Below are 83,675 nucleotides of genomic sequence, written 5' to 3'. Positions count from 1 at the left end.
CCCCCCATGATCCGATGACCAAACAGGCGGCATAACAAAAACCAGGTGAGCTTAACTTAGCCGCAAACCTGTCCAGGAAGGCGGGACCACCTCAATTCCTGCGGCACATCGACCCATGGCGACCAGTGCGCACTGCGCGCGTCTAGCGGATTGAGCAAAGTATCGATGCCGGGCCGGTAGAACTTTTCGACGAAAGTGCCTGCCGTATCATAGACGATGGCGCGCTTGCCCTCGTCCCTGATCCCGGCGAGCATCTTGACGATGATGTTGGTCTTGCCCGTTCCCGGCGCGCCGCAGATCAGCAGATGCTCGGTCTCGAAATCGGAAGGAACCGGCACACCACCGATCCGGAGAGGCCCCTTCTTTTCCCGGCGCAACGCGCGCCTGATCTGCCGGATGGTCCCGAAATGGGCACCGCGCAGGTATTCGTTGGAGCCAAGTCCCTTACCCGTCCGGGTAAAATAGAACCAGGCATAGGCCAGCGCACACAGAGTAAAGAGACCGGCGATTAGAGCGCCATGCAGCAGGTAGATCTCGAAATTATGCAGCGTGTATTTGGCGAGCTGTGAGGCGATCAGCCAGTCGGCCGAGGTGGGGTAGGTGGTACCATCAGGCGTATGGAACAGGACCGGATCGTTAGTCCCAGCCGCCGCATCGACCTTGATCGCGGCCTCGGCCAGTTTGACCAGCACGTAGCGTTCATAGTCGGTGGATTTCTCCAGCGCATACCAGATTGTGCCCATCACCCAGAGCGCGAAGCCCGCCAGCAAAGTCTGATAAAACACCTGCGTGGTCATCCGCAAATTGTGGACGATGGCCTGCCCGCCCCGGGTCCATGAGCCGACCGTATCGTTGCGAAAGATGCTCATGACCCGCTCCTTTCCGGAAGCAGCCCCCGTTCTGCCAAAAGCGCCCTCGCCTCGGCCATGCCGGCTTCCAGCGCTTTGGGTGATTGCTGGCCCACGAAGGTGGCAAGAATCGTCAGCATCTGGATCGAGGCCGAGAGGATCTCGTCATTGGAGGAATAGACATAGCGGTTCTGGGGATCCGCCGCCTGCGCCAAAACATTACGACAAAAGGTAGCCAGCGGCAGCGCTGCCCCATGGGCGCGACGTCCAAGACGAGCGTAAAGATCTTCGTCGAGACGAACAGTCAGTTTTGTCATCCAGAAACTCCGTTGAACAGAGCTTCTGCCTGAGGTCGTAAGCAACGCGATTATAAGTGAAACCTGTACGGACTTCAATGCTGCAATGGGGCACTTAAGTCCATTTGGCTCGATGCATCACACCACGCCTTGTGCCGCATGATGGGAGTCATGGCACCCAGAACAAGCCGGATATTTATCAATAATTTATCATGGATAGAGTTGGGCTTGGGTGCCATGACTCCCGGATTGTCAGAATTTCGGGAGCCGTGACAGTCCGGCATAAAAATATGATATATAATGGAAAAATCCTCGCAGCACCCGTGCGTACGGTGCATTACACTTACGCCCCCTTCGGGCGTGCGTCCGGCCTTCCGCATGAGCCTGCGAATGCGCCCGCATTTTCATCTCGGGCGGTGGCCAAATCGCAGGTTTTATGGGATGATTCGTGGATGGCGCAATCGATCACTGCGGGCGGCGGTAGCGGCAGCAAAGCCGGTAACAAAGCGTCGCGAGGAAAAACCCGTGTGCGCCCAAAATTTGACGGGCTACGGCAATCTGGCAGGCTTCTCCCGCCATTGGTCAATTCAGTTGCGCGAGCCATGCAAGATGCTGTTAGGATGAGGTGATGAAGACCGATCTCGATCATCTGCCGGCCCACAAGCAGCGCGAACTCGAGCGCGTGGTGCAACTGCTGTTCGAGGAATTCGGGGCCGCGCATAGTGAAGCCGAGAGCAGCAAACGGCGCGGCAAGATCGTCAAGGTGATCCTTTACGGCAGCCATGCGCGTGGCGGCTGGGTCGATGAACCCCATACCGCCAAGGGCTATGTTTCCGATTTCGACCTGCTGGTGATTGTCAGCGGCAAGGAACTGGCCGACCGCGCTGCCCATTGGGTCCGGGCCGATGAAAGGCTGATCGAGGAGAAGCTGGCCGGGAGGCTGCGCACGCCGGTCAATTTCATTGTCCATTCGCTGCAGGAAGTGAATGACGGGCTGGCTCATGGCCGGTTCTTCTTCATGGACATCGCGCGGGACGGGATTGCCCTCTATCAGTGCGATGATCGCGACCTGCGTGAGCCCCTGCCCAAGACTCCGCAGGCCAATCTCGATATGGCGCAGGAGTATTTTGAGGACTGGTTTCCGAGCGCATACAGTTTCATGCGCGGATTCCGGCATGCTGTGAATGATGGTGATTTTAAAAAGGCTGCATTCGATCTGCACCAGACGACTGAGCGACTTTACAACTGCGTCTTGTTGGTCGGTACCTTCTATACCCCGCACAACCACAACATCGCCTTCCTGCGTACGCAAGCCGAACGGATTGACCTGCGACTGGTCGATGCATGGCCTCGGGAAACGCGTAAGGACCGCGCCCTGTTCGAGAAGCTGAAAGACGCTTACGTCAAAGCGCGCTACTCCAAACATTACAAGATCGACGCCGAGGAACTGGTGTGGCTGGGCGAACGGGTCGAGGAACTCGGACGCATTGTCCATACCATCTGCACCGAGCGTCTGGCCGCGCTGGAAGCCGCTGTGAAGGGGTGATGGTCTTTTGCTATCACCCCTGCAACCGGACAAATTTCGCGCCCTGCGCCGCTCTACGGGGCGTTACAAAGACCTCCAAATGCCACCCCGCGCTTGTCGCCGTGCCTATGCCGGCCTCCTTGCAGTCAGGGCTCGCCCAACCCCTCGGTAGGCTTGTTCAGAACCCCCGCCGGAGCGATTCCACCTCCCGAACACTCAGCCCAAGCCGGAAGGCAATGGCTTCGAGGCTGAAGCCATCGGTGGCGCAGAGCACATTGGCCACGCTGCGCCATCGTCAGGCAATCCAGCGCGGCAATCAGACGCATGTTGGAGATGCCCTTATTGTTGGGCCTGTCATCCATGACCCTGCCTCCGGGAAAGGAGGGCGGCCTTGCGAGCCGCCCGTTTAGGGTCAGATGAACTCAATCTCGTCAGCGACGATCTCGGTGTTGTAATAGGTGCGTCCGTCCTTCTCATTGCGGGAGTAGCGGATCTCGCCCGTGACGATGAGCTTGTCGCCCTTCTTCTTGTGGTTGGCGATCGATTTGCCGAGACCGTTGAAAGCCTTGATGGTGTGAAACTGGTCATAGGTTTCGGTGTAGCCATCCTCGCCTTTGACGACCTGGCCGTCCTTGATGACGGGCCTGCTGGTGACGAGGGTGAAACTGACGCCGCCCTTGCTGTCCGTGCCGAAGCGGCTGATTTCCGTAGTGATGCGGCCGGAAAGAAAAACCTTGTTCATGTGCTGTCTCCAGATCTTCCCGGTGAACCATTCCCGCCGGGATGACCTGAAGCGCAGCCTGCGATTGAGGGTGCGACGCACCGGAGGCGCAGCCGCAGGGGAACCTCCATTTTTCGAGTGGTGCGGGCGCCGGTCGAAGGCCGGTAACACGGTCGGACAAATGGGGGTTGCGGCGCTCCCGCGCGGGCGTAGTGGTCATTCCTCAACCGGCGGGATGGGTTACCGGGGAGGTCTGGAGATTGCTCAGTAAGAATTTCGTTTGCCAGCCTAATGCATGAAGATGGGGACCCGATAGCGATTCAACCGAAGCGTGCGCAATTCTGTGACATACACGTTGACGATACTGGCCGCGATGGGCAAGTTTCGAAGGCGCCGCAACGCGAAGCTGATGGGTTGGACGCCCCCCGGCGGCATTGATGTGCCAAAGTGGAGGTGTTGAACACCACTTGAAGGTGGCGTCCGTATCAAAGGTTACCACAATCGGGTTGGATATCGCCAAGAGTTCGTTTCATGCGCACGGCGCCGACGAACGTGGCGGGGCAGTCTTCAGTCGCAAACTGAGCCGCAGCAAGTTGCTCGAGTTCTTCGCTAGGCAGCGTGCGTATCTTGTCGCAATGGAGGCGTGCAGTGGCGCGCATCCTTGGGCGACAGAAGTGGCCCAACTTGGGCATGAGGTGCAGCTTATCCCGCCGATTTACGTCAAGCCATTGGTGGAATTTGTGGTAGGATTTGATGCTGGCGCAGGCGCCATCCGAAAAATGCCGCCCGGCCACAGATCCTGTTGCCGCTGTGCTGCGGTTGCCGCCGCCACACCGGGCACGCAGGTCAAGCAATCAAGGCATCGAAACTGGCCTTACATTCAGGTTCGCCGCAGCGCTGCCGAAAGGCACGGCTTCGAACAATTCGGCCGGTAGGCGCCGCAACTGGCAGCGTCCGGTTGTGCCGATACCTGCCAATCGTAGATCCGCTTAAGCCCATTCTCTCAGGGCGAGCCTTGAGGGCGGTCCCGTCAGTTGGCTTCATAGCGCAGATCGACCTGAGTAGTATGGAAATTTGCGGCGCATTGAGGTTCGCGTCGCGCTCCGCTATGGGGTGGAGCAAGGTTTTGTCCCGTTTGTTGGCGACATGCACTGCGATCCATGCACGCGCCTTCCGGGTTACGGCGCGTTCGATCTTGCTGCGCTAGAAAACACTAATAATCGCGCAATTTGGGTTGACAGCCTGTTGCGTCGACTTCAGGCAGCACAGCAATGTCTTGCAGCACCCTGAAATATATTTCGGCGATATTCGCTATTTTTAGCTCCTTTGCTGCAACAATGAATTTTGCCTGTGCGGCGCAGGACAACATGCAAGGCAAGGCGCTGCCTCAATCAGCGGAACAAGCGCAGCAAATGACGGTGGGGCAGCTATTCCAGTTTGCGGACGGGTTGAGCCGGTCGGGGCGATTTGCTGATGCGGAAAAGGCCTATCGACTGTTGGCGCAGCATCCCGAGCCTGAATTGCGGCGTGAGGCCCGGTTCCGGTTGGCCATGATGATGGCCTATTACCAAAAGCGCTATGGTGAAGCGGCGCTGGAACTGCGGCTGATACTGGATGAAAAGCCCGATGCAGCAGGCGTGCGGCTGGAACTGGCGCGGATTGAGGCGATGAACGGCCAGATCAGCGCGGCCACCCGCGATCTGCGCGCCGCTCAGGCGGGCCGTTTGCCAGTGGATGTGGAACGGATGGTCCGCTTTTACGAACAGGTTCTTTCTGCACAGCGACCCTATGGCGGATCGCTGGAGATCAGTTTGGCCCCTGACAGCAATGTGAACCGCGCGACATCGGTGGGGACATTGGGCACGGTTTTGGGCGATTTCATATTGGATGATCGGGCCAAGGCGCATTCAGGTCTGGGCCTTGGCTTGCGTGGACAGGCCTACGCGCGCCAGGCGTTGACAGGCGGCTTGTTCATGGTGGAGCGCGTATCGGCCAGCGCCGACCTCTATCGCCAGATCGCCTATCAGGATGTCGTGCTAGCCCCCGCCGCAGGACCGGAGCTGGTCAAGGGACGGCACAGGGTCACGCTCTCGGCGGGGCCCTTATGGCGCTGGCATGGCGGGCAGTTGTACACGAGCGGCGGGCTGGCCAGCGTGGCTTGGAGCCTGCCCTTGACGCCGCGCACACAGGGGCGTCTGGAACTGGCGGCGACCGGATCGACCAACCATTTTAATGGACAGGAAAACGGACACGCATTCACCCTGTCCGTCAGCCTCGACCACGCTTTTTCCACCAGAAACGGTGGCACTCTGCGCGCCTACGCCAATCGCGTGGAGGCGCAAGATCCAGCTTTCGCCAATCGCAGCGCGGGAGCTTCGGTTGGCCTGTGGTCCGATGTCGGCCATACAACCTTGGTAGCTACGGCGGGCGGAGGCTTTCTACAGGCCGATGCGCGCTTTGCCCTGTTCCCCGAACGCCGCCGTGATGTCAGCGCCAGTGCCGGTCTTGCCGCCAGTTTCCGCAGCCTGCGCTGGCATGGCCTGGTGCCGCTGCTGCGCGCGCGTTACGAACGCAACTGGTCCAGTGTGGGCCTGTGGGATTACAGCCGTTTTTCAGGAGAGGTCGGGGTCGGCTCAGTGCTTTGAGTTGGGGCCTGTCCATGTGGAGACAGAAATAGCATGCGACATTCATTTGTTACCCGCGCCTTGGTGCTGTCGCCTTTGATGGCCTTGGCTGCTTGCGGCGGCGATGGAGCCGGTGTACAGAGCGCCTCGTCCAACCCTGCGCCCGCCTATACCAAGTTCAACGACCTGTCGGGCGCGCAGACTATGGCAGCTTCGGGTCTTCTATATAATACCCGCACGATCAACGGCGTTTTTACTTTGACCGTGGAAGCCGCCGATCCGGCCATTGCCACTGCCAATTATAATGCCACCACCGGTTCGGTTTCGTTGACCGGCCCGCAGGGTCGCGCCTCCAGCTTTACCTCGGCCGATATCATCAGCCAGACCAGCAGCGCCACGGCCTATCAAAAGGGCGTGGGCACCATTGCCAATGCTCCCACCATTCCGGCAGAGCGCCTGACCGTTAGCACCCCCAATGTGGGCGGGGTCGATCTGAGCTATACACGCATCGGCTCCTGGGGGATCTGGAACGCCAGCTACAATAACTATCAGACCAGCACCGGCATTTTTGGCGTCAACACGCTGGCCAGCGACATGCCGCGCACCGGCTCGGCCAATTATACCACCACCGTGGTTGGCAGCGCCTATCAGAACAGCGGGTCTTTCCCCACGTTCCGTATCGATAGCGCCACATCTACCGCCAACTTCACCGCAAATTTCGGTACCAATAGCGTCAGCACCGCCCTCAACCTTTCCGCCTTTCCGCAAACAGGCGTCAGCAATGGGGCGGCAACCTATTCCACGGTGGCCACGCCCCTGTTGAGCATGACCGGTTCCGGCACGATCAGCAGCTCGGGATCGACTTTCAGCGGGGTAATGACCTCCACCACCGCCAATTCCAATCTGGCAGGCCAATTTGCCGGTGGCTTCTTTGGCCCGCAAGCCGCCGAGATGGGCTATTTCTTTGGGGCCAGCGGCACCTTGCCCAGCGGTTATCCCGGTTTTGTGCTGGGCACGGTAACCGGCCGCAAGCCCTGACCCTGCCAAACAGGGGGCGCCAAGGTGGTGGCGCGTTCCCCTGGGTTGCAGATCACGGGGAGACCGGGTCTTGTCTTCATAAAAACGAGCCCCGGTCTCTCCACCAAAAGTCGGCCACTAAGCCCGCCAAGCAGCCTGTCGAGGCGGCAGCGAAGGACATTTGCCGTGCCAAGCGGCGACATTTCCCAGCCGAAGAAGATGAGGATCATGCTCAAAGGCAAGCTCCGTGAGAAGACCGATCTGAGAAAGCGACCGGTTTCGGGGCAATCTGACCGTCAACGCGGCGCACCGGAACGGCGTAGATTGGTCGAAAGTGCTGAAAAACTCAGCCTTGCAGTCATCGCGCAGTCCTGATTCACTGGGCCTGTCCTTGGGAGACAGGCTGATGATGGGTGCTCGAACGGTGATGCAGGAGGCGCTGTTCTACAGCTTCAGCCTGGAGGACCATGTGCCGCAAAGCCACCTTTTGCGGGCCGCTGACCGCTTTGTGGACCTGAGCGGCATCCGCGAGAAGCTGCGGCCCTTCTATAGCGAGACGGGCCGCCCTCGATCGATCCCGAGCTCATGATCGGGATGCTGCTCATTGGTTATTGCCTGGGCATCCGGTCGGAGCGGTGCCTCTGCGAGGAAGTGCATCTTAACCTGGCTTATCGATGGTTCTGTCGTCTCGGTCTTGACGGAGCGGTGCCCGATCATTCGACCTTCTCCAAGAACCGCCACGGCCGGTTCCGTGACAGCGATCTGTTGCGGGACCTGTTCGAGATGACGGTCACGCGCTGCATCGAGGAGGGATTGGTCGGTGGCGAGGGCTTTGCCGTCGACGCCGGCCCGATCAAGGCCGACGCGAACCGCCAGCAAGGTATGCCCGGCGAGGAAGGCCTGCCCCCGGACATCGTCAACCATGCTGCCCGGGAGTATCTGGAGGTGCTCGATGCGGCAGCGTTCGGCGCAGCATCGCCCGTCACGCCCAAATATCTGTCGCCTGCCGATCCTGCAGCCCGCTGGACAGGCGCCCATGGCGGGCAAGCCTTCTTCGCTTAGAGCACCAATTATCTCATCGATTTGGAAAACGCCGTGATTGTTGATGTCGAAGTCACCACGGCCATTCGCCCTGCCGAGGTGACCGCGCAGCGAACGATGATCGACCGAACACCGGAACGTTTTGGCATCTGGCCCCAGCGTCTGGCCGCCGATACCGGTTATGGCGATGCCGCCAATATCGCCTGGCTTGTCCATGAGCGCGGCATCGAACCGCACATCCCTGTTTTCGATCAGGCGAGGCGCCGGACCGGAAGTTTCCAACGCGACGAATTCCGCTACGATCACCAACATGATCTCTATGCATGTCCCGGCAGCAAAGAGCTGTTCCCGCGCCGCAGGAACTTTGCGGCGCTGCGGGGCGACGTCGATCAGGACGGGTTTATCCGCTATCGCGCCAGCAAACATGACTGCGATGCCTGCGCTCTTAAGCCGCAATGCTGCCCCGGACAGCCTAACCGCATAGTGATCCGGTCAATCCACGAGGGTACACGGGATCTGGCAAGAGATCTGGCCAAAACCGACGCCTATGTCACATCCCGACGCGAGCGAAAAAGGTCGAGATGCTGTTTGCCCACCTCAAGCGTATCCTTAAGCTCGACCGGCCGCGCCTGCGAGGTCCAAACCGCGCAAGAGACGAGTTCCTCCTCGCCGCCACCGCTCAAACCTCCGCAAAATGGCTAAGCTAATCCCGATGTCAGCCACCCCAGCGCCCGCATGACCGGGATAAGCCATTCCAGACCGTGCCTAAGCTGACACTACCCTCGATCTCAGCAGCGGGAACACTATCGGTCGGCTGCTGCCGATGCTGGATCGCGGGCGTTGGCGCCGCTTAAGGCAACATTGAGCGCCCTTGGTTCCGGCGCATGACGCTGCCGGTCGTTCACCATTGCCGGACAGCACTTGAGCGCCGGAGCCTTCGACACCCCTGCCGGTCGGCGGCGAGATTGGGACCGGCCGGTTTGGCTGATAGCCGCCCTTCGCGGAATGCAAAGGTCTTCTCTTCTATTTATGGGCTTGAGGGCACTCCGGTTCGTTAGTTTTGCAAGCCTCGAAAACGAATAGTCATCGCTCCTATGTCTTGGGGTAAAACACAACGTCTCCTGGTTTTTTGATTTCGTCAGCTACCGATTCTGGCATTGACCGTGATGCCATGCTCGCGGGAGAACACTTTTTCACGGCCTGCTCAATAACCCCTTGAAACACGAGGCAACACCTGCTCAATTTAAGTCTAAGTGGGGTAAATTCCTGAAAGGTGGGCAATGAAGGCGTATAAATTGGGCGTGGCGCCACTTCTGGCGCTGCAGCTTGCCGCGTGCGGTGGAGGCGATGGTGGTGTCAACTCGACGCCTACTCCCGCGCCGACACCTGCTCCCGCGCCGACGCCTACTCCCGCGCCGACGCCTGCTCCCGCGCCGACGCCTGCTCCCACGCCGACGCCTGCTCCCACGCCGACGCCTGCTCCCGCGCCGACACCTACTCCCGCGCCGACACCTGCTCCCGCGCCGACACCTGCTCCCGCGCCGACACCTGCTCCCGCGCCGACGCCTACTCCCGCGCCGACGCCTACTCCCGCGCCGACGCCTACTCCCGCGCCGACGCCTGCTCCCGCGCCGACGCCTGCTCCCGCGCCGACGCCTGCTCCCGCGCCGACGCCTGCTCCCGCGCCGACGCCTGCTCCCGCGCCCGTTTCGGTGCCCGCCGTCATTACGCCGAGCTCGCCTGTCACACTCTCACCGGGCCAAGCCAGTTTCACTTTGTCGGCCATGGCGAACAATGGCATTTATCCGGATGGCACCACTTTGCAGGCGGCGCTGACAGCTCCGCAACCATCAGGCACGGTGAATTACCTGCAGACGTTCGCGGCGGGCATGAGCGAAAGCGTTAGTCCTACGACTGGACTGTCGATGACTGGCGGATCGAGCCCTCAAGGGCTGACCTACGATCCGAACACAGGAACTTACGCCTACACGCCGATATTTGGTCTAGGATCATTCTTTTACCATTATTTGCCCCAGTCGAGCACGGTTCCCATCGCTGCGGGCTCACTATATGCGGACGGCAATTTCACTGCCTATGCAACGAAGGATGCGAGCACATCCGATACCAATGTCCTCCTCCTGTTTAAGCAAGGTGCGTCCAATAGTACAATCAACCTCACGTACGCGAATTTCGGCATTTTCAGCCATGTGTACAGCGGCCCGTTGTCGGCAGCTGACCGCAGCCACGCGGAATTTTTCGTATTTGGTGTCCCGACCTCACAGGCAAATGTGCCCGCCACGGGGTCGGCGACATACACTGGGATCAATTACGGCGCTTATCATGATGCCCTGGGCAATTATCTGACCAAGGGGGCGACCACATTTGCGGCGAATTTTGCCAATGCCACTGTCTCCACAACCTTGACCTTTACCGGCGTGAACACTCAATCGGGCGGGCCCTCCCTGTCCACCACCATCTATTCAGGTACCGGAAGCATTGCTATGTTCGGGGGCATCTCGTCTTATGGGTGGCAGCAGTTCCACGGCACACTCACTGGAGCGGCAAGTGGAACCTTTGTTGGCAGTTTCTATGGACCATCGGCAAATGAATTCGGCTTTTCTTATGCCATAGGTCCCAGCACTGGCAACAGTACACAGGGATTTGGGGTGGCATTAGGGAAAAAAGGACCCTGAGAGCGAATATTGCCATATGGCCTCGTACTGGAAGATTGCGACCGGCTTGACCGCGGCGGTGGGAACTTATGGCGCCGTGATCGCCCAAACGCCCAGTCATTTTACTGCATCCCAGCTTTTCGCCATGGCGGAAAGGGCGCTTGCCGCGCGTGACGCAGACACTGCATCAACCATATATGCTGCTCTTGAACATGACCCCAACCCCAGCCTTCGCAATGAGGCTAGTTTCCGCCACGCCAACCTATTGAAAAAACAAGGTCGACTCACTGAAGCCGCGCTCCTGTTGCGCACTATTCTCGATAGCGAGCCCAATGCCCAGCCCGCTCGCTTGGAACTAGCAGACGTTCTCGCTCAGATGGGCGACCTCACAGCCGCCCGCCGCGAGCTGCGTCAGGCGCAAGCCGGCGGCCTCCCGCCGCAGGTTGCGCAGGTGGTCAAGCAATATGCCGCCGCGCTGCGCTCTCGCAAACCTTGGGGCGGGTCTTTTGAACTGGCGCTGGCCCCCGACAGCAATATCAACCGAGCCACCAGCGCCACCACGCTCGATACGGTGATCGCTCCGCTCAACCTGTCGCAGGATGCGCGCCAGCAATCTGGTCTGGGGGTCAAGGAATCGAGCCAGATCTATGGCCGCCTCGATCTTGGCAAGAGCTTTACCCTCGTCCCGCGTGTGTCGAGTCAGGCGACGCTCTATCAATCCAGCCAGTTCAACGACATTTCCGCTTCGGCTCAGCTTGGATTGGAATATCGCCACAGGGCAGATCGCATCACGCCCTCGGCGGGGTACACATGGCGCTGGTATGGTGGAAACATCTATGCCCGCACGCAAAGCCTCAGTCTCGATTGGCTGCACCCCGCTGGAAAGCGCGCGCAGATTGACACGACCATCAGCCTCAACCGCGTGCGCTATGCCACCAACAGCCTCCAGGATGGCATGATCTACACCGCCGCCGTCAGTTATGAACGCGCGCTGTCCGCACGGTCGGGCGCCAGTGTGACGCTTTCCGCCAACCGTCAGACGGCGCGCGATCCCGGCTATGCCACGGCCTCGGGCGCGGTCGGGGGCGTCTACTGGCACGACTTTGGCAAGACAACACTGTTTGCCACAGCCAGCGGCAGCCGTTTGGGCGCCGATGCGCGCCTGTTCCTTTTCCCGGAACGGCGCACGGACTGGTATTTGCGCGGGGGCATCGGGGCGGTGTGGCGCAAGGTGGAAGTGGCGGGCTTCTCTCCGGTGGTACGGGTTGCTTATGAGCGCAATTGGTCCACGGTGGGAATTTACGACTTTCGCCGCGTGACCACCGATGTCGGCATCACACGGAGTTTTTGAGATGACATCACAAATGGCGGGCCCGTCAGTCGCGACGCAGAATGCCGCCATAGATTCCCACGGGTCCGAATGGCGCGATTGGGTGTTCACCAATGTCCGCGCCGGATGCGATCATGCCGATATGGCGCAGCGGATGGTTGCGGCGGGCTGGACAGCGAACGCGGCTGCTGAGGCCATCGCGTTTGCCTCGAAACCCCATGAGCATCCCGTCGCGCTATCCGTTCGTCCCGAATTGCCTTTGATCGGGGTTTCCCAGATTGAGGGGCAGAGCGTGGCCGTGACGATGCGACTTGCTGCTCCGGCCATAGCAGTCTGCGAAAATGTGTTGTCCGCCGAGGAATGTGAGCAACTCATTGCTTATGCCGAATTGCGCGGTTTACTGCCATCTACGGTTGTCGATGAGACGGACGGCAGCGCTGTTCCCCATCCCGAAAGGTCGAGCACAGGGGTGATGCTGGTGCGCGCAGAAACCGATCTCGTGACAAAGATTGAAAGACGTCTGGCCACTTTGACATCATGGCCGATTGACCATGGCGAAGGGCTGCAAATTCTCCGCTACGCGCCCGGACAGGAATATCGTCCTCATTTCGACGCCTTCCCAGAGGGCAGGGCGGGGGATGTGCACCGCGCCAACGGTGGTCAGCGGGTGAACACAATCCTTGTCTATTTGCGCTCGCCTGAATGTGGCGGCGGTACCGTTTTCCCGAATCTGGGGCTGACATTGCGCCCGCAACGTGGTGCCGCAATTATGTTTCACAATGTTGATGCCAGCGGAAACAGAGCCAACGAGACCCTGCATGGCGGGGAGATTGTGCAGGCAGGTGAGAAGATTGTTTTGACCTATTGGCAGCGAGAGGAGGCATATGGTTAGCTTTTGTGGAATGGGATAGCGAACCCGTGACCGGTGTCCGCCGTCGAAACATTTGGCGCAAAGTCGGCGGCGCGGCAGCGGAGAGCGGGCCTCGTTTGAGGCTGGCTTTTAGGCGGCGAGCTTGCGGTGCCGCAAGCGGCGATGTTCGATGGTCTGCTTCTTGATGGCGGCACGCTATGCATTGATCTGCTGATCGCGGCCGAAGTAGGCGTCGGCGGGCGTCACATTGCCGAGGCTCTCGTGATAGCGCTGGTGATCATATTGCGCGATGAATGCCTTGATCTGACATATGGTCCCGCCTTCCCGGACAGGTTTGCGGCGAAGTCAGGCTCAAACCCGATGTCGTCATGCCGCGAGTTTGCCCGTCATGTCATGGGGGACATGCCCCGCATGACATGACGGGCCGGTTTGCCGATATGCCTCTGCCGGGGTTCTAAGGGCGAAATGAGGCCGATGGCGAACCAGCGCCCGAGGCCCGACCGCAGTTCGCTGCCGGTCCCGAAGGCGTGGAGATACACACACTCGCACTTCACCGATCGCCAGAGACGCTCGATGAAGACGTTATCCATCCAGCCGCCCCGCCCATCCATGCTGATCCGCACCTCTGCTGCTCGCAGCACGCCGGTGAAGGCATGACCTGTAAATTGGCTGCCCTGAACGGTGTTGAGGATCTCGGACTTGCCGTAGCGGGCATGGCATCTGCAAGGCCTCAACGCAAAATGCGGCGTCTGTCGTGTTCGGGATGCGTCAGGCGAGCGCCTTGCGTGTCGCCCGATCCATGATCGCCACCAAAGAGAGAAGGCCACGCCGCATCGGCAGATAAGTCGCATCGGCACACCAAACCTGGTTGGGCCAAATGACCGCCAGACCGCGCAACAGGTAGCGATAGATCCTGTGCTCGGAGGGGCGGATCGCTGGTGCGCGGTCAGACTTTTTTCAGCAGGCGGCTCTTGAGCGTCAGGTCGAGCATGTATTCCTTGAAGGCCAGCGTCTCGCGGCGCAAATCCGTAGTGACGGCGCTGACGGTGTCCCCGGCCAGACGGCGCTTGCCGGTCTCGAAGAACTCCTTCGGCCAAAAGTAATACAAGCTGCGTGCGTTGCCCTCGCGGCGGGACAGCTCTGCGATGCTCTCCTCGCCACGCATGCCATCGAGCACGATCCTGATTTTGCCTTCAGCCGGGAAATGTCGGCGCGCGGCGCGGCGAATATCCTTCACCACCGCCTCGGCGGGCTACTTCGTAGGCTTGGCAGTCGATTTTGGGCTGGAGGGATTGGGTCTCACCGTCACTCCTCGCGTCGTTACGACGAGACCCAATCCCTCCGTTATCCGCAACCCCATTTCTGGGCCATAGGTGCTGAGACCGAACAATGTGATTGCATTTGGCATCCTTGCGGCATTGCCAACTGTCATATGGAAAGTTGCCCCGGCGTCCATCAGTTTGGTCGGGAAGACACCTGTCTCGGCTCCCTGCGTTTCCTGAAGCCTCTGGGCCGCCCACCCCGCTTAAGTCTTTCCGATGCGGCAATCTGAGGAATGAATGCCGGCAGTATCTCGAATGGCTCCCGAACGGGTTCGACTCCGCCGAAACCTCAAAATCACGGATAGAGCTTCGGTTCCCCTCCGGACGCGACCAAGCACACTGCTCGCACTTGCAACATAAGTATTGGCGCGTATAATTTTCCCGGATTATTAGGGGGATATATGAACACTGCTCAACCTATCAAGCCCATCCGCAAGGCCGTTTTCCCTGTTGCTGGCCTGGGAACGCGTTTCCTGCCTGCGACCAAGGCGATCCCCAAGGAAATGCTGCCTATCGTTGATCGTCCTTTGATCCAATACGCCGTCGATGAAGCGCGCGAAGCGGGCATCGAACAGCTCATCTTTGTGACCGGCCGCGGCAAGACCGCCATCGTCGAACATTTCGACACGGCGTTCGAACTCGAAGCCACGATGGAAGGGCGCGGCAAGTCGCTCGACGTGCTCGAACCCACCCGCATCAAGCCGGGTAATCTGGTCACCGTGCGTCAGCAGGTGCCGATGGGTCTGGGCCATGCGATCTGGTGCGCGCGCGCCGTGATCGGCAATGAGCCTTTCGCGATTTTCCTGCCGGACGAACTGATGATCGGCAAGAAGGGCTGCATGAAACAGATGGTCGATGCCTATAATCAGGTTGGCGGCAACCTGATCTCAGTGCTCGAAGTTCCGCGCGAGGACGTGTCGTCCTATGGCGTGATTGCGCCGGGCAACAAACCGGAAGGTTTCAACGAGGCACTGACAGAAGTGAAAGGTCTGGTAGAGAAGCCCAAAGTGGAGGACGCTCCCTCGAACCTTATTGTATCGGGTCGCTACATTCTCCAGCCGGAGGTGATCGACATCCTGTCCACACAGGAAAAGGGGGCGGGCGGCGAAATTCAGCTGACCGACGCCATGGCCAAGCTGATCGGTTCCCAGGCATTCCATGCGGTGACTTTTGAGGGCAATCGTTACGATTGCGGCTCAAAGACGGGCTTTGTGGAAGCCACTCTGGCTCTCGCTCTCGAGAGGCCGGATATGGCCGACGAGGTACGGGCCATGGCCGAACGGCTCTTGGGCTCGAGCGGTCACAAATCTGCCTGAGTTTGAAATTTCGGCTGTCGATTGCGGCGGGAGCACGCCTGCCGTGATCGCAGCTTCTCCTCGATGCTGCGGTCGATCCGCGTCGCCCGGAGGGGCATGGCCAAGCATTTCCTTCCGCCAAATGGCAATTGATCTGAATATCTGTCGGGATGAACATCTACCGAAGGCATCACGAAGTGCCAGAATGAGGTAGCTGCCCACTTAAATAGAGCATTTCTCTTCTGGCAGACCTTCAGGGCGCGAAGGCATACAAGACATTGAGTTTGTCGGCTTTGCACAATGAGCGCCGTTCCGAGGGAGAAGGCCTGATGGCAGGACGAAGGGACCGGCGAATCCGGCTAGGGTAATCTGCGAGCCCTTGTCATCCAACAAGCCGTGCGGCGTACCCCGAAGAGCCGCCCCGCACGCACCTAGCGCCCGTCTTCTCCGGGTCCCACCGACCGTTTGCGTTGGGGGGATATCCCCATAGCTCTGACCGCTCGATCGCCTGTTACAACCGGTTTGCGGGCCGGCGCAGACCCGGGATCCGCGATTGGGTGCTGAACAACAGCTGCCGGGTTCACGGCGGGAAGCAGCCCGGATAGACAAAGTCCGGACATGCATCGGGCCCAGCAGAGGTCGGCTGCATATTTTAAGGATGTCATGAACCGGCAGTACCAAAGCCAAGGCAAGTACCCATCGAATTCGTCGGGCCCAACCGAATTCGCCAAATTGCGAATTTTTTCAGGTTTTTGATGACAGGCCTTCGATTAAGTAATATAACTTAATATATATCGAACAAGTGGGGTGGCCTGTGCTTCAGGAAAAGAATTTTCACCGCTCGCGCAGAGCGGTGTTTTTGGTTGCGCAAATCAGTCTGGGCGCGTTGACGGTCGCAATTCCCAGACAGGCCCTGGCGCAATGTTCCCCCAATCCCAGCCAGGCCAATACAGCGGTCACCTGTTCGGGCACCACCACGCAGGGGTTCACAATCGGCACGACCAATTCCCCCCTGACCGTGAACAGCGGAGCCAGCGTGGCCAACAATGGCGCTGCCGCCATCCTCGTCTCGATACCCGCGGTCTCGCCATATTCCTCGCGCAGCGCTTCGATCACGGTCAACGGCACGGTGACGGCCACCGGCGCGCCAGGCATCGCGGTGACGTCCGGCGCGCTGGGCGGGGCGAGCGCTGACTATTCCGGCACCAGCACCCGAATCACGGTGGACAAAAACGGCTCGGTCAGCGGGCTGTACGGCATTTTCGTCGGGCAGACTCCGGGCAATATCTATGGGTCAGCCAGCGCCTCGCTCGACAATGCAGGCACAATCACCGGCACCAGCGGCATCGCGCTCTACAGTTCGGGCAACTATGCCTATCTTTCCTCGATCCTCAACCAGGCCGGCGGCACCATCGGGGCGATCATGGCCAATGCCACGATCAACAACGCAGGCACCATCGACGGCGGCGCTCTGAGCGCGATCGCGCCGGGGGCCGGCAGCACCTCCTATTACGCCTCCATCACCAACAGCGGCACGATCACATCGTCGGGCGCAGCAGGCACCATCGTCAATTACAACGGTCCCATCAGCAACACCGGCACAATCAGCAACACCGGCAGCGGAGCGGCCATCAGCAACAGCTATCTCGCGCTGACCAATCAGGCGGGCGGCCAGATCAGTGCGGGCGGCGCGAGCGTGCTGGTCACCGCCGGTTCGGCCACCATCACCAATGCGGGCAGCCTTACCAACACCGGCACAGGCACGGTGCTCTCGCTGCTCGGCGCATCAGTGCAGGTGACCAATCAGGCGGGCGGCGTTATCGCGACGAAGGCGGGCAACGACGTTCTTGTCACCGACCGAACGCTGAACCTGACCAACAGCGGCACGATCACCGGCAACATTGTCACGGGTACGGGCAACAGCACCATCGATTCCACCGCGGGCACCATCAACGGCAATGTCAGTTTTGGTACGGGCAACGACACGCTGGTCGCCGTATTGAAGAACGGCAGCCTTTATACCGGCGTGACGGGCAGTATCGATGGCGGCGCGGGCACCAACACGCTGCTGCTGCGCACATCGGCCGATGCCACACTCTCTTCGGCGCTGGCGCTGCCCACCAATTTCGGCGTGCTCGATCTGGCCCCGGCCGCGGGCACCACGCTGACGCTGGGCAGCAGCTATCCGGTGACCTCGACCATCAATTTCGATGGCTCGGGCACATTGGTCAACGCCGCCAACATCAACCGCTCGGGCCAGATCCTCGTCCAGGCGAACAGCTATTTCAGTGGCGGCACTTTCCGCAACGATGGTTCCATCACCGCCGACAATCCGGGCAATACACCCGCCATCGCCATGGCCTACGGTTCCATCAACAACACCGGCACCATCACCGCGAGCGGTGCGGGTGTGGGGCTTCAGGTCGGCACCAGCTTTACCAACAGCGGCACGATTACTGCCGGGGGCACCGCTGCCTCGCTTTATGTCGGAAGCGGTTTTACCAACAGCGGCACGATCCGGTCGACCGGCGGCACGGCCTTGTCGCTGATGTTCTCCTGCACCTGTTCCACAGGCGGCAACAGCGGCACCATTTCGGGCGCAAGCGTGGGGCTGGCCTTGAATGGCGGCACGCTGGTCAACACCGGCACCATCTCGTCTGCCGGCACGGCGGTCAAACTCAACAGCTACAGCACGATTGACAACCGGGCGGGCGGGGTGATTTCCGGCAGCAGCCTGGCGATCACGGCTTCGGGCAGTTCGTTGAACAATGTGTACAACGCCGGCACGATCAACGGCGGTGTGAACCTGGCCTCCAGTTCGCCCTATATGACCGGCAATACCTATGTCGCCCTGGCGGGCGGCGTGCTGAACGGCGATCTGACGCTGGGCGCTCCCGACACGCTGGTCACCTCGCTGACCGGGGCGGGCACCAGCGGCTATGCCGGGATCAACGGCACGGTCTATGCGAATGGCTCGGCGCTGCGCTACAACGTCACCGCCGATGCCAGCGATACGCTGTCCAACCATACGGGCTTTGCAACGCTGGGCTATCAGGTGGCCGGCGGCGCGACGCTGACACTGGGCACCAGCGGCACTTGGGGATCAACCGTCAATCTGGCAGGCACCGGCAGCGTGGTGCTGAACGGCAGCGTTACAACGACCAACGCGGCGGCGCTGACAAGCGCCACCGTGATCCAGTCGGGCACCAATCTACCCGCCACCGCGCTGACCATTACCAACAATGGCACGCTGGCCGCCACGCGCAGCAGCACCTCCGTCTATACCGGCACGGTGAACCTGAACGGCACCGCCGACAGCTTCACCAACAACGGCACTGTCCGTTTCACCGACACCACCGGCACGACCGGAACGACGTTCGCTGCGGTGTCCGCCACCACCGTCACCAACAATGGCACGATCAGCGCCACGGGCGGCGCGGGCGTGTCGGCCACCAGCCTGACCAACACCGGCACCATCGCGTCCAACGGCGATGGCGTCCAGCTCAACGGGTCGACGATCAGCAACAGCGGCTCGATCACCAGCACCACGGGCGCGGCGATCCGCAGCATCGCCTATTACAGCAACGCGAACAGCGTGACCAATATGGCGGGCGGCACGATCACCGGCGTGAACACGGCGGTCCAGATGAACGGCGGGCTGCTGAGCAATGCCGGCACCATCAACGGCAACGTCAATCTGGGCTACTCGCCTTACGGCGGCACCAGCTACTCTTCCGGTGCCTATGTCGCCGGCGGCGGCACGATCAGCGGCAATCTGGTGTTTGGCGCAGGCAATGATGTGCTGGTGGAAACCGGCTCCGGCTATGGTGTGAACGGCAGCATCGATGGCGGCGGCGGCACCGACTTTATCGGTCATCAGCGCAGCGGCACGGCCAGTGTAACGCTGGGCGGCGGCTTGTTCAGCGGCTTCTCGGGTGAATTCGTGGCGGCGGCCGGTGCCGGTTCGCAAGTGACGGTAAAGGCCCCGTCGAGCTATACCGGCTCCATCTATGTCAGCGGCGACGGCACGATCATCAATCAGGCGGCCACCAGCGGCAGTGTGCTGGGGCTGGACTCGGCAGGCGTCAGCTATCAGCCCTACAGCGGGGTGGAACTGGGCGGATTTGTCAATCAGGCCAATGTGGGCCGCGTTGCGCTCAACACCGCCAGCTTCAGCAACAGCGCCACCATTGGATCAACCAGTCTGGTCGGCTCGGCCGTTTCGCTGTCCACCACCAAGGGTCTGGCCTTTAACAACAGCGGCACGATCCTGAATGATCGCACAGGTCTCGCTGTTTCAATGACCACTTTCACCAATGCCAACAGTGCGGTGATAAACAGCGGCACGATCACCGGCGGTGTGGCCACCACGCTCTATGGCTCCTATTCGGCCAGCGGCATTGGCAACCTGTCGATCACCAACAGTGGCACGATCACGGGCATCAAGCCCGACTTCTATGGCCAGACCTATGCCATTTATGCCGCAGCCTACAATGGGGGCAGCGTGGCGGTGACCAACAGCGGCGTGGTGAATGGCGATGTCCAGATTTACGGCCCCACCGCCAGCATTACCAACACCGGCACGATCAACGGCAACATCATCACCAGCGCGCAGGCGACGATCCAGATGAATGGTGGCTTTTCGGGCTACATCCGGGCTTATGGCACGGGAAAGAGCACGCTCTCCATCGGCGGGGGGACGCAGGCCGCGCCGGTGGCGCTTGCCTCTGTCTATGGGATCAGCAGTCTGACGCAGAGCAGCGGCTTTGCCACGCTGTCGGGTACAGGGACGTTCGATACGTTGGCGATGAGCGGCGGGCGCTTTGTCGGGCTGGCAGGTTCGGTACTCCGCGCGGGCACTATCACGGTGGGCAGCGGGGCGACCTTTGGTTCGGCTGGCACGGTCAACGGCAATATTTCGGTCAGCGGTATCCTGAGCCCCGGCGCCTCGCCGGGTACGATGACGGTCAACGGCAATGTGACACTCAACGGCGGGTCAATCTCGCAATTTGAAATCACGCCCACGGCTCAGGACAAGCTGAACATCAACGGCAAGCTGGTCATCGCCTCGGGCAGCACGCTGCAGATCGTGGCCTCCACCCCGGTCAAGGCGGGCAGCACGCTCAACCTCATCAGCGCCTCGGGCGGGATCACGGGCACCTATGATACGGTGACGGGCCTGCCCGGCGTGGTCAAGACGCAGGCCAATGGCGATCTGGGGCTGTTGGTGCAATTCGCCAATTCCTCAACCTATAATCCGCAGGTGCAACGCGCGATCACCTATGTGAACAATGCGATGGCCGCGAGCGGCGCGCCTGCGGCGCTGTTCCCGGCGCTTTCCGCGCTGCAGGACGGCAATGGCGCGCCGATTGCTTCCGCTTTCGCGCGGATCACGCCCGAACCCTATGCCGATGCGATGGAAATCGGCGCTGAAACCGCGCTTTCACTGGCTGCCACGGCCCGTACGCTGGGAGCGGGGGAGAATCGCGGACCGCAACACTACTTCAGCTTTGGCCAGGCTTTTGGCGGCCTGCATCAGTTTTCCGGCGATGATCATCAGGGCATCAGTCGGGCAACGATCAATGGCTACGGTGTGCTGGGCGGGGTTGGCGTGGCGGGCGAAGGCTATGCCCTGACCGGCTATGCCGGCTGGATCGGCCAGAACCAGTCCGTCGAAGCGATCGGAGCATTGACCAGAACGCAGGGCGTCGTCGGCGGTGTGGCGCTCCGGCTGGGCACTGCGGCAACGCAGATCACCCTGTCGGCGGCCTATGATGCCGCGCGGGCAACGACGCATCGCTCGGTGCCCGATGCCGGCCAGATTTCGGCGAGCTATACTTTGCCCACCGTGTCGCTCGATGCCTCGATCAGCCATACCGTCGCGCTCTCGCAAAACTGGGTGCTGCGCCCGCATCTGGGCGCGACATGGGTCAAGACGCGTCATGGTGCCTTTTCCGAAAGCAGCCCCCACCCTTATGCGCTCCAACTTGCTGCGGCGGACCGCAAGCAGGCCTTCATCGATGGCGGGATCAGCTTTGAAAGCCCGGAGGAAGCCAAGGGGCGCTGGCGCCGCTTCCTGACGCTGGGCCTGCGTTATCGGCTGCAGGGCGATCCTGTGAGCGCCGCAGCGGCGCTCGCGGGCGGCGGCTACAGCCTTCTCGCCTACGGAGCCGGCCGCAACCGGTTCAGCGGCACGGCGGCAGTGGGCGCGGAATTCCGCGTCGGGCCGGGCGTTGTCCTGTTCTCCACCGCCTCGGGCGAACTGGGAGAAGCAAGCAAGCGCGAGAGCGTGACGACGGGATTGCGCTTCCTGTTCTGAGGACCGCCACGGCGGAAAGGGCTTGGTCTTTGACTTGGCAGGCGGCCTGCCGCGTGATGACAATGGATCGGCAGGGGGCACTGCGCAGCATGGCCCTTGCTGTTCCACCGTTTTCCTGAACTGCTGTTCGAAGGCATGGCTTTGGGACAAATTTTCCGCCCTGGTGTTGCGAACATGCGCCATACGCCCGATATGGGAAGCGTGGCGGGCAGACCATCTCTTCAAAAGGATGATGGACATGCCCAAATGGAATGAAAGAGATCGCCTTGCCGAACTGGAAGAACGCCGGCGCAAGGCCGCCGAAGATGTCGAGAAGGCACGCCATGCGCTCCGGGGCAAATATGCCGATCTGATCCGCGCGCTCCCGCTCGAGCGTCTTGCCGAACTTGATCTGCGTGAGATCGTGGCCCAGGCGATCCGCGCCGGCGGTGACGCGGCGATCACAGCGCTCAAGGCTTTGCCGAACGCGGGAGACGATGCTGCTGCCGGGCCTCGCCGGCCCACCAGACCGAGCCGATATAAGTCGCCAGGAAGCAAAGCCACGGAAGAACCGCAACCTTCCCTCGGCAACGCGACGGACCCGGTGACGGGTCCCTGAGCGGGGCCGACATCGGCGCAGGAATAAAAGAAGAAGAGCTGGCCCGGACAAACCGGACCAGCCCTTTGCGCTACCCTAACGGGGTGCTGTTGCCCGCTGATTGGCCAGCGTGATGAAATGCGCCGGGATACCCTTAGCCCTCACACCGCGCGCCAGATGCGATTGCAGCCCTGAGCCCTGCGCCACCACCGCCTCGACAGGACATAGCGCCAGCAATTGCTCGTTGCGACGGAACCCGGCCTGCGCTCCCAGTTTGCGGTTGAGAGTGAAGGCCACGACACGGACATTCCGGCTCGCCGCCCATGCCGCCGCCATCGCATCGCAACCCTTTTCCTGTGCCGTTGATGCCAGCACCATCGCCGGTATTCGCGCACGGATTGCATCGAGCCTGTCCCAAATCAGCGCGTGATCGTGCCAGCCTTCCGCCCCGCCGGAGAAGATCACGATCGGGGCTTGGGGATGGTGTTGATCGATCCGGCGCTGACGGCGCGCGGCAAGGAAATCCTGGGCGGCAATCACCGAGGCAGTGCGCTTACCCGACACCAGCGATCCGCGCGGTGAGGACCACGGGCGGCCTGTTTCGCTGTGGAAGGTGGCAGCGGCATGGTCGCGCATGCAGGCCACTGCCTCGCGGGCTTCATCGAGCGACTGGCAAAGGGTCTGGGCCTCTTCAAGTTCCCCCATCATCACCTCGCTGCCGTCAACATCGCGGATGAGATCCCGGACCTTGAGCGCGGCCTTGTCCGCCTCGCCGTCGAGTTGCCCGGCGACCCGGTGGAAGGCATGGACGATCCCCCATGCGAGGCGGTCGGAAAGGGTCTCCAGCCTCGTATCGCGCAGCACATCGAACATCGTGCGCACCAGCACTTCGGTGGCAAGCTGGACCTGCAGTGCGTCGGGCAGATCGCTCGTCACCACCTCGTCGGCCACGCTGCTGCGGAAGCCATCGACGGTCTGCGTAAAGCTGTGCGCGAAGTCATCGGTGGGACACACGGTTTCCTGCGCGAGGAAGTCGGCGATTTCGGAGAAGGAGCGGACAGAACGGATTGCCTTGGTCATGGAAACCTCCTTGATAAAGAGGTCTCTTCATCGGCACGGGCGCCGAGCGGCGGGGTCAGGGATCGCGGAACGCGACCGCGCAGCGGCGGTGGGGGTCACGATTTTTTCGGGCGGCAAGTGAGCCTGCAAACCAGACACTGCACCCGATCCGCCCGTAAAAATGGTGGGGCCCCGCCGTCCTTGAGGCCGTCGCGATCCCGTGCCACACTTGGAAGACTTGAGAGAAGAGAGGAGGCTTGCGGAGCGGGGGTTCGATGCCCCCGCTTCGCAACCGGTGCCTCCAGCCGCCACCTCGCCATGGGGCCTCAATTTCGCTCAAACGGGAGGCCAGCCCCTCCCCTCAGGCATAAAAAAGGCCGACCGCGCATGAGCACAGCCGGCCTGCTTTGAGGTAAAACAGAAAGAGCGATCAGACGCTATGCCGGCGCCTTGTCACCGTCAAACGGGGGACACTCGCGATGGGTGCCTGATCATTTTTGCGGAAGGCATGGATGGGCACCCCCGCCTTGCGCAAAGCCTGATAGAGATTGGCCTGAATGCCTGATCCCTCACCAAGGATGGCCTCGACGGGTTTCAACCCCACCATCCGCCGGTTCCGGGCAAAGGGAGCCCCGCGCCCTGCACCCGTCAACGTATAGGCCACCAGCGGAACCCCACTGTGACCGGCCCAGGCTGCAACAATGGCATCGAAGCCTTTTCGCTGCGCGGTTGAAACCAGCATCATATGCGGGATGCGCGTGTGGACCGCATCAAGCCTTGCCCAGACGGCCTGCCAGTCATGCCATTCGGCAGGCCCAGAAGCGATGACAATCGGTCCTTTGGGCACATGGCGCTCGCGCTTTTCGAGTTCGCGCCCGCGCAGAAAGTCCTGAACGGCGATCTGCGTGGCGCTCGAGGCTTTCGATGCGCGCGAGCCCCTGGCTGGCGACCATGGCCAGCCCGACTGCGCGCGATACATCTCGGCGGCATAGTCGCGCATGCATTCCATCGCCTCACGCTGCTCGGCGGTCGACTGGCAAAGGAGCTGTTTGTCCTCGAGCTCCCGATTATAGACTTCCGATGTGTCAGGACTGCGGGCCAGGTCGCGGATTTCATCGGTAAGGGCCTCCTCGCGGCGCTCCAGCTTGCCCGCAACGAAATGGAAGGAATTGACAAATCCCCAGGCGATTTCCGCTGCGAGCGGCTCAAGCCTGGTCCCGGTGAGCAGATCGAAGATCGTGGCGATCACGGCACCGCATTCGGCCTGCGCCGCAAGCGGTTCGGGCATATCATGTTCGCCGGGCTCCTCGCCCGGTTCAGTGATCGACAGCGGCATGGGATCGCCAAACGCCCGCTGGAATTCAGGACTGGCGGTGATCGCCGCATAGAGGCTGGGCAGATCGGCAAACCTGCTGACGCTGCGTGGAAACGGATCGGTCATGGTAAGCACTCCCAAAGCACGGGGGAGATAAAAATTGGGCCGGAAACGCGTGAACGCTCCGGCCCGTTTGAGGTGGAACACAGCGAGGATCAGAACGCCATGTCGTCATCCTCGTCAGCGCCGACGAGCGCCATCTGACGCATTACCGTGCCATCGGGCCCGGCAGTGCTGTCGCCAAAGCCGTTGTCCGCACCGCCTTCGTAGCGACCACCGGCATCCCCGCCCTGCATATCGTAATTGCTGGTGCCGAAGCCGCTGCCGCCGGCATCCGAACGCAGCGTATCGCGCCGCCATGCGATGGCGTAACCGCCGTTCTCATTGCGGAACAAAGCCACCGGCAGGGGCTCGGGCAGGCTGGGATCATCGATATTGCCGGCGAGGAACACCTCCCCGGTCTTTTTCGTTTCGGCCTCCCAGAGGGCGCCGATCTGGACCCAGCGGCGGGCGACATTGAGCGCGACGACCTCGTAGCGGGGCGCCCGCGGGTTCTGACTTTCAACGGGTCGCAGACCGATGCGGGGAAGATCGATCGTACGCGTGGCGATACGACCCATCAGACGACCATGCTGAAGCGAGACTTCTCCGATATTCATTGCCTTGACCTTTCGAATATCGCTCGGAACCCTTTTCCGGCGACACTCATCAAGACCCTTCTCTCCTCTCTGGCCCGAAGCTGCAGCGCGGCGCCCATCTGTCCCTTCCCCTTCTGCCCTCACCGCCCGCGCGGCACCCGTATCGGATCGCATGCCCCGGGCCGACCTTCGTCACCTGGTCTGCCGAATACCCGCGCCAGGTAGGTGAAGGCGATTGTCCGTCGTGATCTTCTCCCAGACGATGACACTTCCGGCATTGAGGGGTCGCAGTCCTAGGCCGTCGCAAATCGGAGGATACTGCGGCCATCTGCATCGACCATCGGGCTGTGAGCATTTATGGGCAGCATGCCGGTCCGCGAGCGCTGAAAGCCGGGGAAATGGGGCCTCAGAGCCATCCTGCAAAGTGAGAGCTATCGCCTGAAAGTCCTGTCTGAAGCAGCAGTTGCAGGTGAAAAGAAACACCGATGCGCCGTGCCTCCTTGGCGAGAAGGTGTCCTCGCAAAAAGGTCCAAGGCTCCGTTCACCTTCTGTTATGCTTGACCAATCTCCGGCGCGCCATCGCTGATATGCCGGAGCTGGCGCCCCATCAGCATCGCGCGCAGACGGTTCTCCATACCGATCAGGTCATTCCGGCAAGGCAGAACCTCAACCGTATAGAGCCCCCGCGCGAAGAGATCCGCCTCAGGAGGGGCCAGCATAGTATAAGCCTCAGGCCATTGGCAGAGCAGCACCCAGGGCCAGTCCGGCAAGGCGGGCCGATAGCGGGCAATCACCACACATTCGCTCACGACCTTCGAGGGGCGACGATCAAAGAGATCGGGAAGTGCCAACTCATCACGCTGCGCTTCCAGAAAGGTCTCAAGCTCGCTCAATTCTTCCGCACTTTCGAGGATGATCGGGTAATACCGCCCCAGCGGCAAGGACACCCCGGCAAAGCCGGCCGGAACATCGATAAGCATAATATCGGGCATGCCTGCCACAGGGCCAGAGTAGAGGCCCCGACTGGCCGCGAAATGATCGGTGATGCGCATAAAATCAGTGTGCCTCAAGGACGGAACACGTCAAGCCATCATGGCAACAACGCAGAAAAACAGCTTTTCTCTGAAGGTCTTGCCAGAGGCGCTGGACATCAAAGTCATCGAACAGGGCTTAATTGGAAACCGGCACCATACCTCCGGCCCGAGCCTGCGCTATCACAAAACGGTCGAACCGATCATTGCGGGCAATGAACATCTCCTCAGCTATAAATAGCTAAGCGCATTTAGCCTGACAAGACCAACTGCCCCTGACCCGGCCGCGTCAGATATGAAGCCGCTCCGCTGACACTGTACAACCATCTTTCCGGGAGGCCAACAACCCTCAAGCGGGACCTGCCGGCCGCCGCCGAACCGCTGCTCCATCTGAAAACGCTCTGTAGAAAATTATTCCGGAATGGCAGCACCTCGATCCGCAATCCGAACGGTGTGAGGAGGATGCAGATCTTTTAAAGCCCAAACGTAAATCACGCGTTCAATCACGGAAACCTTCGCGACCAGAACGTAATCACGTGCCAATGCGCTCAGGACAAGTTTCTGGGTCGCTGGATCGACACGGGGCACCAGCGGCCGGTCCGCCGTGACGATGGCGCCGGGGCGAGATGCAAGCAAACGCGCTTCCTCGGCCGCAGCATCCACCCCCAAAGCCGGAATTTCCGTAGGATTGGTCAAATGATCCGGGTAAATATATCGGCTCGAGGAACAGGCACGAGTCAGCTGGTAAAGGATCGTGGGGCCGTCATAGACATAAAGGCAGCGATGCGTGACATAGGGTGTGATCGCCTGCGCAAGCTGCCGGGCTGCCTGCTCATAGGCCGAAGTTTTGAAGTAATTCGAAGGGGTCAACAAGGCCGGCCACAAACACAGCATGCAACCGATGAAAAAACCTATGCGCCCCCCGCGAACGAGCGGGGCTACCGCTATGCACAGCGGCGGCAAAACAGTGATGAAATAGAAATCATAAAAATCACCCAGCATGCCAAAGCCGGCGACTGCAGACAGAGTCCACCCGGCCAGCAGCCAAAAATCCTGCGGATTGCCCAAGTCACGCCGGCGCCAACGCAAAATCAGGGCCGCAGGCGCGGGTGCGATGACACAAATTGCCTTTGCCAGGACAAATTTGATCTGCAAAAGGCGCGTTTCAACTGGAAACGGCTTGCGGTGAAAAACCGAAATGAAGTTGGCCTGGATAAAAGCGTCCAGATGTCCGCCCCAGGCATAATAGGCAAGAGCTGCAATGGTGGGCAGAACCGCCAAAGTGATCATGGCGAATGCCACGAGAATAAGTCTCTTGAGCGACATTTCGGCATTCCGCAGTCGCCAAAGAAACCAGATCCCTAGAAAGATACCTTCCACAACGGGCATGTATTTAAACTGTATGGCCACCCCCATGAGTGCCATTGCCGTTAACGCGAGGCCGACGATCCGGGACCGCCTCTGCGCATCGTTTGAACGGAAAGCGGCCCAGACGGCACAGGCTGTGAAGGCATTGTAGATGACCGGCGCCTGACCGCCCATGCCGCTCAGTACATTGAGCAGAAGAACATAGGCCAAGGCTGCCACGAATCCCTGAAGCATACCTGCGCTGCGGCGCACAATGCTCCAAATGACCGATGCGGTGACGGCCACGCATAGAGCTGCTATCAGCTGATACTGGATGATACCGCTGCCGCCCAGCAGGCGTACGCCAGCATAGAACAAAAAAAGCCCGACGGGTTTGCGGTCCCAAAGATCCACGTATGGCAATTGCCCATGCAGAATGCGATCGCCGACAACCAGATAGAGCTGTTCGTCATAGTCGAGCATCGGGTTGCCGAAAGTGGGAAGACGCAGCAAAATGCATGACAGCATGATGAGTGCGAAAGGCCACCACCCCGGAAGCATGGGCGCCGCGCCATCCAAAGCGCCTTTTCGCACGCTTCCCGGCGAGATTGGGACCGTTGTTGATGACAAAGCTCCAACCTCCGCTCTGAAAATAAGGCTTTTCATCGCCGAAAATAGCGGATTGATGGTTAATTATATGGAAAACTCCCTAACTATTTGAAGGGTAGATTTCAGGATGCGCTAACAAATTGACCGATCCGCAGACGGACTGTCCTCGATGCCAAGGACATATTTGCGGCCATTCACGGCGGTCTGCAGTTGCGTCTGCTCCATGTTTATCATGGTGAAACCGCCTCCCTGCCCATCGTTGAGCTCAATGGCGAGGGCAGCTTCATCACCGCCGTACGGCCTCATGCCGCCGCCTGCGTGATTTAAACGCCCGGTCTCAGCAGGCGCGGGCGCAGGCCTCGCGGCGCAGATCGGGCACGCGGGGGTCGTCATAAGCACTGGCCCCCGACATCTCGAGGGCGGCCTGTTCGGCGCTGTACCAGTTGGCCGCCTCGACCTTGTAGGTTTCGCTGGCGTAGCGTTCATCGCCGCTGAAAAAGGCGACCTCGACCTGAAACGCCTGCAGGGCAGGCACAATATTCTCGCGCATGGCTGATATCCTTCGCGGGCAAGAGAAAGGCGGCAGCGGCACTGAGCCGGAGCCGCCTAAAGAGCTGGATGAGGAGAGAGCGGGCTAGCCCGCGCCGCTCAGAGCGCCTTTTCGAGGAGCTTTCGGGCCTTGCCTTCGAGTTCGAGGCGGGCTTCCTGATGCGGCTTGCTGCGTGCGTGGGCCGTGATGCCCTGCACGAAATCATAGAGCGATGCGGGCGGATGACCTTCCTCGACCAGCACGGTCTCGATGATCTTTGCGGTATCGGTTTTGGAGAAGCCGCGCTTCCTCAGGAAATCCTCGCGATCCTCGTCCTTGCGGGCGACGATGCGTTCGCGCGCCGCCTTGATGCCGGTGATAAAATGCGAGGGCGAGCTTTCGGCAAAATGCTCAAGCGCGGGGGCGGCCTGATGGGCGAAGCGCGCAGCGGCGAATTTCGAGTGGCGGATATTGACCTCGTCGAAATTTTCCACGCCCCACAAGCATCTGTTGGCGCAGACCCCGCGCAGGTAAAAGGTGGCAATCCCGAGCGTTTTGGAACCCACTTCCGAGTTCCAGCAATAAAATCCCCTGAAATAGATATCCGGCTCGCCATTGGGCAGATGGCCCGCGACAATCGGGTTGCGATCATCGACCAGGAACAGGAACACGTCGCGATCGGACGCATAGAGCGTGGTCGTTTCCCTGGTGATATCGACATTGGGATTGTAGCGCATGTTGGACCAGTCAATGGTCCCCGGGACTTTCCAGCGCGTATCACCGGTGCCGTCTCCTGCAAAATTCATCACCGCCGCAACGAGTTCGTGGTCCCAGATCCGGCCATATTCGGCGCCCGTCGCGGCGCGCAGTTCGGTGCGACCATCCTCGGTCTGGAGGAGTTTGACCTGTTCGCCGCGATGGTGGATCAGGCCATGCTGGAGATTGATCCCGGCTAGGGCTGCGGGCAGGTTGCGCAGATAGGAAGCCGGCGCCCCGACCAGACTGGAGAGCTGGCCGAAGGACCAGTTGGTCGGAGCAATGGGGTGATCATCGCCCGGGGCAAGGAGCATCAGCCTTTCGGCATTGTCGCTGCGGGCCTCAACGCGAAGGCTGCGGCTTTCCACGATGCGGGTGGAAGCTTTGTCTGCTCGAGCGCGAACACTGGCATCGAGGTCGGTGAGCGAGAGGAATTTCTCATCGTCAGGACGCGAGAACCATTCGGAGGAAACCCGGCTCACGCGCTGACCGCGGCTGACATCAATGCGCCAGGGCACAGCCTGAGAGGAAGTTTCGATCACAGGGGCAAGAGAAGTCATCTGCCGTCTCCTTGGGATTACCGAGGCAAGGGCTCCATCCCCCTCACCTCATCCCAATTCCCCTTGCCTTTCCTCCGCTAATTTGACCGCCCACCTGTCAGGGCGGGCAGTGAGCTGCACTTGCCCTGTTTGAATATTGAGCATGCTGGGGTCGGTCGGCGCCTTAACCATCGTCAGTCAGGGCATACCAAGAATTGGCTCGCCGGTTGCATCCAAGCCTGCAGCTTGCCCGGCGCTTTCGTTCCCGCCGCACGAACTGCCTCGTCTGCACTCAAGCTATCCTCACCGCCGGCGACCGCCGGACAGAGCCTCCATGTCTGATGCGCCTGCCTTTTCGAGCGGCTTGCCGGGAGAGGAGACATCGAAGCGCTGCGCGCCCTTGGGCTTTTTCTCAGGCCATTCCCCGAGAGAATTAAGCCGCCTGACCGGCGTGCCCGAGCGGACTGATACGGTCGATACCCTTCCAACCGCAACAGCCCTTCGTCATGGTTAAAAATTAAATACCAAGTATCTTTGCCATGCATAAAAAGCCCCTCTTAATTTTATGTTTCTACTTTTATTCCATAAATTTAAGGGGAATGGTCGTGAACCTTTTAAAATCTGCCTGCGTCGTGCTCACGATGACGGGCACTTTGTGCCTAAATAATGTAGCCTTTGCCAAGGTGGAATCAGAAGAGCGGAGACCCACCCCGATCCATTTGAATTCACATCTCGGGTCAAACGGAAAATCTCCTGCATTTTCGAATTCCTGGCATCACCAAGAGCGGAATTACGGCGAGCTGGTACGGGAATGGGCACATGAGCATCGGGGCGGGCACTCGCATCCGAGCAGCCCTTCCTGACATTCTCCAACCAACTGCAGATTTTATAACCGCGGGGGCTGCTTTTTGCTCGCAAGAGCTGCAGCCCCTTCTCAGCTCATTCTGCTGCAGCTGGACGTTTCTCTGAAACCGTTATCGGATCAAAGGCTCTCCCCCCTACGGCAGAGCAAACGGCACCGCCTGCCGGAGCGACATAGCCCTCCTGGGCTTTCCATAAGGAAGCAGGCAAAGGCCGCGCCAGTTCGGCGGGCATCCGCCTCGACATCATCTCCCAGTCGGCCATCATCCGCTGGCGGGATGATGGCACGGAAGGGAAGCAGCCGAAGTTCAACCGCGTGCTGACGGCGATGCTGAAATATGCTGAAGCGCTGGGTATCTGCGCAAGAGGAGCAATCCCTGCCTGGGAACGCCACGCTTCAAGCGCAAGTCGATGGAGCCGTTTCTGAGCCCGCAGGAATATCGACGGCTTAGTCTGGCGCTCATCGAGGCAAAGGATACCACCCCGCGCAGGTCGCGATTGTTCGCTTGCTGCTCTAAACCGGCGCGCGGAGCCAGGAGATCGGCACGTCTCCACGCCATCGAGGTGCCCGATGTCCGCGCAATCCGCGTGGAATTGGACCTGTCGCGACAGGCCTCTGCCGGCGCTTACTGTATCCCGCTCGCGACCCTCAAGGGTAGGGAGCGAGGCGGCGGCAACCTGATGCTACCGCCAGTGCCTATCTCTCGGTGATTGCGGGGGTTGCCGGATGCGGCAAGGGCCGTGCTGCAAAGAGCCAGCTTGAGGGGGGATCGCGACTGCGATGCCATGACATCGTAACAGGATCGCGATGAAACCAGCGCACATATGCCCCGCCAAACCGCCCCGCAGAAGATCCGGATCAGGATCTTAGTACAGAAAATATGCAGAAGCGCCAGATGATGATCGCTTGACGCAGGCACGTGTATCGCGAAAAGTGATCGTGACCGCTCGGACGCTGCAAACCATCTGGATCGGTTGGATTTTGTTTGGCACCCGCTCTATTGCGGCATTATGCAAAAGGGTTTTTTTGGGGGGGAAGCCGTGGCATTGGGGATCTGGGACCGCTTCAAGACTTCGCTTGGTCTAGTCTATTCTGCATCGGGCGAAGGAACTGGCCGCGCACCGATCTCCAAGGTCGAGCAGCATTTCTCCGCCCTCTCCACGCAGGAGCGCGGCCTCCCTCAGCAAATCGCCGCCCATGTCTGCGCCGGGGGGCACGCCTCGCTGGTGCTCAAGCTAAACGGCAATGCGGTGCAGCAGGCATGGCGTACTCGCCACCGGGTCTATCCAGTGAGGGACGAAAACGCCCTGTTCACGGTGCTTGCGGATTGGCGGGTGGACCAGATGATGCGGCTGGGCGAGGTTCTCGCCGCACTTGATCCGATCACATATGATTGGAGCTATTTTGGAACGAAGAAATCACCGGACTGGCTGCGCCATGTTGTGACGCTGTGGCTGGGCCATGGGCGCAAGAACCAGCCGGTCGAAACGCTGGAGGAACTTGTCGCTCATGGAGAGCTCGGCTTCGGCGCGGTGCTCGATATCGTTTTCTGTCGCGATGCCGCGCAGTATGGCTCCAACAATTCGGTGGACCGCTTTATGGGCACCGAGGCTTTTCTGCGCGACCGGACCGAAGCCGTCAGCGCCGCCATGGCGGATCTGAGCGTCGATGTGCGAGCCGAAGTGATCGCCAGCATCGGCCGCTTTGCGCAGCAGGCGCCCTATCTCGCCGTGCTGTTGGAAGCGGCGATTGGTTCGTCCAAGAAGGTGCGCACCGCCGCGCGGCAGGCTCTTACAGGCACCGACGGCGCGGCGCTGGCCACTTGCATCAGCGAGCGTTTCGCCACGGGAGCACCGGGTGCGCGGGCCGAACTGGTTGAAGTCGCCGCGCTTACGCTGGGCGAGCTTGCCGCGCCGACACTGGAGCGCCTGCGGGAGGGCGAGACATCGGCCAAGGTGGTCGCGGCGTTCCAGCGTAGCGCCGGGGGTGCGTCCCCGCCCGGCGATGCTGGGCAGGTTTCGCCGCTCCGGCCGGATGGCGCGGAAGGCTATAACGCTGTCGACGGTACATGGGTCGCGCTACCGTCTGCCGCGCCTGCCCATGAGGCTACGCCCTTCGACCGCGGCGTGTTTGAAATTCTTGCGCCGGCGGCGGAAGAGTTCAACCGTATGCTGATTGTCGGCAAGAAAGAGGCCGAGGTGGTGCGGTGGCACTGGTCGAAAAGCTTTTCTGTCGTCAATCGCGGCGCGCTCGAACGTATCGCCGTGCTGGCAGAAAGCACCTACCTCATCAGCACAAACCAGAGCGCGGTGGGCTGGCTAAATTGCCAACAGTTCCGTCACCCTGCTGTCGACCAGTTCTTCGATGACCCTCGCGTATCAACCTACCATCTCGTGCGTTTTGCGCTTGGGGCGTCAAACCGTCACTTCTTCAACCTCTTTAACGGCTGGGCCGGCCCCGCGGGTGGCGCCATCCAGCGGAGGCTGGCGGCGGGCCTCGATATCCGCACGCTTTATGAGATGTGGATCGCGAACGGCGGCAACGAGTTCGTCCGCGATTTGCTGACCCAGCGTTGGTACGCCGCGCAACCCGACTGGGACCTCGAGCTTTGGCCACTGCTTGTTGATCGGCTGGCCATGCTCGACGAAGCGCTGGGGATGGCGCCGCAATCGGGCAGCAGCGCGATGCGGGTCACTGCGGGACTCGAAATGCTCGGGCATTTTCCCAAGCTACCCGTGCGCTACCGCTCGCGCCTGTTAATTCTCGCGAACGAGACTTCGAGCCATGTCCGCACACCCGCGCGCGCGCTGCTTGCCGGCACTCCGGGACTGGGCGATGCCATCGCGCGGCAGCTGGAGGATGGACGGCAGGACGTGCGGGCGCTGGCGGCGGATTGGCTCGCCCGGCGCGGCGAGCGCGGCGAAGTGCCGGCGATCCGCCGCGCGCTGGCCAAGGAGAAGAGCGATCTTGTCCGCGCGGCGATGATTTCCTCGCTCGAACGGCTGGGTGAGGACGTCACTGTGTTCTTCGCGCAGGATACGATGCTCAAGGAGGCGCGCGCCGGGCTCGCCAAGCTCAAGATCAAGGCGCTCGACTGGTTTCAGTTCGACCGGCTACCGCAGTTGACGTGGGAGAACGGCGATCCGGTCGATCCCATGCTGCCGCGCTGGTGGGTTATGCTGGCCGGCAAGCTCAAGCAGCCCGGCGGAAACGCGCTGATGTCGCTCTGGCTGGCTCGGCTCGTGCCTGGTGACGCGCACAAGCTTGGCTGGATGGTCCTGACCTCATGGATTGACGAGGATACGCGGACGCCGAGCGATGAGGAAGCCAACGCCTATGCCGCCGCGAACGTCGCAGCAGTGTTGCAGAGCAATATCGCCAATGCCAAGCGTTGGCCGCAAAGCGCCGACTACTTTCCTACCGACCGCGATGTGGTCTTCGCGCGACTAAAGGCTAGCAAGGCCGGGCAGTACCTGGGCAGCGCGATAGACAGCAAGGGGATCCTTGCGCTCTGCGTACGGGTGAACGGGGTCGATGCAGCGCAGCGTGCGCGCGCTTTCCTAAAAAATCATGGCGCGCGCGTCGCGCAGTCCAAGGCACTGCTCGAAGCACTGGCAGCAAATGGCAGCAGTGCTGCGTTGCAGGTCGTGCTCGCCGCCGCCAATCGCTCCAAGCAGAAGAGCGTGCAGGCCTATGCCGGGGCGCTGATCGATGCGATTGCCGATCAGAATGGCTGGTCGGCAGCGCAGCTGGCTGATCGCACGGTGCCCACCGCCGGCTTCGATGCCGATGGCGTGCTGGAGCTCGATTGCGGCGAAGGGCGGGCCTATGTCGCACGGCTCGACGAGCAGGATGCGCTGGTGCTGTTCAACGCCGATGGCCGCGAAGTGAAGGCGTTGCCCGGTCCCCGGATTGACGAGGAGCGCCCATTGGTCGAGGCGGCGAAGAAGCTGCTTTCGAACGCGCGCAAGGAAACCAAGCAGGTCTTCGCTGCGCAGACCGAGCGCCTGAAGGAGGCGATGTGTCTGCAGCGCAATTGGCCGCGCGAGGATTGGGAAAGCTTCGTGGCGGGCCATCCCCTCGTCGGGCGCATCGCTGCCCGGCTGGTGTGGCGGGGCTATGCCGACGACACGCAACCGTTGGCGCTGTTCCGCCCACTCGGTGATGGCAGCTACACCGATGCCGAGGACGGTGACGTTGATATAGCGGCCTTTGCCGAGATCCGCCTCGTCCATTCCTCGCTGCTCGACGCCGCCACCATCGAGGCTTGGCGCCGGCATCTGGGGGACTATGCGGTGCAGTCGCCGTTTGACCAGTTGGGCCGCGATCTGCCGCAGCTTGATCCCGCAGATTTTGGCAATCGATCGATCAATGACCGTGAGGGATGGATGATCGAGACGTTCAAGCTGCGCGGCGTCGCGACCAAGCTCGGCTGGCAACGCGGCCCGGCGCAGGACGGAGGCTGGTTCCTCACTTACGAGAAGACCTATCGGGAGGCGGGGCTGCAGGTAGAGATCGAGTTCACCGGCAGTCCGCTCCCCGAAGAGAACCGCCCCTCGGCACTGCAATCCCTGCATTTCCGTAAGCTGCGCGGATCTGGCTCCGGCGGCACGGCTATGGTGTTGCGTGATGTGCCGCCAGCGGTGCTCGCCGAATGCTGGCGCGACTATTATGACTTCGCGGCCAAGGGCACCGGCTTCGATATCGAGTGGAAAAAGAAGGCCTACGCATGAGCGAGCAGACCAAGGCGATCCGCAGACCGGCCGAGCACCGCTATGCAGCCGAGCTTGCCCGGCTGGAGGCGGACGATGCCGCCAGCCCGCGTCCGGCCGGTTGGCGGCTTTCGCCGCGCGCGGTGCGCAAGTTCCTGCTCGGCGATGCGAAGCTGAACATCACGCGCAAGTTCTATGGCGATGACCCGCTCGCCGATCGCGCCATCGTCAGCCTGATGAGCCAGCAGGGGCTCATGCTGGTGGGTGAACCGGGGACGGCCAAGTCGCTCCTCTCAGAACTGCTCGCCGCCGCGGTCTGCGGTACCTCGGCGCTGGTGGTGCAGGGGTCGGCGGGCACGACCGAGGACCATATCCGCTATGGCTGGAACTATGCCCTGCTGCTCGCCGAGGGACCGAGCGAACGCGCGCTGGTACCTTCCCCTGTGCTCAATGCGATGCGCAGCGGGCGGATCGTGCGCTTCGAGGAGATTACGCGTTGCCCGCCCGAAGTGCAGGACGCGCTGATCTCGATCCTTTCGGAAAAGGCACTGGCCCTGCCCGAACTTGGCCCTGATGCGGTGGCCATGGCCGCGCCCGGCTTCAACGTGATCGCCACTGCCAACTTGCGCGACCGCGGCGTCCACGAAATTTCCAGCGCGCTCAAGCGACGCTTCAATTTCGAGACGGTACACCCGATCAGCGATCCCGATTTCGAGCGCGAGCTGGTACTGAAGCAGCTTGCCGAACGGCTGGAGCCGGCCGGGGTCCTCGTGCGCGGGGAACGCGACGTGGCCGATCTCCTCGTGCGCACGTTCCAGGACCTGCGCACCGGGCGCACGGCGGAAGGGGTGAACCTGAACCGGCCCGATGCGGTGATGTCGACCGCAGAGGCAGTCAACGTGCTCCATGCCGCCGCGCTGGAGGCAGCCTATCTCGACGATGGGCGGCTGTCCGGTGTGCATGTCGCGCGTCAGATCCAAGGCGTGGTGCTCAAGGACTCGCCCGAAGACGGCAAACGCTTGCGCGCCTACATCGATCACATAGTCAAAGAGCGCGCCGGGCGGTCCGGCGTGTGGAAGGAATTCTATTCGGCGGCGCGGTCGCTCAAACTAGGGTGAGCCCTGCGGTGGACGCGCCCGTGCTTCACGATCCTGCACGCGATCTGTGGATCGTTCCGATCCGCCACCACAGCCCTGCCTGTGCGGCGCAACTGGAGTGTCTGCTGGCGGCCGTCGCGCCCACCGCGATCCTGATCGAGGGGCCGCTGGATTTCGAACCGCTGATCAAGCAGATCTGCGATCCCCGCACCCGCGCGCCAGTGGCGGTCGTTGCGCTGCGCGACATGGAGAAAGGGGGGGGCGCCCGGCGCGTCGTCAGCTACTTTCCGTTCTGCAACCACAGCCCCGAACTGATCGCGCTGCAGACGGCGGCGGCGCGCGGCATTCCGGCGCATTTCATCGATTTGCCTTCCACCGATCCGGCGATGATCTCGGGCAATGAAGACGCGGGCGATCGTTCACTGCTTGGAGACGAGAAACCGTTCAGTGTCGGCGACTACGTGACTGCGCTCGCCCGGGAACTCGGCTGCCGCGACGGCAATGAAGTGTGGGACCAGTTGTTCGAAGCCCGCATTGCCGAGGCAGATTGGGCCCGCTTCTTCGCGGATGTCGGCCAGTATTGTGCCTGCATTCGCGGTGCTGTTTCCGCCGCGACGATGGAGCACGACGGCACGTTGGCGCGCGAAGCGCAGATGCGCGCGCTTGTTGCGCGGCATCGGGCGGCGATCGAGGGACCGATTGTTGTCCTGGTAGGCGGTTTTCATGCCCCGGCGCTGATCGCTCCTGCCCATGGCGCGGTAGTCGAGCCAAAGGCAGGCGCAGGCCGGTGCTACCTTGTCCGCTATGGCATGCGCCAGCTCGATGCGCTGGCCGGCTACGGCGCCGGTCTTGCGCTGCCCGGGTTTTACGAGCGCCTGTGGCAGGCACGCGGGACTGGCGGTGGTTCGCTGGCACTAGAGCTGATTACTGGCTTTGCAGCGCATCTGCGCGGCACCAACATGGCGGCACCGAGTCTGCCAGTGATACTCAACGCAGTGGAACAGGCCGAGCGCCTCGCCTCTCTGCGTGGACGGCCGTTCCCCACGCGCGACGATGTGATCGACGCCGTGCGATCAAGCTTTATCAAGGACGAAATCCCGCTGGGCGAAGTGCCGCTGCTCGCTCAATTGCGAATCTGGCTCTGCGGCAGCACCATTGGCGATGTGCCGCCGTCCGCCGGCTCGCCGCCTCTTGTCGAAGCTGTGCGTGAGCGGGCGCGCAGCCTTGGTTTCACCATTGCCGATGGCGAGCGACGCACGCGCGAGCTCGACATCTACCGCAAACCTCGCCACCGCGAGGCAAGCCGCTTCTGCCATGCGCTGGCGCTGATCGGCTCCGGCTTTGCCCAGCGCACAGCAGGGCCTGATTTCCGCAACGATGCGGGGCTCGATCGGCTGCACGAAATCTGGTCGGTCTGCTGGTCGCCGCAGGTCGAGACGCGCCTGATCGAGTTGTCCGAAGTGGCGGACACACTGATGGAAGCTCTCGCGACAGTGCTGGTCGAGAAGCTTGCAGGGCTTGCCGAGCTTGGTCGTGGGTGCAGCGCACTCGCCGCGATCGATCTCTATGCCGCCGCGTGTCGGGCTGGGCTCGGTGAAACAGCGGATGCCGCGCTTGATGCAGTCGAACGCCATGTCCTCGATGATCCGGGGCTCGCCTCGCTGATCGCAGCGCTTACCGATCTCGTGCTGCTGCGCCGCAGTCGCGACATTCTGGACATCGCCGGTACGGCCACGCTCGACCGAATCATGGCTGCGACCTGGCGCCGCATCCTGACCCTCTTGCCTGAGCTTGCATGGATTGGAGAAGATCAGCTGCGCCCTGCCATCGCCGCGATGGCCGATTTGCGCGGCTTGATCGAACTCGCCCGGTCGTCCGCCGCGCCACTCGACCTTGGTCTGTTCGACGAAGCGCTGGCGAGGCTGGGCGAGGCGGAACTTGATCCCATGTTGGCAGGCGCGGTCACTGCCTTTGCCCTCACCGGCGGCCTGATCGCCCCAGCCGCGCTTGACCAACGGCTGCGCAGCGAACTGGCCAGCGGTTATGTCGATCCGGCTGACCGGCTTGCCTTCCTCGGCGGCGTCATCGCCATCGCGCGCGAACTGCTATGGACGACGCCAGTCATTATCACTGCGCTCAACGATGTGGTGGCTGGGGCGAGCGAGGCGGATTTCGTCGCGCTTTTGCCGCACTTGCGCCTTGCGCTCATGCCGCTTGATCCGCGCGAGACGGACCGGCTGGCGAACGAAATCGCCGATCTCATTGGTGCCGATCCTCATCGGCTTGCGGTGATGGTGGACATTCCTGAAGCCGATCTCGCCGCCAATCTTGCGCTGGAGCGTGAATTGCAGGCGATCCTTGCGATGGACGGTCTTGCATGACTGACCCGCAACTCCTGCGCCGCTGGCGCCTTGCCCTAGGCCGTTATGCCGAGCGCGCGCTGCCATCGGCCGACCTTTCCGGCGCGGATATGCGTACCGATCGTGCGCTTGACTATCTCTATGCGCGCGAGATGGAGAAGCGCGGGCTTCGGCGCGGTAAATCAGGCGGCAAAGGCGGTTCGCTCGATCCAACGAGCCTCACACCGCTCGGCTGGCTCGGCGAACTGCGCGATCTGTTCCCGCAATCGGTCTATGAGACGGTGCAGGCTCACGCGATTGACAATCTGGGCATGAGCGAGCTGCTCTCCGACCCTTCGGTGCTCGATGCGCTGGAGCCGAACCGCGATCTGCTCAAGGCGCTGATCGCGTTCAAAGGTGCCGCCAATCCGGCAGCGCGCGAGAAGATCCGAGAAGTGACGCGCAAAGTGGTTAAGGAAATCCTGCGACAGTTGCGTCCCAGGATTGAGGCCGCACTGGCGGGCAAGCCCAATCGCTTCCGCCGCAGCCAGCTGAAAGCGATGAAGAATTTCGCATGGCATGAGACGATCCGCGACAACCTTAAGAACTGGGACCGCGAACGCGGCCGTATCGTGGCAGACCGCCTGCGTTTTCATGGCCGTAGCCAGAGGCGCCTTCCGTGGACGATCATGCTATGCGTCGATCAATCAGGCTCGATGCTATCTTCCACGATCTATGCCGCGGTCATGGCCTCGATCCTCACTGCGCTGCCCTCGGTCGAAGTAAAGCTCGTCGTTTTCGATACGGCCATCGTCGATCTATCCAGCGAGGCGCACGATGCTGTCGAAGTGCTGATGTCAGTGCAATTGGGCGGTGGGACCAATATCGGCGCGGCAGTTGAATACTGCGAAAGCCTTGTCACGCAGCCAACGCGGACGATCTTTGTGCTGATCAGCGATTTCGAGGAAGGAGCACCGGTCGGCCGCCTGCTCATGGCCGTGCGACGTATGGCCTCGGCGCGGATCACGATGCTCGGTCTTGGTGCACTCAGCGACGATGCCGCACCTGTTTACGATCACCGCACGGCCGAACGGTTGGCGGGTTGCGGCATGGAAATCGCCGCGCTCACGCCGGATCGATTCGCCGAATGGATCGGAGCGCGGATCGCATGACGGACGCGGCTCTGCGCGAAAGCCTTGCGGCCTATGACGACACTGCGCTGGCAACGCTGACCAATCCGGGGCTGGTGCGCCGCGCCCACCGCGATGTGGACGAAGGCAAGGTGCGGCTGGTCGGCGGGTCACCGGGCAAGGCCGAAGTGGACGCCGATGGCCATCTGGTACTGCTCGACGCGCGCGGGCCAGCTGCGGCACAATGCGCTTGCAAGTCCGTCGCTGTCTGCCGCCATCGGATCGCGGCGGTGCTGTTCGTGCTGACGCAGGCAGCGGGTGACGCAGCGCCGGAGGAAGCGGGAGAACCGGGCGCCGCAAGTACAGACCCGCAGGAACTGCTGTCCGCGTTCGATCTCGCCGCGCTGGCGCGCTGGGCCGGGAAGGCAAGCTGGCGCGCTGCGCTCGAAACTACGGGGGATCCAACGACAGTCACCGTGCAGTCCAACGCGATCGCTGTCGAGCTTCAGGGCCTTGAGGCACCTGTTCTGATCCTGCGCGGTCAGGGCTTTGACGGAATCATCTCGAAAGCACCAAAAGCGCAGCGCAAGGCGCTCCATGCTGCTGCGGTGTTGGGTGCACGCCGCCACTTCGGTCTTGCCGTGCCAGACGCCCAGCCCGAGGCGGACGCGCCGACGGATACCGCGTGTGCCTATGTGCCCGATCCCGCCTTTCTCAACGGTATTGCCTGCCAGCTGGCCGAGGTCGCTGCGCTCGGCTTCAATCTTGCGCCAGTGCCGCTCGAAGAATCGCTGTTCGAGATGTCGGTCTCGACGCGCGCAGATGCCTTGCCGCGCCTTGCCGCCTTGCTGCGCGCGATTGCCGCACAGATCCGGCTGCGGCGCAAGCGGGCCTTGTCGTTCGATTCCGACGTCCTGCTTGAATTGACCGCGACGGCCTTTGCCCTGACGTACGCACTCGGTCGCGGCAATCAGGAACGACAGGCGGCGCTGGTCGGGCAATTACGACGCAGCTTCGAACCGGCCGCTCCGCTCAATCTGATCGGCTGCGGTGGCGAGCGCTGGCGTACGCCCACCGGCGCGCGCGGGGTGACGGCGTGGTTCGTCGAGGCGGAGACCGGCCGCTGGCTCAGCACGAGCCTCGCACGTGGCCCGGGTCAAGACCCGCAGTTCATGCCTGGCGAGGCGTGGCGACATCAGGCGATGTGGCAGGCGGAGCCACTGGCGACCCTCGCACATGCAAGACTGACGCTGGAAGGGGCAAACATCTCGGCAGACGGCCGCCTGTCCGCACCTGCCGCAGCGCGCGCCTCCATCATCGAGACGAAGGCTTTGCCGCCGACCGACCTCCTAGGTATCGTCCGCAATTGGGCCGAATTACGTGCGGTCCACAAGGCGCAGACCGGACTGGGTCTCGATGCTGCGCGCGGCCCGGTGGCATGCCTGATCGCACCTGTGCAAACCGCTGCGCCTTGGTTCGACGACTTCGCGCAGCAATTGGTCTGGCCGGTCTGCGATGAGACCGGCGCATGGCTGGCACTGACATTGGATCATGACGAAAGCGCCACAACCGCACTCGAGGCACTGGAGGCAAACCTTACGCATGGGTGGCGTGGGCTGGTGCTGGTCAGGATCAGCCGCGGGCGGCAGGGACTCGCTGTCACCCCGATCACGCTCATTGGCAATGAAGCGATGATCGATCTGACCATGTGGCAGGAACCGAGGACGTGGACGGGCAGGCTCCAGCAGCAAAGCTGGCTTACACGCCTCCGGCAGCACCGTCCGGGCAACCGCATCTTCACCCGCCTTCCTCGTGACGGCACGCAGGCTGCGCTTGATGCCGTTTGGCAGCATCTGATCGACCGTCTGGAAGCGGGGTCTGGTCTGGCGGCCATGCTGGATGGCGCGCGCGCCGCCCACGCGGACCGGCTGGATGCGTTTGGCCTGCCGGTTCTGGCGACTCTGCTGCGCAAGGCCGATGGCGCGGAGGGGACGTTGACAGCCGCCTATGCCCTCCTGATCACCCGCGAACAGCGTTCTTCCCTCCCACTTTTGGGATGACGATGTTCACCAACTGCTGCGCGGCGGCGATGATGGCCAGAATTTCGTCGCCGCTCATGATGCATCTCCCACGCCGAAGCCGCTGACGATGGAACTGGGCGGCGCAGTGTGGCAGGCTGCCATGGGAAGCTACAAGCGCTAGGGCAAAGGCAATACGGATGTTGCGCATCTTACTTGCTCCCGATGATGGCATTGGGCACCAACGGTGCCGCAGCCTTGAGGGCCTTGGCCCGCTGATAGGACGACCACACGCCGTACATGGCGGGCAGGGCGGCGGCCGGAAGGGCCAAGGCACCATCGACTCCGCCTTAATCCAGCCAGCCATTGGCAATGGCATAGATGCCGGCGGCAGTGACAGAATGGCGCGAAAGAGCCATCACGGCCGACAAGGCTGCGGAGGTAAGGCTCGGTTACAATCGGATTATGATCAGACATCGCCGGCACTCCGCAGGTTGTAAGCCTTGATGATGCTTTTGAGCGTGGCGCCGTATTTTGGATCGGCGGCGTAAACCTCGGTCAAAGCGTCCGCGAAGGCATTGGGATCGGGTAGCGCGGACCGCACTTTGGCGTAGAGCTTGCCGGTGGCCAGCAGTTTGCCGTGGGCTTCGAAATAGTCCTCAGGGCTGGAGTAATCCTTGAACCGGCGCAGGCACGATACGCGCTGCCCACTGACGACTTCGTGCGTCCAGCAGCGCGTGAGGGGCTCCAGCGGCGTTCCCGGCTTATGAGGGAATTTCGTCTCGGTCACCTTGGCTGTAATGCCGCCATAATTGTTCTTGCCGCTGACAAACTTGCCCAAACCGCTGTCAAGGGCCCATCGGGCGAGGCTGATGCCGGTCGGGATATTCCATTTGGCCTGCGATGCGCGCAGCTGCGGTAATGTCGGGGCGGAATAATGGGCATGATAACCTCTGATCAGGCGGCGGGCCTGCCGCTCAGGTATTTGTCGGCACCCCGGCCAAACAGCAGATCAAGCGTGTAGGGCCCGAGGTAGCTGGCGAGGATGGCGGCGGTGGCGGACGGCTGGATAGCCAGATGATCCCAGACGCAGACGCAAAGCGCCCCAGCCCATGCCCAGTGCGGGCGACCATGGCTTGCAGCGCCCGCGCTGGACCTCTCGGGCATGAAACATCAGGCGGCCCAGAAGGCCCCCCGCTCCAGTCCAGACATACTCGGGCGGGATAGGTGGACTATCGGCCATGGTTTCTCCGGACATAGAAAAACCGCGTCGTGGGCGATGGATGGATGACACTGGCGATCAGGCCTGATTTGTCGCAAAAGTGACGCGTGAATCAGATTGACCCAGAATTTCTGGAGAGAGTGGTTACCGCGATGCGCGAGGCGGCGCGGTGTAATGGAGCGGGTAGCCCGTACACCGAGATAGAGGCTGTGGCGCGGGCGGCGGTGGAGGTCATTGCATCCAAGCGATAGGCCCCTGTATGGCGCGCAACAGGAGGCTACCAATATGGCTATTTCACAAACTGAATTTGATGAATTGAAAAAGGACCACGACCGCCTTCGAGCGCTGCTTATGACCCTGATTCCGATCGTAGGATGCCTTCTTGAAAAGGCAGGGGCAGATCCGGAGAAGGTCGCTGTCTGGCAAGGTGCCTCACCTAAGGTAGGCTTTGAGTATAATAAATGGTCGAATTCTGGCTTGGAGATATTGAGAGACCTTTGAGCAATTCGATGCGTCCCCTCTCCATCGCGATCGGGAGGGGCTGTTTTAGGAGGTCATTCAGACGTATGGATCAGGATCAACGCGAGGATCGCCGCCTCCGGATCGAGGCTGGGTTTATATTGGCACTGATGGTGTTTGTGGCCGGAATTCGCATCATCGAGGCATTTCGTTGAGACTGTCCGGCCCGGCCCAATTGGCCATCGGAGCATGGCTGGCTGTCGCAGTGCTCACCTTAATGATGCTGACGGTTGCCCCACGGTAATGCCCTTGACATCAAATCTGTTTCTGTAACCTTTACCCCGCCAAGCCGATCCTAACTTGGTGGGGCGGTATCCATGTGCCAACCTTGCTACCGCCCCTTACATCAAGTCGATATCAGCAGGGCAAACGCCATGAGCGGATTACGAATTGCCGCGCAATACCTCATCGCGTTTTTGATCGTCACGGCAGTGCTGACGGCCATATGGACCATTTTTCTGGTCTTGGTGCATCTGCTGCCTGAAACCCCTATCTCAGGCCCCCTGCGCTTCCTGATCGGGCTCCACTTCCGCGCCGGGTAATCCCTCCGCCGCGAGTATTGAGGGAATGGCGAAGGTCAGCCATTCCCCCGGCGTCAGGAAAATGGTCGATACCGCCGCCGATACCCCCGCCGACACCCCGAGATCAAAGTTGAGTGTTAGATTAGGGTGAAGGACCTGCCGTATAGTCGGTGAGTTGGAACGCCCAGATCGTCCCAAGCCCCGATGGTTCTGGATATCTCCCTAGGTGGGGCGGCGGCTGGCCCTCGTTAATTGGGGTAATGACGTATTTATCGCACGGTGTTCTTTGATGGCTATTTTGCCCCGAAATCGGAACAACGATCAAACTTTTGTTTGGAGAGCCCCCTCCACTGAGCCCCCTCATCAGGTCGGACACACTCTGCAAGCTACTATTTTTCAGTCACTTTTCCGGATCACCCCGCTAGCTCATAGGCCCTCAAAAGTTCCTGTTGACGCAGTACACCCAACGCGCTGTGAGATATTGTGATCGAGGTCGTTGCTCAGCAATTTGCCAAGGCCATGTCAGTCGCCTTGGTCAAGGATCTCCTCGAAGGCTACAACACGCAATTAAGCATGCTGGCCACCAACGCCTGGATCATGGGCGCCTCCCACCTCCCGACCCGACGTGTCATTGCCGCGCGGACTGATCAGTCAGCGTCCGTCGGAGAACTGCGCCTGGTCACGACCACTCCGACCTTACCGTGCTTCTGCGTCGACCCTTAAGGTTTCAGTTATCGCGAAATTCCCAGAATTCCGCCCATTCACATCTGTTCCCACACCGATTGCGCCAGCCCCGGTTTCAGCGCCCGGTCCAAAGTGCATGACCTCGGGCAGCCATGCCAGCGCGCGGTCCTTGACCTCCGTTTCGACCGGCAAATCACCCGCGAACAAGCGCTCGGCCGCCGCGGCGAGATCATGTTTCTTCGCGCCAGCATAGCGCGTACCGAGATCGCTCCCGCCGATTTCCGCCAACAGATCAAGGATCGCAGGTTTGGCGATCCTGTCAAAATAGACCGCAGCCGTCGGCCGCCACCAGGCCGCAACATCGATGGCAAGTTTGCTGCCAAGGTGATCAAGAAAAGCTGCTTCGCCATGACCATACGGCACGGCTCGCAAAGTACGCGCCACTGCCCAGCCCAACCAAGCCGCACGGACCTCCTCGGGCAGGGCACAAAATGCTTCATAGGCCTCGATCGCCGAACCTCGACCCTGCCAGCTGCGATCCAGTCCGTCCTCAAGTTTCGCCCATTCCAGCGCAGCGGGCATGTCGCTGTTAAAGTCATGGATAAGCCGCGCCGGTGCCGGACCGCGTAATTCGCTGGGTACATGATGGCCATAAGTCACGGCCGAAGCTTCGGCGAGGATGAAGGTGGCCAGATTGAGCGCAAAGCCTGGATCTCTTGCAACATGAAGCGCAAGCAATTCAACCTTCATCATGGCCAGACGTTCGAGCAGGCGCTGGCTCAAAACCGGCTTGACTTCTTCCGCGCCAGAATCGAATTGCTCCGCCTCGGCGCCATCGCGGCCTTTGTCGTCGGCATCAGGTTCGGCTTCCGGCTCAGGTATCGCATAGAGTTGTTCATGGATGCGCGGGACGCCATCGTCACCGATGACGACATAGGCCAGCGCCTGCGCCTTGCGGCCATCTTCAAACACCGGCGAAGGGGCTGTCAGGCTCACCAGTTCAGCCTCCAGTGACTCGACATAGGCCTCTTCCTCCTCACTCGGCTCGAACTCACCGGAGTCGTGCGCCTCACTCCATTCGGCCAGCTCGATCTCGATTTCATCCTTACGCGCCAGCTGCTCGTCGCTGAGCTCAGGTAATTCACCATGAAGTTGCTGCAGACCCCAGGTCTGGTTGAAAGGGATATGCGTTGCAGCCACCGCCCGGATTTCTCCGAAGCCCTCGCGCTGCCTGATCGCCTCAGCAGCCTCGGTCAGCTTGCGCTCCGCCAGCTCATCGACGATCTTCGTGTCGAGCCAGCGCTCGCTACCGGCATCGGAGAAGAGGTCTTCCTCGATTCTGCCACCCGCAGCGAAATAATCCTCGCGTCCGACCAGCAGCGCTTTGGGATCGCTCGCGCGGTAACTGTAAGAGGCAAGCCGACGGCGTATCTCGCTGACGCTGTCGCGCGTATAACTGTGGCGCAGCAGTTCAAAGACGGCGGCCTGACGCACGGTATCGCTGGTCGAAGCATAGGCCCTGGCAACATCGAGCGTGATGACATTGGCCTCAAGCGCGTCGAAGACCGGTTCAGCAAGGCCTGCAAGACGCAGGCGACCCAGCACGAAACGTTCGGTTACGCCAAAGCGTTTGGCGACATCGGCGGGGGACTTACCCTCAACTTCAACGACATCACGGAAGGCGCGGCAAGCCTCAGCGGGGTTCATCTCAAGGTGGAGGAAATTCTCCTGAAGGCTGACCTCGACCTCATCTGCCCGGTTCTTGAGAACGAGCAGCGGTACGCCATAATCGGCGGGAAAGGTGCCCAACTCGATCAGACGATGGACCGCTGCGAGCCGACGGCCGCCTGCAGTGATGCGATAATGACCTTTTCTGCGGGCGATGGGGACGCCGATAAGGTTCTGCAGCACGCCGCGTTCGGCAATATTGGCAGCCAGCCGCGCATCGGCTTCAGGATCGCTGCTTTTGCGGACGTTGGCGGGCGACTTTTCAAGGTTCGCAGCCGGTACAAGAATGGGAAGCTGGGACATGGCTCAAGGACTCCGGGCGGAGCAGCCCGTCCATTCGGGCTGCCCGTCGCCGATCTTCGCCACCCCCTCCTCTCCCTTTCGAAGCGCATCATTCCAGTCTTTACAGCCCGCCGGCGGCCATAGGACCTCAATGCTCCTTCCCTGCGTCCGATAGGTCTCAAGCGCCTTTGCGGCCGCAGCCTGCCCGGCATGATCATTGTCCGGAAGCAGGACAAGGCGCGATATTCCCACGGGTAGGGCAATCCGATGAAGCCGCCCCGCCCCCAGTGTGGCCCAGACGCCAATGCCCAGCAGGGTCATCGCCGACATGGCTGTCTCGGTTCCTTCGGCCAGTCCCATTATGTCACCTGCCGGAGCAAGCTGTACCGCGCCCGCAAGCGGCCTGCCCAGCATGCGCCGGGGAATGCTCAGATCGCGCGCCCGAATGGGATGGCCGGGTGCAAGGAACGTACGCTGCACCGCAACCAGTTTGCTCCCGTGATGGACGGCCGCAATCATCGCTGGACGAAAGACGACATCCCGTCCGCACCCAAGCGGAGTCCTGGACAGATAGCGCAACGCCGGCGGCTTGATACCAAGCCCCCGCCGCTGCAGATAGGCCTCAGCGTCTGTTCCTGCCAAGGGCCGGGCACAGTCCCAAAGGCGACGTGCAAGATCAGATGACGACCCGGACCTGGCATGCCTGAATTCTGGTCCAAATCCGCCCCGGCCTCGCATCAGCGCACCGCTGTCCCTTAGCCGTATTGTGCGGATCACCTCCTGGTGATCGCAACCGGCAAAACATTTGAACAGCAGCGCGTATTTCCCCACCCGCACCGACAGACTCGGCTCACGGTCATCATGAGCAGGGCATCGACACATGCCTTGCTTCCCTCGCCAAATGCCTCCCAACCCTAGGACCAGCCTTTCACCGAGAACTTCCAGCTCAGTTCCTGTCTGGTGCGCGCATTTGGAACCGCTATTCTTCATCGATGGCCTCGCAAAGCAGCTTCAGGGCCCGGGCGAGTTCCAGCTGGACCCGATCGATCGTGATCCCCATGAGCGAGGCGATGGCCGGAAAATCCAGGTCATCCCTGCTATGCAGGAGGTAAATCACACGGGTCGGCTCAGGTAAGACATCAAGCGCATTGCAAAAGCGCAGCTGACGATCATCCTTCGCGGCAGATAGTGATTTCAGTTTTCTGGATATGTGTAAAAACCAATTCAACCCTTTGGGCAAAGGATCACCTCTTGCCGCACCAAACTGTCGAGTATCCATAGCCGAGACCCGGGAAACGCGGTCCGGGGTAATATGGCGGGCAAGCCTGGACCATAAGCCAAACAGGATTGCGGCAAATCCAGCAGGAGACATTGGCTCACTCCTTGCGCGAACGGGATATCGCCTCCCTTTCCCCACTCCGCTTCCATAAACTCGTCTCGGACAGCCCGGCCTTCCTGCCCGATATTATTTCAATCCAGAGAATATCAAATACACCATTAACCAAATCGCCTTCAAAGATGAATTCGAGCAACATCATCTTTGATGTCAGGACAACTCATTCTGCGAAAGCAGGAAATAACCATATTATCTTCGTATAAGGCCTTGCCGAATCGGCAAAAAGGCGATCCACTTACACATTACATCAATTCAATGCAGCGCGTTTTTAAACCATATTGGTACGCGGACCGTTGAACGTTCGGCGTTTCACAAAAGGAGGACATGTGTCGCCGTGACCGAGAAGCCCTCACCCCCCTTGTCGGACCGGCAACTGGAGGCCCTTGCCAGTCTGACTCCGCGCGAATGTGAATGCCTGCGCCTCTCTGTACAAGGCTATTATCAGACCAAGGAAATCGCGCGGCACCTCTCGATTTCCGAAGATCGGGTCAACAAGCTCGTCCAGAGCATCCGTAAAAAGCTCGGCACCTCCAGCCGCGGGGAAGCCATTCGCCAATTCATCCAGTGGGACGCGCTGCGATCAGACGAGCGACACCCCACCCATTTTTTGGGCTCCCCAATAATGGGTCTTCAGGAACTGCCGGTTCTGGAGTTTTCTGAGCCCGTCGATGACAGCGCGGAAGCGCCGGATACGACAGGCGATGCTCCTGTTTCCGCTCCCGAAATTATGACGGGGAACGGGATGGCCCCATCGCTCATCGATCTGGCGCCGCTTCGCAATCAGGGGAGGCAGGCCAATGACCTGAGTATCAACCACATGGTGATCGCCATTGCGGTCATTGCTGTTGGCGCCCTTGTCGCCATCGGTTCAGCCGTATCGCTGCTTACAGGCATGAACAGCCTGTTTTCACATTAGAGCGGCGAGTTCATCTATCCTGCAAGCCTGCTTCACGAGGAAACAGGAAAGGGAAACTATGCGTGCCCAACGCCAAGCCATTGCCCAACATGTAGCCAAACATCTTTTCGCCGCCGAGGAAGCCGTGGATCTCGCCGTTGCGCGGATCGCCGAACTCAATGCAGCCCTGCCGCTGGCCAGACTGGACGCCCGTCTTTCCGCCGCCGTCGGTCAGGACGCGCTGATCCAGTCCGCCAACGCCCTGATGCTGCTCACAGAAACGCGCGGCAGGATCGTGGCCACCCATGCCAGTCTCAAACAGGCCGGCGATGATATCGGACTTGCCGCGCTTAGCTATGGCGATCTCATCAAGCCGAGCCGGGCACTTCGCGAAGTGGACTTCCGCCTGCGCACGGCCACGTAGGGCCGGCGCTGGATTCCGATGGACAACTGCACCGAATTCTTCTGGCGGACCTCATGAGACAGCAGGAATTTCTGGCGCTGCTGATCTTCAGCACCCTCTTTGCCGTCAGACGCGGCGGCCGCCCTGAGAAAATCGGAGCCATTGCCCTGTTCGCAGGCGCGTTGATCAGTTTCCTGGTGGTTCGCCCCCAGGGACTCCGCTTCCGTCATATCGAGACCGGTATCTTCATGACAGACATTGCGCTGCTGGGAATTTTCTTATGGCTCACCTTTCGATCCACACGTTTCTGGCCGATCTGGATCTCCGGGCTGCTCGGAGCGGAGACCCTGGTCCATCTGGGTCTGATCGTTGCTCCGCAGATTCATTGGGAGGCCTATTTGGATGCAACGGCACTATGGAGCTGGCTGATACAGCTCATGCTGGTCATCGGCACATGGCGTCATCAGGTAAGGCTGATGCAAAACGGGCGCGACCCGCCGTGGAGAAGCGATATAAACTGATGTGTCAGGCCTTTTTTTACGGCCTGCCGACCATTACGCGGCACGAAATTTCACGGTGCCGGCTATGACCGATCCGGCTCCCAACATTCATATCGATGCGGACCGAGTGCACGGGATCAGGCGATTGAGAGCTTTGCATTGCAGAATGCTGCTTCAGCTGGAGGAGATGTTCTCAGGCAAGCTGGGACGTCGCTTTTCGGGGGGAACCTATCGGACATTTCTGCTCGAGCTTTATCTGGCCGAACACGAAGGAACCGCCACTTTTCAGTCCTGCCTTGCAACCGGCGAGCCGCCGGCCAATACGCATCGCCGCTCGGCGGAACTGGCAAAATGCGGCATCCTGCAGCGCGTGCCGGACAGCGGCGATCACCGGCGCATCAACCTCAGCCTTGCCCCCAAAGTACGGCAGACCCTTGATGAGGTAATGGACAGAATTGTCTCCGCGCCGGCCCAGCCATCAGCCGACGGCACAGGAGAGATAGGCCGGAAAGCGCAAAGCAGGTCATCATCCCGTGTTGGCATCCATGCCATCCGCCAGGAAAAGGCGGTCACGGTGCTGCGCGGCAGGGTCATTGCCGGCGGCCGCATCGCATTGCCGGCCCCTGTCCGTGATGTGCTGGGCCTGCGAAATGGCGATCATGTCAGGTTCGAACTGTCCGACGGCGAAGTTCGGATCTTGCCTGACCGTCACGCCCTGCGCCTGATACAGCAGCACCTGCGCGGCGTCGCGCCTTTAGACGGACCGGCTTCCTGCGAGCTGATTGCGCGACGCAGACTTGAGGCTTCCCATGGCGGATAGAGCCCCACCCCTTCACCATGTGCTCGATGCGTCGGCCTTGCTATGCCTGTTGTTCGACGAAGCCGGCGCCGAGAAGGTCGAGGCCCGTCTTGATCTTGCGCGGATCTGCGCGGTCAATTACCAGGAGGTGCTGGTTGCGCTTGTCGATCGGGGCATAAAGCCGGAAAACGCGCAGACCATGCTGGGCCAGCTGGATATAGAGATCGTGCCCATGGACCGAGCGCAAGCCAATATCGCCGGCGCGCTGCGACCGCTGACCCGCGCCTCCGGACTTTCGCTGGGCGACCTTTGCTGTCTTGCCCTGGCATGGACCAGCAGGGCCGTCGCCCTCACCACTGATCGGGCATGGGCCGATCTTGATATCGGCATAGCGATAGAAGTGGTGCAATAGAGATGCTTGACGGTGTCGCTCCATCCCGCAAGGGTGCCTGGTGCGCACCGATCTCGGCCATCTTCCGGCCCATAAGTAGCGCGAACTTGACCGCGCGGTGCAACTGCTGCTCGATGAATTCGGGGCTGCCCACAGCGAAGCAGCAAGCGGCAGGGCAGCATCGTCAAGGCGATCCTCTACGGCAGCCATGGTGCGCGGCTGCTGGGTCGATGAACCCCATACCGCCAAGGGCTATGTTCCCGATTTCGATCTGCTGGTGGTCGTCAGCAACAAGGATCTGGCCGACCGCGCCGCGCACCGGGTCAGGGCTGACGAAAGGCTGATCGAGGAGAAGCTAGCCGGACGCCTGCGCACCCCTGTCAATTTCATCGTCCATTCGCTGCAGGAAGTGAACGACGGCCTCGCCCATCGCCGGTTCGTCTTCATGGACATCGCCCGGGACGGGACTGCCCTTTACAGCTGCGATGATCGCGAACGGCATGGACTTCTGCCCAAGACCCCGCAGGCCAATCTCGAACTGGCGGGAGTATTTTGAGGAGTGGTCTCCCAGCGCGATGCGGGCTCACATCAATTTTAAAGACGATCTGCAGCGTGACTGGCTGAAAGATGCAGCATTCATACTGCATCAAGCTGCTGAAAGATTGTACAACTGCCTGATGCTCGTTTGTGCGGCCTACTCACCCCATAATCACAATATCGCTTTCCTGCGCACCCGGGCCGAACGGATTGACCTTCGGCTCGTCGATCCCTGGTCCCGCGAAACGCGCAAGGACCGCGCGCTGTTCGAGAAGCTGAAGGACGCTTACGTCAAGGCCCGCTATTCCAAGGATTACAGGATCGATGCCGAAGAACTGACCTGACTGGGCGAACGCGCCGAGAAACCGGGCCGCATCGTCCACACCATCTGCAGCGAGCGTCTGGCAGAACTGGAAGCAGCGGCGCAAAGACAATAGGTTTCCCCCGAACCATCACCCGGCATAATGGCCACACGCATCCAAAGTGCTTATGCAAGGCCCCGTAATTCAGCGGAGCCAGCCTGATATGCCCAGCCCCTTCCCGGAAATCACCGACGAACAGATCGATGATATGGTCCAGACGGCCGCCATGATGCGGGCCGGTCTTGACTATGCCCGGCAGGGACGGGTTACCGGTCTCGATTATGATGAGGAAATGGGCCTTATCACCGCGATCGTTCGGGGAGGCGGGGACAACTATTATTTCACATCGCTGGTCCTGTCCGAGTACGATATCGACATCGAGACCGAATGTACCTGCCCCGTCGGCTATGGCTGCAAACATGCCGCTGCAGTCGCCTTTGCCATGCGGGAAGCCGCACCGACGAAGCCGCGCCTGCGCATTGATGTAGCCCCGCCTGCAGGCATTGCTGCATCGGGCGCTGTGGGCCAATGGCTGGCGCAGATCGATACGGATGTCCTGGTTGAGCGATTGCGTTTCGAACCTGTCTGTTTTGTGCTCGAACCCAAACCGGCCTTTAAAAAGCCAAAGCGTACCAAGGGGCAGCCTCACGACACGCCTGCCCGCTGTCTGCTGCAGATCCGACCCTTTCGCCAGCAAGGCCGCGCCGGTGAATGGAGGCCCATCCATCTTTGGGAAATCCAGCAGAATCGCCTGCAGATCCCGTTGCCGGCCCTGCGTCTGCTCGCCCGCATGGCACCCGAAGCACTAGGTGGAGACTTTACCGGCGACAGGATGCCGCGCGGTCGCCATGGCTGGCAATGGCTGTGCGAGGCGGCCAGCCTTGGCCTGCTGCATTGGAAAGCACCCGGAGGCCAGACGCTGAACATTGGCCCTGACAATATGAAAGCGGAATTCGTCTGGCGCCTGCTCGCCGACGGCAGTCGCTGTCTTGACCTCGTCGGCCTGCCCGCAAGGGTTGAAGTCGTTGCCGGCGATCCGCCGCTGGCCATTGACGAGGCCACCGCGACCATAAACCTGATGGACACAGGCATATCCCCGGACCGCGCTGGCCGCCTGCTCGCCATGCCGCCGATCACGCCTGCCGACATCCCCCAGATTGCAGCGCGGTGGGGTGAACTGGCAGGCGATGCCATCCCCGCGCCCAGCTTCCACACCGCACAGGATATTGCCGTCGCGCCGCGCCCCGTTCTGCGTTTTCTCGTCGAGAAGCTCGATCTTCGCGATACGCAGCGCTACTGGCATCGCGAGAGCTGGCGCGCAGCGCCCTGCAAGATGACGCGTCTGGCTTTCGACTATGATGGCCATCGGGTACAGGCTCCTGCCGCCACGCAGGATGTGATCATTCAAGGAGCAGAGGGTCCCCTCCGCCTGATCCGTGACCTCATCGCCGAACAGGCCGCCGCCGACTGTCTTGCCGATCTGTCGCTGATCCCGCTCTCGCTGTTCGGGGATGTGCGACTCAGGCCGCATCAGGGCTGGGACCATTCGCTCAGCAAAGAGGTCGGCGATTACCCGGCGTTCATCGCCAATGCCGTCCGGACGCTGGAGGCGGAAGGCTGGCTGATAGAATATGGCGCTGACTGGCCGCATATTCCTGCGCCTTTGGGCCCTGCCGATCTTGGCCTTGCCCTGACCCCTGCACCTCCGCCGGCCTCCGATGAACCGGGCGCGGCGATCGACTGGTTCGATCTCGAACTGCCCGCTCTGGTCGGCGACACAAGGATCGACATCCTTCCGGCCTTGCGGCAGTGGCTGGCCCAAGGCGGCGAAGATCTCCTTGCCCTTGCCGACGATCACCAGATCGCGATCCCCATAGACAAGCTGCATTTCACCACGGTTGCGCTGGGCCCGCTGCGCCCGCTGCTCGCCTCGCTGCTGCGCCTCGCGCTTGCCGACAGCACCGCCACGACGTTGCGCTTCAACCGCTATGATGCCGGTCTGGTCCATGATCTGGCAGGCGATGGCGTGATCTGGACGAGCGCCGATGCTTTGCGCAGCCTCGCAGCAGCACTGCATGATCCCGCGCACGCCGATTATCGTCCACCTGAAACCTTGCAGGCGCAGTTGCGGCCCTATCAGCGAGCCGGTGCCGGATGGCTTCAGGCGCTTCATTCCGCCGGTCTTGGCGGCATCCTTGCCGACGATATGGGGCTGGGCAAAACCCTGCAGGCCATCGCTCACCTGCTTCAGACCGGCAAGAGGCCATCGCTGATTGTTGCTCCAACCTCGGTCCTCCCCAACTGGCAGGCCGAAATTGCCCGCTTTGCGCCTCATCTCAGCTGCCATCTGTGGCATGGGCAAAATCGCCGCGACGGTGCCGGCGCCATGGCCGAGGCCGATATCATTCTGACCAGCTATCCGCTGCTCAGTCGTGACAAAGATATTTTGACCGCGCAGGAATGGGCCGTAGCAGTGCTGGATGAGGCTCATGTCCTCAAAAACCCGGCCACGGCCGGGTTCAAGGCCGCCGCCGCCTTGCACACGGATCAGACGATTGCGCTTACCGGCACCCCGCTGGAAAACCGTCTCAACGACATCTGGGCGCTGGCAACGCTGACCAATCCGGGGCTGCTCGGCAGCTTCGAGGCCTTCCGCAAGACGTATCGCACACCGATCGAGAAGCATGGCGACATACCGGCAAAAGCTGCTCTCGCCCGCCGCCTGCGCCCGTTTCTGCTGCGCCGGACAAAGGATCAGGTCACTGCCGAACTCCCGGCCAAAACGCTGATCCCCGAACGTATCGAACTCACCGAGGCGCAGGCCCGGCTTTACGAAAGCCAGCGCCTGCTGATGCAGACCCGCGTGCGCGATGAGATCGCCCGCGTCGGGCTGATGCGCGCGCAGATCATCGTCCTCGATGCCATGCTTAAACTGCGCCAGATCTGCTGCGATCCGGAACTGCTTCCCGGCGATGCGGGCAAAGGGATCGCCTCGGTCAAACGTGCCCGCCTGCTCGAAATGATCCCGGAACTGATCAGCGAGGGACGACGGGTGATCATCTTCAGCCAGTTTACCGCGATGCTCGACCGAATTTCGGGTGACCTATCAGCTGCAGGCTTCGATCATGAGCAGCTGCGCGGGACCACGCGCGACCGCGCCCGTCCGGTCAGGCGCTTCCAGAACGGCGAGGTCGCGCTGATTCTTGTAAGTCTGAAGGCGGGCGGCGCGGGCATCAACCTGACCGCCGCCGACACGGTGATCCTTTATGATCCCTGGTGGAATCCCGCCGTCGAAGCGCAGGCCGTCGATCGGGCTCATCGCATCGGCCAGACGAAGCCGGTCTTCGTGCACCGTCTGATCGCGACGGGCACGATCGAAGAGAAGATCCTCGCATTGCAGGAGAGAAAGCAGAACCTGGCCGACCTGTTGTGGAGCGAAGAGGCGGGAGGTGCCGGCGGCGCGCTCAATGACGAGGACATCGCCTTTTTGCTCGGTTAGCGCCGCGGCTTGTTGCCTGGCCGTTGGAAAGCAGCGGCCGGTGATGCGCGATATCGGGCGGGATCGGCGGAACTCTCGACGCCATACAGGCAGCCTCTACGCAATATAGGTCATTGCGCGCGGCCACGCGGCGCATCATAGTCAGGTCAAGCAGGCCGGAACGCTGGCAGCCGCCTGCGGGTTACATTGTCAGGTATTACCACGCTCGACATGCGGGTCGGGCGGCCAAGATGAAGGCACACCTCTGCGATTGACTGCCCTGCTGCTTCTGGCGGGCGGTTGCTGCCGCATTGCGAGGAAGTGTCCTTATGGCGATGCCGCCCACAGCGCGCGGACCCGATTCCGTTCCGGAACCCTTGCCCACCGGAACCGAGCCGGGCGAGGATCCCGTGCCTCAGGTTATCGAGATGCTGTATCGCATCGAAGCAGGCAACCTATCCCGCTATTTCGGGCGCTATCTGCGCGGGCATGGCCATGATCGGCGGCATGATCGGGTTCATGATGAAGCCTCCGATTACGTCCATGAGGCCTTTGCACGGCTTGTGCGCAGCATGTCGGCCCAGCCCATCCTCCAGCCCCACCGTTATCTGCGGCGGATCGCCCGGCATCTCCTCTTCGAGCGGAGCCGCCGCCTGCGGCGGCAGCCATGCCTTCCCGACGTGCCCCTGTCGGCGGATCTCGAACCCTCGTGTCCCCCTGAGCAGAGCCACCGGCTGGAGTATGACGACATGCTCAGAGCCTACCGCCGGGCGCTCGACGAACTGCCTGCAAAAACAAGAGAAGTCTTTCTGCTTCACCGGATCGATGAGCTTGCCTATAGCGAGATCGGACAGCGCCTCGGGATCAGCATTCCAACGGTGCAATATCACATGGCGCGCGCGCTGGCACATATTGACGCTGTTCTGGGGCAGGAATGAACGAAGAGATCAGCCCGATGCCGGTTCCACGCAACCAGTTGCGTGAGGAGGCGGCCAACTGGTTCGCGATCATGCGCGGACCTGACGCACATACGCACCGCGATGATTTCAATCGCTGGCTGGCGCGGGGGGCGCTGCATCGCAGCGCCTACAACAGCATTGCTGAAACCTTCAATCTGGGCAAAGCGCTCAAGGGCGAAGCGATCAGCAACAGGACAGGGCGACATCCTGCCGGACTGGTCCGCACATTGCTCGCCTGCGGGGTAGGCGCGATCTTGCTGAGCACCGGCTGGTACGGCCTGAGCCGCCATTATCCGGGCCTGCCCTTTCCTAGCGAAACACGGACGAACGCGCTGGCCTTTGAAGCACGCTATGCCACCGGCATCGGAGAAATCCGCAGCTTCATCCTCAAGGATGGTTCGAAGCTCACGCTCGACACCAGCAGCGTGGTGCTGGCCTCCTACACCCAAGGCGAGCGCAGCCTGCGCCTGATGGCAGGTCGCGCGCGCTTCTCCCCGGCGCCAGAGTCCCGGCCATTTGCGGTGCGTGCCGATACCGCGCTGATCCGGGCCAATGGCTCGATCTTCGACGTCGCTCTCTCCGGCAATCGTCAGGTCTCGATCATCTCGCTGCAGGGCCCGCTCGATGTCCAGACCCAGATCGAGAGCGGATCGGGCGATGTTGCCTTACCGACGGTGACCACACTGGTCGCCGGCCGGCAATTCTCGGCCGGTCCCGACCGCCAGACCTTGTTGCAACCCGCGCCGGTCGGCAAGGCTCAATGGATCGAAGGCGTACAGGCATTCAACGATGTTTCCCTGGCCGATCTTGTCGCCGAAACCAATCGCTATGCCCGCAACCCCATCCTGCTCGATGATCCGGCCATCGGGACACTCCATATCTCAGGCACCTATCGCCTCAGGGATACAGAGCAGGTTGCCGACCAGCTTGCGGCCCTGCTTGATCTCCGCGTCGCAGAAGAATCCGATGCTTACCGCCTGCGCCGGAGATAAAATGAGGGGCGATGCGATTTTTTTGCATGCCCTCTCATAAATTGCGCCTCCTGAGCATCCATCCCTTTCAGCAGCCCGCCAATCGCGCTGCCAAAGGGGGCTTTCATGAGGTATTTGAAGCGTTCGCACATTCTCATCGCGGCATCGGTCCTGGCGATGGCCGTCAGCCGGCCCGCGCAATGCGGCAATGACACCAAAATTACGCTGCACCTGCCCAGGCAGGATATGGCCTCCTCGCTGCTCGCCATCGGCAAGGCCACCGACACCGAGATCCTGTTCCAGCCGGCGGATGTTCGCCATCTCACCGCTCCGGCACTGGATGGAACCTATTCGGGCGAGGAAGCGGTCCGCGCGATCCTTGCCCGCAGCGGCCTTGAGGTCGAGATCCGTCAGGGCAGCATCTTCATTCGCAAGGCCCGTTCGGGCCAGGCCGACGGAGGCGACGATGGAATTATCGTGACCGGCTCGCGCATTCGCGGTGCGCCGCCGACCTCGCCGGTCATCACGCTCTCGCAGAGCGAACTTCTCGCCCAGAACAAGACCTCAATGGGCGAAGCGATCCGCGACATTCCCCAGAATTTCAACGGCGGCCAGAGCGCCGGCATCGGCCGCAACGTGCCGCAAGGCAGCGGCTCCTATATCGGGGCGGGCAGCGGGCTCAATCTGCGCGGGCTGGGCGGCGATGCCACGCTCACCCTGCTCAACGGGCAGCGCCTCTCCTACAATGCTTCGCTCCAGAGCATTGACATTTCCACGCTGCCCATCGGCATGATCGACCGCATCGAGATCGTCGCCGATGGCGCCTCGGCGCTCTACGGCTCCGATGCTGTCGCAGGCGTCGCCAATGTCGTGCTCAAGCGCGACATGAAGGGCCTGATCACTTCAGCCCATGTCGGTGTTCCGACCGATGGCGGCGGGGTGCAGCAGCAATATAATCTGGTCACCGGCAGCAAATGGTCAACAGGCGGGTTCATCATGGCCTATGAATATGGCGAGAGCGACGCAATCCATGCCTCCGACCGCTCCTATGCCGCGACAAGGTCACCCGGCCTGACTCTTTATCCCAGCCTCAAGCATCACTCGCTGGTGCTGAGCGGCCACTCCTCACTGGCCTCCAATCTCGAATTCTCTGCCGACGCGCTTTACAGCAAGCGCTGGAGCTACATGGCCTATGCGCTGACAAATGCGGGCAATGTGCTGGCAAGCGGCGGCGATTTTGCCAATGACAGCGACAGTTTCACCGTGGCGCCATCGCTCAAATACCGCCTCGGCGCCTGGAAGTTCGCGCTGAGCGGCACTTACGGGCTCGACCAATCGCATTATCGGGGCAGCAGCTTTACAGGAGGGGTCAACACCTATCCGACCTATGGCTGCTACTGCAATGAGGCCAATTCGGTCGAACTTGCGGCCGATGGTGCCCTGCTGAATTTGCCGGGCGGCGAAGCGCGGGTCGCGCTGGGCGGGGGGCTGCGCACCAATTTCTTCCACGCCTATCGTACCCTCGGCAATGCGCAGGACATCGCGGTCTCGCAGCAAGATTATTATGCCTACGGCGAACTGAGCCTGCCGCTGGTTTCGCCCGACATGGGGGTGACGGGCATTGATCGCCTCAATCTCTCAGCCGCGCTGCGCTATGACAATTACCCCGGCGTGGGCAAGGTGGTCACGCCCAGGCTGGGGCTGATCTATGCTCCCTCACCGGATCTCGACATCAAGGGGAGCTGGGGGCGCTCCTTCAAGGCCCCTACACTCTTCCAGCAATATAACAGCCTGGGCGTCACGGCATGGGGGGCTGCCAATGCCGGGGGCACCGGCTATCCCTCCACGGCGGCGGTCCTGCTGCTCACCGGCGGCAATCCCGATCTCAAGCCCGAACGCGCCGAAACCTGGAGCGCCACAGCAGCGCTGCATCCGCGCGCACTCGAAGGCGCCCAGCTCGAAGTGAGTTTTTTCCGGGTTTTCTACCGCGACCGCATCGTCGCCCCGATCACCTATCTGACACAATCGCTTAGCAACCTGAACTATGCCGATCTCGTCGAACTCAATCCTTCCGATGCAGCCAAGGCAGCAGTGCTGGCCAATGCCGGGGCTTTCTCCAATGCGCTGGGCCGGACCTATAATCCGGCCGATGTGGTCGCCATCGTTCATGACAACAGCACCAATGCCTCGAGCCAGAAGATCTACGGCGTCGATGCAACAGCCCGTTACAAATGGAGTCTCGATGGCAACCGTTCGCTGACCTTCAATCTGCGCGGCAGCTATCTCCATAGCACGCAGAAGCTGAGCGATCTGCAGCCGACCACCTCTCTGGCAGGAACCCTGTTCAATCCGCCCCATGTCCGGGCCAATGGCGGGCTGATATGGGTTCAACCAGATCTGACGCTCTCGACCTCGCTCAATTACACCGGTGGTCTCAATGACATCCGCTCGGCCAGAACTGCCCGGATCGGGGCGATGATGACCTGGGATCTGGCGGCGACCTATACGCCGCAGGTCGGTCACGGTCCCTTGCGCGGAACAGCCTTCGCATTATCGGTGACCAACGCGCTCAACGCCCAGCCGACTCCGATCAGCGGTCTCACCTATGAGACGCCTTACGATTCCACCAATTACACGCCTTTTGGCCGCGTGGTCGGACTGACGGTGTCGCGGCAATGGTAAGTCTGCGCCGTCGAGCCCTTGGCGCCGGTCTGGGCTACGCCATGGCGACCGGCTGCGCGCATGCGGCGACTATGCCGGATGTGCGGGAAAGCCCCACCTGTTCCGACATGCTGAGCGCGCCGGAACAGGTTGCGGCAGGTCATCGGGATATTCGTCCCGATGACCTGCTTGGCCTGCGCGACATCGGCCCGCGCTGGCGCCCCTCGCAGGAAGTGTTCAGCTCCATCTCACCCGATGGCAGCAGGATGACCTTCTTCCTCACCCGCGGCGATCCCAAGAACAATTCGGAATGTCGGGCGCTTGTCAGCATTCCGCTCGACGGCCGGGGCAAGCCGCTGATCCTCGATTCCGGCGGGGAACCGATCTATGATCTCCTCAACATCAGGGGCATTGCCGGCGATTACGGCTACCCTTCGGTCAATCGTCCGCAATTTTCGCCCGATGGAAGGTGGATCGCCTATCTGCGGCGGGAAAAGACTTCAACCCAGCTCTGGATCGCGCGCAGCGATGGCGGCGGGGCCGAGCAACTGACCCATATGCCTGATGATGTCGAACTGGTTGCCTGGTCGGATGATGGTGCCTCGGTCCTTTTCGCAACCCGGCCTTCGCTCAATGCGGCAAGGGAGGCGATGACAAAGGAGGGTCAATCGGGCTTCCTTTATGACCGGCGCATGGTCCCTTTCAATTCCAGCACTCCGGCCCTGGCCGAAAATCCTGTCTATGCGGGCTTTGCCCTGTCCTTGTCTTCGCGCCGGCTACGTCCGGCCAGCGCGCAGGAGCGGGAAAAGATGATCCCCCTGCCCGCCGCCGACACCACGGCCTTTCGCCTGTTGAGGGCCAAAAGCCGAAGCGGTGCCGGCGCATGGACGATCAAGGATGACATGACGCGCTGGATGGCACCGATCTCGCTTTGGGCGCAGCGGAACGGCAAGGTCTGGCGCTGCCCGGACCCGCAATGTGCAGGCGATGAAATGAACAGTCTGTTCGGCCTGTGGTGGTCGCAGTCCGGCAAGGACGTGCTGTTCCTGCGCCGCTCGGGGCAAGGCGACAGCCGGACCAGCCTGATGCGCTGGCGTCCCGGTGCGCCCCGCGTCGAGACCGTCTTCAGCACCGAGAACCTGCTTGCCGGTTGCCAGATCTCTGGCAACTCTCTCCTGTGTGCCCGCGAGGCGTCGAACGAACCGCGCCGGATCGTTGCTTTCGATACGCAGACCGGCAAGGAGCAGGTGATCTTCGACCCCAACCCGCAATTTGCCGCGGTCCGGCTTGGCAAGGTCGAGCGACTGCATTGGCGCAATGCCGATGGGGTGGCGAGCTTCGGCGATCTGGTTCTGCCGCCCACCTATCGGGCAGGAGACCGTCTGCCGCTGATCGTTGTGCAATATCGCACGCGGGGCTTCCTGCGCGGCGGGGTGGGTGACGAATATCCGATCCAGCTCTTTGCCGCGCGCGGCTATGCGGTCCTTAGCGTCGAGAATCCGCCGCCCTATTATCTGCGTCTAGGTGATCGCGGCTGGGCAACATGGAAGGAAGCCGAGCGGGAAAATGTCCGCGACGGCCATGAACGGCAGAATGTTCTCTCTTCGCTTATAACCGGTGTGCAGATGGTGATCGATCGCGGCATCGCCGACCCAGCCCGCATCGGCATTACGGGTCTGAGCGATGGGGCCGCCACGGTGCAGTTCGCGCTTATCCATTCGCGGTTGTTTTCTGCTGCGGCGCTAAGTTCGATGGGCTCGGACAGCCAGATGATGGTCTATGGCGGGCCGGCGCTGATTGAGGAACGCGCGAAGATGGGCTTTCCGCTCTTTGATCCTCCCTTTGAAGCCGAAAACAAAGCCCATTGGAAGGCGACCTCGCTCGCCTTCAATCCAGATCTCCCCAAAGCCCCCCTGCTCATGCATCTCGCCGATCACGAGTATCTTCTCGGTCTCGAGAGCTTCACGGTGCTGCGCAACCATCAATGGCCCGTCGAGCTCTACAGCTTTCCCGGCGAATATCATCTCAAGACGCAAGCCGCTCATCGCGCGGCCATCTATCGGCGTAATCTGGCCTGGTTCGATTACTGGCTGAGGGGCATTCGCGCGCCCGATGTGGCGCCCGAAGTGTACGCGCGCTGGGACAGGCTGGCGCACGAGGCAGGAAGCCATCCTGCCTCAATCGCCCAACCAGCTTTGCAGCCAGATCTCCACATCGAGAAGAGTCATGATACGCCGGTAATCGACCGAGCGAAAACCGGCCTCCCGTCCGGGGATCATGCGCAATGACGCAATGTCCAGCAGCCCATGTCTCGCCAGATATCCCGACTGCAAAGTCGCAAGTATGGCCTCCCGGCTCGCCTGGTAGGTTCGGATCAGCACCGATTCCGGCGACCCTTTGGATTTCCGGTCGAGCAGGATATCCGGAAGGACACCCCGAAAAGCCCGGCGCGCGACCGCCCGATTTTGCCCGCCTGCAATCCACATCCAGCTGGGGATGCGCAGGCAAAGTTCGACCACGGGCTGGGCGAGCAAGGGCCATTCCATCGGCAGATCCCGCTCACGCCCATAGCCTTCCATATGGTTCTGGACATGCTGGAGCCATGCGACATGCATGGCCTTGCCCGGAGGAATATCGGGCGGAGCATCGCCCCAGCCATGCCGGGGCGCCTCAACCACCGCGCAGGCGGCGTCGCCGGAGAGGTAGGAGACGTCAGCCATCCAGCGATAGCTATTGGAAAGACGCAGACTTCGGCGCAAGGCAGCCTGCCACACGGCGCTCAGGGATACGTCGGCGCTTTTGGCAATATCGATAGAGGTGCGAAGCGCTCTGCGTCCCGGACCGTGATGCCTGAGACAATCGAGCAGCGGCGTAGAGGACTGGGTATAGCAGAAGATATGATCGCCGCCCCCGCCCGTCACATAGCCGCTGGCTCCAATGCGGCGGGCGAGATGCTGATGCTGGCGATCACCAGCCTGGGTGAAGGACGCGGCAACGGGTCGTGGCAGATGCGCGGCGTCACTATGGCGCCAGTCGATCAGCGCCTCGCTTTCGGGAGCAAGGTGAAGAGCGGCGCCAGCGGCCTGCGCGGCGATCGCGGCATAATCGCGATCGTCACCAGTAGGATCGGAGGTGACGAGGTTGATCGCCGAAAATCTCGCCCCACAGGCCTGGAGACCCGCTGCCACAATCGAAGAATCAAGTCCACCCGAAAGCCCCAGCAGCAGATGGCTGTGGTGCGAAGCCTGGGCGGCAATGACGCCTCCGATCACGGTTCCAAGGCGGCACACGGCTTCATCTTCGCTCGCAATCCAGGCATCCGGACGGGCGAAGCTCCACGGATTCCAGCGGCGAATTATCGCCGGCGTCCCGCCCTGCTCGAACACCAGTTCGCAGCCTCCGGCAAGCTCGTTGAAACCCTCAAGGCAGGTTGCATCAAGCCGCAGTTGGCCCCGGGCAAGATGCTGTACCACCTGTCCCAAAGCCACGGTGGGCCGCTCGCCGATGGCGGCCAGACCATCGCGAACCAGCGAACAGACGACCAGTTCACGCAATAGTGACATATGGTAATAGCAAGGGAGATGCCCCATCGCGGATCGGTGCAGGCGAAAAGAACCTGGCTGCTCCCGATCGACGCGAATGGTGACAAAATCGCCCCACAGTTTTCGGGAAATCTCGGTGCCTTCCCAGCGTTCGAGAATTGCAGCAACCTCCTCAGCCGTTACTGCCGGATAAGGCGGCTCGCCGCCATGCCAGGCCCGCCCGAGAAAGGCGCCGTTCTGATCGCTCAGCAAAATGGCGTCAAGGTTACGGCAGAACAGCGCTGCTCCGGGCCAGCGCCGCGCCAGGATCAGCCCGGTTTGCTCCCCGATATGCTGCAATCGGCTTTCGGCGAGATCAGCTCCATCGTCCTGCAGGGAGACAAGCAAAAGAAGGTATTCCTGTCTCACAGTACGGCGATCGGCTGAAAGAATGAAACCCGCTCGATGCTGTCACCGATCAGCAGATCGCCTTGCTGGACCCAGCAATGGGCGCCGAACGGGCGCGTCGCGACGCCCAGCACCAGATCTGCGCGGTGTCCCGACAGCTCAAGCAGGTCGCGCATGACCAGTGAGCGCTCCAGGCAGCGATCGGCGCGTGAGAGGATCAGACCGGCAAGATCGAAGGCAGCGACTAAGGATGCCACGCTGACCAATAGGCGCGCGCCGGCGCGGTGCGACCGGCGCTTCCCAGCCTGTTGCAGCACAAATTTGGGAAACAGGCGCAGCCGAAGTCGCATCACCAGCAGCATGGGCAGGACAAGGGGAAGCAGCGCCAGCGTGGTCATACCGGACATCCCTGCGACTTCGCGGGTGGGAAGTGCATGATGCGTAACGAGGGCAGCACCGCTCTTAGCTGCACCCGGAACTTTTATCAGCAGGCCGATCGCTTCCAATCGGTCTAAATCGGCAATCTGCTCTTCATGAAGTGACACGCCTTGAACAAGACCAAGAAAGGCCTGGCCCGCTTCACTGCCCAGCTGGAAGTAGCGGTTGGCGGTAAGATCCAGAAAGATAGGCGTGTTATCACGCAGGCAGCAATGGATGCCGGGTTTCAAAGCGAAGGCCATAGGATCTCTCGCATAAAACAATCCGGCAGGTGCAGCCCCGCCGGATTGCTCTTTCAGGTTCAGTCGGTCAGACCGCCACCGGCGATCTGCTGGCCGACCTGGTCCAGGCCGTTGCCCTGCGCGCCGCGGGTTTCACTGGTCGCTTCGCCCAGATCGATCAGGTCGCTCTGCTGTTCGTTCATCCGTTCCATCATTACCTCCATCGAGATCGGCTGCCTGGTTGCAGCCAACAGCAGGATAGGGATGGGCGGTGAAAATCGACGATCTCATAAGATCTCGCAGGCGATACAATTCGGGCAACGACTGCCTGAACGGCAGGTCAGATTGAAGCGCAAATTCATGGCATTCCTCGGCAATCACGGCATGAGCAGAGCCGCTGCAATCCTGCCCACCCGGCGCAGACGCCGCCGGTGATAGGCCCACAGCGCCTCGAAACGGTCCGGACCTGAACCATGCAGGGTCGCCATCATCACCGCATTCAATTCGCCAGCAAGATTGGTAAGCACGCGCCCTTCCCGGAGTCGAACCGGATGGAGGCGGTCATTGGCGCCACGGAGCGCACGGGCAAACTCCTGATTGCCGGCGCTGCGCGCGTATGCATGGAACAGCGCAGTCGCCGCTTCAGCAATTCCGGCATCGCTCGCAGCCGGAGGCAGAGGGCTTATCTCCAACGAACCATCTCGCGTTTGCGATCCGGATTTGACGACAAGGCGGATGAGGTGACTATGCCATGCGTAGAGGTCACGCAGCGCTTCTTCCGGCATCGACGGTACGCGATAGCCCCCGCCACCGGCGATCTCGAGCATGCCCTCGCCAACCAATCGCTGGGCACCATCGCGCAGCGGAGAAACCGACACGCCATATTCACTGGCCGCAATTCGCTCGACCACCGTGCTGCCTGGCGCAAAGCGGCCGTGCATGATGTCTTTGCGGAGCAACTGGTGAGCCCTTTCGGCGGCTACGGGTTCGGGTGCCATCTTCGCGCGCTCCCTACCGCGAGCCGTCCGGCTGACCGGATCGGCTGACCTGCCGGGCCAACACAGCAGCGTGGTACCGGACCACGATCTCAAGCATATCATGCTCCAGATCCCACAGATCGTCCTGCATCAGCAATTCGCGCGGTATCGTCATCTTGTGCTCCATCGCCAGGATCGGGATGAACAGATGGGGGGTTGTCATGCTCAGGCTATGAGCGCAGCGCACATGATCCTCGATCATCGAATGAGGTGAGCCGCCCTCGATTTCCCGGAGCCAGCGCTCGCTGCGGCCCACCGCCTGCGCCAGATGGCGCTGCGACACGCTGTCCCTCCGGCGCCGGCGCTCGATCAGCTTGCCCGACAGATTCTTGATCGCCGAGAGAATCTCATCATCGCTTCCAAACGGATTTTGAAGCACCATCTGCAGGTCTCCCCGACAGCGGCCCAAAGTCCAAAGCGCATCGCCCAAGGCAAAATGTTGAATATAAATCTATCGGTCAATCAGAAACTTATCGCAAGTACGAGAGCAATATTATTGCTCTCATGAAGCGCTTTAGCCGCTGCAATGCCACCGCGCCTTCGCCAGCGATAGTTCCGGTCGATACGGCGGAACGATTCGCCTTCCACCTGTTACCAAAGAAGTTGATGACGGTGATCTGATCTCTAAAAGCCGGTTTGCTTGGAGTAATATCTGTTCGCACTCCATTGCCCTGACAGGGGTGTGCGAGAACCAGTGAAGGCAGCGAGAGTTCGAATGCGAAGAAGGCGTCCACGTCCATTGTGGACCACGGCGCAGCTGGAGCGGCAATGGTGTCTGGGATAGGCAGGGATCATTCAGGCGGCATAATTCAACGGACAATAAAGCAGGGAGGCATGCTCCCGGTGTTGCCGTTGGACTAGGAATGCTGCAGAACCGCCGCCCATGGCAATGAGGATCATGGCGAGTGAAACGCCGATCCGCTTCTCGTAATCTCGCATGAGCCTGCGCCACCGTGTCATCCAGCCAAAGGATCTCGCAACGACCCAGCGCCGGGGTAAGACCTTGAAGCCCTGCCGGTTGTCGCTGCGGCGAATGACCGCGATGACGAAGTCCAGATAGCTGGCCTTGCCCATTAGCTTGAGACAATCGTAAAACCCATCGGCGAAGAGATGTTTGATCCAAGGCCTGCGCTTGCGGATGCCATTGAGGATTGCCTGGTCGCCAGCACTGTGGGAAATATCCCCCGTGGTGAGGTTGATCATCAGCAGTCTGCCATCGCTATCGACGGCGATGTGCCGCTTGCGCCCGAGCACCTTCTTGCCCGCATCAAACCCGCGCTTTTCTGCCCTTGGAGCCTTGACCGACTGGCTGTCGATCACGCTCGCGCTCGAGCATCAACTCAATGCCGTGGATCGTCTGGAAGAGGAACCTGCGCACCAATTCCCGGAATCAGCCATATACCGTCTGCCACGCCCCGAAGTGGATCGGCAGCATCCGCCAGCCACAACCTTAACGCACGAGATAGCGCACCGCATCGATCACCTGGCGAGCCGATGGCGAGCTAAGCTAAATCCACTTCGCGAGGGCGGCCGCGTCGCCCCTGCTTGGGCTCAACGGAGCAATGCGCTCCCATTCCTCATCGATCAGGTCGCTGGGATAGCGCTTGGTCTTCTTGGCAATCTGGGCCACCCGCCCCCGGCTCTGCTGCGTTCACATCCAGAGCCTGAATCAGACCAACCCCACCGTCGCAACCCCAAAAGCCGATTTCCCAAACGGACTCTGAGCGTATACCGCTATTTCAGCGTTACGGTCAGGTTCCACAGCACAGCCGCGCCCTGGATCGTCACAGTCGTCAACTCAAAGATCTTAGCCAGCCGGGTATCCCCTTTGGCAAGGACACGATAGATCATGTAATGAAGCGCGCCCGTACCCGCTTTTATACCGGCAACGCGGGCCCAACTCGGACGAGCACCGCCATAGAGCGGGTTCTTTTCATCGCAGATTCGGCGCTCGACACAACTGATGGTCGCGGCAGCGTCGGCCAGATTAAGCACCTGAAACATGATCTCAAGGCGGCCGATATCGCGCTGCGCCCGTCTCAATTGCTGCGCGCGCTCATCCAGTGGATCAGGAGACGTTGATGCGGTCGGAACGGCCGGATCAACCGAACTGAAGGCAGCGGTCGAAGCGGCCTGCTCACGTTCTGGTAAAGCCCCCACTTCCATCTTGCGCGGTGCATGGTGAGCCAACATGCTCACTGTTTCTTCAGCGCTAAGCGCCCCTTCGGCCTCATCAGTCGCTCGGAACGATATCACCTTCGACAAGTGAGGCGGCACGACTGTGGCGATGTCAAAAGCGTCACCCTCTGCATGTGCACAGCCAGAAAATGAAAAGAATGCAGAAAAAAATACAACGACACCCTTTATTTGGATTAATATTCTTTTGACGCTGCGATTTTTCTTAAATTCCACCGTCGCAAAACTGCCGAATTCACTTGGCTCCCGTGCAAGAGTCATCACCGCCTCCATCGTCTGAAGTGCGGTAAATATCGATTACTGAGAATATTTACTCAGGAACATAGTCCATTTTACTGAGCAACCAGTCTTTGTATGATGAATTTGGATCAAATATTTAGGTATTTTCCCTTGGCTCACTGGGCCATAGCCAGGGGGTTCCTTTCAAGACCGACGGTCACCCCCTGCCCCGCGCCAACTGCCGCCGAGAAGTGGCTCGGATTTGGCATTCCACCAGATCGGGTAAAAGACTTCCTAGCGACGGAGAGGCCTAAGGTTCAATCGATGACCGTGGAGGCCATATCGGGCGGTGGACTTGGCTATTGCGAATAGTTGAGTTTCCCACCTATTGGACTTCAGCCATTTGCGGGCCTGATTTTGAGCGACATCATTTCCTTCATCGACAATCGGATGCCAAGGAAATCGCCGGAAATCGGCCATTTGACTAACGAATCGTTTACCAGCGATGGAAAGTTCTTCTATTCCGTGTGGATAGACGCATGTCTGGGGGAAGAACATCAACATGGCGGAAGTTCAGCTCGATCTCCTTTCTGAGCAGCAAAAGGCCTGCCTGCGACTGGTTGCGCAGGGGATGACCTCGAAGGAAATCGGCAAAGCTCTCAACTTATCGAATATGACAGTTGACGATTACATCCTCACTGCCCGCACGAGGCTGGGCGGGGTCAATCGCCGGCAAGCCGCACAAATGCTGGTTTCATGGGAATCCGCCCCCCCCCAATCAGTGCCGCAATTGGTACCCCAATCTTTAGGGCCCCACCCGCAGACGATTGCTCTAGGCGACACCCCAAAGCAAATAGTCGAAGCCGGCCGCGAGGAGCGCTCCATTGAGTTCCTTTACCGCAGGCTTCCACCTATCGGGGGACGCGAAAATGATTTCACGACGCCAGAACGGATTATCGGCATGGGCCATATCGGCTTCCTGGCCGCCCTCCTCCTGGTTCTGACGACCGCGATCATAATGGGGGTGATTGCTCTCATTCGTTGAACCCGACCTATGAATTGAGCAGACGCAATCCCCGCAAGGGCGTCAAAGGAGAGGTCATGCATCAGTTTTCCGTTGAGTCCGTTCAGGCCGTTGCCAAAGACGTTCGTTCTGTATTTGCCAGTGCCGACAGCACGCTGCTGGAAGCCGCCCGCCTCATGGTCAATTTTATTTCTGCAACGACTCAGGCGGACGTCGGGCCAGCCCAGACTCAAAAGACGCTCAAAGCCGTCAGCGCGGGCATTGATCGCATGATCGAGTGTCGGGCCGAGCTAATTCGCGCCCATCAGACGATGACGCTCCTGAAGGACGACAGCAACCTTGCAGTTGTAGATTTCGGCTGCTGGTTTGGCCGCAAAACCGATACTCAACCCACTTTGGTGCCGGTGGCGGCGTAAGCAAAGTCAGGTTTGCATCATGGCATATCTCGCCGTCAGCTTTATCATGTTGCTTCTAATGTGCTGCATTTTCGCTATTCGTCACGGTGGTAGCGATGCGCGCGCTGCGGTGGCCATGATGCTGACGGCGACCTTGCTCACCAGGCTGGTCACAGGCCTGTCCCATGAGCAGTGGCCCATGGCGATCATTGACGGTTTGCTTCTGGTCGGCCTTTTGCACATTGCCCTGAAAAGCAAGGCATTTTGGCCACTATGGACCACTGCGTTTCACGCGACAACCGTAACCGCTCATAGCGCGGTAGCCTTTTCAAATCATGTCGATTTCAAAATCATGGCGGGCGTCACATCGATCTGGAGCTTGTTCAGTTTGGTTGTCATGCCTTTGGGCATAATGGTCGACCAGAGATTCGGGATAATGCGAGACTAACCCAACATTAGATTCAATTATGATTTATTTAAAATTTTCCATAAATAAAATAAAATTCTTCATAAACTCCTCATATATTAAAAGTTATATTAAATTTATTATTTCTTCTTTCATATATCTAACTAATATATCGAATTTTAATATTGATCAATTTTGCAGATCCGGAGTTTCTTTCGTTGAACATTCCCGCAACCGTTCATTCACTGGACGTTCAGCAATAAAAATCAGATATTGCCATCAGTAACAAATATGATTTCGGCCAAGGTGGCTGGGTCATCTTGTTCACTTTGGCGGTTGGAAGCAGGGAGAAAAGCATGAATCATGCTCTTTCTGATGAGGATTGGGGCCTCATCGCATAACCGTTTGGCCGAACGGAAGTGCACCTGCGTCCACTTGTAAATGCTGGTTGTGAAATCCCCAGAAGTCCACCGCCTTGTTCGTTTCGGGGGCCATCAGCACCGTCCCATAGCGCTTACCCTTGCGCCAAGCCCAATCGTCTACGCTCAGGATGCGTGATGCTGGTCGCATTCGCGGCCCCACTGTCCGCACGATGCGCACCATGGTATCGGCGCTGAAAGGCATACTGAGCCGCTCAATCAATCTGGCGCCAGCTTCGCTTCCCAGCGTAAGGCCAACAGATCTCTGGATGTCGTCCAAACGCTTGGCCCGTCGCCCGCGCGAAACCATCACGTCATCGGCACTTTGTGCGAAAATCTGTGGCTGACAGCGGACGTTACCACATCGCATGCGCCGAACCCGGAGTTGAATGGATACCGATCGGCCTTGCCACTATAAGTCTGCAATTCGGCGCTCATATCGGCTGAGCAGCCTGTGCCACACCTGCCCGCAGCCGGGGCATATGGCGATCATTGCGCGTGGGCGGCATTGAATGGCGACTTCGTTGCCATCGTCCTGGACATGGTCAACCACAAATGACGATGACATGAGCGGTAAAACGCGCTTTGGCATGGAGAAGTATCACCTCCCGCTGATTCACCATTTGAATCAATGAGCTTCCATCCAGTCGCACCGAAATTGCGGGAAAGCCCACATTTGGGGAGGACAACCAGCACTCACATCCGCTCGCCGAACTTTCTCATCAGGGCGAAGCGATGGCGGCCGGCGGCGGATTCCTCATGCGATCTGACACAATGGGGATGCCGACGAAAATTTGGACACCCGCATGTTGTACATGTATCGCCACGCTGACAGAAATCGAACAGTCTAATTCTCGGCAAGCGGAAGCTGAAACGAAGATTTACTTGAGACCCTTGGCAAGGCATCGGTTATGATCGAGCCGGACCAGGATGCGTTCAAAAATCCACAGGATGGAGATGTCCAGAGGTATCGGTGAGGATGTGCCGCGTGCGTCCTTTGACATTCTTACCCGCATCGCAGCCCCCCCGTGACCACTCGATTCCATGGTTCTAACTCACTGGTTATAGAGGACACCCTACGGGGAGATGCGCCTTAACCGCCTGGCTTGCGCGCCTGCATTAACTGGGCGCGATTGATTTCAGCCATAGCCCAATGTCACGCCCCAGCACGAACCCGCACCGCACGGTTGATGTGGCGGGAAGCATACCAGCATGCATTCGCCAAGACGGGCCGCCGCACAACAGATAGTGGATTGCCCCGACAGAATGGCGGATTGTCCACTTGCGGGGAAGGCCCACTTTCGATGTCGAAAAAGACCAACCGCGGGATTTCCTGCCCAATTTCCGTCAAATCGGCTGTTAAACGATCGAACCGTTAGCTTCGAGTCTTTGTGCCAAGCGCATTCATGGAGGTGGCCACGGTATGGGGTGAGGCATCCCTGGCTGCTTAAACCGCCGCGCGGAAATCGGACATGGCCGGGCGCTCTACAAGCAACGCAACCTCATCGAGCACATGCTTAACCGCGCGGTCGCCACCCGTTACGAAGAACCGGCCAACAGCCTCCTTGGCATGGTCAATCTTGGCCCCCAGATATGGACACAGTTCTGCCCACTCCCCTTTTCTGCAAAATTGAGGGCCGTGCCGCAGATGCAAATTGCAATGATAATTGCTAATCAGGCACTAGGTGGCAATGCCGCCCGTGCGGCTCCCGAATTCTCAACCTGCGATCGGCCGGAGCTAATTTTCATTTAACCTGTGGAAAACGAACTGAAACCGTAAGGAATTTTTCGTCCTAACTCGCGTTTTTTCTGTAGCCATCCCGATTATTTTTCCAGATTAACCATCAGGTAACCATTAAAAATGGAAAAACTCAATTTTTTTGGGTGAATGATCCAAAAAACAAGGGCGTAAAAGTTAGGGCAATTAATCTTCAATTCGGCGCAGCACGCATATAAGATAATGATATAAAAGAATTTATATGAATTTTTTATGCTGCCGATTTGAGGGAATAGGCTCTGCTGCGATTGAAAAAATTTCATCTTGTCATAGAATCGATCCGAATCAGAGGATTCCCTGTGATTCACCGCAACCATCTGATGGGGCTCAGTATGGCAAGAAACGTATTGGTGCAGTGTATCTGCGACTTTTGCGGCGAGACCGTAATTTGTCGTGCAAACTACAATAGACATCATGATTTATATGAGGATGGACTACCAGAAGGTTGGGAATACGTGGATGCTATCGACCACGCATTAATCAACCATCAGGGCGATCATTGCCCAAACTGCGCGCTGTCATTCAGTAAGTATATCGAGCGATTTTGCGCGCGCTGGATGAAATACGTCAGATTGAAAAACAACAAAATCCCTGAAACAGTCCCAAATAGATAGGCATAAATACGCCTGAAATCCCAAAGCCAAATCGCGTTAGAAGTCTGGCTTAGGAAAAAAATCCTTACAGATGCTTAATCTAAGCATCGCCTGGAAAATAAATTTGGTGCAAATCTCCTTGAGACTTGCATGCTTTTGCTTTTCTGGCCGTGCGGTGCAGGGGGAAGGAGTCGATTGACGCCTTTCCGACGAAAATTGGGGCTTCGCCGCACTTCCATCTGGCCGGATGGTTGTGCCCCTGCGCCTGCCGGCAAGCAATTCCGCCTACACATAGAATGGAGTAAAGTACAATAGTGTTAATTACTAATATGGGCTCAAGGCCCATAAGTCGGGCTTGGGAGGTCCTGCGGGGTTCAGGAATGGACCAATCTGACGGGCGCGACCAGGCCCGCTACCCATGACCCCGTCGACCTCGCAAGGACAGCCCAACGGCGCGGGAGGAGGCAAAAGTTTTTTTGATCTGGGTGAGGTCCGGTGGGGAATATCCATCTGTCCGACACGCTCGTGCGGGGCAGCATGGCTGCGGGCACAGATGAAGTCCGCGGTCATCTCCTCTGATCGCATCGACTACGCGCCCGCTGGCAGTTAAGAATGGGATCTATCAACTGCTTGTTCGGCATAGCTTGGAAGCGGTGAAGCCAGGACCTGAAGCTTTTCGCAGAGTCCGATTTGTGGGCAGGAGCTTTCGTTATGAGCAAGGCGCGGAGCAAGCTGGGCGGCTCGAAGAAGGTAACGCCCGGACATTAAGCCCGATGTTTTGGTTGCCCTGTCCAGCGGATATTCGCTGCGCCCCTCCTATTTAGGGGGCGATTCGCGTCACTCCGGCAGCGCGCCGCTCATGCCCTGCCAGGCCCTTCCAAGAGCCGACCGGCAACTGCCGGGACAATGCGGCGATGGAGAGCATCTTCTCGTCCCTCAAGACCGAACGGGTCTGCAAGAAAGTCTATCGGTCACGCGATCAGGCCAGAGCCGGCGTGTTCGATCATATCGAGCGTTTCTGCAATTCCACCTGCAGGCATTCAACCTTGGGCTATCTCAGCCCTATCGACTTCGAACGCCAATCGGGGCTAGCCTAAGGAAGCCTATCTCGGTGTTCAGCAAACCGGCAGCAGGCCACAGCATCGTTTATGATGCAGCCTACCGCATTAAGCTATGTCTCAGGGCCGCCCCTCCGTCAGTTCACAGGAACATCAATCGTAAGCGTCACATCATGAGGTTCACTATCCGCATTATGGGCTATCGCGGTAAACGTCATCTGGTTGCTGCCATCGGTGGAGCGAATGTTTTCCCAGGTCGGTCCCTTACCATTCTGGTCGATGAAATCGACCGGCGGCTTACCGTCGCAGGATGTACCTACACAAGCGCGACCATCGACCGTACAATAGGCATAAATTCGTGCGGGATTGAGAGTTTCAGGCAAGCCGGGTGGTCCATTTACTGTTATCGGCACGGTGGCGCCGGGTGCCACAGAGACAGATTGGGTGATCTGGGCCTCATGCGATGGCTTGCCTGCATGACAGGAAAAGTTTCCCGTGGTTTTGTAACTGCTGCCGGCGCCCGCTTCTGTTGCGGACGGTGCCGGCACGTCATCGGATCCGCAGCCTGCGACGAGCACAAAAAGCGAGCCAGCTGCAGCAGTACGAAACAGATTTTTTGAACCGATCATTTCTGAGACCTCAACCGCTTCCGCAACCTTTATATGAATTTTTTACGCCAGGCTGCAAGCAGCGATTCCAAGGTCATCCGGGCATGGTCCACCTGACTTATGCTTCACGAAAAAGACATACCCGTGCAAGACCGCCAACCTCAACAATTCTACCCGTGTTTACAGGTCGATCGTCAGACTATTTTTGCGCGCAGGAGCGAGGCTGAACCACGACGTCTGAGCCGATGAGACCATCGTCTCGGTCGCCGCTGCGCCAATCTCCGCCAGCCTCGTCGACCATGCCCGCCTTATTGCCTTGCAGGCGAGTTTTCGACGAATATTCTGAGAACAGCGTATCAACATCGGCAGGAATGCGCTCCCGCAACGGTTTGTCCTGTGGTCGGCGGAAACCCCGACCGGCAGCTTACGGGGCGCGTCATATGCGAATGGCACCGTGGACATCTCCGGCCGGATAGTCCCGCCGTATCGATTCGGCAGGTAAATGCCATTCTGGCATCGAATGAGGCATCGAAGAGCAAATTTCAAATCGTCAGATCGAGTCTATCCCTCCAGCACCCCGCCAGCCTTTCCTGCCTCACATCTTCCATATGCATCAAGGCTGCCAGAAACAGCTTCCACACGGGAAAAATTGGACAAAGTCTGCCGGTTCGCTCGATATTAGTCATGATCGTGCCCACCAGACCCGAAAGCGCAGAAGTAGTCCCCACATAACGAATGATCCTCCCCCCATATCTTTTAAGCTCGGGATCGAGCATCTCGTCCACCTGGGTTTCAGCATCAAGCTTATGAAGCAGGGCCACCGCAATCAGCAAGGTCATCCCGTAAGGCAAAAGATCGCCTGCGAGGCGGCACAGGCGGCAATGACAACGCAAAAAGAGCTGAATGCCCTCCTCGGACAATTGAAGCTTGTAGGCGCGGGATTTCTTCGCGGTCATGACCGTCCTCCTCATTCCGCACTGCGACATCAAGGGCCGAATCGCCAACAGAGGCTGCCAGAAGAAGTATTCGAGGGCGAGTAAACGACTCAATTCAATACCGGAACAAAGGGAGGAACCGGAAGTTCACTTCCGACTTGAGGAATTATACTTCCGCAAGGCGACAGGTCATCTCCTCAAACCGGCAACAGATTTCCTCCGGCGTTGCCCGACCGGCTTACCGCGACGCATCCTTTGACTCATCCCGACGAGGGACGGGCCGACCATTTCGGCAAACGCGCCCTTCAGTCCACAACATGCTGCCCCAAAGCGGTGCCGTATGAGGAGGTGAATGATGCTCACGCCCTACAAGATGATGACGGCCATACTGGCACTTGCGCTCCCCACCTCCATCGCGCAGGCCTGCCAGTCCCCGGCGCGAGCAGAATTGCAAGGTGCAAGCTGCACCGAGCCGCTTACCATCATTAACCAGGCTGGCAGCTTCATCATCACCCGCTGCTCCGCCCCGGTTGCGGAGCCCTCACCCCGCCCAGCCTCATTCCTGCGCCTTACCCTGCAACGGCTTGGCAGCAACATCTGGCTCGACAGCGAGATGCTTGATGCAAACAGGCCCTCGCCTGCCCTCCCCGCAGACGATCAGGAGCAACGCAAGTGAGCCGCGCCAGCACGTTGACGGCAATGCTGCTCGCCCTCCCCGCCATGCTGCCCATGGGCAGCGCGATGGCGCAAGCCCCTGAGCCCTCCGCCATGATCGCCGGCGCCGCTGCCGAAGCCGAGCGCCGGCTCCATCAGAGCTTCACCAATCTCGCCTTCGAGGATTTCGGCCCCGCGCCTGTCAAAGGCCCGATCTATCAGGCCAGCGCGGGCAACCGCACCCTCTATTACGCACCCGAGAGCGGCCATATCCTCTTTGCCACGGTCTATGATACCAATGGCGTCAACGTGACGGCACTGGCCGAAAGCACACGCGTGCAAAAGCGTCTGTCCGCCATCGATCCGGACAAAGCGCTCGTCCTTGGCCCTCCCGATGCCCCGACCGTCATCGAGTTCACCGATCCCGATTGCCCCTATTGCCGCGCGCTCGACCGCTTCTGGGCGAGCAAACAGGCCGAAGGCAAACAGGTGAGACGCCTCATCTATTTCGTGTCGGGGATCCATCCCGAGGCCGCCGCCAAGGCCGAACATATCCTGTGTTCTCCTGACCCTGCGGCCAGTTTCAGGGCGCTCTACAGCGGCGCAGCGCCCTCGCCGCTCGCCACCTGCGCCAAAGGTCATGCCAAGGTTGCTGCCGACGCCGCTCTGGTGGCCCAGGTGGGCATCACCGGTACGCCGACCCTGATCCTTGATGGCAAACTCGTCTCCGGGTTTCAGCAAGGCGAACTCGAAGCCTTTTTGGCCGGCCGTGTCAAAGCCGCTCCGAAAGCTGAAGCAGCCAAGCCTCCGGCAGTTCCCCCGGCAAAACCGGATACACGCTGATCCATCTTCCCAATTTCTGGCGGCCGCTGCGTGGCCTGCGGGATCGCCCGCAAGCCCGGCGGATCGAAATGCCGACGCACGCGGCTCCATGAAGCCGTCCGACACGCGCGCCGGCAGCCAACGGATTTCCCGGCGGCACAGGCTCGCGGACGGCTTCTTTGCAGAGGAAACACCACCATGACCAGGCTTTTTCACAAGAACCCTGTCGGCCGCCAGGCGATGACGCAGTTGCTGGCCCGCCCCCTGTCATGCTCCGATGTCGCGCTGACCGCCCTTATCGCTCTGGCCGCCACGACCGGTGTGGCCCATGCCTTTGCAGCGCCGGCGCAAGGCGATCTGGGCTACGACATTTACGACATCGTCGTGAACAAGGGCGTCAAGGGACCGCTGGGCTTTGTCGGCGGGGTCGCGGCTTTCCTGTTCGGCGTCTCGCGCCTGTTTTCCAATATCATGATCGGCATCCCCACGATCGTGGCGGCGGTCTGTCTGATCAAGTCGGATTCGATCCTCCAGACCTTCGGCATGCTGATCTGAACCATCGGCCCGGCCAGCATAGCGTCGCATGGGCACGAACCTCAACCGCCCCTGCAAACACAGGGTCGGGAAGTCCTCAGGCTTTTGCCTGAGGTGTAAGCGGGAAGGAGAAGAGACGTGGACGAACGCCTGCCCCAATACCTCCATCGCCCGGTGCAGATCCTGTGGTTTGCCGCGGACGAGTTCGTGCTGGCGCTCTCGGGCATCTTTGTCGCCACCATCGTCGGCGGACTGCCCGGCTGGGGTCTGGTCGCGGCTCTTCTCCTTTTCATACCGTGGAAGCGCTCCAAGCCGCGCGGCTTCCTGCCGCATCTGGCCTGGCGCTGGGGCCTCGTCTCCTTCCCCCACTATCCGGGTCCGACCCAGACCCGATTTTTCGAGTGAGTTGCGCGATGATCTTCCCCAAGCGCCATCGACAGGACAAGGTGGATCCCCTGCTCGGCAAGCCTGCCAGCTTTGGCATCCATCGCTACCTGCAGGGCTCGGCCAATCTGTTTGAAGAGAACCGCCTGCTCAAATTCGCCATTGTCGGCCTTTTCGCGATCACTGCCGTGCTGGGCGCCGAGATTTATTCCTCCGACCAGAACCGGCGCACGGTGATCGTGCCCTTCGGCGCGGGCGGCGATCTCTATGTCACCGGCAGCGTGCCTTCGAGCGACTATCTGCGCGCGATGACGCGCAATGTGGTGGCACTGGCCGGGACCTATTCGGCCTATTCGGCGAGCCAGCAGTTTCAGGCGCTGCTCGGCATCGCGCACCCTTCGGCCTACAATGCGATGCGCGACAGTCTCAACGCCATTCTCGACGAATTGTCGGGCAATCCGACGCTCTCGATCGCCACCTATATCCGCGCCGATCAGCCTGTCACCTGGACCCCAAGCGAGATCACCGTGCCGGTCGAGAAGGTGAGGGTGATCGGCGGCACGATCCGCAAATTCCGGGGCAACCTGCGCATTGGCTACGCCATCGAGAACGGCCGCTTCTGGCTCACCCATCTCATCGAGGACAAGTTCGATGTCGAAACCCGCTGATCAAGCACGGGTCACGCACCCGCTGGCGCTCGCCCTTGCCGTCCCGCTCCTCTCCATTTCAGGCGTCACGGGTGGCGGTGCCCTGCACGCCCAGGATGCCGTGGTCCAGCATTTTGCGGTGCAGAATGTCGGGAATGGGAATCTCCAGCAGCCAAATGCAGCGCCGCACAACATTGAACCGCAGCAGATAGCCGATCCGGTGACCTCAGGCCGCACCATTGCCGCGCTGCCCGCTCAGACCAGCACGATTCGTCTGTCCAACCGCGATGTGAACCATGTCGTGTGCCTTGGCGGCGAGATCGAGGACGTCAAATTCTCGGCCGAGAAGGCGATTGCCGTCGAGAAGGCGGGATCGGACGCCTGGATCAAGTTTCTGGTCAAGGAGATCGACGACGCCGGGCAGGTCACCCGAAGCTATGTCACCCAGCCTTCGGAATTCTTCGTTTCATGCAACGGGGCGATCTATGCCCTCTATGCCGAGCCTTCGCAGATCCCTGCTCAGACCGTGACTCTCGCGCCGGGCAAGGCACAGCGCGCGCGGGCCAATGACGATCTGCTCGGCCCGCTGGTCGAGGAAGAACGCGCGGTCTCGATCACACTTGCCATGCTCCAGGACCGCATCCCCGCCAGCTTTTCGAGCGTGGCGCCGCGCGCAGGCGCGCTTGCCCTTGCCGCCCTGCCCGGTGCGCGCATCACCGAGAACCGCCGGGTCGAGATCGAGGGCGCAGGCCTTTCGGCTTCGGAATACCGGGTCGAGGTCGCGGCAGACACCACGCTCGATGAACGCGCCTTCCTCGACCGCATTTTCGGCACGCGGATTTTCGCGGTGAGCGCCGACCGTCTGTCGCTTAAAACCGGGGAACCCGCCCGTGTGATCGTCGTGCGCCGGGAGGCAGGCCAATGAGCAATCTTCCCCCGCCCGATCCGATGAGCGATGACGGACAGGCTGAGCAGCAAAAGCCTCGCGATGCGAACTCCTATCAGGCCCAGCTCAATCGCGCCACGCAGGAAGACAGGCAAAGCACGTCACCTGACAGGGCTTCATCGGCAAATCCGTTTCCCGATTTCAGAGCACGCTGGCAGGCGCTGTCGGCCCGGAGACGGCTGCGCGTCAAGCAGGGCCTTGTCGGCCTTGCGACATTGATGCTGGCTTACGGCCTCTACACCGCCTCCTCACCCTCAAAGAACGAGGCAGCCACCCAGGTCAGTGCGACAAAATTGGAAATGGGAACAGGCCTGCGCGGCGACAGTCTGGAAACCAAGCTGCACGGGGACTTTCAGCAGATCCGGGAAGGCCAGCAGCAGCTTGCCGAGCGCATCACCGCCATCGAGGAGGGTAAGATCAGTCCTGCCGCCAAACCCGTCAGCGGCGCCCATGATACCGGCGAGTTGCCCCCCGCGCTTCCCGATCTCGACATTCCCGCCAGCCCGCCTGTCGCCGGGCGCAGCCGGCCAGGGGAGCGCAGCGAACTCGACAGCCTGCCTCCGCCGCCCACGAACCTGTCGGTGCAGAACACACCGCCCGCTCCTCCTGCGCCCCCGCAGGAAAAGAGCGTCGGTGCCATCGGTTCTGCCACCAGCAGCCTTCTGCCCGCCGCCGCCGATGGTTCGAGCGCGAAGGATCGGTCCCCGAATGGCGCTAAAAAAAAGACCAGGACGATCTTTTTACCGCCTGGTTTCATGAAGGCGCGGCTGCTCACCGGGATCGACGCGATGGCGAGCCGTGATGCGACGCAAAACCCCGAACCGCTGATTGCAAGGGTTCAGGCCCCTGCCGTGCTGCCCAATGACGTCAAGGCGAACCTCTCGGGCTGCTTTGTCATCGGCAATGCCACCGGCAGCCTCGCCAAGGAGAGGGTCGAGGTCCAGCTCGTCTCGCTTTCCTGTATTGATTTTGACGAGCATTCGGTGGTCGATCAGCCGGTCAAAGGCTTCTTCGTCGATACCGACGGCAAGAAGGGCCTGTCGGGCAAGGTCGTCACCCGCGCGGGCGCGGCGCTCGCCCGCACTTTCCTCGCCGGCGCCGCCTCGGGCTTTGCGAGTGCCGTCGAAGGCAGTTTCGGCTCGACCTCGACCTCGGCGCTGGGTTCGATCCGCACGCTCAATGCAGGCGATGCTGCCAAGAGCAGCCTTGCGGGGGGCATTTCCAAATCCTCGGACAAACTCAGTGATTTCTACCTCGATCTCGCCCGTCAGGCCGGTCCCATCGTCGAGGTCGGCGCCGCCAAGGAAGTCGTGGTTGTGATCCAGGAGGGTGTGACCCTCGAGATCAAGCCTGCCGCCGGGGAGAAATTCTGATGCCCCGCCCCCTTTCAGGAGATCAGCCCATGCCCACGTCGATGTCCCGTGCAGACGTGCGCCGCAGAAACCGTGGCGCCGCCCCGTTCGCCGCCCGCCGTTTTCCATGCCCGGCTCTGGCGATCGCCGCGCTGTCCCTGCTGAACGGCTGCGCATCCATCGGCTCGATGATGTCGCCCTATAGCGAGAAGTTCTCCTGCAAGAACCGCGACCATGGGCAGTGCATCCATCCCGACCGGGCCTATGCCGATGCGGTCGCAGGCATTCCCTCGCATTCCGATCCCGCCGTCACCCATGACAAGGCGATGCTCAAGGATCGTGCCGGCACCGGCGATGCCACCGCGCCCGCTGCGCCGCAGGCAAAGACGCAGGGCAAAAAACCCGCGCCCTATCTGTCCTATCGCGACAGTCTCTACCGCGAAATGCAGGGCCTGATCGAGGCGCCGGAGACCCCGATGCTGCGCGCCGGACGCACCGTGCGCACGCTCATCATGCCTTACGCCGACCGCGAGAGGCCGGACCGGCTCTATATGCCGCGCTACGTCTATTCGATCCTTGAGCGCCCGCAATGGGTAGTGGGCGACTATCTGGTGGGCTCGGCTGTGCCAGCCGCGCGCCTGCCCGTGCTGGGACAGGTGAAGGAAAAGCCCGCAGGTGATCCTGCCGCGCAGGGCGATCCCGCCCCCGTTCCCGCGCCGCCCGAAGGACAGGACCAGTGAAGGCTCCAGTTCATCCAGGCGCGGGCGGCCTCACCTTCGCCCGGCTCCGGCGCTCGGTCGCGCGCGAAGCCTATAGCGACTTCCTGCCGCTCGTCGCCTGGGACAGCGAGGAACAGGCTTTTATCTGCATCGACGATGGTTGGGCCTATGGCTGGGAACTGACCCCCTCGGCCTATATGTTCGCCCATGTCCAGCAGGCGCTTACCGGCCTGCTCAACACCCATTTCCCCGAAGGCACGGTGCTGCAGCTCCACAGCCTGGCCGATCCGGTGATCGATGACGCGCTCGATGCTTTCCTCGATCTCAAGACAAGGCCCGACCCGCTGATCCAGGCCTCGGCGCAGCGGATGGCCGACTATCTGCGCGCCGGAACCGAGGGGCTTGATGCGCTCCACGGCATTCCCCTGCGCGACTTCCGCCTGTTTCTCTCGGTCAAGACAAGGCAGAAGCTCGGACAGGATCTGCGCCGACAGGTCGAGGAACAGCTCGCCAAACTCGCGATCCGTGCGATGGAGGCGCAGGAGACGGTCAGTCTCTATCGCCGCATTTTCAATGGCCTCACTGCCCATGCTCCGGGCCATTTTGATGATGGCGAGGGTGGAGCGCTCCGCCGCCCGATCCGCAAGCAGATCATCGATGCCGGACCCGACCTTGTCTTTGATGGGCCCGAAGTCTTTCTCGGCAACCAGGTCGCCCGTTGCCTCACCCCGCGCAGCCCGGCCCGCCGCATCACCGCCGAACGCGCCAATCGGCTGCTGGGCGGCATGCGCGGCGCAGCCGAAGACAGCGACCAGATCGGCGGTCCCTTCCTCTTCACTCTCAACGTGCTTTTCGACCATTCGCAATTCGAGATCCACAAGCGCGCCCAGATCCTTTCCGCGCAAAAGGCCGCCGGCTCCTTTGCCGTCGAGGTCGGCAAGCAGATCGAGGAGATCGGCTGGGTGCTCGACGAGGCCGGAGGCAGCCGGTTCCTTACCATTATCCCCGTCGTCTGGGTCTTTGGCAAAACCCGCGCTGAAGCTCGCGAGCTGGCCGCGCGCGCCAAGCGCCTGTGGGAGGCTGAACCCCTGCCCTGGATGATGCAGGAGGAAAGCTATCTCAATCCCGTGCTGCTGACGATGAGCCTGCCTTTCGGGCTCTATCCGGAAAAGCGCACGATGCGCCTGCTCGAACGCGATTTTAAGATGCCGGTGAAAGCCGCTGTCCTGCTCAGCCCGGTCCAGAGCGATTTTCGCGGCGGGGGCCGTCCGGCCCTGCTCTATGCCGGACGCAAGGGCCAGCTCGTCACGCTCGACCTCTTCGATCCGCGCATCAACAATTACAATTTCATCGTCTCGGCCGAAAGCGGGGCGGGCAAGAGCTTCCTGCTCAACAATCTGTGCCAGCAATATTTTGCCCAAGGCGCGCTCATCCGCATCATCGATATCGGCGGATCCTATCGCAAGCTCTGCACGCTCTGCTCGGGCCGCTATATCGACATTGGCGAGGAGCGCCTCGTGCTCAACCCGTTCGACATGGGCTTTGCCCTCGATGG

The 83,675-nt window shown here is 60.7% G+C and carries 68 protein-coding genes and 7 pseudogenes (1 of these 75 cut by a window edge); 47 read left to right on the top strand and 28 right to left on the bottom strand.

What is annotated here, in order from left to right; all coding sequences use genetic code 11:
- Nucleotides 1-77: 77 nt before the first annotated feature.
- Both FHW92_RS12410 and FHW92_RS12405 read right to left on the bottom strand, forming a co-directional pair.
- Nucleotides 78-869: pseudogene (locus FHW92_RS12410) on the bottom strand (type IV secretion system DNA-binding domain-containing protein); the annotation flags it as partial.
- Entirely contained in the window at nucleotides 866-1,165 is a 300-nt protein-coding gene (locus FHW92_RS12405) for a CopG family transcriptional regulator (RefSeq protein WP_168603524.1), read from the bottom strand. The pseudogene FHW92_RS12410 and the gene FHW92_RS12405, both read right to left, overlap by 4 nt.
- A 607-nt stretch (nucleotides 1,166-1,772) precedes the next feature.
- On the opposite strand from FHW92_RS12405, the gene FHW92_RS12400 reads away from it, so the two are divergent.
- Nucleotides 1,773-2,690 (top strand): HEPN domain-containing protein, encoded by a 918-nt coding sequence (locus tag FHW92_RS12400; protein ID WP_168603523.1) that lies wholly within the window; start codon nucleotides 1,773-1,775, stop codon nucleotides 2,688-2,690.
- A gap of 391 nt (nucleotides 2,691-3,081) precedes the next feature.
- Here the strand turns inward: FHW92_RS12400 and FHW92_RS12395 are convergent, their stop codons facing one another.
- Nucleotides 3,082-3,411: a single-stranded DNA-binding protein gene (locus FHW92_RS12395; protein WP_168603522.1), complete on the bottom strand. Its 330-nt coding sequence runs from the start codon at nucleotides 3,409-3,411 to the stop codon at nucleotides 3,082-3,084.
- 485 nt (nucleotides 3,412-3,896) lie between these two features.
- On the opposite strand from FHW92_RS12395, the gene FHW92_RS12390 reads away from it, so the two are divergent.
- The 8 genes and pseudogenes from FHW92_RS12390 to FHW92_RS12355 all read left to right on the top strand — a co-directional run bounded on the left by FHW92_RS12390 (nucleotide 3,897) and on the right by FHW92_RS12355 (nucleotide 12,966).
- The gene (locus FHW92_RS12390) at nucleotides 3,897-4,325 is read left to right on the top strand and encodes an IS110 family transposase (protein WP_168603521.1); all 429 of its coding nucleotides are present in this window, start codon (nucleotides 3,897-3,899) and stop codon (nucleotides 4,323-4,325) included.
- 561 nt (nucleotides 4,326-4,886) lie between these two features.
- Nucleotides 4,887-6,035, top strand: coding sequence for a surface lipoprotein assembly modifier (locus FHW92_RS12385; RefSeq protein WP_246870082.1), 1,149 nt, complete (start codon nucleotides 4,887-4,889; stop codon nucleotides 6,033-6,035).
- A gap of 33 nt (nucleotides 6,036-6,068) precedes the next feature.
- The gene (locus FHW92_RS12380; RefSeq protein WP_168603520.1) at nucleotides 6,069-7,052 is read left to right on the top strand and encodes a transferrin-binding protein-like solute binding protein; all 984 of its coding nucleotides are present in this window, start codon (nucleotides 6,069-6,071) and stop codon (nucleotides 7,050-7,052) included.
- 165 nt (nucleotides 7,053-7,217) lie between these two features.
- Nucleotides 7,218-7,406 (top strand): hypothetical protein, encoded by a 189-nt coding sequence (locus FHW92_RS12375; protein ID WP_168603519.1) that lies wholly within the window; start codon nucleotides 7,218-7,220, stop codon nucleotides 7,404-7,406.
- Nucleotides 7,407-7,437: 31 nt separating this feature from the next.
- Nucleotides 7,438-8,811, top strand: a pseudogene (locus FHW92_RS12370) (IS1182 family transposase).
- Between the two features lie 1,045 nt (nucleotides 8,812-9,856).
- Nucleotides 9,857-10,765: a transferrin-binding protein-like solute binding protein gene (locus tag FHW92_RS12365; RefSeq protein ID WP_168603518.1), complete on the top strand. Its 909-nt coding sequence runs from the start codon at nucleotides 9,857-9,859 to the stop codon at nucleotides 10,763-10,765.
- Nucleotides 10,766-10,781: 16 nt separating this feature from the next.
- Nucleotides 10,782-12,095: a porin family protein gene (locus FHW92_RS12360; RefSeq protein WP_349237681.1), complete on the top strand. Its 1,314-nt coding sequence runs from the start codon at nucleotides 10,782-10,784 to the stop codon at nucleotides 12,093-12,095.
- Between the two features lies 1 nt (nucleotide 12,096).
- Nucleotides 12,097-12,966, top strand: a complete 870-nt coding sequence (locus FHW92_RS12355) for a 2OG-Fe(II) oxygenase (RefSeq protein ID WP_168603516.1) — start codon at nucleotides 12,097-12,099, stop codon at nucleotides 12,964-12,966.
- Between the two features lie 108 nt (nucleotides 12,967-13,074).
- Here the strand turns inward: FHW92_RS12355 and FHW92_RS12350 are convergent.
- The 3 pseudogenes from FHW92_RS12350 to FHW92_RS12340 form a co-directional block, all read right to left on the bottom strand.
- Nucleotides 13,075-13,251, bottom strand: a pseudogene (locus FHW92_RS12350) (IS3 family transposase); the annotation flags it as partial.
- A 60-nt stretch (nucleotides 13,252-13,311) separates the two neighbouring features.
- A pseudogene (locus tag FHW92_RS12345) lies at nucleotides 13,312-13,866 on the bottom strand (DDE-type integrase/transposase/recombinase); the annotation flags it as partial.
- A 31-nt stretch (nucleotides 13,867-13,897) separates the two neighbouring features.
- Nucleotides 13,898-14,185 (bottom strand): annotated as a pseudogene (locus FHW92_RS12340) (transposase); the annotation flags it as partial.
- 483 nt (nucleotides 14,186-14,668) lie between these two features.
- On the opposite strand from FHW92_RS12340, the gene galU reads away from it, so the two are divergent.
- The 3 genes from galU to FHW92_RS25530 all read left to right on the top strand — a co-directional run bounded on the left by galU (nucleotide 14,669) and on the right by FHW92_RS25530 (nucleotide 22,479).
- Nucleotides 14,669-15,583, top strand: coding sequence for a UTP--glucose-1-phosphate uridylyltransferase GalU (gene galU / locus FHW92_RS12335; protein WP_168603515.1), 915 nt, complete (start codon nucleotides 14,669-14,671; stop codon nucleotides 15,581-15,583).
- A gap of 832 nt (nucleotides 15,584-16,415) precedes the next feature.
- Nucleotides 16,416-21,881: a hypothetical protein gene (locus FHW92_RS12330; RefSeq protein WP_168603514.1), complete on the top strand. Its 5,466-nt coding sequence runs from the start codon at nucleotides 16,416-16,418 to the stop codon at nucleotides 21,879-21,881.
- Nucleotides 21,882-22,119: 238 nt separating this feature from the next.
- Nucleotides 22,120-22,479 (top strand): hypothetical protein, encoded by a 360-nt coding sequence (locus FHW92_RS25530; RefSeq protein WP_210428465.1) that lies wholly within the window; start codon nucleotides 22,120-22,122, stop codon nucleotides 22,477-22,479.
- A 75-nt stretch (nucleotides 22,480-22,554) separates the two neighbouring features.
- Here the strand turns inward: FHW92_RS25530 and FHW92_RS12320 are convergent, their stop codons facing one another.
- The 4 genes from FHW92_RS12320 to FHW92_RS12305 form a co-directional block, all read right to left on the bottom strand.
- The gene (locus FHW92_RS12320) at nucleotides 22,555-23,538 is read right to left on the bottom strand and encodes a DUF2493 domain-containing protein (protein WP_168603513.1); all 984 of its coding nucleotides are present in this window, start codon (nucleotides 23,536-23,538) and stop codon (nucleotides 22,555-22,557) included.
- Between the two features lie 409 nt (nucleotides 23,539-23,947).
- On the bottom strand, nucleotides 23,948-24,958 hold the full coding sequence (locus FHW92_RS12315; protein WP_168603512.1) for a DUF2493 domain-containing protein: 1,011 nt from the start codon (nucleotides 24,956-24,958) through the stop codon (nucleotides 23,948-23,950).
- 89 nt (nucleotides 24,959-25,047) lie between these two features.
- On the bottom strand, nucleotides 25,048-25,551 hold the full coding sequence (locus FHW92_RS12310) for a DUF736 domain-containing protein (RefSeq protein WP_168603511.1): 504 nt from the start codon (nucleotides 25,549-25,551) through the stop codon (nucleotides 25,048-25,050).
- Between the two features lie 530 nt (nucleotides 25,552-26,081).
- Nucleotides 26,082-26,582: a hypothetical protein gene (locus FHW92_RS12305; RefSeq protein WP_168603510.1), complete on the bottom strand. Its 501-nt coding sequence runs from the start codon at nucleotides 26,580-26,582 to the stop codon at nucleotides 26,082-26,084.
- A gap of 7 nt (nucleotides 26,583-26,589) precedes the next feature.
- Here FHW92_RS12305 and FHW92_RS12300 point away from each other — a divergent pair, with 7 nt between their 5' ends.
- Nucleotides 26,590-26,802, top strand: coding sequence for a hypothetical protein (locus tag FHW92_RS12300; RefSeq protein ID WP_210428464.1), 213 nt, complete (start codon nucleotides 26,590-26,592; stop codon nucleotides 26,800-26,802).
- A gap of 170 nt (nucleotides 26,803-26,972) precedes the next feature.
- Here FHW92_RS12300 and FHW92_RS12295 read toward each other — a convergent pair whose 3' ends face one another.
- Nucleotides 26,973-28,391, bottom strand: a complete 1,419-nt coding sequence (locus FHW92_RS12295) for a glycosyltransferase family 39 protein (RefSeq protein WP_168603508.1) — start codon at nucleotides 28,389-28,391, stop codon at nucleotides 26,973-26,975.
- A gap of 43 nt (nucleotides 28,392-28,434) precedes the next feature.
- Here FHW92_RS12295 and FHW92_RS12290 point away from each other — a divergent pair, with 43 nt between their 5' ends.
- Complete coding sequence (locus FHW92_RS12290; RefSeq protein ID WP_168603507.1) at nucleotides 28,435-28,629, top strand: hypothetical protein; 195 nt, start codon at nucleotides 28,435-28,437, stop codon at nucleotides 28,627-28,629.
- Nucleotides 28,630-28,854: 225 nt separating this feature from the next.
- On the opposite strand, the gene FHW92_RS12285 is transcribed toward FHW92_RS12290, so the two are convergent.
- Both FHW92_RS12285 and FHW92_RS12280 read right to left on the bottom strand, forming a co-directional pair.
- Nucleotides 28,855-29,067, bottom strand: a complete 213-nt coding sequence (locus FHW92_RS12285) for a hypothetical protein (RefSeq protein ID WP_168603506.1) — start codon at nucleotides 29,065-29,067, stop codon at nucleotides 28,855-28,857.
- Nucleotides 29,068-29,165: 98 nt separating this feature from the next.
- Complete coding sequence (locus FHW92_RS12280) at nucleotides 29,166-30,362, bottom strand: DUF932 domain-containing protein (protein ID WP_168603505.1); 1,197 nt, start codon at nucleotides 30,360-30,362, stop codon at nucleotides 29,166-29,168.
- Between the two features lie 1,851 nt (nucleotides 30,363-32,213).
- On the opposite strand from FHW92_RS12280, the gene FHW92_RS12275 reads away from it, so the two are divergent.
- The 5 genes from FHW92_RS12275 to FHW92_RS12255 are packed head-to-tail and all read left to right on the top strand — an operon-like array spanning nucleotide 32,214 to nucleotide 42,541.
- Nucleotides 32,214-35,936, top strand: a complete 3,723-nt coding sequence (locus tag FHW92_RS12275; protein WP_168603504.1) for a DUF4132 domain-containing protein — start codon at nucleotides 32,214-32,216, stop codon at nucleotides 35,934-35,936.
- Nucleotides 35,933-37,033 (top strand): AAA family ATPase, encoded by a 1,101-nt coding sequence (locus FHW92_RS12270; RefSeq protein WP_168603503.1) that lies wholly within the window; start codon nucleotides 35,933-35,935, stop codon nucleotides 37,031-37,033. Before FHW92_RS12275 ends, FHW92_RS12270 begins: the two co-directional genes overlap by 4 nt.
- An 8-nt stretch (nucleotides 37,034-37,041) precedes the next feature.
- Nucleotides 37,042-39,393: a DUF5682 family protein gene (locus tag FHW92_RS12265; RefSeq protein ID WP_168603502.1), complete on the top strand. Its 2,352-nt coding sequence runs from the start codon at nucleotides 37,042-37,044 to the stop codon at nucleotides 39,391-39,393.
- On the top strand, nucleotides 39,390-40,523 hold the full coding sequence (locus FHW92_RS12260; protein ID WP_168603501.1) for a VWA domain-containing protein: 1,134 nt from the start codon (nucleotides 39,390-39,392) through the stop codon (nucleotides 40,521-40,523). The genes FHW92_RS12265 and FHW92_RS12260 overlap by 4 nt, the downstream gene beginning before the upstream one ends.
- Complete coding sequence (locus FHW92_RS12255; RefSeq protein ID WP_168603500.1) at nucleotides 40,520-42,541, top strand: hypothetical protein; 2,022 nt, start codon at nucleotides 40,520-40,522, stop codon at nucleotides 42,539-42,541. The genes FHW92_RS12260 and FHW92_RS12255 overlap by 4 nt, the downstream gene beginning before the upstream one ends.
- Before the next feature lie 427 nt (nucleotides 42,542-42,968).
- On the opposite strand, the gene FHW92_RS12250 is transcribed toward FHW92_RS12255, so the two are convergent.
- Nucleotides 42,969-43,412 (bottom strand): glucosaminidase domain-containing protein, encoded by a 444-nt coding sequence (locus FHW92_RS12250; RefSeq protein ID WP_246870131.1) that lies wholly within the window; start codon nucleotides 43,410-43,412, stop codon nucleotides 42,969-42,971.
- Nucleotides 43,413-43,456: 44 nt separating this feature from the next.
- The gene (locus FHW92_RS12245; protein ID WP_168603499.1) at nucleotides 43,457-43,666 is read right to left on the bottom strand and encodes a hypothetical protein; all 210 of its coding nucleotides are present in this window, start codon (nucleotides 43,664-43,666) and stop codon (nucleotides 43,457-43,459) included.
- Nucleotides 43,667-44,006: 340 nt separating this feature from the next.
- Here FHW92_RS12245 and FHW92_RS12240 point away from each other — a divergent pair, with 340 nt between their 5' ends.
- From FHW92_RS12240 to FHW92_RS12230, 3 genes are all read left to right on the top strand, one after another.
- Entirely contained in the window at nucleotides 44,007-44,222 is a 216-nt protein-coding gene (locus FHW92_RS12240; protein WP_168603498.1) for a hypothetical protein, read from the top strand.
- 392 nt (nucleotides 44,223-44,614) lie between these two features.
- Nucleotides 44,615-44,782, top strand: a complete 168-nt coding sequence (locus FHW92_RS12235) for a hypothetical protein (protein ID WP_168603497.1) — start codon at nucleotides 44,615-44,617, stop codon at nucleotides 44,780-44,782.
- Between the two features lie 462 nt (nucleotides 44,783-45,244).
- A complete protein-coding gene (locus FHW92_RS12230; protein WP_168603496.1) occupies nucleotides 45,245-45,484 on the top strand; it encodes a hypothetical protein in 240 nt (79 codons plus the stop codon).
- On the opposite strand, the gene FHW92_RS12225 is transcribed toward FHW92_RS12230, so the two are convergent.
- From FHW92_RS12225 to FHW92_RS12215, 3 genes are all read right to left on the bottom strand, one after another.
- Complete coding sequence (locus FHW92_RS12225; RefSeq protein ID WP_168603495.1) at nucleotides 45,458-47,476, bottom strand: ParB/RepB/Spo0J family partition protein; 2,019 nt, start codon at nucleotides 47,474-47,476, stop codon at nucleotides 45,458-45,460. The genes FHW92_RS12230 and FHW92_RS12225 overlap by 27 nt on opposite strands.
- Before the next feature lie 3 nt (nucleotides 47,477-47,479).
- Nucleotides 47,480-47,974 (bottom strand): toprim domain-containing protein, encoded by a 495-nt coding sequence (locus FHW92_RS25765; protein ID WP_246870081.1) that lies wholly within the window; start codon nucleotides 47,972-47,974, stop codon nucleotides 47,480-47,482.
- A gap of 460 nt (nucleotides 47,975-48,434) precedes the next feature.
- Nucleotides 48,435-48,827, bottom strand: a complete 393-nt coding sequence (locus FHW92_RS12215) for a sigma-70 region 4 domain-containing protein (RefSeq protein WP_168603493.1) — start codon at nucleotides 48,825-48,827, stop codon at nucleotides 48,435-48,437.
- Between the two features lie 358 nt (nucleotides 48,828-49,185).
- On the opposite strand from FHW92_RS12215, the gene FHW92_RS12210 reads away from it, so the two are divergent.
- The 12 genes from FHW92_RS12210 to FHW92_RS12160 all read left to right on the top strand — a co-directional run bounded on the left by FHW92_RS12210 (nucleotide 49,186) and on the right by FHW92_RS12160 (nucleotide 63,095).
- Entirely contained in the window at nucleotides 49,186-49,767 is a 582-nt protein-coding gene (locus tag FHW92_RS12210; RefSeq protein WP_168603492.1) for a helix-turn-helix transcriptional regulator, read from the top strand.
- A gap of 58 nt (nucleotides 49,768-49,825) precedes the next feature.
- Nucleotides 49,826-50,170: a hypothetical protein gene (locus tag FHW92_RS12205; RefSeq protein ID WP_168603491.1), complete on the top strand. Its 345-nt coding sequence runs from the start codon at nucleotides 49,826-49,828 to the stop codon at nucleotides 50,168-50,170.
- 53 nt (nucleotides 50,171-50,223) lie between these two features.
- Nucleotides 50,224-50,670 (top strand): hypothetical protein, encoded by a 447-nt coding sequence (locus tag FHW92_RS12200; protein ID WP_168603490.1) that lies wholly within the window; start codon nucleotides 50,224-50,226, stop codon nucleotides 50,668-50,670.
- A gap of 64 nt (nucleotides 50,671-50,734) precedes the next feature.
- A complete protein-coding gene (locus FHW92_RS25525) occupies nucleotides 50,735-51,469 on the top strand; it encodes an AbrB/MazE/SpoVT family DNA-binding domain-containing protein (RefSeq protein ID WP_210428463.1) in 735 nt (244 codons plus the stop codon).
- A gap of 19 nt (nucleotides 51,470-51,488) precedes the next feature.
- Entirely contained in the window at nucleotides 51,489-51,860 is a 372-nt protein-coding gene (locus FHW92_RS12190; protein WP_349237680.1) for a type II toxin-antitoxin system VapC family toxin, read from the top strand.
- A gap of 97 nt (nucleotides 51,861-51,957) precedes the next feature.
- Nucleotides 51,958-52,395 carry a hypothetical protein gene (locus FHW92_RS26230; RefSeq protein WP_349237679.1) on the top strand — a complete coding sequence of 146 codons (438 nt, stop codon included), beginning with the start codon at nucleotides 51,958-51,960 and terminating at the stop codon, nucleotides 52,393-52,395.
- A gap of 19 nt (nucleotides 52,396-52,414) precedes the next feature.
- Nucleotides 52,415-52,720 carry a HEPN domain-containing protein gene (locus FHW92_RS26225; RefSeq protein WP_349237678.1) on the top strand — a complete coding sequence of 102 codons (306 nt, stop codon included), beginning with the start codon at nucleotides 52,415-52,417 and terminating at the stop codon, nucleotides 52,718-52,720.
- A 181-nt stretch (nucleotides 52,721-52,901) separates the two neighbouring features.
- Complete coding sequence (locus FHW92_RS12180) at nucleotides 52,902-56,237, top strand: DEAD/DEAH box helicase (RefSeq protein WP_168603488.1); 3,336 nt, start codon at nucleotides 52,902-52,904, stop codon at nucleotides 56,235-56,237.
- 308 nt (nucleotides 56,238-56,545) lie between these two features.
- Entirely contained in the window at nucleotides 56,546-57,154 is a 609-nt protein-coding gene (locus tag FHW92_RS12175; protein WP_168603487.1) for an RNA polymerase sigma factor, read from the top strand.
- Nucleotides 57,151-58,167 (top strand): FecR domain-containing protein, encoded by a 1,017-nt coding sequence (locus FHW92_RS12170; RefSeq protein ID WP_168603486.1) that lies wholly within the window; start codon nucleotides 57,151-57,153, stop codon nucleotides 58,165-58,167. The genes FHW92_RS12175 and FHW92_RS12170 overlap by 4 nt, the downstream gene beginning before the upstream one ends.
- 105 nt (nucleotides 58,168-58,272) lie before the next feature.
- Nucleotides 58,273-60,828 (top strand): TonB-dependent receptor, encoded by a 2,556-nt coding sequence (locus FHW92_RS12165; RefSeq protein ID WP_168603485.1) that lies wholly within the window; start codon nucleotides 58,273-58,275, stop codon nucleotides 60,826-60,828.
- The gene (locus FHW92_RS12160; RefSeq protein ID WP_168603484.1) at nucleotides 60,822-63,095 is read left to right on the top strand and encodes an Atxe2 family lasso peptide isopeptidase; all 2,274 of its coding nucleotides are present in this window, start codon (nucleotides 60,822-60,824) and stop codon (nucleotides 63,093-63,095) included. Before FHW92_RS12165 ends, FHW92_RS12160 begins: the two co-directional genes overlap by 7 nt.
- Here the strand turns inward: FHW92_RS12160 and FHW92_RS12155 are convergent.
- From FHW92_RS12155 to FHW92_RS12130, 7 genes and pseudogenes are all read right to left on the bottom strand, one after another.
- Complete coding sequence (locus FHW92_RS12155; RefSeq protein ID WP_168603483.1) at nucleotides 62,985-64,736, bottom strand: asparagine synthase-related protein; 1,752 nt, start codon at nucleotides 64,734-64,736, stop codon at nucleotides 62,985-62,987. The two genes, FHW92_RS12160 and FHW92_RS12155, sit on opposite strands and share 111 nt — an antisense overlap.
- A 17-nt stretch (nucleotides 64,737-64,753) precedes the next feature.
- Nucleotides 64,754-65,416: a lasso peptide biosynthesis B2 protein gene (locus FHW92_RS12150; protein WP_168603482.1), complete on the bottom strand. Its 663-nt coding sequence runs from the start codon at nucleotides 65,414-65,416 to the stop codon at nucleotides 64,754-64,756.
- Between the two features lie 59 nt (nucleotides 65,417-65,475).
- Nucleotides 65,476-65,610 carry a hypothetical protein gene (locus FHW92_RS26075; protein ID WP_282599736.1) on the bottom strand — a complete coding sequence of 45 codons (135 nt, stop codon included), beginning with the start codon at nucleotides 65,608-65,610 and terminating at the stop codon, nucleotides 65,476-65,478.
- 162 nt (nucleotides 65,611-65,772) lie between these two features.
- The gene (locus tag FHW92_RS12145; protein ID WP_168603481.1) at nucleotides 65,773-66,393 is read right to left on the bottom strand and encodes a GntR family transcriptional regulator; all 621 of its coding nucleotides are present in this window, start codon (nucleotides 66,391-66,393) and stop codon (nucleotides 65,773-65,775) included.
- Nucleotides 66,394-66,406: 13 nt separating this feature from the next.
- Nucleotides 66,407-66,814, bottom strand: a complete 408-nt coding sequence (locus FHW92_RS12140; RefSeq protein ID WP_168603480.1) for a transcriptional regulator — start codon at nucleotides 66,812-66,814, stop codon at nucleotides 66,407-66,409.
- 413 nt (nucleotides 66,815-67,227) lie between these two features.
- A pseudogene (locus FHW92_RS12135) lies at nucleotides 67,228-68,062 on the bottom strand (IS5 family transposase).
- Nucleotides 68,063-68,166: 104 nt separating this feature from the next.
- On the bottom strand, nucleotides 68,167-68,889 hold the full coding sequence (locus FHW92_RS12130; protein WP_168603479.1) for a hypothetical protein: 723 nt from the start codon (nucleotides 68,887-68,889) through the stop codon (nucleotides 68,167-68,169).
- A 520-nt stretch (nucleotides 68,890-69,409) separates the two neighbouring features.
- On the opposite strand from FHW92_RS12130, the gene FHW92_RS12125 reads away from it, so the two are divergent.
- Genes FHW92_RS12125 through FHW92_RS12115 form a run of 3 tightly spaced genes read left to right on the top strand, consistent with a single transcriptional unit; the run spans nucleotide 69,410 to nucleotide 70,714 of the window.
- A complete protein-coding gene (locus FHW92_RS12125) occupies nucleotides 69,410-69,892 on the top strand; it encodes a helix-turn-helix transcriptional regulator (protein WP_168603478.1) in 483 nt (160 codons plus the stop codon).
- A gap of 56 nt (nucleotides 69,893-69,948) precedes the next feature.
- A complete protein-coding gene (locus FHW92_RS12120) occupies nucleotides 69,949-70,287 on the top strand; it encodes a hypothetical protein (protein ID WP_168603477.1) in 339 nt (112 codons plus the stop codon).
- A 19-nt stretch (nucleotides 70,288-70,306) separates the two neighbouring features.
- On the top strand, nucleotides 70,307-70,714 hold the full coding sequence (locus tag FHW92_RS12115) for a hypothetical protein (protein WP_168603476.1): 408 nt from the start codon (nucleotides 70,307-70,309) through the stop codon (nucleotides 70,712-70,714).
- A gap of 348 nt (nucleotides 70,715-71,062) precedes the next feature.
- Here the strand turns inward: FHW92_RS12115 and FHW92_RS12110 are convergent, their stop codons facing one another.
- Nucleotides 71,063-71,404 carry a hypothetical protein gene (locus FHW92_RS12110; protein WP_168603475.1) on the bottom strand — a complete coding sequence of 114 codons (342 nt, stop codon included), beginning with the start codon at nucleotides 71,402-71,404 and terminating at the stop codon, nucleotides 71,063-71,065.
- 2,947 nt (nucleotides 71,405-74,351) lie between these two features.
- On the opposite strand from FHW92_RS12110, the pseudogene FHW92_RS12105 reads away from it, so the two are divergent.
- Nucleotides 74,352-74,558: pseudogene (locus FHW92_RS12105) on the top strand (IS3 family transposase); the annotation flags it as partial.
- A gap of 98 nt (nucleotides 74,559-74,656) precedes the next feature.
- On the opposite strand, the gene FHW92_RS12100 reads toward FHW92_RS12105, so the two are convergent.
- On the bottom strand, nucleotides 74,657-75,148 hold the full coding sequence (locus tag FHW92_RS12100; RefSeq protein WP_168603474.1) for a hypothetical protein: 492 nt from the start codon (nucleotides 75,146-75,148) through the stop codon (nucleotides 74,657-74,659).
- A gap of 521 nt (nucleotides 75,149-75,669) precedes the next feature.
- Complete coding sequence (locus FHW92_RS12095) at nucleotides 75,670-76,083, bottom strand: hypothetical protein (RefSeq protein WP_168603473.1); 414 nt, start codon at nucleotides 76,081-76,083, stop codon at nucleotides 75,670-75,672.
- Between the two features lie 331 nt (nucleotides 76,084-76,414).
- On the opposite strand from FHW92_RS12095, the gene FHW92_RS12090 reads away from it, so the two are divergent.
- The 9 genes from FHW92_RS12090 to FHW92_RS12050 all read left to right on the top strand — a co-directional run.
- Nucleotides 76,415-76,738: a hypothetical protein gene (locus FHW92_RS12090; RefSeq protein WP_168603472.1), complete on the top strand. Its 324-nt coding sequence runs from the start codon at nucleotides 76,415-76,417 to the stop codon at nucleotides 76,736-76,738.
- A gap of 53 nt (nucleotides 76,739-76,791) precedes the next feature.
- Nucleotides 76,792-77,559: a DsbC family protein gene (locus tag FHW92_RS12085; RefSeq protein WP_246870128.1), complete on the top strand. Its 768-nt coding sequence runs from the start codon at nucleotides 76,792-76,794 to the stop codon at nucleotides 77,557-77,559.
- Between the two features lie 177 nt (nucleotides 77,560-77,736).
- Entirely contained in the window at nucleotides 77,737-78,093 is a 357-nt protein-coding gene (locus FHW92_RS12080; protein WP_246870080.1) for a hypothetical protein, read from the top strand.
- Nucleotides 78,094-78,210: 117 nt separating this feature from the next.
- Entirely contained in the window at nucleotides 78,211-78,477 is a 267-nt protein-coding gene (locus tag FHW92_RS12075; protein ID WP_168603471.1) for a type IV conjugative transfer system protein TraL, read from the top strand.
- Nucleotides 78,478-78,485: 8 nt separating this feature from the next.
- Nucleotides 78,486-79,124, top strand: coding sequence for a TraE/TraK family type IV conjugative transfer system protein (locus tag FHW92_RS12070; protein WP_168603470.1), 639 nt, complete (start codon nucleotides 78,486-78,488; stop codon nucleotides 79,122-79,124).
- A gap of 172 nt (nucleotides 79,125-79,296) precedes the next feature.
- The gene (locus FHW92_RS12065; protein WP_349237683.1) at nucleotides 79,297-80,028 is read left to right on the top strand and encodes a type-F conjugative transfer system secretin TraK; all 732 of its coding nucleotides are present in this window, start codon (nucleotides 79,297-79,299) and stop codon (nucleotides 80,026-80,028) included.
- On the top strand, nucleotides 80,025-81,422 hold the full coding sequence (locus FHW92_RS12060; RefSeq protein WP_246870079.1) for a TraB/VirB10 family protein: 1,398 nt from the start codon (nucleotides 80,025-80,027) through the stop codon (nucleotides 81,420-81,422). The genes FHW92_RS12065 and FHW92_RS12060 overlap by 4 nt, the downstream gene beginning before the upstream one ends.
- 29 nt (nucleotides 81,423-81,451) lie before the next feature.
- Nucleotides 81,452-82,141, top strand: coding sequence for a TraV family lipoprotein (locus FHW92_RS12055; RefSeq protein ID WP_246870078.1), 690 nt, complete (start codon nucleotides 81,452-81,454; stop codon nucleotides 82,139-82,141).
- A protein-coding gene (locus FHW92_RS12050; protein ID WP_168603468.1) for a TraC family protein crosses the window boundary here: on the top strand, nucleotides 82,138-83,675 show its 5' portion. 979 nt of this gene lie beyond the right edge of the window; 1,538 of the gene's 2,517 nt are visible here — the first part of the coding sequence; it begins with the start codon at nucleotides 82,138-82,140; its stop codon lies off the right edge, out of view. The genes FHW92_RS12055 and FHW92_RS12050 overlap by 4 nt, the downstream gene beginning before the upstream one ends.

Source organism: Novosphingobium sp. SG707, assembly GCF_012275515.1.
Classification (GTDB): domain Bacteria; phylum Pseudomonadota; class Alphaproteobacteria; order Sphingomonadales; family Sphingomonadaceae; genus Novosphingobium.
This window is presented reverse-complemented; position numbering and strand designations above follow the sequence as displayed.

Excerpts from the sequence above, each read along its gene's own strand:
- FHW92_RS12270 (WP_168603503.1), top strand. The coding sequence starts at position 35,933 with ATGAGCGAGCAGACCAAGGCGATCCGCAGACCGGCCGAGCACCGCTAT.
- FHW92_RS12120 (WP_168603477.1), top strand. The coding sequence starts at position 69,949 with ATGCATCAGTTTTCCGTTGAGTCCGTTCAGGCCGTTGCCAAAGACGTT.
- FHW92_RS12160 (WP_168603484.1), top strand. The coding sequence starts at position 60,822 with ATGGTAAGTCTGCGCCGTCGAGCCCTTGGCGCCGGTCTGGGCTACGCC.
- FHW92_RS12080 (WP_246870080.1), top strand. The coding sequence starts at position 77,737 with ATGACCAGGCTTTTTCACAAGAACCCTGTCGGCCGCCAGGCGATGACG.
- FHW92_RS12165 (WP_168603485.1), top strand. The coding sequence starts at position 58,273 with ATGAGGTATTTGAAGCGTTCGCACATTCTCATCGCGGCATCGGTCCTG.
- FHW92_RS12095 (WP_168603473.1), bottom strand. The coding sequence starts at position 76,083 with ATGACCGCGAAGAAATCCCGCGCCTACAAGCTTCAATTGTCCGAGGAG.
- galU (WP_168603515.1), top strand. The coding sequence starts at position 14,669 with ATGAACACTGCTCAACCTATCAAGCCCATCCGCAAGGCCGTTTTCCCT.
- FHW92_RS12275 (WP_168603504.1), top strand. The coding sequence starts at position 32,214 with ATGCAAAAGGGTTTTTTTGGGGGGGAAGCCGTGGCATTGGGGATCTGG.
- FHW92_RS12205 (WP_168603491.1), top strand. The coding sequence starts at position 49,826 with ATGCGTGCCCAACGCCAAGCCATTGCCCAACATGTAGCCAAACATCTT.
- FHW92_RS12180 (WP_168603488.1), top strand. The coding sequence starts at position 52,902 with ATGCCCAGCCCCTTCCCGGAAATCACCGACGAACAGATCGATGATATG.
- FHW92_RS12305 (WP_168603510.1), bottom strand. The coding sequence starts at position 26,582 with ATGCGCATCACCGATCATTTCGCGGCCAGTCGGGGCCTCTACTCTGGC.
- FHW92_RS12280 (WP_168603505.1), bottom strand. The coding sequence starts at position 30,362 with ATGACTTCTCTTGCCCCTGTGATCGAAACTTCCTCTCAGGCTGTGCCC.
- FHW92_RS12200 (WP_168603490.1), top strand. The coding sequence starts at position 50,224 with ATGAGACAGCAGGAATTTCTGGCGCTGCTGATCTTCAGCACCCTCTTT.
- FHW92_RS12290 (WP_168603507.1), top strand. The coding sequence starts at position 28,435 with ATGATGAGTGCGAAAGGCCACCACCCCGGAAGCATGGGCGCCGCGCCA.
- FHW92_RS12255 (WP_168603500.1), top strand. The coding sequence starts at position 40,520 with ATGACGGACGCGGCTCTGCGCGAAAGCCTTGCGGCCTATGACGACACT.
- FHW92_RS12365 (WP_168603518.1), top strand. The coding sequence starts at position 9,857 with ATGGCGAACAATGGCATTTATCCGGATGGCACCACTTTGCAGGCGGCG.
- FHW92_RS12140 (WP_168603480.1), bottom strand. The coding sequence starts at position 66,814 with ATGGTGCTTCAAAATCCGTTTGGAAGCGATGATGAGATTCTCTCGGCG.
- FHW92_RS12170 (WP_168603486.1), top strand. The coding sequence starts at position 57,151 with ATGAACGAAGAGATCAGCCCGATGCCGGTTCCACGCAACCAGTTGCGT.
- FHW92_RS12240 (WP_168603498.1), top strand. The coding sequence starts at position 44,007 with ATGGCTATTTCACAAACTGAATTTGATGAATTGAAAAAGGACCACGAC.
- FHW92_RS12130 (WP_168603479.1), bottom strand. The coding sequence starts at position 68,889 with ATGACTCTTGCACGGGAGCCAAGTGAATTCGGCAGTTTTGCGACGGTG.
- FHW92_RS25530 (WP_210428465.1), top strand. The coding sequence starts at position 22,120 with ATGCCCAAATGGAATGAAAGAGATCGCCTTGCCGAACTGGAAGAACGC.
- FHW92_RS12295 (WP_168603508.1), bottom strand. The coding sequence starts at position 28,391 with ATGCTCGACTATGACGAACAGCTCTATCTGGTTGTCGGCGATCGCATT.
- FHW92_RS12235 (WP_168603497.1), top strand. The coding sequence starts at position 44,615 with ATGAGCGGATTACGAATTGCCGCGCAATACCTCATCGCGTTTTTGATC.
- FHW92_RS12225 (WP_168603495.1), bottom strand. The coding sequence starts at position 47,476 with ATGTCCCAGCTTCCCATTCTTGTACCGGCTGCGAACCTTGAAAAGTCG.
- FHW92_RS12145 (WP_168603481.1), bottom strand. The coding sequence starts at position 66,393 with ATGGCACCCGAACCCGTAGCCGCCGAAAGGGCTCACCAGTTGCTCCGC.
- FHW92_RS12085 (WP_246870128.1), top strand. The coding sequence starts at position 76,792 with ATGGGCAGCGCGATGGCGCAAGCCCCTGAGCCCTCCGCCATGATCGCC.
- FHW92_RS12320 (WP_168603513.1), bottom strand. The coding sequence starts at position 23,538 with ATGACCAAGGCAATCCGTTCTGTCCGCTCCTTCTCCGAAATCGCCGAC.
- FHW92_RS12355 (WP_168603516.1), top strand. The coding sequence starts at position 12,097 with ATGACATCACAAATGGCGGGCCCGTCAGTCGCGACGCAGAATGCCGCC.
- FHW92_RS12285 (WP_168603506.1), bottom strand. The coding sequence starts at position 29,067 with ATGCGCGAGAATATTGTGCCTGCCCTGCAGGCGTTTCAGGTCGAGGTC.
- FHW92_RS12260 (WP_168603501.1), top strand. The coding sequence starts at position 39,390 with ATGACTGACCCGCAACTCCTGCGCCGCTGGCGCCTTGCCCTAGGCCGT.
- FHW92_RS12405 (WP_168603524.1), bottom strand. The coding sequence starts at position 1,165 with ATGACAAAACTGACTGTTCGTCTCGACGAAGATCTTTACGCTCGTCTT.
- FHW92_RS12215 (WP_168603493.1), bottom strand. The coding sequence starts at position 48,827 with ATGTCTCCTGCTGGATTTGCCGCAATCCTGTTTGGCTTATGGTCCAGG.
- FHW92_RS12380 (WP_168603520.1), top strand. The coding sequence starts at position 6,069 with ATGCGACATTCATTTGTTACCCGCGCCTTGGTGCTGTCGCCTTTGATG.
- FHW92_RS12395 (WP_168603522.1), bottom strand. The coding sequence starts at position 3,411 with ATGAACAAGGTTTTTCTTTCCGGCCGCATCACTACGGAAATCAGCCGC.
- FHW92_RS12070 (WP_168603470.1), top strand. The coding sequence starts at position 78,486 with ATGATCTTCCCCAAGCGCCATCGACAGGACAAGGTGGATCCCCTGCTC.
- FHW92_RS12315 (WP_168603512.1), bottom strand. The coding sequence starts at position 24,958 with ATGACCGATCCGTTTCCACGCAGCGTCAGCAGGTTTGCCGATCTGCCC.
- FHW92_RS12100 (WP_168603474.1), bottom strand. The coding sequence starts at position 75,148 with ATGATCGGTTCAAAAAATCTGTTTCGTACTGCTGCAGCTGGCTCGCTT.
- FHW92_RS12090 (WP_168603472.1), top strand. The coding sequence starts at position 76,415 with ATGATGCTCACGCCCTACAAGATGATGACGGCCATACTGGCACTTGCG.
- FHW92_RS25525 (WP_210428463.1), top strand. The coding sequence starts at position 50,735 with ATGACCGATCCGGCTCCCAACATTCATATCGATGCGGACCGAGTGCAC.
- FHW92_RS12125 (WP_168603478.1), top strand. The coding sequence starts at position 69,410 with ATGGCGGAAGTTCAGCTCGATCTCCTTTCTGAGCAGCAAAAGGCCTGC.
- FHW92_RS12400 (WP_168603523.1), top strand. The coding sequence starts at position 1,773 with ATGAAGACCGATCTCGATCATCTGCCGGCCCACAAGCAGCGCGAACTC.
- FHW92_RS12360 (WP_349237681.1), top strand. The coding sequence starts at position 10,782 with ATGGCCTCGTACTGGAAGATTGCGACCGGCTTGACCGCGGCGGTGGGA.
- FHW92_RS12055 (WP_246870078.1), top strand. The coding sequence starts at position 81,452 with ATGCCCACGTCGATGTCCCGTGCAGACGTGCGCCGCAGAAACCGTGGC.
- FHW92_RS12115 (WP_168603476.1), top strand. The coding sequence starts at position 70,307 with ATGGCATATCTCGCCGTCAGCTTTATCATGTTGCTTCTAATGTGCTGC.
- FHW92_RS12310 (WP_168603511.1), bottom strand. The coding sequence starts at position 25,551 with ATGAATATCGGAGAAGTCTCGCTTCAGCATGGTCGTCTGATGGGTCGT.
- FHW92_RS26075 (WP_282599736.1), bottom strand. The coding sequence starts at position 65,610 with ATGATGGAACGGATGAACGAACAGCAGAGCGACCTGATCGATCTGGGC.
- FHW92_RS12060 (WP_246870079.1), top strand. The coding sequence starts at position 80,025 with ATGAGCAATCTTCCCCCGCCCGATCCGATGAGCGATGACGGACAGGCT.
- FHW92_RS12245 (WP_168603499.1), bottom strand. The coding sequence starts at position 43,666 with ATGCCCGAGAGGTCCAGCGCGGGCGCTGCAAGCCATGGTCGCCCGCAC.
- FHW92_RS25765 (WP_246870081.1), bottom strand. The coding sequence starts at position 47,974 with ATGATTGCGGCCGTCCATCACGGGAGCAAACTGGTTGCGGTGCAGCGT.
- FHW92_RS12150 (WP_168603482.1), bottom strand. The coding sequence starts at position 65,416 with ATGGCCTTCGCTTTGAAACCCGGCATCCATTGCTGCCTGCGTGATAAC.
- FHW92_RS26225 (WP_349237678.1), top strand. The coding sequence starts at position 52,415 with ATGCGGGCTCACATCAATTTTAAAGACGATCTGCAGCGTGACTGGCTG.
- FHW92_RS12175 (WP_168603487.1), top strand. The coding sequence starts at position 56,546 with ATGGCGATGCCGCCCACAGCGCGCGGACCCGATTCCGTTCCGGAACCC.